Here is a 115,343-nt window from a genome sequence, read left to right on the forward strand (position 1 = left end):
TGGAAGGTAGCAATGTGGTGCTGACAGCCGACGGTGCGGCGGCGATCCGTAATGGCCAGGTGGGCCTGGACGGGTTGATGGCGTCGGTCGAGGGCACGGTGACCATCGCCGAGGACGGTGTGAACCCGTTCGTCCTGACGGATGATGCGCAGGCGAGCATCGAGGTTCCGCTGCCGGAGCCGAGTCTGGATGTGACGGTGACGGCGGCGCTGGATCTGGAAAGCAGTGACCTGGCCTCGGAAGGCCAGCTGGCGTTCATGCTGAGCAGCGAGACCGACTACGCCGGGATCGATCCGGAACTGGGCGGAGAGGTGAGCTATGAGATCACCGGTGGCAACGACGAAGGCTACTTCGCGTTGAACGAGGTGCGCAACGCCATCGTGCTGACGGACGACGGGGCCCAGGCGATCCGCAATGGCCAGTTTGACCCGGCGGGTGCCAGTGTGACTGTGACGGGCACGCAGGAGATTGGTGAGGGTGAAAACGGCTTCACCGTTACCGGATTCGATGATGCATCGGTGGACGTGCCGACGCCGGAGCCGAGTCTGGAGGTGACGGTGACGGCGGCGCTGGATCTGGAGAGCAGTGACCAGGCCTCGGAAGGTCAGTTAGCGTTCACGCTGAGCAGTGAGACCGACTACGCCGGGATCGATCCGGAACTGGGCGGAGAGGTGAGCTATGAGATCACCGGTGGCAACGACGAAGGCTACTTCGCGTTGAACGCCGCGGGCGACGCCATCGTGCTGACGGAGGACGGCGCCCAGGCGATCCGCAACGGCCAGTTCGACCCGGCTGGCGCCAGTGTGACGGTGACCGGCACGCAGGAGATTGGCGAGGGTGAAAACGGCTTCACCGTTACCGGATTCGATGATGCATCGGTGGACGTGCCGATGCCGATGCCGGAGCCGGAGCCGGGACCGATTTATGGCGATGCCTACATCGTTGGTCAAAATGCGTGGGCGGGTAAGGACTCGGCGATCGAGATCATGGATGAAAACGATCCGGCCATCGCAAACGAGTTAGGGTTCTACACGGTTTCGAACCCTCAGTTCCTGATGATTGACCTTGGGCAGCCCGTATCGGCGGTCACTGTCTCGTTCTCGGGGAATTGGAAAAACAATAGTGGATGGGATGTTTTTGATGCCGCCGGCAATCGTCTGGAACAAGGTGCGGCTGACTTTCCGTCAGACGGTGTATTCCGGGCGGGCGACGAAAGTGAGTTTCAGTATATTGGCTTCAATAGTTCCGGCGGCGCAGGTTTCGGTATTCGTCCGGAAGGGGTGACCCTAGAGGGTGAGCCTGAAGGAGGTACGTTGACTGGTACAGACGGTGACGACATTTTGATTGGCGGTGCTGGAGACGACATCCTGACCGGTGGGGCTGGGGACGACATCTTCCGATGGAATACCGGAGATGCGGGAACCGAAGGCGATCCGGCCAACGATGTCATTACGGACTTCGGCAATGGGGATAATGTTCTCGACCTCAAGGACCTCCTTCAGGGCGAAGACGAGCAGAATATTGCTGAGTACATCAATGCCGAGCAGGACGGTGATGACACTGTGCTTCACATCAGTTCGTCGGGGGGCTTGAATGACGACAACAGCAATGCCGACCAGACCATCCGTTTGGAAGGTAAGTCGTTCAGCGACTTCGGTGGGGCGGATAGCTCGGAAGCGGTGGTTCAGAACCTGCTTGAAAATGGTCAGCTGAAAATCGACCAGTAAGCGGTCGTGTTTGGGGCCCCGCCGGTTTGGATCGGCGGGGCTTTTTGGTGTCTGGGGGTGTAGTCTGGCAAGCGGAGTCGGAAACGGCCGGAGGGGCCGCGCATGTATGTGAGACGGGATACGGAAGGCAGGATCGACCAGGTGAGCCGCGAGGCGAATGCCGCTTGCACGGAGTTCGTGGCAGCGGATGCACCGGAGATGGTGGCGTTTCTCGGCGGGGATGTTGACGAGCCCGCGCCGGCCGCTTTGCAGGCCTCCGACCTGGAGCTGATTCGAGTGCTGGAGGACCTGGTCGAGGTGCTTACGGACAAGGGCGTGATCCGGTTTACGGATCTCCCGGAGGCGGCACAGACGAAGCTGTTGGGGCGCAAGGATCTTCGTGCCTCGGCGCAACGTCTGAATTTGGTGGAAGACGATGAGGGCCTGCTTTAGACCGGCCGGCAAGTAGATGGGACGCGATAGGGTCGAGTGGTCCGCGCTGGCACAATCGGGTGATCTGGGACAGCTGGATTGACAAGGGACACGTGAGCGTTCGTGTGGGCCGGGTCTGCAGGATTGGCGTAGGAGGGGGAGAATGGCTTTGAATGCTGTGGTAGCTACCGTACAGGCGTTGACCGGGACGGTGATTGCGCGGGATGCCGAGGGCAACTCGAGAGTACTTGGCGTGGGCGATCCGGTGTATGCGGGCGAGGAAGTGATCCCGCTGCGCGGCGCGTCGGTGGAACTGGAAGGGACGGACGGTATCGCCGTCTCGCTCAGCGAGGGACAGCAGGCCCTGATGGGCGAGGCCCTGGCGGAGAGCGGGCGGGCCGATAATCCGGAGATCCCGACGGCGGAAGAGGTGATTGCCGCTCTCGACCATGGTGAGTCGCTGGATGCGCTGATCGCACCTCCCGCAGCGGGCCTTGAGGGCGGTGAGAGCGAAGGGGCCGGGTTTGTCCGCGTCGCGCGTATCAACGAGCCTGTGGAGCCGATTAACTACACGTTCCCAGTGAACGCCTTCGGTCGTCCGGATGCCTTGGGCGAGACCGTAGCGGTCCCCGGGGGCGAACCGGTCGAGTCGGGCATTCCGCCCGGTATGCCACCGACCGATCCATCGCTAGATCCCCCTCCGGTGGAACCTCCGCCTGTCGATCCGCCGCCCGTGGATCCCCCCCCTGTCGCGAATCCGACGCTTGCGGTATCCGTGTCGGTGACAGCGGGATACGGCTACGAAGATGCGAATGACGCCGCCGCGGGTGACGTGGTTTTCGATGTGTCTCACGTCCTGAATCTGGACGGGTTGGACCCATCACTGGCCGGGGCGATCGCGTACAGCATCGTGGGTGGGGATACGGCCTACCTGGCGCTGGCCCAGGACGGCTCGGGCAACTGGGTGGTGGTACTGACCGAGGCAGGGGCGGCAGCGATTCGCGCCGGTCTGGTGGATGGCAATCAGCTGAATGTAACGATCGAGGGCAGCGTGGTCCTGTCCGGGATGGACGATCTCGTGGATACCGGTAGTGGCGTGGCTCCCGTGCCCGAGCCGAGTGGCGAAGAGCCGCCGGACCCGGTGCCGGATCTGATGGCTTCTGCCCACACGGTTGGCGGCAGTGATGTTCAGGGGACGATGGCGAATGCGAACAACCTGAAGGAGACCGGTTCGCAGAGTGCAGCCGTCTCGCATCAGGATGGATTTTTCGCGATCGACCATCAGGGGGCTTCGGATGACCCCAACGCGATCGAGTTCGGTGAGGCCCTGCTCTTTACGCTGGTCAGTCCGGCCGATACGGCCGTGTTCCAGGTCCAGGGCGCCATCAATGGCGCGTCCTATCACCTGTACGACGCCGATGGTGTCCGGATCGGTGATGCCCGTGATCTGGCCAGCGATGTGAACGAGAATGGCTTCCTGGAGCTCGCCGGCGAGACGTTCGCCTTTATTGCATTCCAGGGTGGGAGTACGGGTCCTGGAGGCAGTGGAGACGAAAGCGCGTTCGCGGTGAAGCCAGTCGACCTTTCGGTGCAGGTGGGTCAGGGCGAGGATGCGGAGTTCTATCCCGCGGGTGGCGAAGAGGCGCTTGCCGCCGAAGTGGTCGATGCCCTCGGTGAAGCCGATGCCTTCGGGGCGAATTTCCTGACGGTCGATTCGGATCAGGACATCTTTGTCGTGTCGCAGGGTGGTGAAGGCAGCATGGAGGATCCGGCGCGCTTCGTGATCCAGGGCTTCAGCCTGGAGGGCAGCGATCCCGGTGCCCAGATCACGCTCGGCGAGCTCCTGTCCAGCGCGAGCCAGGAGACGATCGACCAGTACCTGATGGCGGAAGCGCAGGGCGAGGACACCGTGCTGCACATCAGCTCGGGCGGCATGCTGGGGAGTGAAACGGGCGGTGCCGATTACGCCATCACGCTGGAAGGGATCAGCATGGATGGCTTCGATTCGTCGTACGATTTTATCCAGACCCTGATCGAAAACGGGCATCTCTCCATCGATCAGTAGCGGTCCCTGCCATCGGGATCAACGGCCCGGCGCCGCGATGCGGCCCGGGCCTTTTTCTTTTCGGGAATGGAATCCCCGAGCAAGGAGGGTTCGTGCTGGGCGGGTAGCGGACTGTCGATCCGGCCTGGGGCAGGTCGGACAGTTGGCTCCGTGCACGGGTGACCATGCAGACGCCTGCGATCCGGCACGATGCCCTAACGCGTCGGCTCCCGGACCGCGCTACCCGTGATGCCGTCGATGCCGGCATCCATCAGCGGATCGATGTCGTCGCTGCTGTCACAGCCTTCGGCGATCACAAGGATCCCGATGGAGTGCGCCAGGGTGCAAAGCCCGCGTATGAGGGCCTGGGTCTCGCTGGAGCGATGCACGCCGTGGGTCAGGGAAGCCTGCAGTTTGACGTAATGGAGGCCAAAGGTGGTCAGGTCGTGCGCCTGAAAGGCTTCCGGTCCCGCGTGCTCGAGCCCCACGGTGAACCCCGTCAGGCGCGCGATGCGGCAGAGATCGCGGAGTTCCGCAGGGTGTGCGAGTGCACCACGAGCCGGGAACTCGACCCACAGGCGTCCCGCCGCTCGGGGGTCCAGTTGCAACCGGGTCTCGAGGGCCTGACGGAAGTGGGTGTCACGCAGGCTGTCCACCGAGAGGTTGATGGCCAGGCGTTCGTCGGGCGATTGCAACTGAGACAAGGCCGCTTCCAGGACGGCGTCGTCGAGCCGGCGGATCAGATCGAGGCGCACCGCCCAGGGCATGAAATAGCCCGCGGGTCGCAGTTCGCCGTCAAGTAACAGGCGCATCGGCGCTTCGTGATGCATCAGCTGTTGGTTGGCATCGATGACCGGAAACCGACCCAGCTCGATCCCGTGCTGGTCAAGCGCGTCGGTGATGGCCGCCCGCCATTGATGCTGGTCCGAATAGGGAAGGGCGGCATGGGGCTCGTGGGCGACTGCATCGCCGGGCTCCAGTTCCGCCCGCGCCAACGCGAGATCCGCTCGCGCAAGAACCTCCCCGGTGGTGTCTTCGGGGTGGTAGAGGGTCGCGGCAACATGAAGCGTCAGGGCGTCGGGTGCGTCGTCGCCGAGCGCGTCCCGAACGCCGCCCAGCAGGGACTGCGCGAAGCGGTGACTGTCCGCGATGCTGTCACCAAAGACCGCGATGTCGGAGCCGTTGAGCCGTCCGGCGGCACCATACTCGGTATGGGCGACGGCCTGTTCCACGATCTTCGCGATTCGCGCGAGCAGCGCATCGAGATTCTGGTGGCCGACGATCTGGTTGAGCGTGGCCAGGTCGTGGATGCGGAGCACCACGAGGCTGCCGGAGGAACCGGCATGTCGGTTATCCAGTGTGGCCTGCAGGCGGGCGAGAAAGGGCTCCCGGGCCAGCAGGCCCGTCACGTCATCGTGCTGCAGCCGGGTCTTCAGGCGTTCCAGTCGTCTCGACTCTTCAACGAGCATGGCGCGGACATGCTCGGTCAGTTGGTTCATCGCGCGTACCAGGGCGCGGAATTCCCATGTGCGCGGTTCCGGGGTGGTGATGAAGCGGCGTGCACCTACCGCTTCGGCCTGCTCCACGACTTGCCGGAGGGGCTGGATGAGTCGTCCGAGCAGGAACGACCCCAGTAGACCGATGACCAAGAGCCCAACCGTGAAGATTGCCGTCAGTCGAAGGGTGCCGGCCCAGAGTTCTTCGTATGCGTAATTGGTCTGGCTCTCGACGATCAGCGTGCCAAAGGACGACCAGCCGTCGGACACATGTGCCACCCCGGGGCGGACATCGAAATTCAGGGTGTCGATGAACCACATCGGGACACCCCGCGGCGCTTCGGGATTGCGTCGTTCCAGCATGAGATCGCCTGTGGGGTCCTCAAGCCGAATATGACGGTAGTGGCCGGTATCGAATTGGGAGGCAATCTGCAATTCAACGGTCGTATCATCCTTGGGCAGCTGGGACAGCGACAGTGCAAGCGAGGCGGCATTGTCGATGTTCTTGGTCAGGAGCTGCTGGGCCAGGTAGTTGCGCGCCGAAAGGGTGCTCGCCACGATGCTTACCAGCAGTGCGAGCAACATGATGATTGCGATGGCAACCCAGAGTTGTTTTCTCAGTGTCATGGCTGCGCCCTTGTTTATGGGGTCGGGGTGATCGGTTGGTTGAGGTCAAGGCCATACTCATCCAGTTGGTCCAGCACTCGGCGCCACCTGGACAGGCGGGCGGTGGGGTCGCCTGCGGACTGGGTGGTTCCATCGGGCCACAGGCCCTGGCTATTGAACGAGAAAATAGGCGTGAGATCGTCTCGCTGCGAGGCGCGTTCGACGCGGGTGATCAGGTTGTCTAGCACTTCGGGCTCGCCTCGGGGGTCCGTGAAGTACCCGAGCACCATGTGCGCCTGACTGATGTTGCTGCCCGGCCCACCCATACGTGCCCGCACGTAGAAAAGGCGAAGGCGCTCATCCGGAATTCCCAGTTTGCGCAGGCTCACGTACTTGGCAATGCTGAAGTCTTCGCAGTCGGCGGCGCCCTTGTCCATGGCTTCCAGTGGGGTCGCCCAGAAATCCTCCTGGCCCCAGGTGATCTGGTCATCCTGGTAGCGAAGCATGCGATTGAAAAACTCGTTCACCCGTGCGACTTGCACCCGTTCGTCTTCACCGGCCAGCTCCTCAAGCAGGTTGCGCCACTGCCGGACCCGTTCGGCGGCCTCGGGACCGTAGCGGATGGCCGCGACCTCTTCGAGTTGCGCCAGGTCATCAAGCCCCGCCTGGGGTGTGCCCAAGACCCATGCCGACATCGCCAGAACCAGAGCAAAGGCCAGGTGCTTGATTACGAGCGGCGAATTGCGGGCACGAGAGCGAAGCACGTTGGCGTGCCCTCCGGTGGCTGAGAATGGCGCTGTTACGCAAATGATGGGCCACGTAAGCCGGGAAAGCCAGAAACAGACGGGCTACATGAGTTGAAGGTGGTGGTCCGCGGGGCTTCCAGGCGTTTGCCAAGCGTTAGGTGGGATTTTTGCTTCTGTTTGCGCAGCGAAAGAGCAGCCCATAGCCTGAAGCCTTTTTTGCAAGTAGTTTGTTTGAGTAGTGAAGCGCGCTTGCCCGCGAACCAATGGGTGGGCTTTCAACTGACATGTGGGGGGGACACATCATGGTGAAAGGATTTGGGTTTACGGCTGGCAAGGGAACCTTGCTGGCACTGACAGCAGCCGTAGCGATGGTCGTCGGCGGGACAGCACAGGCCGAGCCGCCAGAACCGCTGCGGGACGCCGCGATGGAAGCGGTGCTTTCCAACCCGGACGTACAATCGCGCTGGCACGCATTTCGTGCGGCGGGCGAGGAGCAGACCGGCGCGCGTGGCCGGTTTATGCCCGAGATCGATCTGAACGCTCGTGCTGGGTACCAGAGCCAGCGGTCCAATAACGACAACTTCAACAACTTCTCGCGCAACCCGCGCGGGGTCGACATCACGCTGACGCAGATGCTGTATGACGGCTTCGAAACGGCCAGCGAGGTTGGGCGTCTGGGCGAGATCCAGCGTGTGCGCTACTTCGAGCTGCGTGAATCGACCGAGGAGACCGCGCTGGAAGCGGTGCGGGCCTTTGCCGATGTGCAACGTCAGCGCGCCCTGGTTGAGCTTGCGCAGGAAAACTACGACGCCCACAAGGACGTCTACGATCAAATCGTGGATCAGACCGATCGGGGTGTTGGCCGGGGTGTGGATCTCGAACAGGCCTCTGGCCGTTTGGCCCTGGCGGAGTCGAATCTGCTGACCGAGCGGCAAAACCTTCACGACGTCAACGCGCGTTACTACCGCGTGGTCGGGCAGATGCCGGCAGACGAACGTGTGGATCTCGTGGGGACGTTCTCCGATGAGCCGATTCCAGCCACGGCGCAGGAGGCCCTGACCGAGGCGATCACCAAGAACCCGGCGATGTTCGCCTCGCTGCGCAACATGGAGGCCGCCCAGCAGCAGCGCAATGTCGCACGCTCTGCGTTCCATCCGCGGGTCGATCTTCAGCTGCGTCACGCCTATGAAAACGACATCCTGGAGCGCGATGATACCCGTATTCGCGACACTTCCGCGTTGGTCGTGATGTCCTTTAACCTCTTCCGCGGCGGGGCGGATCAGGCGCGTGTTCGCCAGTTCACCGAAGAGTTCAATCAGGCGCGTGATCAGCAGGAAGGGGTGTGCCGCAATGTGCGCCAGACGGTTTCCGTGGCGTATAACGATATCCGTTCGCTCGAGAGTCAGCTGCGTTTTCTGCGTCAGCATCGGGACTCTTCCGATCGTGTTCGCACGGCGTATCGTCAGCAGTTCGGCATCGGGCAGCGAAGCCTGCTGGATCTGCTGGATACCGAGAACGAATACTTCGAGGCGAGTCGTGCTCACGTAAATGCGCAGCATGACATGGAGATCGCCAAGGCTCGTGCCCTCAACGGGCTGGGTCGCCTGCTGGAGTACCTGGATGTGTCACGTGGCGACATGCCGACTGCGGCGGACCTCGGCCTCGTGGACGAGGCTGCGCGGATCGATCCGGAAGCGGTCTGTCCGGCCGACGCCCCGCAGATGACGGAAACGCGTCATGAGAGCATCTTCCGCTAGGAGGCGGATGGTCTCGCGGGTTTGAAGAAAGGGTCAGTCTTCGGGCTGGCCCTTTTTAATGGTGGCTTTTGGCCGAGGGCGGCTGCTAGCAGCACGTTGAACCGCCCGGGGTATCCCGGAAACCTCTAGTTATGCGTGGACCTAATCCGGGGAAGTCGACACGATAGCGGACCCAGTAGCCCGCATTTCGCACAAACCATTGCATGGTCGCCGGGGAGGGACGAGGTCACGATCTGAACTGGGGAGCCGCACTGTTGATGAACGAGGGTAGGAGCCCTTGGGCCTATTTCGTCCGTATCCGGCTGGATGCCAACGCCGAGCTTAAGGGGTTCTGACACAAGAATGCCTTACGGTCTGGATAAGGACTTGAGGCTGCATGATCAGAGGTGGGGCTGCCAGTTTCGCGCGACGGCGCCGGCCAGGCGAACTCCCTTCTATGCCGGCAATCTGCATGGGTCGTATGGTCGATGCTATGGCCGTTGCGACGCGGCTAAGCATCGCTTCAGTTGCTGTCTGGTAGCAGAAGGGTAGTCATAGCGGCCGGAGCACTGTCCCGATACCATGAGGCGCGGCCGGTGCGACGGTCTTTGTCGCGGTGAGCGGCGAGACTGGCCGGCTCCCTCACCCGATTGAAGGACCAACGCTCTCCATGATCCTCACGCTTAACCAGCTGGAACGTCACCTGTTCATGGCGGCGGACATCCTCCGCGGCCGCATGGACGCCTCGGAGTTCAAGGAATACATCTTCGGCATGCTGTTCCTGAAGCGCTGTTCGGATGTCTTCGAGCAGCGTCGGGAAGAGGTGCGGGCCAGCCAGCTGGCCACCGGCAAGAGCGAGGCGGAGGTCGCCAAACTCGTCGAGATGCCCAACTGGTACAAGGCGGACTTCTTCGTGCCGCCGCAGTCGCGCTGGGAGTATCTGCTGAACGAGGCGCACCAGGGGGTGGGCAACGCACTTAACAAGGCTCTGGCTGGCCTGGAAGAGCACAACCCCGGCCTGGCCGGGGTGCTGGAGCACATCGACTTCACCCGCAAGGTGGGCTCCACCACGCTGCCGGACAAGAAGCTGCGCGACCTCATCGTCCACTTCAGCGAGTACCGGCTGCGCAACGAGGACTTCGAGTTCCCCGACCTGCTGGGTGCGGCCTACGAGTACCTGATCCGCGACTTCGCCGACTCGGCCGGCAAGAAGGGCGGCGAGTTCTACACCCCGCGCCCGGTGGTGCGCATGATGGTGCGCCTGATGGACCCGCAGGAAGGCCAGCGGGTCTATGACCCCTGCATGGGCTCCGGCGGCATGCTGATCATGGCCAAGGAGTACCTGGAGGAGCAGGGGGGCGATACGCGCCACCTCAACCTGTTCGGGCAGGAGGCCTCCGGCTCGGTCTGGGCCATCGCCAAGATGAACATGCTGCTGCATGGCATCAGCTCCGCCGACCTGCGCAACGATGACACCCTGACCGATCCGCAGCACGTGGAGGGCGGTGAGCTGATGCGCTTCGACCGCATCCTCACCAATCCGCCGTTCTCCATCGGCTATACCCCCAGCCAGCACTTCCCGGAGCGTTTCCGCTACGGCAGCGTGCCGGAGAATGCCAAGAAGGCTGACCTGATGTTCCTGCAGCACATGGTCGCCAGCCTCAAGGCGGATGGCCGCATGGCCACGGTCATGCCCCACGGCGTGCTGTTCCGGGGCGGGGACGAGAAGCGCATCCGCGCCGGGCTGCTGGAGGACGACCTGGTGGAGGCGGTAATCGGTCTGGCCCCCAACCTCTTCTACGGCACCGGCATCCCCGCCAGCATCCTGGTGCTGCGGGCCAAGGGCGCCAAGCCGGCCGAGCGCCAGGGCCAGGTCCTCTTCATCAACGCCGACCGGGAATACTTTGAGGGCCGCGCCCAGAACCACCTGCTGCCGGAACACATCGAGAAGATCGCCAGCACCTACGAGGCCTTCGAGGCCGTGCCCGGTTTCTCCGAAGTGGTGCCCCTCGAGACCCTGCGCGAGAACGACTACAACCTCAACATCCGCCGCTACGCCGACAACACCCCGCCGCCCGAGCCCCAGGACGTGCGCGCCCACCTCAAGGGCGGCGTGCCGGTGAAGGAGATCCACGCCAAACGGCCCCTGTTCGACGCCCATGGCCTCGACCCCATGGGCCTGTTCCAGCCCCGGCCCGACGACCCCGACTATGTGGACTTCCCCCCGGCCCTGGCCGACAAGCGCGACCTCAAACCCGCCATCGAGGGAGATGCCGGCGTGCATGAGAAGGAGGCGCAGGTGCTGACCGCCTTCAAGGCCTGGTGGGCCGAACACGGCGGAAGCATCACCGGCCTCTCCGGCAACGGCGGCCGCCTGACCCGACTGCGGGACGAACTGCTGAGCAGCTTCGCCGCCGCCCTGGAACCGATGGGCATGCTCGACCGCTTCGCCGTGCGCGGGATCATCGCCGGGTTCTGGTTCGACAACAAAAACGAGTTCCGCACCCTGCAGGCCCGGGGCTGCCTGGGCGTGGCGGACGCCTGGCGCACCAGCATCATCAGCCTGCTGGAGGACGACCAGAGCAAGGCCAACCCCCTGGACCACCCGCTGGTCCACCACCTGCTGGAAGACTACGTGGCCGAACTGGAAGAGCTGGCCGCCCGCAAGGCCGAGCTGGACGCCCGCATCAAGGCCGCCGAGGCCAAGCCCAGGGACGAGGAAGAGGGCGACGCCGAAGCGGGGCAGGGCGACGAGGACGACGACGCCCCCACGCCGGAGCAGATCAAGGCCTGGAAGAAAGAGCGCACGACTGTGAACAGTCAGCGCAAGAAGAAAGTGGCCAGCTTCGAGCAGCACCTGAACGACGCCGTGGACGCCCTGGACGAGACCGCCGCCGCCGAACTGGTCGGCGGCATCCTGCACGATCAACTCCAAGCCATCCTGACGCGGTATATCCGGCAACAGCGCCAGACGGTGGTAGCCGCCTTCGAGACCTGGTGGGACAAGTACCGGGTGACGCTGGCGGATATCGAGGCGGAGCGGGATGCCGCTGCGAGGGAGTTGCGGGGGTATTTGGAGGGGTTGGGCTATGTGTGAGCAATATGAGAATGCTCCCGAAGGATGGCAAGTCCGCCGGCTCGATGATCTGGCGGCTAGCATTACTAGCGGAGGCACACCAACGGCTGGGAGCAGCCGCTACTACACATCTTCAGGAGGACTGCCTTTCGCAAAGACTGAAGACCTAAGTCGGGCTGTCTCGAAGTACCTTGAGGATTGTGATCTGCAAATCACGGAAGCAGCTCTCAAGGAAACGTCGGCTAAGCGTTATCCTGAGGGAACGATCCTTGTTTCTATGTATGGAACCATTGGCCTAACCAAGATTACTGCTAAGGAAATGGCAGCCAACCAAGCGCTCTGTGCTCTGTTGGAACCTTTCTGTTGCAGTGCGGACTTCCTTTATCACCAGTTGGATTTCATTCGGCCAAGGTGGTCCCGGTTTTCAGGCCAGACGACGCAGGCCAACATTAGTGGATCAATCGTTCGCGCAGCAAAGGTTCTTCTTCCGCCACCCAATGAGCAGCGATTTATCGCCCGCATCCTCGACACCCTCGACACCCAGATCCAGAAAACCGAGGCGCTGATTGCCAAGCTGGAGAAGGTCAAGGAAGGCCTGCTCCACGACCTGTTGACCCGCGGCATCAACGAGAACGGCCAGCTACGCCCCAGCCCCGAGCAGGCACCGGAGCTCTACAAGGAATCGCCGCTGGGGTTGATTCCGAGGGAGTGGTCAACCTGTAGTCTAGGTGAACTCGCAAAGTTACAAGGTGGTTTTGCGTTTCCTAGCGGTGAATTTGGATTAGGGGGTATCCCAATTGTCAGGATGAGCAATTTAAAGAGTGGGAGGCTTGATCTTTCGGATGCTGTTACAGTGTCTGATCATTATCTAAGGCACCTTGGCGGGTTTAGGCTTCACGCTGGAGATCTGGTTCTGGGGATGTCTGGAAGCATTGAAACCTGGGCGGTCGTGTCGGAGAATGATATCCCTTCCCTGCTAAATCAGCGGGTGGGAAGATTTAAGATATTGGATGAGGAGAGGCTCGTTTATCGGATCCTCGACTTAATAGTTAAGAGTCAATACTACCAAGATCATCTTCGTCGAGAGTCTGCGGGCGCGGCGCAGTTAAATATCAGTTCAAGTCAGGTGGAATCAACGAAGATACCTGTGCCACCTTTGTATGAACAAAGGCGGATTCTGGGGAAATACGGCGCTCTTGAGAAACGCATTGGCCAAGAAGAACTTCTAGCCCGGAAGCTTTATAGCCAAAAAAATGCCATCCTGGACGACCTCCTAACCGGCCGCGTCCGCGTCACCCCCCTTCTCGACGAGGCCCAGGGCGCCACCCCAGCATAACCGGCATTTTCACCACGTCAGGACAGCACCGTACAAGGACCCGCCATGACCACCTTCGACAGCACCAAGCGTTCCCTGCGGGAACTGATCAAGGACATCACCACTGGCAAGATTCAGCTCCCCGACTTCCAGCGCGGCTGAGACCGGGTCTACGATTGACAATCGAGGGCGTGATCGATGCCGGCCTACGGAAATATTCTTCTCAGGGAGAACGAAAACGGCGCCTTCACGACGGCGCGTCGGGCGCCGTTGGGCTTTGCCGATGGTCGCGACGAGGCCTGGCTGCGCGATCTGCTGGTCGGGAACCCGGACCTGCTGCCCATCGAGGAAATCGATGCCTCCTTCGCACCTTTGGTGTCGCTGTGTACCGAGTTGCAGACCGAAGCCGGGCCGGTGGATGCGGCGTTCATCAGTTCATCCGGTCGGCTGACGCTGGTGGAGTGCAAGCTGTGGCGCAATCCTGAAGCGCGCCGCAAGGTGATCGCCCAGATCCTCGACTATGCCCGGGCGGTATCACAATGGAGCTATGCGGACCTGCAGCGTCGGGTGGCGGCCGCCACCGGCCGGAAAGGCAATGTGCCGTTCGAAGCCGTGCGCGAGCTGCAGCCGGACCTGGACGAGGCGGCCTTTGTGGACGCGACCGCGCGCGCCCTGCGCGAAGGGCGCTTTCTGCTGCTGATCGCCGGTGACGGCATTCGTGAGGGGATCAGCGGCATGACCGAGCTGATCACCCGCAACGCCGCGCTGGGGTTCAGCTTCGGCCTGGTCGAGGTTGCCCTGTACGAGTTCGGCGAACAGGGCCTGCTGGTGCAGCCGCGCGTGGTGGCCCGAACGGACACCATTGAGCGGACCTTTGTGCAGGTAGGGGGCGAGGGTGGCCGTCTCGAAGAGGTGACGGCAGACGCCGAGGGCGAGACGGAATCCGGCTCGCTATCCGACGAGCGGGCCTGGTGGGAGCCGCTCACCCGCATCACCTTCGACGATCCGGAGCAGGAGCCGCCCAGCTACCGGGTGCGCAACCATGTGCGGGTGCCATTGCCGTACCCGGGGGTATGGCTCACGGCCTTTCGATATATGGCGGACGGGATCTGCGGGGTGTTTCTGGCTGGGAAGAAGTCCGAGATGGCCCAGGTCCTCGATCGGCTGAACGAGGAACGTGAGGAGATCCTCGGGGAGCTGCCGAACGGGACGGATTATCGGTATGGAGATGACCCGACTCACCCCGGTTTTGCCAGCTACGCCCGGCTGGCCGATTTCGCCAGCGACGATGCCTGCCGGGAGTGGCTGGGGCAGGAGCTGAATTGCTTCGTCAATGCCTTTCGGCCGAGGCTGAAGGCGATGGCCCGATGAGGCAGCAGGTGCGGGCGGGCAACTCGATCTGGGCAACCAGGGTTGTTGATCTGGATGCCATCCATAATTCCTTGCCCGTGTTGATTGGAGGCGCAGGCCATCCGGCCCCGCCAGAGTTTTCGGCGGGCCTAATACCTCAGTGCGGCGGGAATAAGGCGAGCTGCAGGGATTTGAAACGAGACTTGCCTGAACGAAGCCTGGCTTCGATGGCCTTGCTGGATTCCCCGGTCTCGACCGCAGTAGACGTAGCGACGGCCTTGATGATGGCCTCGCGGCTCACGGGCTGGCGTCCTGTCCTGGTTGGGGATGCTTTCATCGCGGTCTCCTCGGATGCATGTTCGATTTTACGCCCAGTGGGGCCAGTCTGCCTGGGGCGCGGATAGCTCGATAGCGCATATCCCGGTAGGCAGAGTTGGTATGCTGGCCCCATCGATCACCGGAGCGCGGTATGGCAGGCCCGGAATACACGGACGTTGAAAAGCCCCTGATCGACCAGCTGGTCGGGATGCAATGGGACCATGTGACGGGGTCAGTCGATGACCCTGCTGTGACGCAGCGGACAAGCTTCGCCCAGGTCGTGATGGAGCCGGTGCTGCGCGAGCGCCTGCGGGCCATCAATCTGCGCGACGGGCAGCCCTGGCTGGATGACAGCCGGCTGGACCAGGCGGTTTCCGCGATCACGCGCATTCCGGTGAGCAAGGTGATGGAGGCCAACCAGCAGGGAACGGAGCTGCTGCTTGGTGGGCTGACGGTGGAAGGACTCCCGGACTGGGATGGCGGCCGGGGCCAGACCATCCACTTCATCGACTGGGACGAGCCGGGCAACAACACCTTCACGGTGGTGAACCAGTTCAAGGTGAAATGCCCGCCAGGGTTTGATACCGGCAAGGGCCACATCATCCCGGATCTGGTGCTGTTCGTGAACGGCATCCCTTTGGTGATAATCGAGTGCAAGAGCCGCACGACCCCCGAGGGCATCAGCCAGGCAGTGGATCAGCTTCGGCGCTACCACGACCAGCGGTTTCAGGATTTTGAGGTCGAAGATCACGAGGGCGCCCCGGCCTTGTTCGCCACCAACCAGGTGCTGGTTGCCAGCAACTTTGATGAGGCGCGAGCGGGCACAGTTGGTGCCGCATTTGCCCACTATCTCAGCTGGAAGACGGTGGCACCCCGGGACGAGGCCGAGGTGGCGCAGGCGTTGGGGGTCTCGGAACTCTCGGCCCAGCAGCGCCTGGTGGCGGGCATGCTTGCCCCGGGCACTCTGCTGGACATTGTCCGCCACTTCGCGTTGTTCATGAGCGCGGGCGGGCAGACGATCAAGCTGGTTTGCCGCTACCAGCAGTATCGCGGTGTGAGCCGCGCGATTGATCGGCTGAAAACGGGAAAGACGCGCCTGCAGGATGGCGAGCTGGATCGGCGGGGCGGGATCGTCTGGCACACCCAGGGCAGCGGGAAGAGCCTCTCCATGGTCTTTCTGGTGCGCAAGCTGCGTACCGATCCCGAGTTGCGACGGTTCAAGGTGGTCGTCATCACGGATCGCAAGGATCTGCAGGTCCAACTGTCCGAGACAGCCAAACTCACCGGCGAGACGGTATCGACCGCATCGGACACCACTCGCCTGAAGAAGCTGCTCTCGCAGGATGGCCCTGGACTGGTGTTTGGCACCATCCAGAAGTATCGGGAGCCGGATACGGAGGAGGAGGCTTCGGGAGCCCCTGAACCCGAGGACGACGAGGAGTCAGGCGAGCGCAAGGTGGCCGAGGCGACCGGTGCATACACGGTACAAAGTCGGCCCCAACGCTCGGAGCCCTTTGAGGTGCTTAACACCAGCGAGGACATCCTGGTGCTGGTGGACGAGGCGCACCGCACGCAGGCGGGTGATCTGCATGCCAACATGATGCAAGCACTGCCCAACGCTGCGCGTATCGGTTTCACCGGTACACCGATCATCATGGGCGACAAGAAGCGCACCCACGACATCTTCGGCGAGTATATCGACCGCTACACCATCAAGGAGTCAGAGCAGGACGGCGCCACCGTGCCGATTCTCTACGAGGGTCGAACGGCCAAAGGGGCGATCAAGGACGGGGCGAGCCTGGATGGCCTGTTCGAAGACCTGTTCAGCAGCTACAGCAAGGACGAGCTGGAGGCTATCAAGAAGAAGTACGCCACCAAGGGGCAGATATTCGAGGCACCGCAGCTGATCCAGGAGAAGGCCGCGGACATGCTGCGCCACTATGTGACGAACATCCTGCCCAATGGCTACAAGGCGCAGTTGGTGGCCTACAGCCGCCGTGCCGCCATCCGCTACTACGAGGCCTTGAACGAGGCCCGGGATGCGCTGCTGCAGGAAGCGATGGCGCTCTCCGTTGAAGACAAACAGCTCGACGATACCCAGCTGGTGACGCGCCCCGAACGGGTGAAGGCGGCCATCCAGGCCTGGCGTTATCGCGATGTGCTGCGGCGCCTGGAGTTTGCCGTGGTAATCAGTGGCGGCAACAACGATGATCCCGGCTGGTCCCGGTGGAGTGATCGCGCGGCGGTGGACAGCCACATCAAGAGGTTCAAGAAGCCGTTGATGCATGAGGATCCCGAGAAGGCCGATCCGCTGGCCTTTCTGATCGTGAAATCCATGCTCCTGACCGGATTCGACGCGCCTATTGAGGGGGTGATGTACCTGGACCGTTCCATCCGCGAAGCGGAGCTCCTGCAGGCCATCGCCCGAGTGAACCGCACGGGGCATCGGAAGGTGCATGGGATCGTCGTTGACTACTTCGGCGTTGCCAACCACCTCAAGGAAGCCCTGGCGGCCTACAGCGAAGAGGATATTGAAGGTGCCCTCCAGAGCCTGAAGGACGAGATTCCCCTGCTGCGGGATCGCCACCTGAGAACGGTGGATGTGCTGCGCCAGCGTGGCGTGGACAGTCTGGAGGATGTAGAGGAGGCCGTGCAGGCGCTAGCGGACGAGCGGGTACGGGCCGAGTTCACCGTGAAGCTCAAGGAGTTCAGTAGGAGCCTGGATGGCGTTCTACCCCGACCGGAGGGTCTGGAGTTCGTCAACGATGCCAAACAGCTGGCTTTTATCCATGCGCTCGCGCGCAACCGGTACAAGGATGTGCCCTCCCTGGGCCAGGACGTCGGGAACAAGGTCCGCAAGCTGATTGACGAGTACGTGATCTCCTTGGGGATCGACCCTCAGATTCCTCCGGTGCAGCTCACCGATGCGAATTTCGACAAGCATGTGGGCCGTCAGGTGGGCGACCGCGCCAAGGCGTCCGAAATGGAGCACGCGGCCCGTTCGCATATCCGTAAACACCTCGACGAAGACCCGGTGAAGTACGGGCGGTTGAGCGAGCGACTGGAGGAACTGCTACAGCAGCTCGACGGCCAGTGGGCCGAGCAGGTCGATGCGCTGGAGGAGCTCATCAGGCAGCTACGGGAAGATGCCCAGGTTGGGGGGGAGGCGCTGCCCGATCTCCCCGCTCATGCAGCACCCTTCTGGCGGGAGTTGGCGAAGACCGCTGGGGTGGATGCGGATAACCCGGACCCCGTTGAACAAGCCCGGTTGCTGACTGCCACCGAAGATCTGATCGCTGTCATTCAGGGCGAGATCGTGGTGCCGGACTTTTGGAAACCTTCCCACATCCCCGACCAGGAACGCTTGAAGGGACAGATTTTCCAGCGCTTGATGGAGCTGGACATTGTTGCGGTGGATGAAGTGGATCCTCTGGTGGAGCGTCTGTTCGATCTGGCCCGGGCGAACCATGACAAGCTCGTGCGCGCATGAATGAATTGCATGTAGATGACCTGACTCTGCGGGTTCGCGAGAGTCGCCGGCGCAAGACGCTGGAGATCACGGTGGACCGTGGTGGCGAGTTGGTGATTGCCGCACCGCTGGGGACCGATCCGGCGCGGATGCGGACGTTTGTGACGGAGAAGCGTGGGTGGATCTACAAGAAGTTGGCGGAGAAGGCTGAACGCCACCGTCAGCTGCCGAAGAAGGAGTATGTCGATGGCGAAGGTTTTCTCTACCTAGGGCGTAGCCATCGACTGAAGATCGTCTCGTCGTCGGAGCAGACGGTCCCGCTGAAGCTCGACGGGGGCCGATTCCGCATTCGGGAGGATGTGCTGGAAAATGCCCGTGAGCACTTCATCCAGTGGTACACCGATCGCGCGAGCGATTGGCTGACGCGGCAGGTAAGTGGCCATGCCAGACGGCTCGGTCTAAACCCTGCCGGCGTGAAGGTGCAGGACCTGGGCTTTCGGTGGGGTTCATGCGGCCGAGGACAATGGCTCTACTTCCACTGGAAGACCATCCTGCTCCCCCGAAGCATTGCGGAGTATGTGGCCGTACACGAGCTGATCCACCTGCACGAGCCTCACCATACCCCTGAATTCTGGCGTCGGCTCGAGCGCGCTATGCCCGACTATGACCAACGAAAGCGCTGGCTAGCGCTACACGGAATCGAGGTGGAGGGGGTCTAACCTGTTGTCTAGGCGCTCAATCGGGCGCTGGGATCAGTAAAGCGATGGGGTTTCTCCCATGCGGCCTTTATAGCCCCTCGCCGCCATACTCACCTTCCCCCATCCGGGCTCGTTCCGCTTTGGCGCGCTTTTCAAGATCATCATCGATGTACGAAAGCGTCAGATCATGACTCCCCATGAATCCGATACAGGCCGCGACGATTCGTTGCGGAGGACGTCCGAACCTGATGACTTCCATGCCGGTCGCCGAACTTAGCACGGAGTCTACGATGTTCTCGTTGGTCACCCCGTACCTTTCCTCTAGAGCCTCCTGAAGGGCCGCGAGCTCTCCCTGGCAGGCTGCAGAAGACTGGAATGAGCCTTCCGCCGTCACTCTGTAGATCTTTCGGCCCTCTGGGGTGACCCGGACATGGTAGTGCTCGAGCGCGCCAAAGGGGTGGTCAGGTTCAAAGGAAAGCCTCAGGCCGGCATCAGGACTGGATTCCTCGTCTCCCTTGATGCGGGGATCGTCACGGGAGATCTGTTCGCCCAGCTGTATGCCGAATCCTCCTTTAACTGCTTCATCCGCTCCAGCGATACCGCTGAGCGTGGTGAGCAGGACGGCGAGGCATGAATTACCAGACCACGTTCTCATGAGGCGTTCTAACGTACCAACGAGTTTGGCCGCGGACTAACTCGTGAGCACACCGGCTGCTATCAATGGGTGCTTGGATCGTCCAAGACTGATTGAGGTGGATTCGCGGCCCCGCAAGCTTGCGGCCAGTATCGAAGCTCCATCTGGTAACGAGCGGAGCTTGGTATGACCAAGACCCAGGACATTTTCGTGGGGCCATTTCCCGATATGGGAGGGATGGGGTCGAGATATAGACGCTTGATGCGTGGTCCGTGCCGGATTCCCATGCAGATCCTGCCAAACCGCTTCGCAGGGCCCATCGAATTACGTTGTCCCGTGTGCGGTTGGAGTGCGCTGACAACCGAGAGCCAACTGGACCTGGCTGACAAGGTCGCCATCCTGCAGCACGAGGCCGAATCTTGCCTCACCAAAGGACCGCATCCAGTCTGGTTGCGGTTCGTGGTTTCCGCGCATTAGTAGGCATCGGAGGCATAGATCTTCGGGGAGTGCGGATGGGAATCGAGGCTACGAGGGGTAGGGCAAAGGCGAAGTGTCACAAAAGTGGCACACAGCGGAAACTCGGTTTGACGGGGTTTGTTGTAACACATTGAAAATATGGAGCCGGCGACAGGAGTCGAACCTGCGACCCTCTGATTACAAATCAGAAGACTAGAAAATTTTAAGCGTTGGTCACACGCGGAGAGAAAGCGTAAGTCCATGTAAACGAATTAATCATTGGTGACACCAAGTGACAGGATGTGCCAAGATGTAACCTCTATAGGTGTGAACGAGGGTGTGACGACCTTTCCGTTCGCAGGCAAAGAGAGGTTTCGTTAATGGCACATCTGACTGAAGCGGTCATCGCCAAGCTGGAAACACCGGAGAAGGGCCGCCGGCACGTCTTCGATGATCACAAGGACGCCCCTCGTGGGTTTGGTGTTCGGGTTACCAGCGCGGGTCGTCGTGTGTTTGTCCTGCGGTACAAGTCCAAGGAAGGGAAGGACCGGCTATTGACGATCGGAGAGGCCGGAACCTGGACCCTCGCCGCTGCCCGCAAAGAGGCACAGGTCCTGCGCCGGAAGGTCGATACCGGGACGGACATCCTTCAACAGCGCCGAGAGGTCCGCGGCGAGGTGACCTTGGGAGAAGCGGCGGATCGCTTTCTCCAGACCAAGCAGGATAGGGCCTCCTACGCGAGCATTCGCGCCATCATCGAGCGGCACTTGAAGCCCGCCCTCGGCGCGCACAAATTAAGTGCCGTTCGCAAGCATCACATCATCGAGGCTGTTGAGGACATTGCAGTCCGGCACGGCCGCACTGCGGCGCTGACCCTGGGTTACGTCAAGCAGCTATTCAGTTGGGCAGAGGATCGAGGCCTGGTTGAGATCGACGTATCAGCTGGGATCAAGCCGGCCAACATTTCCGCGCGCTTGAGTCCCAAGCGCCGCGACCGGATCCTGTCCGAGACTGAGATCGCCGCTCTATGGAACCGGGAGACACCGCCTGAGAGCATGCACCCCCTGATTCTGCTGGCGTTGAAGATGATCCTGGCGACCGGTCAACGGCCCGGGGAAGTCGCGAGCATGACCTGGGATGAAATACGTGGTGACCTGTGGACGATACCGTCGGAACGTCGGGGTAAAACCGGCAGCGCGCATACGGTTCCGTTGACTGATATTGCGCAGAGCTTGCTCGATCAAGCTAGGGAGCACACCGGAGGTCGTACGTACGTCTTCGGCGTAAGGGGCGACCACGCACCGGGTGTCTCGGCTATCAGTAAGGCTGTTTTGCGTTGCGCTGATGACCTCGGCATGGAGGGCTCTTCCCGTTGGCGACCGCATGACCTGCGTAGGACTATGCGCACCGGCCTTGCGGCCGAAGGAGTGTCCGAGACGGTTGCCGAGCAAACGATCGGACACGTCCGTACAGGCATCGCCGCAGTCTATGACCTGCACCGGTATGACTTGGAGAAACGGACTGCGATGGAAGCTTGGGAGCGGCGGTTGCTGCGTATCGCTGAGGGAACACGGGACGCCTGCAATGTTGTGGCGATGCTGGTCGCCCAGGAATGAGGGCGACTCGGCAGGGCTGCAATTGGCCGCACTGGCGCCCACAGTAGAGTGAAGCAGGGGAGTTTCAGCATGGCTCAACACGAGGTGTCTGGCAACGGCCTACCCGAGAAAGATTGGTTTTCGGTCCAGGAAATATCCGAGAGATGGGGGTGTCCGATCGAAGAATTGGTTCACTTCGCAGAGACCAGCAAGCTTCAGGTCTGCGCCAAATTGCGCAAGGTGGCAGGCACCCAGTTCGAGTTTCAGACAAATTCCTCGGGAGAAGATGCAACTGTCGAAAAGTCTAGAAGGCCCGATGGGTTTACAGGGCTATATGGCATCTCCGGCAAAGATATTGGAGTTCTGGCTAAAGACGGAGGTGTGAAGCCAACTGAGCTTTATGAGCCGGACCAAGAATATACCGATGCGGAAGCTCTTGCTGAATTGATAGAGAAGCTCCGCCAGGAAGACGGGAACGCATACCGCTTCATATGTGTTGATGAAGGGGAGCCTTGGTGGATTGGGGGGGATGACTATTGGTACCTGGGACCCGATGGAAATCCACCCATAGCGTGGGTGATGCCCGAGGATCTGCTGGTGACTCGAAAGGAGCGTGATCGATTCGAGAGCCAACATGAGATCGCGGTAAACGACAGTGAGACATCCTCCGATCAGGAGATAATTCCTGATTGCGCTTCAGAGGATCTCCGATTACTAGTCGAAGCAAGCAGGCAGTTCTGGTGTACGGCCGAAGTCGACAAAGCAGGCACGCACCCACGTAATGCCGAGGTGGTGGCATGGCTCAAGGGAAAAGGTTTGAGTCAGAAGCAGGCTCAGTCTGGCGCAACGTTCATTCGTCCAAAGTGGGCGAGGCGTGGGCGGCCTGAGAAATAGAGAGGCGTGGGCGGCCTGTGAAATAGAAAAGTGTACCCATTGTTTCCGCATAGTGGTGCAGTTTACGGTAACGGTAGACCCATTTGTAACGAAATAGTGGCGCCATTGGATCTATTCTAAAGCCGCCGCCGGCGGTGAATCTGGCTTCGAACTGAAACACGAGGCCAGAGCAATGACGAAACAACCTAACCTCACGCCCGAACAGGCCGCGGAGTACCTGCGGCTGTCTCCGCGAACACTGATTCGTTGGCGCAACATGCGTAAAGGGCCGCCTTGGGTTAAAGCGGGCCGGCGCGTGATCTATCGACGTGGCGATCTAGATGCGTGGCTTGAGCAGCGGACGCAGATGCCCGTCGCGGAGCGATCGGTATGAGGACCGGTCGAGGAAGCCACAAGTTCTTGGCAGAGGACAACGGGGCTGAGGACATTGGGGGAGACCGAGACATGGACTCGGCTCCGCTTACCTGCGCTTACACTCAAGGAGCCCTAGTGGTGCTGGACTTGGCCGACGACGTGCGGTTCATGCTCTTGAACAGAGATGGCAAGCGTTCGAGGGTTCGGCATCCAAACGGGGCCCTCTTGGAAGTGCCGGCCTGGCGGGTATGGCTACCCAGAGGACGGTGATGCATGGCTCGCACGCAAGGAAATGCTAAGGGTCGAAGGTCCGGAGGTTCTTTCGCAGCGTTCCCGCACGCTGTCCTGAAGACGCAGAAGTACGCAGCCCTGAGTTCATGGGGGGTCAAGTTGTTGGTGGACATCTGCGCACAGTACAACGGAAGAAACAACGGGGACCTTCAGGCAGCTTGGTCTTGCATGTCCAAACGCGGCTGGCATTCCAAGGGAACACTGCATCGTGCGATCCAGGAGTTGGAGAGTGCCGGATTCATTCTTCGGACACGGCAGGGCGGGCGCAACGCTTGTTCGTTGTTCGCAGTCACATGGGAGAATATCGACGAGTGCAAGGACAGGCGGACGGGCTTTACAAAGCTCGACGTGGGGCCGACCAAGGTGGCAGCCGGAACCTGGAAGGACGGGGAATGAAATTAGATCTTGTGCCCCGCATGGGTACCACTGTGCCCCATATGTGTACCGGGCAAGCAGCGACCGATTCAAAAAAGGGTGCGAATTACCCCGTATGTGTACCAGTCACAGGCAAGTCGTCCGCTTTCGTACCCCGTATGTGTACACCTACTAATCTACCACCAGGGGGGCTGTGTGGGGCTTCTCCGAAAGTGGCCTTAACGGGCGAGAGCCCTAAGTCAAGGAGAAGCCTCCAGCGCGTCCATGGATCTCTGGATGCCCTCTTGGTGCCGATGAGCTCGGATTGACACGCTTGCGGACGCCAATGCCTTGCAAGTAGGCTTCCATTACCAGTGGGGCCAACGCGGTCTCACTCAGCCGTAGGGGCCCGAGAACATCAGGGCAGCAGTGCCTTTCCTGGCTGCGGAACACAGTTCGATCCTTCCTAGGGGACGTTTCGCCCCGCTGATTCCCATATGAGCTGAGCTAATTGAGGGGGCGTTCGTTCAAGATCGCATTTGGCGGAACAGCGAAAGAGGTCTCTGCGTTCCATTGGCCTCCAGGAAGACGAGTGGCGTCGTACGCAGTGGCTCCTGTGGGGGCTTGGGCTTCTCAAGCAGATCGTTCGGTACCAGGCTGCTTCGGCACTGCAACTTCGACGCAGGTGAGCGCTGATTCGTTGCCCCTGTGGATTTCCAAACCTTCTTGGTGCGTCAGCGCCCCAATCAAAATAAGAGGCAACATCAGATGAAGTTAATTGCTCTTGTGTTATTTGCGTTGATAATGACCGGTTGCGCGACTACCAATACCGAGACGCACGTTGATCCAGACCACCAGGGCAAGAGCTATTCAAAGATCATGATTGATATGCCCAATGCGGATTTTGAATTCAGAAAGCTGGTAACCGACGAGCTCTGCAAGGGATTGAGCGAGAAAGCGGTATCCTGCGCAACAAGGGACGAATTGTTACCTCCTACACGAGAATACACCGAGGCGCAGATATTTCAGGCGATCGAGGACCATGAAATTGATGGGTGGCTTGTCGTAGGGATAGGTGAAGGGGAGTCAGATAGCCAATACATAGGCTCTCAACAGTTTGGTTCCGCGACTGTTTACGGTAATACTGTTTACGGGAGGTCAAGCTCCATCCCCATGCGTTCATTCAGCCGGCAGCAAGGCTATTCCTTGCGGCTATTCGACATGGATACGAAAGGAACAGCGTTTGTCATGGATGCCAGTACATCAGCGTCGGGAATGGCGAACGTGACGAACCCTGTATTTGCCAGAAGCTTAGCTAGAACAATCATCGACGAAATGTCTACGGCCGGCTTCATAGAGTAAGGAACAAATGGGAAACCATGGGCTCTAGCTTCAACATTCTGACGGCCATTAGCCCTCGTAGTCGAAAACGGGCGCAACGGGCGCCTAGGACGAAGTCTGAACCCCAACGGCATCTAGGTAGGCGGGTGGGGATTACCGGCGGGCAAATAGGCAGAGTTTCTTGAGCCCTTACCGGCGCGCGGTGACGCGCGGCATAATGCCGGGGGATCACCGAACGGCAGCGACCTAGGAGTTTCGCACCCATACGCGCGCGTGCGCGCGCGTATGGGGACTGTAAAAATTTCAAGCCTAGACTGATTGGGGATCCCATCGCCGTCGTAGCTACCTGAAGCCCGCTGTGGATAGGGCGGCTCAACAGCTGATCGAGCGTCAGCCTCGACACTCCTGCCTAGGTTTACCGGTCGTGTTGAATTAGCGACTTGGGTGGGCTGATCCATCGCTGCAGTCCTTTAGCGAGCGTGTTCACAACTACTGGATGATGACGTCATCTGCTCATTACGTCGTCAAGTAGGTCTCTAACGCACACCTGTAATTCCTGCGGACGTCTGGTGTAGGCGCCGCAGCGGTCATGCAGATCACGTCTAATAGCCAGATACTCCATCCGTGAGATACCGAGGTTCCTCGCCATCTCGAGATCCCTTTCTTCCTGATACACGAAATCAGTTTGATTAAGCCTGTACCGCTGAAGCTCGTTGTCATCCAAGCGGCGAATCTGTTCAGGCGGTGTAGAAAACATCGCATCGGCTAGGTCGGGAGGAACGTTCATCTCCCCGAAATAACCCCTTACGTCTTGTAATGTTTGCCGTAGGCCTTCGCCCGGGGAAACGTGGGGCTCTGAGGGGTAAAACGGCCGATGAATGCGGATGGCGCCGTCTGGATGGCGATGGATGCCACCAGCAAGTACAAATACGCAGGCGCTGTCACAGAATGCTGGCGCTGGTACTACCACCACCGCTCCCAAGGAGCGAGCATACCGGCCTAGCTTCATTGCTTCGTATAGGTGTCCCCCAGAAGAAGCTAGAACGAACCGGACTTCTTCGACTTCGCGTCTGGCGTCATCTGGTAGGCCAGCGATCGACCTTTCCACATCATTAGTATCACCGAGCTCAATCTCGCCCACGACCAACACGATCATTGTCATGAACCCGTGTGGTGACTCGCGAATTTGCACGTCAATCGTTGCCGCGAACGCCGGCGTAGAAAACGCAAAGATGATCAGTCCTGTAAGTAGCCTTAACACGCCCCCGCCCCCCCGATTGAACACAGCATGATCAATGCCCGCTTTGTGCAGCCTACCTTACCGGGTCTCCTGGAAGACGTCGATCACCTCGCGCATGATGGCAGGAACATGTGGCAATGCGGATCGCACGATGGCATCCGGGATTCCATGCAGGGGCTCCGCCACGCCCCCGGCAATCGCGGCGATCGTGTCTGCGTCACCACCCAGTGACACCGCATTGCGTAGAGCATCCTCGAAGCTCTCGGATTCCAATGCGCAAACGATCGCTGGCGGAACTGTCCCTGGCGCGGTCTCGTTGTACTCATGGACCGCGCGAAATTCATCGACGTTCAGGCTGAGGTCGTAGCCATACTCGGACTCAAGCGCCGCTCGAATTGCTGCGGGCTCGGCACCATGGCGAGCCAGCCAGACGGCATGAGCTGTTGCCAGTGCACCTTTGAGCCCCTCGGGATGGTCGTGGCTGATCTCGGTGACTTTCCGCGCCGACTCGAGGCATCCATCAAGGGAAGATGCGAGCCATGCGGACGGAGACACCCGCATAGCGCCACCGTTGCCGTAGCTCCCGTAAGGAGGTTGGACGGTCGATGCAGCTAACCAGCTGAAGAACTTCTTTCCATAGCCTCCCAAGTGCGATGCCGGCCGAACCTTGCGCGCCCACTCCCGCATCGCCTCGGCCGGATCTTTCTCATGGAGCAGGGCGTCAGCTACGGCGACCGTCATGATGCTGTCGTCGGTGATCCCGTTCCGATCATTGAACAGCGGGAACTCTTTCGTGGTGATACGCCGGAACTCCCAGGGCGCCCCGACCATATCGCCAACTATGGCTCCAAGCATACGAGCGCTCTCATGTCTAAACCGTCCTGTAAATCATCATAGTCGCATTCGCGAACTGCGCGCAGGAGCCAAACGGGGAGGCTCCAAATCGCGTCAAAGATGGGCTCAGCGGGGCCATGCCCGGACCTGTCATGGATGGTGAAGGCTTGATTACGCTCACTTGAGCGCGGTTGATCTGAGCTTCCGCTTCTAGTTGACGGCCCATATTGCACGATCCGGCTCGACTCTCGACTGCTCCCCCGGCATTGTGAGTTCTTGCCACGGGACTGGAACGCTGGTCAGCGTGTTTGGCCATTGACGACGGCAGGGCGCCTAGTGCCCGTAGGGCCCGACCTCGGATGCGTTCGAGTCCCGGTATGATGAGCTGTGTCTGGTGAGTGGGGCGGATCGGCCGGTCCTTCAGTAACCGTTCCCCGACAATTGGACACATTCAATTCCCTCCAAGCGCATAATTTGGCAAACCATGGCTAATTCCGACCTTGTTCGCGCCAGCCGCGACGGCGACCAGTTTCACTACCTATGGGCAGCGCGCCGTTGCCTATCTTTGCTCGATTCGCAGTCTGGACTGGTCGCTGTTTCTATCGAGGGCGCATCACCAACGGAATCTTCAAGCGATGGTCGCCTTGAAGCTGGGGAAGAGTTGATTGATGTCGGTGAGTATTACGGTAGCGAGGACATATCACTGGCTGACCGAGTTGAATATTTCCAGGTCAAGCACTCTACTTATCGCCAATCCGAGGCATGGACGCCAAGTGGCGTTGAAAACACGCTGAGAGGGTTTTCTGTCCGGTATCGAGAGCTTGTCACGAAATTCGAAAAGGCGGAGATACTAAGAAAAATAAGATTCCGTTTCTTTACAAACCGTCCTATTAGTGTGCGGTTGTGCGAGGCCGTTGATGATGCAGCCAATGCGAGAGCTCCTCGCCACGTTAGCATTACCGAAAAACTGAAGGAATTCACAAGCCTCGACGGACAGGAGCTGTCGGAGTTTTGCAGCCTACTACGTCTTGAAGGCAACGAGGACGGATATTGGGAACAGCGTAATATCCTTTTCCAGAGCGTGAGTGGGTATCTCTCAGACCTCGATCTCGATGCCCCAGTTCAACTAAAGGAGCTGATTACCAGGAAAGCTCTTTCTGAAAGTACCAAAGATCCTACTATCACTAGACTTGATGTCCTCCGTTCTTTAAAAGTCGACGAAGACGACCTCTTCCCAGCTCCGTGCTTACTCCAGAGCGAGCCGGATGCGGTGGCAAGAGAGCAGGAACAGGAATTTGCGTCTGCAATCACTGATGGCTCCCATCACCCAATCATCGTCCACGCAGCCGGTGGTGTCGGAAAATCAGTCTTCGCCACGCGTATAGGGATGGGCCTCCCAGAGGGGTCGTTCTGTGTTCTCTACGATTGCTACGGAAATGGGGAGTATCGGAGTGCGAGTGGATTTCGTCACCGCCACAAGGATGTGATCCCGCAGGTCGCAAATGAGCTGGCTTCGCGGGGCTTGTGCCATCCGCTCATACCGACAACAACCGCAGATCCGTCTGCTTATCTGCGGGCTTTTCTTCATCGTCTCCAGCAGAGTGTCACAAAACTCCAGGCGAAGAACCCACGTGCGATCCTTTGCATCGTTGTCGATGCTGCCGACAACGCCCAGATAGCCGCTGAAGACGAGGGTGAGCGAAGATCGTTTGTCCGGGATTTGCTCCGAGAAAAGCTACCGGAAGGCGTTCGTCTCGTCGCGTTATGTCGATCGCATCGACGGGATAAGCTCGAACCGCCTCCAAATGTGCAGTACCTTGAGCTACGGCCATTCAGCCGGGCGGAGACTGCCACGTTTCTCCGATGTTTCTACCCAGATGCTAACGAATACGATGTGGACGAGTTTCATAGGCTTAGCTCACAGAATCCTCGTGTCCAGGGTTTGGCTATGGCCTGGGGAGGTCCGCTGACTGATGTTCTACGCAAGCTGGGACCTAACCCGACCACCGTCGAGGATACGATTGGTACTCTCCTTGATGAGGCCATCACAAGCTTGCGCGATGCCGCCGGCTCAATTGAAGGAGACCAAATCGACAGGGTTTGCACAGGCCTGGCGGTTCTCCGGCCTCTCATCCCGATATCCGTTCTCGCATCTATGTCAGGCGTGCCAGAGTCGGCGATCAGGAGTTTTGCGTTCGATCTTGGACGCCCTCTAGTCGTGACGGATGGGACCATACAGTTCTTTGACGAACCCGCTGAGACTTGGTTTAGGGAACGATTCAAGCCGAGGTCATCGGATCTAGCGACCTTTGTCGAAAGCCTAAGGCCACACGCTTCAGATAGCTCCTACGTCGCCTCGGTGCTCCCACAGCTCATGCTGGAGGCAGGACAGTATACGGAACTGGTTGGACTGGCCCTCTCGTCCGATGGCTTACCTGAAGATAGTGCGCTTGAGCGTCGTGATGTGGAGTTGCAGAGGCTCCAGTTCGCCCTGAAGGCGAGCCTTCGCTCGAAGCACTACCTTGATGCTGCGAAGCTCTCAATGAAGGCCGCCGGTGAGACCGCTGGCGATGACCGCCAACAGACGTTGCTTCAAGAGAATACCGACCTCGCCGCGGTATTTCTCGAGCCCAATAGCATCCAGCAAGTCGTCTCTCGTAGGCTGCTCGGAACGGGTTGGACAGGATCTCATCATGCCTATGAAGCCGGACTTATGTCCGGGAATGCTGACCTTTCAGGCGATGCTCGTAGCAGGTTACGGATGGCTTATCAGTGGCTCCAAAACTGGAGCCGCCTCTCTGAAGAGGAGAGGGGATATGAGGAAGTCTCGAGCGAAGACATAGCAGAGGTCGCGATCGCGGAACTGAACATTCATGACGCTGCCAGGGCGGCTCACAGCATACGGAGGTGGCGGCCGCGAAGTTTATCGTTTGAAGCTGGTGCCATTCTCGCGAAGCGACTTGTGGACCACGCGCGATATAAGGAGCTGGACGAACTATCCTTCGCTGCGCGTAACAATGTGTTCCTCCTGCTGGCGATCACACAAGAGATGAGGAGTGTTCATCGCAATCCACCAAAGGAGGTTATCGAGCGAACCTTGCGCCTAGCTCTCGATCGGCGCATTAGGCTCGCCGAACCAAGCGCTTGGGGTAATGATGAGACTGTTCTACACGCGGTTGTGGCATTGGTCGAAGCTGCCTTTGCGACGGGGGTATCCAGTGCGAAGGACCTGATCTCTGTCTTGGACAAGCATCTGCCGCCGGAACCGCGGAAGGGGCTTGCCTCTCCCCATGGACATGGGCGGCTTGGTTTGGTCCGCGCTTACACACTTCGTGCTGCACTTTCGAATCAGCCCATTGAGCTAGCAGATCTCGCTCACCCTGACTTGAAGGAGCGGCTCCAAAAGGACCCGAATGGCCAGTCGTCACAGGAGGTAAGGGAGTTTAGGGAAGATGTTGGGTCGCTTCTGCCCTGGAGCCAGCTTTGGGCCGAAGCGACTCTTGGCCGAGTACCAGTGGACGAGCTGGTGGGTGCGATCGAGCGAATACGAGCTGAAGCTGGCCAGGGCAATACCAGCCGGTTCCGTAACAAACCTCACACCGCCAACGAGATAGCGCGCGTTTGGTTCGACATGCTAGGCACGACTGGCGTCACCACTTCCGAGGCGTTTACCGCGTTTGATCAGTGGGCAACCTCGCTTGAGAGGCCGCTATCTACGACTACTCTCACTCAGGTCGCGCGACAGATGACTCGGGCCGCAGGGCTCGAGGACGAGGCACTGAAATACGCTAGTGACGCGTTCGAACGCGTCAAACGTGAGCGAGACCATGCCGACGCAATAGGTGGGGCGTACATCTGCCTTTCCCGAGCCGTCCTTCCACTCAGCCGAGCCGAAGCCGAGAGCTACTTTGATGCGGCTGTAGAAGTGGCGAGCAAGATAGGCGACGAGGTGATTGATAGGTGGGCCGCAATGCTCGACCTTGCAGATCGCTCCGCAACGCCCAAGGGGAACCAGCCGGAGCTCGCATACCGGTTCGCACGCTGCAGCGAATTGATCTACGCCTACATGGCTAGAGACAAGTACTTCGATTGGGAAGCAACCGTTGCGGCCATCGCGGGCCTTTGCCCGTCGTCCGTAATGGCAATTGTCAGCCGTTGGCGCGACCGTGATTTCGGGTGGCCAGCTCGAATCCTGCCGATCGCGATTCACTCGCTCGAAGAGCGCGGTGATCTTCACCCCCAAACGGCCCTCGGACTGCTTCCATTCCGAGCCGATTGGGATCGATCTGTCCGTCTCGACACTGCTTTGGCGATGTGCTCCGTGTCGACGGAGAAGCAGGCCGTTCTCGACTTTTTTGGTCACTACGCAACGTTGGAAGAGTTGGACTCGAGAGAGTGGCGATCGATCAAGAACGTGTGCGAATCCCATGGGTTGGGATTTCCAGACATCGACAACTTCATCCGAATCGCCGAACGCCGAGAACAATCAAGATGTTCGACGGCCAGCGATGATCGTCGCAGTTTGCCGAAAACGAGTAACGCTGAGAGTTCACGAGAATGGGACGATATCTTCAGCGGTGTCGATCTGACTGCCGCCGCTGACATCGCTCTTTCTTACGACCGGTACCGGAGCTGCGGAGCACCCTATTATCGTGATGCCTACTTTCGTGAGGTTTGCCGGCGAATCCCAGTCGGGCAAGAGTCTAGCTTCATTGAGGCCGTCGGTGGCGTCACCAGTTTCGATTTGTATGACTATCGCAGTGTTTTCGAACAGCTGCCCGACTCGTGGAAGAGGCGAGTTTCTACTAGGCCGGCACTCGCGTGTCTCGTCAGAACCTTGTTCAGCCGATTTTGCATGGAGGTCACAAAGAGCCGTTACGGTCAGCGCTTCCCCTTTGAATTAGCCTGCAAGGTATCGGGTCTCACAGAGTCGGAGATAATCGAGACGGTCCTGTCAGCTTTCGGTGAGGCGACCGAGATCGTCGGGGCCAGCCGCCTGTTCACCCTGGTCGGCCTACTGGCTCCGAAACTGACCGACGCCGAAGCGTGTGATGCGCTTTCTTTCAGTCTCGACCTCTTGGGCGGCTCACTGGAAGAGAGCGACGGCGACGGTCCATGGTCAGAAATGCTCGTGCCCCCCAGGAATCTTGAAGAAGCCATTGCCGGATATCTCTGGGCTGCACTCGCCGCACCTCAAGCGAGCCTTCGCTGGGAAGCAGCGCATTCGGTGCGGGGTATGTGCGCCCTGGGGCGAGCAGATGTGCTGAGCCAGCTCATGCGGATGTTAGAAAACGGTGGTGGCGGAGCATTTGTGGATGCGCGCTCGCACTTCTATGAGCTGCACGCAAGGCAATGGCTCCTGATCGCCCTCGCCCGAGCGTCGAAGGAGACCCCGGCACTGATCGCTCCTCATGGTGAGTTTCTCTCCCAGATCGCGCTAACCGGACCGGAGCATATTCTTATACGACAATTCGCAGCGCGTGCCGTACAGACGCTTATTGACAGTGGCCAGTTGGAGGCATCTGCCGATGAAAGGCAGCAGCTAATTGGGGTGAATCAGCCATCTCTCCCTGTCGTCCAAGCCAAGTTCCACGAACAAATGCATGGGAGTCCGGCTAATTCGTACGACGGCACTGATGATGACCGTTGGTTCTTCGGTATTGACATGGGACCATATTGGTTCGAACCACTGGGTAGGTGTTTCGGCGTTTCGCAAGGCGAGATCGAGCGCAGAGCCAGAGAGGTGATTCGGGCGAACTGGGGCTTTAGCGGAAGCGGCCGCTGGGATGACGATCAGCGCGCGCGCCGGGGAGTATTCAAGGATATGGAAACTCACCACTCGCACGGTTCGTATCCGCGCAGCGACGATCTCCGCTTCTATCTGTCCTACCACGCGATGATGGTCGTGGCCGGTCACCTGCTAGCGACGTTCCCCCTGCACGAGGACCCAGAGTATCCATGGGATGATTTCGAAGATTGGCTGTCTGGCCACGATCTTTCCCGAAATGATGGCGATTGGTTGGCGGATCGACGCGACTCTCCGCCCCTTGAATGGCCACATTGGAAAGACGCGACGTCGCCCGACGGCTGGCGCTGGTCTCTATCCAGTGACGACTTCGACGAAGTGCTCTTCAGTTCTGACGGCAAGGTCGCCGTATGGGGGCACTGGACCGCGCTGTCCGGCCAGCGCCGGGAGGCCGTTCAAATCAGGAGCGCCTTGGTCTCTGCGGACTGTTCGCAAGCCCTGCTTCGGGCGCTTCAGACAGCTACCAGTCCTCACGACTACTGTATTCCAGACGCGGGGAGTCGTGGTGAAATCGACCGAGGGGAATTCCGGCTCAGGGGATGGGTCTTGCAGGAGGCGAATGAGATCGGCATTGACAGACTAGACCCCTGGGCTGGTGATATTCAGTTCCCTCCCATCCGGCCAGCCCAATTCGTGGAGGAATCGATGGGGCTCAGTTCAGATCCAGAGTGGCGAGTTTGGAGCGCCGCAATCGAGGATCGGTGCGAGCCGGTTCTCTGGTCCCGAGTGTGGGGAGGCTTTCGGGATCGGGATGACGACGATGAGTATGAGGGTGGTGAGCGACTCGAAGCCTCCATCTCCTTCATTCAGCGCTTTCTTAGGGACCTTGAAACTGATCTTTTGGTGGAGGTCCAAGTAGGCCGCCGTCCGCGCTGTTCTCGATATTCCCGCAGTGAAGAGGGGGGGCTCGAATATGTGCCACCCAGTGCGAAGTTATTCCTGATTCGAGGTGACGGCAGTGTCCTCACAATCTAAGGCTGTTCTAGATCTAGGAAAGAAGCTCGTCGACGAAATGGGCCTTGATGAGGGGGGCGACACGCTCGGTAGGTGGATGGCTCATCACATTGCTGAACTCATCCAGGATGCTGAGAACGCCGTGCCTGAGGAAAAGACGTCAAAGCAGGAGCGCTGCGCGTCCGCAATCCTCGACTTATGGAGGCATCGCGCCGAGCTTCCAAATGGCACACGGCCGTTCGAGAATGCCGAACCGATGCTGCGCGCACTGGAGAGTCTAGATCCTTGCGATGAAACGCCCCGGTACTCGCGGCCACCAAGGATCATGGCTGCTGATGCGGAACCTGGCGCAGAGGCTGAAAAGTGGCTTGAGATTGCCGACAGCATTGATCTAACAGCGAGGCAATTGATCCGTCATTGCCTCGGGCGTGCCTCTCAAGTGGCGCAGGACAAGACCGAAGAATGGGTCGGGCTCGCAGAGGCCGCTGGGTTCGATGAGGACATGGATGTCGCGGTCGTTAGGGTTCTGGCTTTAGAGGCGGCGCTGTATGGCGACGAAGCTCCTGAGGATGCGGAACGCAAAGAGATTGAAGAGCGACTTGGCCGTCTGGAGAAGTTCCAAGAACTGAGCGAGGCGCTAGCGACGCATCTCCGGAGTAGGCTCAGGACATGATGTGCTGCTGGAGAGACACGCAGTTATCTCGATTAATCCGAGGCCGAATCCGTGGACATGCTGGTAAGCAGCGTATGGCGTGTTTCGAGATTACGGGAATACGATACGCCCCAGGTTGGGCAACGCTTCCTCCCGACGTTCGCGCAACGAGTTGACGTCGTAATGGTTTACTTATCTGGTGCCGGTCGCGGGTCTCCTGCTGTTGGGAACAGAAAGGCCAAGTGTGACGATCGCGTGACCAGTCGCTATTATCTGGTCGGAGTGGGTTCGTAACGTATTGTTTTAATGGAGCCGGCGACAGGAGTCGAACCTGCGACCCTCTGATTACAAATCAGATGCTCTACCAACTGAGCTACACCGGCCTGGTGCCAGGGGGGGCATCATTGAATGCGTCCCTGGGGTTTGGGCCTGGCGGCGGGCCCGAAAAAAATTGGTGCCGGGAGCGAGAATCGAACTCGCACTCTGTTGCCAGAACCGGATTTTGAATCCGGCGCGTCTACCAGTTCCGCCATCCCGGCTGGTGGGGCGGTAGTGTAGCGCAGGTTCGCTGCGGCACAAACGGGGCAGAGCGATCTTCGGCACTCCGCGCCGCGTCGAGTGGTGCGTGGTAGGATCGCGCGCCATGCGTGTTGCCGACTTCGAATACGAGCTCCCGCCGGAGCTGATTGCTCAGTACCCGCTGCCGGACCGCGCGGGCTCACGCCTGCTGGTCCTGGAGGGAGAGCGACCGCGGGACGCTCGCTTTGCAGAGATCGAGGATCTTCTGCGGCCGGGTGACCTGCTGGTGCTAAACGATACCCGGGTGATTCCGGCGCGTGTCTTCGGGCGCAAGGAGAGCGGGGGGCAGGTGGAGGTTCTGGTCGAACGAATCGAGTCGCCCGGCCAAGTGCTTGCGATGGTCCGCGCCAGCCGGGCGCCGAAGGTCGGGGCCCGACTACGCCTGGCGGATGCCTTCACCGTGGAAGTGACTGGCCGCGAGGGCCCGTTCTTCCGCCTGGCCCTGGTCGATGCCGACGATGTGCTCGCGTTGTTGCGCGAGCATGGGCACATCCCCCTGCCGCCCTATATCGAACGCGCCGACGAGGCGCATGATGCCGATCGCTACCAAACGGTGTTCGCGGCGCGCGAGGGCGCGGTCGCCGCACCCACCGCTGGCCTGCATTTCGATGATGCCCTGCTCGGGCGCCTGCGGGAGGCTGGGGTGGAGACCGCGACGGTCACCCTCCACGTGGGGGCAGGGACGTTTCAGCCGGTGAAGGTCGAGGACACCTCCGCGCACGAAATGCACGCGGAGTGGCTGGAGGTGTCGCCCGAGGCCTGTGCGGCGGTGGCGGCCTGCAAGGCACACGGCGGACGCGTGGTCGCGGTGGGTACGACGTGCGTACGTTCGCTGGAGACTGCGGCCGCCGGGGGCGAGCTGGCGCCGTTCCAGGGCGAGACGCGGCTGTTTATCCAGCCGGGGGATCGATTTCGGGTGGTGGATCGGATGGTGACCAATTTTCATTTGCCGCAGAGCACGCTGTTGATGTTGGTGGCGGCATTTGCCGGCTATCGCCGGATCCTGGATGCGTATGCCCACGCGGTGGCGCAGCGCTACCGGTTTTTCAGTTACGGCGACGCGATGTGGCTGGCGCCGGGGCGGGGCGATGATCTGCCCCCGAGTGTGACCACCGCCGCGGGAGAGTCCGATGGAGTTTGAGAATCTGGCCGCCGATGGCGCGGCGCGCCGCGGCCGTCTGCACTTCCCGCGCGGGACGGTGGAGACACCGACCTTCATGCCGGTGGGAACCTACGGCACGGTCAAGGCGATGACGCCGGAGGAGCTGCGCGAGCTGGGCGCGGAGATCATCCTCGGTAACACTTTCCACCTGATGCTGCGCCCGGGCACCGAGGTGATCCAGGCGCATGGCGATCTGCACGACTTCATGCATTGGGAGGGCCCGATCCTGACCGATTCCGGCGGATTCCAGGTCTTCTCGCTCGCGGAGATGCGCAAGATCAGCGAGGAGGGTGTGCGTTTCCAGTCACCGGTGGATGGCTCGAAGGTGCTGATGACGCCGGAGTCCTCGATGCAGGTGCAGCGCGAGCTGGGCTCGGACATCGTGATGATCTTCGACGAGTGCACGCCATACCCGGCCACGGTGGACGAGGCGCGCCAGTCGATGGAGCTGTCACTGCGCTGGGCGGCGCGTTCACGCACGGCACACGGTGACAATCCGGCCGCGCTGTTCGGCATCGTGCAGGGCGGGATGTACCCGGATCTGCGGCGGGAGTCGGCCGAGGGGCTACAGGCGATCGGCTTTGACGGTTACGCGATCGGTGGGCTGTCAGTGGGCGAACCGGAGGACGAGCGCCTGCAGACCCTGGATGCCACCCTGCCGCTGCTGCCGCAGGATCGTCCGCGTTACCTGATGGGGGTGGGCCGGCCGGAGGATATCGTCGAGGCCGTACGACGCGGCGTGGACATGTTCGACTGTGTGATGCCGACCCGCAATGCCCGCAACGGGTTCCTCTATACCCGCGAGGGCGTGCTGCGCATCCGCAATGCGCGCTTCCGCGATGATACCGGTCCGGTCGACCCGGAATGTGGGTGCTACACCTGCCGAAACTATTCGCGGGCGTATCTCAAGCACCTGGACAAGTGCAACGAGATCCTCGGTTCGCGCCTGGCGACGACCCACAACCTCCATTACTACCAGGATTTGATGCGCGGCTTGCGCGAGGCGATCGCGGCCGGCGCGCTGAGCGAGTTCGTCGCCGATTTCTACGGCCGACGCGGCATGGCGATCCCGCCTGTGCCATAATCCGCGCGGTATTTTTTTCGCTCGCTGGGTGTGGCCCGAGCTCCCCGGTGGCGTCCGAATCTGAACCGAAGACGGAGTGTTTCGATGGACTTTCTGATTTCTGCAGCGCATGCCCAGGAAGGTGGAGCGGCCGGCGGCGGCATGATCGAGTTCCTGATCATGATCGTTATTTTCTTTGCGATCATGTATTTCCTGATCATCCGCCCGCAGAGCAAGCGCGCCAAGGAGCACCGCTCCATGGTCGAGGCCCTGTCCAAGGGCGACGAGATCGTCACCAATGGCGGTGTGGCCGGCAAGATTACCGAAGTCAGCGACGACTTCATCAAGGTCGACATTGCCGACGGCGTGAACGTGGCCGTACAGAAGCAGTCGGTCGCCTCCGTGATGCCCAAGGGCACGCTGAAAGATCTCTAAACGCCCTCCAGGGTTTTTGATATGCGCAATTCCTATCCGGCGTGGCTGTACGCCCTGATCGTCGTGGTCGTCCTGGGCGCGGGGCTGTATGCCGCGCCCAACCTGTTCCCGGAAGACCCGTCGGTGCAGATCGGCAATCCGGTCACCGGCGAGATCGACGGGAACATCCGTGACCTGATGGGCACCATCCTGGGTGCCCAGGGCGTGACGCCGAAACAGGTGGAGGAGCAGGACGACGGGCAGCTACTCCTGCGCTTTGAGACCACCGACGAGCAGTCGCTGGCCGCGGAGATCCTGCGCAATGCCCTGGATGACAACCACACCGTCGCCCTGAATCTGGCCCCGGCCACGCCGAACTGGCTGCGCGCGATCAACGGTCAGCCGATGGCGCTGGGTCTGGACCTGCGCGGCGGGGTGCACTTCCTGATGGAGGTGGATCTGGATGCCGTGATCGGCACGGCGATGGAACGCTACTCCAACGAGCTGCGCGGAAGGATGCGCGACGAGCGTCTGACGTTCGACACGATCGAGCGCAGTTCCAGTGACCTAACCGTTATGTTCGCGAACGAGGAAAACCTCGCGGCGGCCGAGAGCTGGCTGACCCGCGAATATCGCGGCGAGCTGGAATGGGAGATCCGCGGTAGCGGCAACACCACCCGCATGGTGGCCACCCTGAGCGATGACCACCTGACCGAGCTGCGCCGTCAGGCCCTGCAGCAGAACATCTCTACCCTGCGTTCGCGCGTGGATGAGCTCGGTGTGGCCGAGCCGATCATTGCCCAGCAGGGCGAGCACCGGATCGTGGTTCAGCTGCCCGGCGTGCAGGACACTGCGCGGGCCAAGGAAGTGCTCGGCGCGACCGCCACGCTGGAGTTTCGCCTGGTCTCCGAGGCCGGTGACCCGATGGAGGCCGCTGAATCGGGCCGCGCACCGTCCGGGACGCGTCTGTACCGCGAGCGTGACGGGACCCCGGTGCTGCTGCAGCGCCAGGTGATGCTCACCGGTGACTACATTACCGACGCCTCTTCCGGGATTGCCCAGGATAGTGGCGGCCCGGCCGTGTTCATCAATCTCGATGGCCAGGGGGCGCGCATCTTTTCGCGCGTGACCTCGGATAACGTGGGCCGCCTGATGGCGTCGGTGTTCATCGAGACGACCACCGAGACGGTGGAGGAAGACGGCGAGCAGGTCATGCGTACCTCGCGCAGCGAAGAGGTCATCAACGTTGCGCGCATCAACGAGCCGCTGGGCCGACGCTTCCAGATCTCGGGCCTGGATACCACGCGTGAGGCACGCAACCTCGCGTTGCTGCTGCGCGCCGGTGCGCTGGCCGCGCCCATGTCGATTGTCGAGGAACGCACGGTGGGGCCGAGCCTGGGCCAGGAGAACATCGATCGCGGCATGCAGTCGGTGGTGATCGGGTTCATCCTCGTGATGATCTTCATGATCCTCTACTACCGCGCCTTTGGACTGATCGCGAACGTGGCGCTGGCACTGAACCTGATCTTCATCGTCTCGGTTTTGTCGATGCTGCAGGCGACCCTGACCTTGCCGGGGATTGCGGGGATCGTGCTGACCGTCGGTATGGCGGTGGACGCCAACGTGCTGATCTTCGAACGCATACGCGAGGAGATCCGCAACGGACTGTCACCCCAGGCGGCTATCTCGTCGGGCTATGACCGAGCGTTCACCACCATCGCGGACGCCAACGTGACCACGCTGATTGCGGCGCTGGTGCTGTTCCTGTTCGGTACCGGGCCGATCAAGGGCTTTGCCATCACGTTGTCGATCGGGATCATCGCGTCGATGTTCACCGCGATCATCGTGACCCGCGCAATCGTCAATCTGACCTACGGGCGCCAGCGTCGACTGACGCGCCTGTCCATCTGAGCGCGGAGAAAACCATGCTTCCGCATCTGAATTTCGCTGAATCGCACATCGATTTCCTTGGCAAGCGCAAGATTACGATCGCGATCTCGCTGGTCCTGATCATTATCTCGGTGGCGCTGCTGGCCACCCGCGGGCTGAACTTCGGGATCGACTTCACCGGGGGGACGCTGGTGGAAGTGGGCTACCCCGAAGCGGTGGAACTGGACCCGATCCGCGACACGTTGTCCGCAGGCGGATTCTCGGGGGCGCAGGTGCAGACCTTCGGCACCTCGCGTGATGTGCTGATTCGTCTGCCGCCAAGCGAGGACGATGATGATCCGGCGATGTTGTCCAACCGGGTCCTGAACGCCCTGCAGGATGGTGGGCCGTCTGATCCGGACCTTCGCCGCGTGGAGTTCGTCGGTCCGGCCGTCGGCGAGGAGCTGCGCGAGCAGGGCGGTCTGGCGATGATCTATGCGCTGGCCGGCATCCTGATCTATGTGGCAGTGCGTTTCGAGTGGCGCTTCTCCATTGGGTCGGTGCTGGCCCTGGTGCACGACGTGCTGATCACGCTGGGGATCTTCTCGCTGCTGCAGATGGAGTTCGACCTGGGGGTGCTGGCCGCCGTGCTGGCGGTGATTGGCTACTCGCTGAATGACACCATCGTGGTGTACGACCGAATACGCGAGAATTTCCGTGTGCTGCGCAAGCAGAGCACGGAGCAGGTGATGAACAATGCGGTGAACAAGACCCTGGCGCGGACCATCGTGACCAGCTTGACCACCCTGCTGGTGTTGCTCTCCCTCGCCATTCTGGGTGGGGCGGCCCTGCAGAACTTCTCGATTGCGCTGATTATCGGGGTGGTCGTCGGGACGTACTCGTCCATCTTCATCGCGGCGACCGCGGCGTTGATGCTGGGTGTAGACCGTCAGGTCCTGCTGCCGGTGAAGAAGGAAGGGGCGGAAGAGGATCAGACGCCCTGACCCGGTTCACGCCTGTCCGAATCACCCTGTCCTAGCCATGTAGGACAGGGGACATAAAAATGCCCGGGGCCGCAAGGCTGCCGGGCATTTTTCGTTGCGACAATGGCCCCTGGGGTCAGAAGGCTAGGGCTTCCTTGATGATGCGCTCGACCAGTTCGTTCACGGCGCGCAGGCTTTCCTTCGAGTCCTTGTCGCCGACCTCGGGAACCGGCGTGTAGCCCATGTAGATTGTGCCCGGTTCCTCGGAGAGCTCGTAGACCGTGATGATGTAGGGGCAGAAGAGCATGTTGTGCGGATCGGCCTCCATGGTCGCGCGCGAGTAGGTGGCGCTGCAGAAGTCGACCGATTGCCCGTTGAGGTAGATGCCTTCGCCGCTTTCCTGTCCGCCGGTGCGGTCCAGCATGTTGGCGATGTAGCCGACGTTGTTGATGACCAGGCCTTCAGCGGCGATAGCCTCTTCGACCATCTCGAAGTAGAAGTCGTATTCGCCTTCGGTCGTGAAGATGACGCGTTCGTCGGTCTCCATGAACGTCTCATAGGCGCTGGCGGTGCCGCCGACGGCGAGACCGAGGCCCAGGCCGATCGCCAGGGCGGAGTGGCGCAGGGTGCGCGAAATACCGGGGAGTGTTTTCATGGTTCCTTCCTCTATTGTGATTCCAGGCCTGGCCAGGATGGGGTTGTATGCGCGCCGTCAGCGGTGAGTTTGGCGACGACGGGCGAGCTCTGATCGCGGTCAGTTGAAGAAATGACCGGCAAAGCGGGTTCGGGGCGCCCAGTACGGGTTGTCCAGATGCTCGATGCGAACCTGACCCCGTGCGCTGGGCGCATGCACGAAGCGGCCGTCTCCCACGTAGACCCCGACGTGGTCGATTTGATTCCCGTTAATGGCGAAGAACACCACGTCACCCGGTGTGGGCGGTCCCTCGCGCCGGGTCGCGGCGCGGGCCTGGTCGCGTGTCGTACGCGGGACGGCGCGCCCAGCCTCGCGGTAGGCCCGCTGGACGAGGGCCGAGCAGTCCAGCCCGGTGGCATCGGTGCCGCCGTACTGGTACGGGGTGTCGAGGTGACCGAGGGCGGTCAGCACGACCTCGGAGCGTTCCAGGCCAGCCTCGGGCGTGGGGCTCATTGGGCCGTCCGCAAGGCCTTCGGGTGTGGCAACGGGCGCGGTGTCCCCTCCGCGGGGTTCGGGCCCCGCACTGCAGGCCGCAAGCAGCAGAAGCCCGGGGCCGGCCAGGGCAAGCGGCAGCCGTCGACGCCAGGTGTCAGAAAAGGTCGCGTTCGGCATAGCTGTCGGGGACGATGAAGAGAGCGGCGCTGAGGTCGTCGGTGGAGATGCCGGCAAGGCGCGTGGTCAAGCCGTCCTTTTCGCTGACCTGCAGCGGGATGCCGTCGACGCGCGGCAGCAAGGAGGCGCCCATTTGCGAGGCCATCGGCCCGCCGGCCTCAAGGGCGTTCAGGGACAGCTCGTACAGGCGATCCATCAGGGCGCCCAGGGTCGCGAAATCCGCGCTGCCCAGGCCCAGGGTATCCGGCTCCGTTACGCAGACCGTGCTTTGCACCTGGCCGTCGATCAGCACCTCGTAATCGTCGCAGACGAAGTCCCCGATCGCGCGTTGTTCGCCGGTGGCGCGGGTGTCGATCTCGGCTTCGAAACCCTCCGCCCCGATGCCCAGCTGCTCCTCGAGCTGCTGGCGCACCTCGGGCGGGAGCTGCTCCATTTGCCGGCGCAGGTCGCTGACCATATCGGTCATGGCGCGCATCTGTTGGTCCATCACCTCGCGACTCAGTGGGGTGTAGGTCTGTTCCGTGTCGTCCACGACCGTCAGCTGGTCGGTTCTGGCGTCGAAGAGCATGTAGCCGGAGGTGCCGCTGATGGACTCGTTGAGCTCCATGCGCACGATGTCGCCGCGCACCAGGATCTGGCTCTCCAGTCCTTCGTCGTCGACGTAGTGCAGCAGGGCATCGGCCTGGGCGGTGGAGCCGATGGCCAGCAGCCCGCCGACAGCAATGGGTGTGAGGGTGCGACGGATTCGGTCGAGCGGACCGGGGCGGTGATGATGCATGGGCGCTCCTGCGGGTTCTTGGTCGGGTTCCGGGCTCGAGGGCGAGCGAGCCAGTTCCTGTGTCTCGTAGTGGACGGAGTCTGTCTATCGCTGATTGTACGCGGTCGCTCAGGTTGCGACGGGTTGCAGCAATTGGCGGGCGAGCGCGTCCGGATCCAGCGGTGCCTCCGGGGCCACCTCGATGCGGCCCTCCTCGGGGGCGGGCCATTCCTGCTGCGGCTGTTGCTGTTCCATCACCTCGACGCCGGCATCCGAGGCATCACGGCCCGCACGGGTGCGGGCCTCGAGTCGTTCGCGCAGTACTTCGTCACGGGCGCGACAGGCAACCACCGCAAAGCCGGCCGCCTGTTCCAGTGCCAGACGCTGGAACGGGGCGCGCTGGTCCTGGGTCAGGAAGGTGGCGTCGACCACCACGGTCAGGCCGAGCGCCAGCAGGCGTTGGGCGCGTTCGCGCAGATGGCCGTAGATCTGGGCCCGGGCGTCGGCACAGTAGGAGACGACGTCGGACATGCGTTTGCGTTCGATATCCGAGCGCAGGCGCACGGCGCCCAGGGCTTCGATGATCTGTGTGCTGATCACGGTCTTGCCGCTGCCGGAGACGCCATGCATCAGGATCAGGCGGGGGGATCCAGGTTCGGTCAGGCGCTCGGCGAGGGCTAGATAGCGGCCCATTTCCGCCTGATGGGCCGCCTGTTCGTCGGAAGGGAGCTGCGCCTCGGCCCCGTGAATGCCCTGGACCTTGGCCCGGATGAGTGCGCGATAGACCTGGTACAACGGCAGGAGCGCGAGCCCGTCGAAGTCTTCGCGCCCGTCGAGGTAGGCGTTGAGGAGCCGCCAGGCGTGGGCGCGCGACTGACGGGCCAGGAGATCCATGGTGGTGAAGGCGATCTCGGAGATCACGTCGATCCAGCGCAGGGCGGGGTCAAACTCGATCGCGTCAAAGGCGACCGGCACTTCCTCGCCGTTCTCGTCATCGACATAGACCAGGTTGCCCAGGTGCAGGTCGCCATGGCCATGGCGCACGAAACCCGCGTCATGCCGAGCTTTAAGTGTAGCCTGCAATCGATTGATTTCCGATCGCGTCCACTGTCCCAGCCGCTCCAGGCGTGCCCGGTCCGACGCACCACGAACGGTCTCGTTCAGGGCCGGGAAGTTGTCCAGCATCGGTTGGGTGGCGGCCTCTGCGGTGCCGTACTCGGACTGCGCATCGGTGCGTTCGGTGCGTTCGTGGAAGGCGGCGATGTAGTGCCCCAGGGCATCCATGGCGGCGGCGGGCAGTTGGCCCTTGTCCAGAAGGAGGTCCAGCTGCCGTTTGCGGTCGAACCGGCGCATATGCACAGCGTAGTCGAGGGTGGGCCCCTCGCCGTTGATGACGGGGTGGGCATCGTCGCCATTGAGGGTGGCAACCTCCAGGTAGATCTGGGGTGCCAGACGGCGATTGACCTCCAACTCGGTCTCGCAGTAGTGCTGGCGAGCCTCGAGGGTGGAAAAGTCGAGGAAACCGAGGTTCAGCGGCTTCTTGAACTTGTAGGCGTCCTCACCCGCGAGGATGACCGTGGAGATGTGGGTCTCGATGGTGCGCACGGTGTTGGCATCCGGCACCGGGGCGGGAAATCCGCGGTCCGCGACCAGTTGGTGCAGGCGCTTGTGGTGCTGTTCCAGTTCGGTCATCGGGGCTCCGCAGTAGGCCGTGGGGGTGTGGGGCATCGGGAGCCGGGTCTTTTTCCCGGAATCGCCGGCCATGCACCCGTTTTCGCTTACGCATCAGGTTACCATTGCTGCCGTTTCGGTCACCTCGCCCATCACACGCCATGCCGCGAAAAGCCACTACACGTTCCCGCAAGCGAAGCGCGCCCCGAAGGGGCCGACTCCGGCGCCTGTTCGGTGCGGGCAGCTGGACCCTGGCGGGGCTGCTGCTCGCCGGCCTTACGGTGGGTGGCATCTATGTGCATCAACTGGACCGGGAGATTCGTGAACGGTTCGAGGGGCAGCGCTGGGCGCTGCCGGCGCGGGTGTATGCGCGGCCCCTGGAGCTCTATGCGGGGCGGCCGTTGACCGCGGATGCGCTGGAGACCGAGCTGCGCACCCTGAATTATCGCCAGACCCCGGATGGCGCTGGGCCCGGCGAGTTCCACTTCGAAGGCAGTAGCGCGCGCCTGACCACGCGGCCGTTCACCTTTGGCGACGGTCGGGAGCCGGCGCATTCGGTGCGGGTGCGCCTGTCCGAGGGTCGCGTGGAGTCGGTCACCGAGCAGTCCAGTGGGCGCAATGTTGACCTGATGCGAGTGGAGCCGCTGCTGATTGGGAGTATCTATCCGACCCACGGGGAGGACCGTATCCTGGTCGATATCGACGAGGTGCCGCGCGAGCTGATCGGGGCCTTGCTGGCGATCGAGGACCGCCGTTTCATGTCCCATCGGGGGGTGGACCCGGTCGGCATCGGGCGGGCCGCGTTCGCGAACCTGCGGGCCGGACGCACGGTGCAGGGTGGCAGCACCCTGACCCAGCAGCTGGTGAAGAATTTCTACCTGACCCGTGACCAGACGCTGACGCGCAAGCTGAACGAAGCGGTGATGGCCCTGTTGCTGGAGCACCGCTATGACAAGCGGGAGATCCTCGAGGCCTACCTGAACGAGGTGTTTCTGGGGCAGACCGGTGAACGGGCGATCCACGGCTTCGGTCAGGCTGCGCAGTTCTACTATCAGCGCCCGTTGAACGAGTTGCGGCTGGACCAGCTGGCGCTGCTCGTGGGGCTGGCGCGCGGGGCCAGTTACTACGACCCCCGACGTTATCCGCAGCGTGCCACGCAGCGCCGGAACCGGGTGCTGGAGGCGATGGCCGAGACCGGACTGGCCGAGCGCGACCGGGTGGATCGGGCGCTGGCGACGGCGCTGGATGTTTCCCCGGTCATGCCGGAAGGACGCAGCCGCTTTCCGGCGTTCCTGGACCTGGTGCGCCGGGAGCTGCGTACGGATTACGCGGACGAGGACCTGCGCAGCGAAGGCCTGCGGATCTTCACGACCATGGATCCGGTCGTCCAGATGCGCCTCGAGGAACGGCTGGTACGCGGCGTGGACGACCTGGTCCGGCGTCGCGGGGGCGGGATCGACCTTGAGGATCTGCAGGCCGCGGCCGTCGTGACCGACCCGCAGGCTGGCGAGGTGCTGGCGGTGGTCGGGGATCGCAACCCGCGTTATCCCGGCTATAACCGGGCGGTGGAGGCCCAGCGACAGGTCGGCTCGGTGATCAAGCCGTTCGTGTACCTCGCGGCTCTGACCAACCCGAACCGATACACCCTGGCGACGCTCCTCGACGACAGCCCGCTGACGCTGCAGCTGCCGCATGGCGAGCCCTGGACGCCACGCAACTTCGACCGCGAACACCGGGGGCCGGTGACCGCGTGGGAGGCCCTGGTGCAGTCGTACAACATCGCTACGGTGCGTCTGGCCGAGGATATCGGGATCTCGCAGGTGGTCAGCTTGTTGCAGACGCTGGGTCTGCAGCGCACACCGGCCCCACTGCCGTCGCTGGCGCTGGGTGCGATCGAGCTCTCGCCACTGGAGGTGGCCGGGCTCTATCAGGCTCTGGCGAATGGTGGCTACGCGACCGAAACCCGGGTGATCCGCGACGTGCTGGATCAGGACGACGAGATGCTCTCGCACTACGGGCTGTCCCTGCAGGGCGCGGTGTCGGATGGAGCGGTGCGTTTGCTGACCCACGCGCTGCATGACGTGACCCGGGAAGGTACTGGGAGCCGGATCAATGCGCGCCTGAACGGTGAGGTCGTGGCCGGGAAGACCGGGACCACCAACAACTTTCGCGACAGCTGGTTTGCGGGTTTTGATGATCGCCATGTGGCGGTGGTCTGGCTGGGTATGGACGACAACCGTCCCACCGGTCTGACCGGTGGAGTGTCCGCCGCGCCGGTGTGGGCGGAGATCATGGCGGGGATCGGGGTGCAATCCCTGCGCCTGGAGGGCCACCCCGGCATCGACTATCAGGGGGTCGATCTTGCCTCCGGGTTGCGTGTGGAAAGCGAAGATCACGCCTGCGAGTCGGTGAAGAGGCTGCCGTTCTGGCAGAATTCGAGCCCCGAGACACGCGCCGAGTGTGATCTGCGCAGTGATTCCAGCCCGCAAGGCTGGTTCGAGAGGCTATTCCGGTGAAGATGTTCAGTACCGCACGATCCCCGTTTCGCGTCGCGCTGCCTGCCGGTCCGGCTTGGCGCCCGGCGCAGTGGCTGGGTACTGTTGCGCTGGCCGCGCTGCTCGCCGCCTGTGCAACGCCGGCGCCCCGGGATGCGAGTGCCCCGGTGCCCGACGACGGGGATATCACCGGGGAGGATGCAGCGCCCAGCGAAGATCGGGCCGAACCCCGTGAGCCGGAACGCGCGCCGACACCCGCCGCGGCCCTGAACCTGGCCCAGCAGGCCGAGTCCGCGCGCCAGGCAGGGGACACCGCGCGAGCAGAGCAGCGTCTGGAGCGCGCCTTGCGGATCGCGCCGCGGGATGCCGGGCTCTGGCACCAGATGGCCACGCTGCGCATGGAACAGGGGCGCTATCAACAGGCCGAGCGGCTGGCCGGTCGTTCGTTGCAGATGGTGGGCGGTGGAGACCGCGACCTGGCCCTGCAGAATTGGCGACTGATCCTGAAGGCCCGCGAGGCGCAGGGCGACGCGGCCGGGGCCGACGAGGCCCGCGAGGCGATCCGCCGCCTGGAAGCCGACATTGTCTGACTCGTCGAACGCGGTAACGGTGGAGTCGGCGGCGGTACGGGCCCTGAGCCCGGGCGGGGATCTGGCCACTGCGGTCGAAGGCTTCCGTCCGCGCGAGCCGCAGCAACGCATGGCCGTGGCGGTCGAAGAGGCGCTGGCGACTGCGCCCACCGCCCTGCTGGTCGAGGCGGCGACCGGGGTCGGCAAGACCTTCGCATATCTCGTGCCGATCCTGCAGTCGCGCCGGCGTGCCCTGATTTCCACCGGAACCAAGACCCTGCAGGACCAGCTCTTCGATCGCGACCTGCCGGTGGTCTGCGAGGCCCTGGGATATCGCCCGCGGGCTGCGCTGCTGAAGGGCCGCGCCAACTATCTGTGCCATTACCGCCTGGAGCTGGCCGCGGCCGAGGCCGGGGGGGCGACCGGCAGCCCCGTGCGCCGCGAGCAGTTGCCGGTCATCGAGGCCCTGCAGCGGTTTGCGCGTACAAGCCCTACCGGCGACCTGGGGCAGGCCGGGATCCTCGCGGAGGACTCCAGGTTGTGGCCGCAGGTCACCTCGACCGTGGACAACTGCCTGGGAGGGGAATGCCCGAGCTACAACGACTGCTTCGTGGTGCAGGCCCGCAAGCGGGCACAGGAGGCCGACGTGGTGGTGGTCAATCATCACCTGCTGCTCGCGGATATGGCCCTGAAAGAAGAGGGCTTCGGCGAACTCCTGCCGGAGGTCGACGCGGTGATTGTCGATGAGGCTCATCAGCTGCCGGATATCGCCGGGTCGTTTTTTGGCATTGCGGTCGGCACGCGCGCGTTGCGCGAACTGGCACGGGACACCCGGCGCGAGCAGGAACAGCATGCCCCGGAGATGCTGGATATCCGCCAGCGCATCGCGGAGCTGGAGGCGAGTGTGGCCGAGTTGCTGGATGCCTCGCGCACCTGGGAGGGCCGCTCCAGCTGGGATACGGTCAGTCCCGGCGGCGAGCTCGATCCGTTGCTGGATCGGCTGGATACGAATCTCGGTTTTGTCGGCGACGCGCTGGAGGCCGCGGCCGCACGGGCACCAGGCCTGGAGCAGCTGCGCGGGCGCAGCGGCCTTTTGCTGGAACGCCTGCGCGACTGGCGCGAGGAGACCCCGGACACGGTGGCCTGGGCGGAGCGTTTCAGTCAGAGCCTGATCCTGCACCGGACACCGCTGGATGCGGCACGGCCGCTGGCACAGCGGCGCGCCGCGCGGCCGGCGGCGTGGATCTTCACCTCGGCCACCCTGGCGGTGGGCGAGGACTTCGGCCATGCGGCGCGCCGACTCGGCCTGCCGGCCGATGTCGCAAGCGAACGCCTGGACAGCCCGTTCGATTTCCCCAATCAGGCCTGCCTGGTCCACCCACAGCCCCCGCTGCCCAATCCGAACGACCCGGGTTATACCCGCGCCTGCATCGCCTGGGCCTGGCCGCTTCTGCGTGACAACCCGGGCGGCGGATTCTTCCTGTTTACCAGCCATCGCGCATTGCAGGAAGCGGCGGCGATCCTGCGTGCGGAGTTGCCCGCTGATCGCGAACTGCTGGTGCAGGGCGAGCAGCCGCGGGGCGACCTGCTGGCGCGTTTTCGCGAGTCGGGCAATGCATGGCTGCTGGGGGCGCACAGTTTCTGGGAAGGCGTCGACATCCGCGGCGAGGCACTGTCGGTGGTGATCATTGATCGTTTGCCGTTTGCCGCCCCCAATGATCCGGTGCTGCAGGCCCGCGCGTCCGCGCTGGAGGCGGAGGGGCGTTCCCCGTTCATGGAATTCACCCTGCCGCAGGCCGTGCTGGCGCTGAAGCAGGGCGCGGGGCGGCTGATTCGGGACGCCGACGATGCGGGTATCCTCGCCTTGTGCGATCCGCGGCTAACCGGAAAATCCTACGGCCGGCGCTTTCTGGCCAGCCTGCCGGCGTTTCACCGTACGCGGGAGCCGGCCGCCGCGCTGCGTTTTCTCGAGCAGGCCCGGGGACGCAACACATGCGCTTGATCGCACTGGAGACCGCTTCCGAACAGTGTTCGGCAGCCCTTTATCTTGATGGCGAGATCCATTGCGTGCGCGAGCGTGCGGCGCGCCGGCATGGCGAGCTGATCCTGGGGCAGATCGAGCAATTGCTGCGCGAGGCGGACGTGCCGCGCAGCAGTCTGGATGGCGTGGCCGTCGGACGGGGGCCGGGGGCGTTTACCGGTGTACGCCTGGGACTGGGCGTGGCGCAGGGGATTGCCTTCGCCCTGGACCGCCCGGTGGTTCCGGTCTCCACGTTGCAGGCTCTGGCCCAACAGGCGCTGCGCGATGATCGCCGGCCGGCGGCCGTGCTTGCGGCGCTGGATGCACGCATGGGGGAGGTGTACTGGAGCCTTTGTCCGGTTCAGGGCGAGCGCGTGGGCCTTGGGCCGGAGCAGGTGGCCGCACCGGAGAGCCTGGTTGTGGCCTGGCCGGTGGGCGAGCGCTATGGGCTGGGGTCGGCCTTCGCCACCTTCCCCGATCTGGCCGCCGCCCAGGGGCTGGCGAGCGAGGCGGAGTACGCCGACGCGTTGCCCGACGCGCAAGAGGTTGCGCTGTTGGCGGTGGATGCCTGGGAGCGCGGCGAGGCGGTGGCGCCTGAAGACGCGCAGCCGGTCTATGTGCGCGACGATGTGGCCCGGCCGGCATCCCCCCGATGAGTCAGGAGCCCGAGATGAACGCGACACCCTACCCCTGGCGCCCGCCCCTGACCGCGATGATCAAGGCATGCCCGGAAGATTTCCGGGTTGAGGAATTGCCGGCAACGACGCCCGAAGGTGAGGGGGAACATGTCTGGCTGGAGATCGAGAAGCGCCTGCTGAACAGCGAGGACGTGGCGGTCTGGTTGGCGCGCGAGTCGGGCGCAGGCCGGGGCAAGGTCAGCTACGCCGGGCGCAAGGACCGCCAGGCGGTGACGCGCCAGTGGTTCAGCGTGCAATGCCCGCCGGAGTCCGAGCCGGATTGGACGGCCCGGGCGGAGGCCTGGAATGCCGCCCAGGACGGCGGGGAGGCGGCGGGCCGGATGCGGGTGCTGCAGATCGCCCGCCATGCGCGCAAGCTGCGTACTGGGCATCTGGCGGGCAATCGTTTCGAGATCCGTCTGGGTGATGTGCAGGGCGATCGCGCGGCCGCGGAACAGATCCTCGAGGCGATCCGTAGCGGGGGGATTCCCAACTACTTCGGGGCGCAACGCTTTGGCCGCGACAACCTGGCCAAGGCGCGGGCCTGGCTGGGGGGCGGTCGCGCGCCGCGCAGCCGCAACCAGCGCAGTCTGCTCTTGTCCGCCGCCCGTTCCGCGATCTTCAACGCGGTACTGGCCGAGCGGGTCCGCCGCGGCGACTGGGACCGGTTGCTGCCGGGCGACGTGGCCAATCTCGAGGGCTCGGGCAGCGTGTTTCCGGTGGCGGAAGTGGATGCCGAGATCGAGGCGCGCGCGGCCCGGCTGGATCTCCATCCGACGGGGCCGCTGTGGGGCAAGGGTGCGATGCAGACGGAAGGCGAGGTCGAGGCACTGGAGACGGCGATGGCCGCTGGCGAGTCGGCGTTGGCGGAAGGGCTGGCCAAGGCGGACGTGAAGGCGGCGCGGCGCGCGCTGCGCATGGTGCCAGGCGCCGTGGAGTGGCGCTGGGAGGGGGATGACCTGTGGCTGACGCTGGAGCTGGGGGCCGGGGAGTATGCGACCGGTGTGCTTGAGGCGATCTGCGTCCCGCGGGCAGAGGATCGCGCCTGAGCAGGCGTCAGGCGGAGTTCTTGAGTTTGCGTTCGGCGCGTTCGGCGCGCTGCTCGGCTTCCACGCGGTCGGTGATGTCTTTCTGGATACCGATGTAGTAGGTGAGTCGGTCTTCGTCGTTGAACACCGGGGTCAGCGACAGCTCGTTCCAGAACAGGCTGCCGTCCTTGCGGTAGTTGCGCAGGGTCACACGGCAGGGCCGGTTTTCGTCGATGGCCGCACGAATCTCCTGGCGTACGTCCTGGTCGGTATCCTCGCCCTGCAGGAAGCGGCAGTCGCGGTAGAGGATCTCCTCGGAGCGATAGCCGGTCAGTTCCTCGAAGGCACGATTCACGTAGATCAGGATATTGTCGTCGCCCTCGCGCTCGGCGATCACGATGCCGTCATTGGAGGCATCGACGGCGAGGGCAAGCAGTTCGGCATCTATGGTTCGCGTCATATATGGCGTTTCGGTCGGGTCTGGGGGTCGTGCACGCGGAGGGGCGTTTTTTGGGCGCCCATCTCGGCTTCCATGGCACGAAAATAGCACGTTCCGGTGCGGTTGTGCTCAAGAATGGAGGCTGTGGTGGGCGCCCGGGGATCGTCCCGGCCACAAAAAAGGCCGCCCGGAGGCGGCCTCTTCCGATGGTCCCGGAATGCCTACATTTCCTGGGTCACGGTGAAGGCGCCGCGCACGTCACCCTCGCGGAAGCCGGTCGCCTGATCGTCGGGGTAGAGACGTTCCAGCGCGTGCTTGACGTCGCCACTGACGTCGGAGCCGTGGCAGGTCAGGCAGGCGCCGCCAGTCGGGATGGCCGCCATGAAGCGGAATTTCGGGTCACCATCATCGGATTCGACCACGCCAAAGCGCGGCGGCAGATCCGGGGCTGGAGTGCCGGCTGCATGCTGGGCCTCGAAACCCTGCAGGGTCAGGCGTTCCCAGCGGTCGGGTGCGTTGTCCTGATTGCGCAGCTTCAGGCTGGTGCGTCCGATCTGGATGCCGGTTTCCGCCGAGATGTCACGCGCGATGGCGGGGGCGCGCTCGTTGCACACCTGGATCGCCTCGGTGGGGCCGCCGGACTGCATGGCGGTCATCAGTTCACCCTGGAGGGTGCTGGCAAATTTCTGAATGGCGTCACGATTGGCAGCGATGCGCTCTTGCAGGTCGTCCTGAGAGAGCTGCGGCATGCTGTCTGCGCCCGCTTGGCCGCTGGCGGCAGAGAAGGCGATCAGGCCGAGGGCCAGGGGGGCAAGCTTCCAGTTCTTCATGGCAAATACCTCGTAGTGCAGAGTCCGTTGCGTCCTGTGTCTGTACAAGACCTGTACAAAGCATGGACCGATCGTGGCTAAAGCGCAAGGTCGGTGTTCACCAAATGATAGATGAATCCGGGTCAGGATTCCGGGTTCCGCCTTGCGGGTCTGGATCCAGTCTAAGCATCCAAATCGCAAAATGCGAATATATCGAAAGGCGTATGTGAGGGCGCCGTTTGTCGCGGGGAAGATGGTCTGTGGATGCGGCTTTTAGCGCCCGGGATCCGGGCTCCGCGACCGCTTGAGGAGGACATAGACGGCACCGGTACCGCCGTCGGTCGGCCGCGCGGAGCAGAACGCAAGGACATCGTCGCGCTGGCGCAGCCAGTGGTCGGTCAGCCCCTTGAGTACCGGACCCTTGTGGCGTGAGCGCAGGCCCTTGCCGTGCACGATGCGTACGCACAGCGCGCCGCCCCGGCGGGCATCGTCAAGGAACAGGCCAATCGCGCGGCGCGCCTCGTCGGCGAACAGGCCGTGCAGGTCGATCTCGTCCTGTACGCGGTAGTGACCGCCCCGCAGCTTGCGGAATACGCGCGGGCTAATGCCGGGGCGGGCAAAGCGGAGTTCATCGCCCGGTTGCAGATCGGCGGCGTTAAGCGGATCGCTCAGCCAGTCGGCATGGGCGCGCGCCTCGTCGGCCTCTCGCTGGCGTGCCCGGGCGGCGGGAGGCGGGGGACGGACATCGGCCTGATCACTGTGCAGCCGTCGCACGTTGCCAACGGCCTGCAGGAATTCGTCGAAATCGTTGGGATCATCCCCGGAGTTCATGGCAGGATACTCGCACTTTTCGGGGGGCGGGCGCGATCGAGTCGATTCGAGAGCGTCTCCCTGGACGGTTTCCAGTATATTGAACGCCCTCCCAACGGCCCTGTTCCTGCATGCGCATTCTGGTTAGCAACGACGATGGAATTCACGCCCCGGGCATCCAGTGCCTGGCGACGCATCTGCGGCGGATTGCCGAGGTGCACGTGGTGGCCCCGGACCGGGATCGCAGCGGTGCCAGCAACAGCCTGACGCTGGTGCGGCCGCTGCGGGCGCGTCACCTCCAGAGCGGTGATGTACAGGTCGACGGGACCCCGACGGACTGCGTGCACCTGGCGATCACGGGGTTGTTGCAGCAGGAGCCGGATGTGGTCATCTCCGGCATCAATGCCGGTGCGAACATGGGCGACGACGTGCTGTATTCCGGCACGGTGGCAGCTGCGATGGAAGGACGCTTTCTGGGGCTCCCGTCGATTGCGGTGTCGCTGGTGGGTCCGGATCTGCAGCACTACGATGCTGCGGCAAGCGTAGTGGTCGAATTGCTGGACCGCATCAACCGCGTGCCGCTACCGGCGGCCACCATCCTGAATGTGAATGTCCCCGATCTGCCGCGCTCGGAGATCCGTGGTGTGCAGGCCACGCGCCTGGGGCATCGCCATCGGGCGGAGCCGATGATCGCGGACGAGGACCCCCGCGGGCGCCCGATCTACTGGGTCGGGCCGGCCGGGTCGGAACAGGATGCCGGCCCGGGTACCGACTTCCACGCAGTTCGCGAGGGCTACGTCTCGGTGACGCCGATCCAGGTCGACCTCACGCGTTTTGACGCCATCGACACGGTGGGACGCTGGCTGGACGACTCGCTCCCGGAGGCTGGACATGGTTCCTGACGCCACCGGGGCCGGTCTGACCTCGCAGCGTGCCCGCGACCGACTGGTCCGGTTGCTGGAGGGGCAGGGCATCCGCGACCCGCGAGTACTGGAGGCGATCCGTTCGATTCCGCGCCACTTGTTTGTGGAGGAGGCGCTGAGCCATCGCGCCTACGAAAACACGGCGTTGCCGATCGGACATCGCCAGACCATCTCCCAGCCCTTTATCGTCGCGCGCATGACCGAGGCACTGCTCGAGGGCGAGCGCCCCCGGACGGTCCTGGAGATCGGGACCGGCTCCGGCTATCAGGCGGCGGTCCTGGCGCAGATCGTGGATCGGGTGTTCTCGGTGGAGCGCATTCAGGCGCTTAGCCGGAACGCCCGCGAACTGTTGAGCCGTCTGGGCATCAACAACGTCAATCTTCGGCACAGTGACGGGGCCGACGGCTGGCCGGACAAGGCGCCGTTTGACGGCATCATCCTGACCGCAGCGCCGAAGGAGGTTCCCGAGGCGTTGCTGACCCAACTGGCGCTGGGCGGGCGCCTGGTCGCGCCCGTGGAAGGCCCGGACGGGCGTCAGCAGCTGGTGCGCTATACCCGGACGGAAGAGGCCTATGTGCGCGATATCCTGGACGCGGTGATGTTCGTGCCGATGCTTCCGGGGGCCGAGCAATGACGGCGGACCATGCAGGTCGAGGCATTTGTGACTGAACTAGTCGCGGCGGTACGGCATCGATGAAGCTCTTCGAGCCGCTCTACGACCGGGTGATGGCCTGGTCCCGCCATCGTCATGCGCCGCGTTATCTGGCTGGGCTCTCGTTCGCCGAGTCTTCGTTCTTTCCCATCCCCCCGGACGTGATGCTTGCGCCGATGGCGGCGGCGCAGCCGCGTTCCGCCTGGCGGCTGGCCGCGCTGACCACCCTGTTTTCCGCGCTTGGCGGTTTGCTCGGGTACCTGATCGGGTGGCTGGCGTTCGAGTGGATCGGGCCCTGGCTGCATCAGGTCGGGTACGGCGAGGAGTTAAGCCAGGCCGAGGTCTGGTTTGACACCTGGGGAGTCTGGGTCGTCCTGGTCGCCGGCTTTTCACCGATCCCCTACAAGCTGTTCACCGTGACCGCCGGGGCGCTTTCGATGGCCCTGTTGCCGTTCTTGATCGCGTCGCTGGTGGGGCGCGGGCTGCGTTTCTTCCTGGTCGCGTTGTTCATGGCCTGGGCCGGGCCGCGGGCGGAGCGCCATCTGCGACCGTATATGGAGCGTCTGGGCTGGGCGGCCATTATCCTGCTGGCCGTGACCATGGCGATCTATCTGGTAATGGACTGACATGCGCCGGCGCATGGTTCAGGGATTGGTGACGGGGTTGGTGCTGGTCCTGGTTGCGAGTGTCCTGGCCGGTTGTGCGGCGCGTGCGCCCAGCGGGGCCTCGATGCCGGACACCCATGTGGTGCAGCGCAACGAGACGCTGTATCGCATTGCCCAGCGCTACGGCTTGGAATGGCGCGATCTGGCCCGACGCAATGCCATCGGTGCCCCTTATGTCATCCATCCCGGTCAGCGCCTGCGGCTGCGAGGTGCGGCGCGCTCGTCGCCGCCCAGCGCGCCACAGGCCTCTTCAGCGCCGAGCACGCGGCAACCATCCTCGGGCGCCTCTGGCCGCGACAGCGGTGGCGGAACCTCGTCCGGCTCTACCTCAAGCTCGTCGACTTCGAGTCCGCCGCCCTCCGATCCGGGTGGCTGGCAATGGCCAGCGGCGGGCGAGGTGCTGCGCGGATTCTCCAGCAGCGGCACGCGTCGAGGGCTTGCGATCGGCGGCGACCGGGGGGATCACGTACGGGCAACGCGGGCCGGGGAAGTGGTCTATGCAGGTGGCGGCCTGGTGGGGTATGGTCGATTGATCATCCTCAAGCACGACGCGCGGTTCCTCAGTGCCTACGGGCACAACGATGAATTGCTGGTGAGCGAGGGTGACCAGGTGCAGGCGGGCGACACCATCGCGCGTCTGGGGTCATCGGGGGCCGAGCGCCCGATGTTGCACTTCGAGATCCGGGTGGACGGGACGCCGGTAGACCCGGCGCGCTACCTCCCGGACCGCTGACTCGACCGAGAGCAGGACACTACATGGCCAAGACCCGGCAACCGGCCGCTCCGGAACTGCACAACGACAACCTGACCCATGATCCGGATCAGGAGGAGGCGATCCAGGTGCCCGAGGATCTGGCCCATCCGGTCGAAAAGATCGAGGAATCCGAGGACCCGGAAGACGTCTCGGAGGCGGTGCTACCCGACGTCACCGCCGGCTTGAAACCGGAAGAAGGCGCTCCGGTACGACCGAAAACCCTGCGCGACGCGCGTCCCGCGGAACTGGATGCGATCCAGATCTATCTGCGGGATATCGAGTACCGCCCGCTGCTGACCCCCGAGGAAGAACGCAAGTACGCGCGTCTGGCGCGCGAGGGAGATGAGAGTGGCCGCCGGCGCATGATCGAGTGCAATCTTCGGTTGGTGGTCAAAATCGCCCGTCGCTACATGAACCGGGGTTTGCCGCTGCTTGACCTGATCGAGGAGGGCAATCTCGGCCTCATGCACTCGGTGGAAAAATTCGACCCGGAGCGCGGCTTTCGTTTTTCCACCTACGCCACCTGGTGGATCCGCCAGACCATCGAACGGGCCCTGATGAATCAGGGGCGGACCATCCGCATTCCGGTGCATGTGAGCAAGGAGTTGCGCATGCACGCACGGATTGCGCGCAACCTGACGCAGGAACTGGGCCGCGACCCCACCGAGGAAGAGCTGGCTGAGCGTCTGGGTCGGCCGGTGGCGGAGATCCAGAAGCTGCGCGCGATGTCCGAACCCTCCACCTCGATGGATCTGCCGTCGGGCCCGGACGGCGATCGCTCGCTGGCCGATATCCTTGCCGACGTGAATGCGCCCGAGCCCTCCACTTTGCTGGAGGATCAGGATCTTCATCATCTGGTGGATGCCTGGCTGGAAGAACTGGACTACAAGCAGCGCGAGGTGCTGGTGCGGCGGTTCGGGCTGCACGGTTTCGAGCGCTCGACCCTGGAGCAGGTGGGGGCGGAGATCGGCGTGACCCGGGAGCGGGTGCGGCAGATTCAGATGGATGCGCTGAAGCGGCTGCGGAAGCTGCTGGAGTCGCGTGGAATGAAGGGTGACGAGGTCCTGCCGAACTCCTGATCTGGCTGCCGGGGCAGGGGCTTATCCGTTGATGATCAGGGCCGCGGCGACGTCACGGCCCTCGGCCATGATCAGATTGTACGTGCGGCAGGCGGCCGCGGTGTCCATGATCTCCACCCCCAGGCCCTGCGAGCGCAGATGACGCCAGACGGCGCGGTCCGGGAATTGCTGGACCGTACCGGTGCCAATTAGCAGGACCTCGGGCGGCGCGTCCAGTATTGCTTGCAGGTGATCCACGCCCAGTTGTTCGATCGACTCCACTGGCCAGTCGGTGCGCAGTTCGTGCGGGCGCACGATCAGGCTGCGGCTGTGCGCAATCTGGTTGATTCCGACGCGCCCCGACTCGTAGCCGGTCACGATGTAGGAGTCTTCGCTGGTGACTTCGGAAAACAGCATCCCTTTACGCTACTCCGAGCCCGCGACAGGCTCAAGATTCCATCCGCGCTTGGGGGAGTGCCCAAGCCTCGATTCGTTGACAGCCGAGGGCCCGGGTTATACTTTGGCGCGCTTTCCGGTGCGGCATCCGGAGGGGCCGTTTTGGCCCTGCAAAGCGACCGTTAGGGAAACACTGATTAATGTACACGCTCGCGTTGGTACCCCAGGTTTTCCGAAACAAGGCGCGTCGCGCAGCGGGTAGTGGTTCTACCCGTAAGCGGCGCAACGCAGGATCGGGGAACCTGGGGTGCCAACCCCCGCAAGCCATGGAAAGAAGGGGCTCGGCCGCTTTTGCGCGGGAACGGCGTTGCGGTTCCCTTGTGCAGAATGACTGCACGGCAGTCGCCGCGCCTGGTTCGCACGCAAAAGCGACTCGAGCGCGAGCGGGTACATTGATCAGTGTTTCCCTAGCCCCAACCAGGACCCAGAATCCGTGACCGACGTCTTTCCCCGTATCGAGCGCCTCCCGCCCTACGTCTTCAACATCGTGAACCAGTTGAAGGCCGAGGCCCGCGCCCGCGGTGAGGACATCATCGACTTCGGCATGGGCAACCCGGATCAGCCGACGCCGCAGCACATCGTGGACAAGCTGTGCGAGGCGGCGCAGCGCGGCGATACCCACCGCTATTCCGTGTCCAAGGGCATCCCGCGGCTGCGGCGGGCGATCACGCGCTGGTACAAGACCCGGTTCGATGTCGATCTGGACCCGGAGACCGAGGCGATCGTGACCATCGGTTCCAAGGAAGGCCTGGCGCACCTTGCGCTGGCGACCCTGGGGCCGGGCGATGCGGTGCTGGTGCCGAATCCGGCCTATCCGATTCATCCCTATGGTTGTGTGATCGCCGGCGCGGATGTGCGCCATGTGCCGTTGACTCCGGATGTCGACTTCTTCGCCGAGCTGGAGCGGGCGATCCAGGACTCCTGGCCGAAGCCGAAGATGCTGATCCTCAACTTCCCGGCGAATCCGACCACCCAGTGCGTGGATCGGGAGTTCTTCGAGCGGGTCGTGGCAATCTGCAAGGAACATGGCATCTGGATCGTGCACGACCTGGCCTATGCCGAGATCAGTTTTGATGGCTACAAGGCGCCTTCGATCTTCGAAGTGCCGGGGGCGAAGGACATTGCGGTGGAGTTCTACACCCTGTCCAAGACCTACAACATGCCGGGCTGGCGCGTGGGCTTCATGTGCGGTAACCCGACCCTGGTCGCGGCCCTGGCGCGGATCAAGTCGTACCTCGACTACGGCACCTTCACCCCCATCCAGGTCGCTGCGATCGCGGCGCTGGAAGGCCCGCAGGACTGCGTGGAGGAGATTCGCGAGCTCTACCGGGTGCGCCGTGATGTCCTCTGTGAGGGGCTGAACAAACTCGGCTGGCAGGTCGAGAAGCCGAAGGCGACCATGTTCGTCTGGGCGCCAATCCCCGAGCCCTACCGCGAGATGGGCTCGCTGGAGTTCGCCAAGAAGATGCTGAGCGACGCCAAGGTGGCGGTCTCGCCGGGGGTGGGTTTCGGCAACTACGGAGACGACCACGTGCGCTTCAGCCTGATCGAGAACGAGCAGCGTACGCGCCAGGCCCTGCGCGGGATCAAGGCGATGTTCCGCGCGGACTCGATCCTGGCCGACGCCTCCGAGGATAATCCGGGTTCGGGCAGCTAGTTCGACCGCCGCAGACCCTCAACGCAATGAACACCGGGCGCCGCTGGTGCCCGACGTCAAGGACAGCAAGGCTATGACGCCGGTAAAGATCGGAATTCTGGGACTGGGAACTGTCGGCTGCGGGACGATCAACGTGCTCGCGCGCAACGGCACCGAGATCGCCCGCCGCGCGGGTCGCGACATTCAGGTCGTGGCGGCCGCCGCGCGCGACATCCAGCGCGAGCGCGAATGCGACTGCTCGCAGATCCGCCTGACCACCGATCCGGCCGAGGTCGTCAACGATCCGGAGGTCGAGGTTGTCGTCGAACTGATGGGCGGGACGGATCCCGCCTTGAGCCTGGTGCTGGCCGCGATTGACGCGGGCAAGCACGTGGTCACCGCCAACAAGGCCCTGATCGCACTGCATGGCAACGCGATCTTCGAGCGTGCTCAGCAAAAGGGCGTGATGGTGGCCTTCGAGGCGGCAGTGGCCGGTGGCATCCCGATCATCAAGGCGATCCGCGAGGGTCTCGCCGGCAACCAGATCGAGTGGCTGGCCGGGATCATCAACGGCACCGGTAACTTCATCCTCAGCGAGATGCGCGACAAGGGTCGCGACTTCGAGGACGTGCTGGCCGAGGCCCAGGCACTGGGCTATGCCGAGGCCGATCCGACCTTTGACGTGGAGGGGATCGACGCCGCGCACAAGCTGGCGATCCTGGCCTCGATCGCCTTCGGCATCCCGCTGCAGTTCGACCGTGTCGCGGTGGAGGGGATCAGCGATATCACCCGCGAGGATGTCGGCTTCGCCGCCGAACTCGGTTATCGCATCAAGCACCTGGGCATTGCCCGGCGGACGCCGAAGGGCTACGAGCTGCGGGTGCACCCGACGCTGATCCCGGAGCGCCGGCTGATCGCGAACGTCGACGGCGTGATGAATGCCGTGCTGGTGAATGCCGACGCCGTCGGCCCGACGCTTTATTACGGCGCCGGGGCCGGGGCCGAGGCGACCGCCTCCGCAGTGGTGGCCGATCTGGTCGACGTGGTGCGCGCCCTGACCACCGATCCGGAGAACCGCGTGCCGCATCTGGCGTTCCAGCCGGATGCCCTGTCGGACAAGCCGGTGCTGGATCTTGCCGAGGTGGAGACCTCCTTCTACCTGCGCTTGCGCACCCAGGACCGCCCCGGCGTACTCGCCGACATTACCCGGATCCTGGGCGAGCACGGCATCAGCATCGAGGCGATCCTGCAGCGCGAGCCGGACCCGGAGCGCGGCGAGGCCACGATCATCATGCTGACGCACAAGGTTCGAGAGGGTGCGATGAACGAGGCGATTGCCGCGATCGAGGCCCTGGATCATCTGTTGACCCCGATTACCCGTATCCGCATGGAAGGACTGGCGCGCTAATCGGCGCTCTATCCCTTTCGCAACGACGAAGAGAACACCATGGCCTTTGGACATCGCTATACCGGACTGATCGAGCGCTATCGTGACCGCCTGCCGGTACACGACGACACGCGCATCATCTCGCTGGGCGAGGGCAACACGCCCTTGATCCGCCTGAACAACATCCCGCGCGAGCTCACGCGCGAGGTCGAGATTTACGTCAAGTTCGAGGGGCTGAACCCGACCGGATCGTTCAAGGACCGGGGGATGACCATGGCCGTGACCAAGGCCATCGAGGAGGGCTCGCGGGCGATTGTCTGCGCCTCCACCGGCAACACCTCGGCCGCTGCCGCGGCGTATGCGGCGCGTGCGGGCATCACCGCGTTCGTGGTGATCCCGGACGGCAAGATTGCCCTGGGCAAACTCGCCCAGGCGATGATGCACGGTGCCACGGTGATCCAGATCGAGGGCAACTTCGACGACGGCATGCGTCTGGTCAAGGAGGTTGCCTCCAATACGCCGGTGACGCTGGTGAACTCGGTGAACCCCTATCGCCTGCAGGGCCAGAAGACGGCCGCCTTCGAGATCGTCGAGGAACTGGGCCGCGCCCCGGACTACCACTGCCTGCCGGTCGGCAACGCGGGGAACATCACCGCGCACTGGATCGGGTACAGCGAGATGGCGGCCAAGAGCAGCGATGACGTGACCGATGCCTGCTCCTACTGCAAGGGTCACTGCAAGTACGCGGGTGGCGGCATGGTGGGCAACCGTCCGCACATGGTCGGCTATCAGGCGGCGGGATCCGCACCCTTTATGCGTGGGGCGATGGTCGATAACCCGGACACTGTGGCGACCGCGATCCGCATCGGCCATCCGCAGTCCTGGGACATGGCGTGGAAGGTCCGCGAGGAATCCGGTGGCTGGTTCGACGAGTGCCAGGACGACGAGATTCTGGCTGCGCAGAAGCTCTTGGCGGAAAAGGAAGGCGTGTTCTGCGAACCGGCTTCTGCCGCGTCGCTGGCGGGTGCGCTGCGCGACATCCGCGATGGCAAGATCCCGGAAGGCTCCACCGTGGTGTGCACCCTTACGGGCAATGGCCTGAAGGACCCGGATACGGCCATCGCCCAGAGCGTGGTTCAGCCAGCCAAGGTTCCGGCGGAGCTGGACGCGGTCTCGCGCGCGATCCGCGACAACCTGGTTTGAGGCACCCCGCCATCGCGCGTGACGCGATGGCGGCGAACGAATCTGGGTCGGGTCAGGGCTTGCTGCGCAGGTCCAGGTCGAACAGGGTGTCGCCGCCGAGACGGAAGATGCGGCAGGGTGGGCGTAACGCCTGATCCAGCGAATCGATCTCCGGCAGGGTCACACCCGGACGCCCGGAGCCGATCAGCATGGGCGCAATGGTTAGGTGCAGCCGGTCCAGGGTGTCGGCCTCGAGAAAGCGCGAGACCGTCTGGCCGCCGCCTTCGACCAGCAGGCGATGCAGGCCCACCTCTGCGAGTAGGCCGCGGATCCTGGCGGGGTCGAAGCGGTCGTCGGCCCCGGTGGGCATCTCCAGGCATTCGACATGCTCGGGCAGGCCGCAGGGTCCATACCCGGCCGCGTGCAGGACTATGGTCCGGACCTCGGCATTGCGAAAGACATGGGCATCAGCGGGAATGCGGCCATCGGGGTCCAGGATCACGCGGACCGGGTTGGGGCCCTCGGTCTTGCGCACGGTCAGGCGGGGATCGTCGGCCACGACCGTGCCGGCGCCGACGATCACGGCATCGACCAGGGCCCGCAGGCGATGCAGGCGCTCGATGTCCTCGGGGCCGGTGACGTAGTGCGACTTGCCGCTCGCGGTGGCAATGCGCCCGTCCAGGCTCTGGCCGAGCTGGGCCACGGTGATGCTGGGGGCCTCGACGATCGGGCCGTAGAGATCCAGCAACTCGTGGGCACCCGGTGCCAGGGGGCCGGGCAGGGGGCAGCACCCGGGATCGGCCCGCTGCGCCAGCAGCCAGCGCCAGGCCTGCTCCTCGGTTACCGGATAGGCCGTCATGCCGCAATCCTCGGGGTTACGGGACCGCAAGTAGCGAGTTGGGGTAGGCTAACGCCGTCTTCGACCTGCCTGGCCGAGCCGGGAGCCGCATCCGGGGAATTCGCGGTTTGCGGGCTGGTCATAAACAAAACTCCGTATGGAAGCACCCGATGCACAACGCCGATCGCGGGATCTTTGATCTTCGCCGGGGCCATCCGGTCCTGGTGAGTGGTTCGCAGTCGAGTGTACTCGTTGCGGCCGTCGAGGGGCTGACCCCTGTGTTGCTGGATCGCCTGACCCACATGACCGGGTCCGCGCCTCGCCTGATTCTAACCGCGCACCGCGCCTCTGCAATGGGCTGGTCCCAGCCGCTGCAGGAAGGCTGGGAAGGTGTGGCCCTGGAATTCGCTCCGAATACCGATCCCGAGGCCTTGTTTACTCTGGCCAGCGCGCCCGAGGCCTCCAACGAGACTACTCATCCGTACGCCGCGATTGGGCAGCCCACGGTGGTTCGTGCGCTTCCCGCAGAGGTCGCGGCCCTGGAGCTTGTGCGTGCGGGGCGTCTGTTGCCGGCGGTGGTGGCCGCGCCGGTCCCCGAGCCGGTTCCGGAGGCCATTCGCGCGGCGCTGGCGGATGGCATGTTTCTGGACGTCGACGAGCAGGAGGCGCGCGCGGTGGCCAAGCACCCGCGCCTGGAACTGGCCTATGTCAGCGAGGCCCCGGTGCCGCTGGCGGACGCGCCGGTGACCCGGTTCATGCTGTTCCGCGAGGGCAACGGGATCCTGGAGCACGTCGCGGTGCTGATAGGGGAGCCCCGCGACTGGCCGGATGCGGTACCGGTCCGGCTGCACTCTGCCTGTCTGACCGGGGACCTGTTCGGCAGCCTCCGCTGCGACTGCGGTGATCAGCTGCGCCTGGGCGTGAAGACCATCAATGACTCGGGCGGCGGCGTCCTGTTGTATCTGGCGCAGGAGGGGCGTGGTATTGGACTGGCCAACAAGTTGCGCGCCTATACCATGCAGACTGCCGGACTGGATACCATCGATTCCGATTGCCAGCTGGGTTTCGAGGCCGATGGCCGGCGCTACGACGCGGCCGTGGAGATGCTCGAGTTCCTCGGCATCGACAGCGTGCGGCTATTGACCAACAACCCCGGAAAAATGGATGCCTTGCGCGCCGGTGGCATCGACGTGGTGGCACGTGAGCCGGTGCATGGCAAGCTGAATCCGCACAACCTGCGCTACCTCAGCACCAAGGCCGACCGTGGCGGCCACTGGCTCCAGGAGCTGCTGGCCTCGGAGGCCGAGCGCGGCTGACGCAACTCGCTCCCTCTCAGGGCGCGAGTTGCGTCAGGTCGAACCGCGCGGCGTCGCGGATCGTCGCGGCCAGGGTGCGAGCGTAGTGCTCCACCAATTGCTGTCCCAACTCGGCAGTTGCGCCGCGGGCATCCCCGACCACGCCGGACGGGTGGAGGTCGCCCGCCATCCAGGCGAAGGCGGCGCGCCCTTCGGGTTCCAGCACTTCCAGCTTTTCTGCGAGCTCCGCGCCCAGTGAAGGCGCGTCCAGGGCCGCTTCCATGCGCACGTGGTCCGGAGCGAGGAACTGCATCATCGCGGTCTCGATCAAGCCGCCGTGCAGGCCGTGGCGAAGCTCGTTGGGCGCGATGCGGGGCGCGTCTGGCGGGGGCTGGGTGAAATAGTGATGCTTGACCACAAGCATGCCGTGGGCCCGGCGCAACTCCAGGGCAGCGAGGTCGCAGATCGCGGTATTGCCGCCATGACTGTTGACGAGCAGCAGGCGCCGCAGGCCGCTGCGGGACACGCTGTCGCCGATGTCGCGCAGGGTGGCCAATGCGGTTTCGGGCTGCAGGCTCAGGGTGCCCGGGAATCCGGTATGTTCGGTACTGGTGGCGATCGCCACCGGCGGCAGGACCGCGAGCGGAAGGTCCTCCGGTAGGGTCTCGCAGGCGGCCTGCAGCAGGCCCAGCCCGATGCGGTAGTCGGTATCCAGCGGCAGGTGGGGGCCGTGTTGTTCGATGGCCGACAGGGGCAGGATCGCGACGGGATCGCGCGCGGCGAGCGCGGCGATCCCGTCGCTCGTGTGGTGTTGCCACCAGGGGAGGTTGTCGGCGTTCATAGGTTCAGCCTTGCCGCTCGCACTAGTTCCGTCAAGGTGACCCCATCAAGCATCGTGTCGGCGGGCATACAGGTCGCCCGAACCCAGGTTTTCGCCGTGTCGCTCCAGCCAGGCAAGGATCGCTGCGGCGGATTGCCAGTCGGCGAATTGATACTGGCGGCGTTCGCCGCGGATCAGGTTGTATTCGTACGTGCCCAGTTCCGCCAGCTGGTCGAGGCAGTCGCGGGTGACATCCAGCGCGCCGGCCACGAACTCGAAGGACAGGGCGGCGATGGGGTGGCTCAGGCCGCGCAGAACCTCGGCCTCCATGCCCTCCACATCGATCTTGCAGAAGGCTGGAAGCCCGTATTCGGCGATGAGCTGGTCGAGGGTGACCATGGGCACCGCGATCTCTTCGTCCCAGCGTACGTGTTCAAAGCTGCGGTTGCGGGTGCGCAGTGATCGCACCCAGGAACGCGAGGCGGAGGAGACGGTCGGATGACGTCGGCTGACCTGCAGCTGTGCGGTACCCGGGCGTGGCCCGGCCACCTCGCGCCGAATCGAGATGCCCGGGCGTCCTCGTACCGCGCGGCGCAGCCAGGGCAGGAGCTGCGGTTGCGGTTCCAGGGCGACCACACGCGCGCCAAGATCGGCGAAGGCGCGGGTGCGGTCGCCGACATGGGCTCCGATGTCGAACACCAGATCCCCTGACTGAATAAACGGGGCATACATATGCTGTAGTCCGCGCTGGCGTCCGGGGCGGCGATAGATGATCAGGGATCGCAGGACGCCAATGGCCTGGTCTAGCCAGCGCGGACTTTGCGTGAGAATGCTCATCCCCGCAGGCTAACCGAGCAGGCGCTGCGGGGGAACGCCTGGGGCTCGGTGGGGTCTTCTGGGTAGTTCGCCCGCTGGGGCATTTGCAAGCAGATTCGCGGGAAGATGCTCGCCGGAAAAGCGGTGTCCGCATATGGCGTTCGAGACGAGGAGTGATGCATGCAGGAAGGTTTTCGGGTTGGGACATGGGCGGGTGCTGTTGGCCTGCTGGCGACGTTGATGGCGGGTACCGTGCAGGCGGACGGCGATTGTCCAGCTCCCGGGGCTTGGTCCACGCCGGCGGGCGAGCCCCTGAATGCCGCCGAGCTGTATGGCGAACTTGCCACCCGCGAGGCGGTGTTGCTGGGTGAGCGCCACGACCGGATGGATCATCATCGCTGGCAACTGGGCACGCTTTCTGCGCTGCATGGGCAGCGTCCGGACATGGTGATCGGGCTGGAGATGCTGCCCCGCTCCAGGCAGCCGGTGCTGGATGCCTGGGTCGCGGGCGAGCTGGACCCGGAGGCATTCCTGGAGAAGAGCGGTTGGTACGAGCACTGGGGTTTCGACCCGGAGTTGTACTGGCCGATCCTGCACTTTGCCCGCGTCCACGACGTGCCGCTGCTGGCGCTGAACCTGGAGCGGGAGTATATCCAGCGTCTTGGTCACGAGGGCTGGGATACCGTGGATGCCGATACGCGCGACGGGGTGTCGGCCCCGGCCGCGGCGAGCCAGGGCTACCGTGACTATCTGGAGGCGGTGCTGGAGCGTCATCCGGCTGGCATGGGGCCCGATTCGGAACGGTTTATCGCGACGCAGTTGGCGTGGGATCGGATGATGGCTGGCGGGATTGCGGCGCGGATCGAGGCGGGTGGCGAGACCCCGCCACTGGTGGTCGCGATCATCGGGTCCGGCCACCTGGAATACGGGTATGGGGTGCCTCATCAACTGGTGGATCTGGGCGTCATCGAGGCCGCAGTGTTACTGCCGCGCGAACCCGGCGATTGCGCGGACAGCGATCCGGCGCTTGCGCATGCGATCTTCGGTGTCCCGCACGACGAGCGTTTTGAACGTTCGGGATCGATGCTGGGAGTCCATCTGGAGTCCGATGGCGATCCAGGTATTCGCATTCTCCGGGTACAAAAGGGTTCGGTCGGCGAGGCCGCCGGGCTACAGGCCGGCGATCGGGTACTGCAGGCGGGCGAACGGGCGATCCGAGCAACAAGCGATTTGCAGCGGGTGGTGCAGGCAACTCCACCGGGGACGTGGCTGCCGCTGGAAATCGAGCGTGAAGGCGAACGGCTCGAACGCGTAGCGCGCTTCCCGCGCGAGGACTGACGCATATGCGCCTGGGTGTGTTGCTGTGCAGCGTCGTCTTGTGGGTGGCCGGTGGCGTTGCGCTGGCTAGCGAGACCTTCGAGGGCATCACCCTGGAGGTTGAACTGGACCCTGGGACGTCACGGCTGGAGGGGCGTTTCGAGGTGGACCCGGGGCAGTTCGATCCAGCCTCTCTGCGGCGGTTTCGGCTCGATCCGGGTATCGCCGTGGATGCCGTTACCCTGGGCGGCCAGGCGGTGGAGTTCGACCGCAGCGGGGATGGCTGGCTGGAACTGGCGCGCGAGCCGGCCGCGGCTGACGGGCCGTTGGCGATTCGCTATGGCGCGCGACTTCCGCTGCCCGCCGAGGCGCGTCCGGGGAGCGGCTATCTGGGCCCGGACGGCGGGTATCTGCCGCCGGGGGCCGACTGGTATCCGCGCCGTCCCGATGCCGAGCCCCACGCTGTGCGGATCGAATTGAAGAGCCTTGGCGGCCATCTCGGGGTGGCTTCCGGCTCCCGCGTGGTCGAGGAGCGTCGGGTTGCCGAATACCATGCCACGTTCGAGCACCCCGCTGGTCGAGCGCTGGCGGTCGCTACCGGCCCCTGGGAGTCGGCCGAGCGGCGGGTTGGAGATGTCGAGGTACGCACCTTTTTTCCGGTCGGCCTCGAGCAGCGATTCGGGGAGACCTATCGCGAGCATGCGGCCAAATACCTGCAGCGCTTCAATGACGAGATCGGCCCGTACCCGTTTGCAACCTTTACGATCGCGGCGAGTCCGCAGCCCGTGGGGCTGGCGTTCTCCGGCTTCACGCTGTTGGGGGAGCGGGTGATTCCGCTGCCATTCATTCCGCACACCTCGCTGGGCCACGAGGTCCTGCACGCCTGGTGGGGAACCGGGGTGTACGTGGATTATTCCGCAGGCAACTGGTCGGAAGGACTGACGACCTACATGGCCGACTATCAGTTCAAGCGCGACCGCGGCGAAGGACGGGAGGAACGGGGTCAGTGGCTGCGCGATTACGCGGCCTTACCGGCCGGGGAAGATCGCGCGCACGGGAGCTTCCGGGGCGGCAATTCCGGGGCGGCTCGCATCGCCGGCTATCACCGCGGCGCGATGCTGTGGCGAATGCTGGAGGATCGAATCGGGCGCGAGGCACTGCTGTCGGGTGCGCGAGCCCTGTACGACGAATGGCGCTTTCGCGAGGCGGACTGGGACGCCGTGATCGGGGCGTTCGACGGAGCGACGGATGAAGACCTGCGGCCCTTCTTTTCCCAGTGGGTAGAGCGTGCCGGCGCGCCTGCGCTGGGACTGACGGGACTGCACCGCGAGGCGCGGGGAGACGGTTGGCGAGTACAGGGCAGGCTGCAACAACGCTACGAGCAGGCCCCTTGGGAGCTGTATGTGCCGCTGGAGCTGGAAACCGAGAACGGCCGCGAGACGCATTGGGTCGAGCTGAATGCGGCAGAGAAGGGGGTTTCGCTGGAGACCTCCAGCCGACCCCTGGCCATTGCCATCGACCCCGACTGGCGAATGTTCCGCCATCTGGCAGCGGACGAGTCGCCCGCCATCCTGCGTCAGGGGGCATTGGACCCGGAAGCCCGGGTGGTGGCGCTGGACGATGCGGACCCCTCCGAGGTCGCCCCCTGGCTGGGTCGAGTGCCGGGCTCCGCGGACGACGCAGAAGGCACGCGGATCGTGCTGGGCTCGCATTCCTCCGTGGCCGGCTGGCTGGAGCGGCATGACTTGCCGAGCGACTCGGTCGCACTGGCGAATGCAGGCGAGATCGGTCCGGGAGCGCGGGCCTGGGCAGTACCGGATACCCGGTTGATTGTGATCAGCGGGGCGGATGCGGATACACGGCGCGAGGCCGCGGCCGCACTGCGGCATCGATCGCACTACAGCTACCTGTTGCCCGGCGCGAACGGCGAATGGCAGACCGGCCTCTGGTCCCAGCCGGGAATATGGCAGGAGTTTGATGATGACGAATGAATTTCTGCTGGATCCACGCCTCGAGGCCGATACCTGGGCGGCGGCCGAGTGGCCGCTGTCGAGGCTACGGTTGATGGATCACCACGACTATCCCTGGTTCATCCTGGTGCCGCGTCGCGCCGATGTGCGCGAACTGCATCAACTGGCCCCCGAGGATGCCATCCAGCTGGCTCGCGAGTCCGGTGCACTAGCGCGGGCGATGGAGCAGGTCTTCGCTCCGAAGGCGCTGAACGTGGCCAAGCTTGGCAATATCGTGGAGCAGCTGCACCTGCATCATGTAGCACGCTGCGAAGGGGACCCGGCGTGGCCCGGCCCCGTGTGGGGTGCCCCGAAATCGCGCGGGCTGGAAACGCAAGAGGCCGAGGACCGCATTGCGCGGGTCCTCGGCCTCGTCGGAGACGTCGGCGGCTAGGCCGGCGTCAGACGGTCTTGGCTAGCCTCAGAAGCGGTAGCCGACGTTCATCCCGAAGGTCCAGGGATCGATGTTGACCGTGCCCAAGTGGTCCCCGCCCAGCGAGACATCCGTATCGATATCGATCCAGCGAACCTCGGCGTTCACGAACCAGTTCTCGTCGACCGCGAAGTCGATCCCGGCCTGCACCGCGGCACCCCAGGAGTCATCGAGATCGATGTCGGCATCGAGGACGTCGGAGGTGTCTTCATCAAAGAAATAGGTGTAATTGATGCCGGCACCCACGTAAGGACGCACACCCGTGCCGGTGTTGAAGTGGTACTGGAGGCTCAGGGTCGGGGGCAGGTGACGCGTGCTGCCGATGTCGGCGCCACTGAGGCTCAGGTCATGCTTGAACGGGATGGCGACCAGGAGCTCCAGACCGAGGTTGTCCGTCATCATGTAGGTGATGTTGCCGGACGGGCGGGTGCTCGACCCGACATCCACGCTGTGTGTGCCGTTCATCAGGTCACCATTGTCGGACTTTGGCGCGATGTGGGTCAGGCCGCCTCGCAGCAGCCAGTCGCCAGCGGAGACGTCGGCATTGGCGGCGATGGCGTGGGCCGGGATCAGCGCGGCCGGGGCCAGCAGGCCGGCCAGGGTCAGAGCGCGCAGGGTGGTGGAACGTTGCATGTCGAGTCTCCGAATCGGTGTATGTTCGCAGGCACTATCCCGCCATCGGTATTAGCGGTTGTTGATGCAGATCATGGTTGTGGCGGGTGAGCGTTCAGAAAGGCAGGCGCTGGCCCTCGAAGTCGTGGAAGCTGCCGGACTGGTCGGCCTCCAGATGGTCCAGGACACCGAGCAGACGTTCGCTTGCGTATTCGGGACTGAGGACCTCCGGAGCGCGTGACCGGTACGGCTCCGACAGACGGGTGTCGCAGGTGCCGGGCTGAAGCGCAATCACCAGCGCATGGCGATGGCTGAAGCGTAGTTCCAGGGCCGTGGTACGCACGATCTGGTTGAGCGCGGCCTTGGAGGCGCGATAACTCACCCAGCCGCCCAGGTGGTTGTCCTCGATGGACCCGACCCGGGCCGAGAGGGTGGCCAGGATGCCCTTGCGGCCCCGCGGGAGCAGGGGTGCCAGGTGCTTGAACAGTAATGCCGGGCCGATGGCGTTGATGGCGAAGGCATGGGCCATGATCGTCGGGTCGAGATCGCGCAGGCGCTTCTCCGGCCCGTGGCCGTCGATGGTCAGGATCCCGGTGGCGTCGAGGATCAAGTCCCACTCGGGTGCCTGGTCTCGCAGCCAGGCGGCGGCCTGCTCAATGCTGGCCTCGTCGAGCAGGTCCACGGGTGGGGTGCTTTGGCGCCCGAGGCCGACCACGCGTTCGCAGTTCGGGTCGTTCTCCAGGTGGTCGACAAACGCGGCACCGAGGCCGCCCGTAGCGCCGATGACCACGGCACGATAGGGTATCTGCAAGGATTTCATGGACACTGTGACCGAAACATCGGCGATTGATTCCGGGGCGTGCCTCGGTTAGGGAGCGCATGAACTTTCTCCACACCCTGGGCCATGCGGCACGCAACCTCGCTCCGATCGTGATCGTGGTGGCGGTGTTCCAGGCGCTGGTGCTGCGCACGGTGCCGGATGGCCTGCTGTCGATGGTGGTCGGCCTGGCCATCGTGGTGTTCGGCGTGGCGCTGTTCCTGCAGGGGCTGGAGATGGGGATCTTCCCCATCGGCAAGAACCTGTCCAACGCACTGGCGCGGCGTGGATCGTTGCTGTTGCTGATGGCTTTCGGCTTTACGCTCGGGTTTGCGACGGTGATCGCGGAGCCGGCACTGATCGCGGTGGCGGAGCAGGCGGAGGTGATCAGCGAGGGCCGTATCGAGGGCATGGTGCTGCGGCTGATCGTCGCGCTTTCGGTAGGGGCCGTGGTGGCGCTCGGGATCCTGCGTACGGTGATGGGCCACCCGTTGCATTGGTACATCCTGACCGGCTATGTGCTGGTGGTGCTGGTGACCTTCTTCGCCCCGGAGGAGATCGTGGGCCTGGCTTACGACTCGGGCGGGGTGACCACGAACATCGTGACGGTGCCGCTCGTGGCGGCACTGGGCCTGGGGCTGGCGGCCTCCATAAGCGGGCGTAACCCGCTGCGCGACGGCTTCGGGCTGGTGGCGCTGGCGGTGATGGTGCCGATGATCACGGTGCAAATCTACGGGATCATCGTGTTCACGGGAGCGGAGATCGCGGCTCCCACCGGCGCCGAGACAACGGCCATGGATCCGGGAGCCGATCTGCCAGGCGCAGGCGAGCGGCACTGGCTGTCCGCGATGGGCATGGACCTGTTGCTGATGTTGCGTGACGTGGCACCGATCATCGCGGTGATCGTGGTGTTCCAGTATTTCGTGCTGCGCAAGCGCATCCCGTATCTGCCGCGGGTGATGTTCGGTTTCGTGTTGGTGGTGCTGGGGCTTTATGCCTTCGTCGTAGGGCTGAAGCTGGGCCTGTTCCCGATCGGCGAGAGCATGGCCGAGCAGTTGATTACCAACGAACTGTTCGTGTGGGTGTATTTGTTCGCCTTTTCCATCGGGTTCGCGACCACCATGGCGGAACCAGCGCTGATCGCGATTGGCCAGAAGGCCGAAGAGGCCGCTCGCGGTTCATTGCGGGGCAACGTCATCCGCATCCTGGTGGCGCTGGGCGTGGCCATTGGCATCACCATCGGAGTGCACCGCATTCTGGCGGGGGACTCCATCCACCACTACATCATGGGCGGCTACCTGCTGGTGATCGTGCTCACGATCCTGGCGCCCAAGCAGATCGTGGCACTGGCCTTCGATCTCGGCGGGGTGACCACCTCCGAGGTGACTGTGCCCCTGGTGACGGCCCTGGGGATCGGCCTGGCGACGCACCTGGAGGATCGCAACGTACTGATCGACGGCTTCGGTCTGATCGCGTTCGCGTCGATATTTCCCATCGTCACGGTGATGCTCTACGCGATCGCCGTGGATCTTTACGAACGCTGGTCCGCTCGCGACGAGCGGCAGGAGGAGTGAGCAATGCGATTTTCTGCACTGGTGGCCGTCCTCTCGGATGATCTGGAGGAACAGGCGATTGCCACGGCCAAGGAAGCGGGCGCGGGTGGCGTGACCATCATGGATGCGCGCGGGATTGGCGCCGAGGCCCGCAGGACGTTTCTCGGCATGACCTACGAGGGCAGTCAGTCGGTCCTCTTGTGGGTGCTGGAGAAGAAGGTGGCCCTGGACGTGCTCAAGTGCATCTCGAAGGAGCTGGACCTGGCCAATGACCCGCGGGGAGTGGCCTTTACGGTGGATGTGGCCCATCTCGCCGGTATCGGGCGCAAGCAGATCGAGCAGTTCCAGGAACAGGTCAAGGAAGAACTCTGACGGAGAGCAACATGCTGGTAAGCGAAATTCTAAGACCCAATGTCGTCACTGTGTCTCCCCTGGCACCGCTGCGCGAGGCGATGCAGCTGATGCGCAAGCATGGCGTCAAGTCGCTGGTGGTGGAGAAGCAGCACGCCCACGATGCCTACGGCATCATCACCTATACGACCATCCTCAAGACGATCGTGGCGGAAGAGGGCGATATCGACCTCTCGAATGTCTATGATGTCTGCACGAAACCGGTGATCACGGTGCCCGCCGAGATGGATGTGAAGTACGTCGCGCGGCTGATGGTGAGCCAGGGGATCCGGCGGCTGGTGGTGCTGAAGGGCAACGAGCTGGAAGGGATCGTGACGACCAGCGACATTGTCGGATCGATCCTCGAGATGGCGGACATGGACTGAACCGCGCCGCCCCAAGCGGGTCGGATTTCAGTGACCTCGCGCATGACCCCGTGTCGTGCGTTCATTTTTTGCAGAAGGCCCGATATGGCGTCCGTGTCGATCATCGAGGGGTTCGAGAAACTCCGACTGCTGGATGCCGCTATCGAGCAATCGTACAACTCGGTCGTCATTACCGACGCCGATCTGGACGGCGGTCCGCGGATCGTTTACGTAAATGCGGGTTTTGAGCGTATGACCGGGTATTCGCGGGAGGAAGCCCTGGGGAAAACCCCGCGTATCCTTCAGGGCCCGGCAACCTCGCGCGCCGTTCTGGACAAGTTGCGCGGGGCCCTCGTCAGTGGCGAGTATTTCGAGGGCGAAACGGTCAACTACCGCAAGGATGGCTCCTCGTACGAGGTTCGCTGGCACATCTCGCCCGTATATGCCAGCGATACCGACCGTGACATCACCCACTTCGTCTCGGTGCAAAAGGACATTACCGAAGAGCGGCGGCGGGATGACGAGCTGCGGCTATTGTCGACGGCGCTTGAGGTGTCGGTGGACCCCGTGCTGATCACCGATCCCGAAGGCACGATCACCTATGTGAACGCGGCCTTCGAGGAGCAGACCGGATACAGCCGGAATGAAGCGGTAGGCAAGAATCCGCGGTTCCTTCAGTCCGGTCAGCAGGAGTCCGGGTTTTATCGCGAAATGTGGGAAACACTTGCGCGCGGCGAAGCCTTCCGTGGCGAGTTCGTGAACCGCCGCCGCGACGGTACCCTGATGAACATGGAGCAGAGCATCAGTCCGGTGACCGATGCCCATGGCCGGGTGACGCACTACGTGTCGATCAGCAAGGATGTGACCGATCGAGTGCGCATGGAGGACGAGATCCGGCGCCTGGCGCATACCGACTGGCTGACGGGGCTGGCCAACCGTCTGAGCCTGGGCAACACGCTGGAGGCGGAGATGGAGCGCAGCCGCCGCTACGGACGGCCCCTTTCCCTGATCATGTTCGATATCGACCATTTCAAGGACTTCAACGACGACTACGGCCACGAGACTGGAGATGACGTCCTCAAGCGGCTGGCCGATACGGTGCAGGGCGCGCTGCGCGAGGCGGATGCCCTTGGGCGCTGGGGCGGGGAGGAGTTCATGGTCGTCGTGCCGGAGACCCCTGGCGCGGGCGCCGAGGCTATGGCCGAAAAGCTGCGCAAGGCCGTGGCGGCCATGGAAACGGCGTGCCCGGTGTCGGTTACGGCGAGTTTCGGGGTGACCGAGATGCGCCAGGGCGATACCCCCAAGACCTTCGCCCGCCGCGTGGACGAGGCGATGTATCAGGCCAAGGAGGCGGGTCGTAACCGGGTCGTCTTGCTCTGAGGCCGTGGTTCCGGTAGTGCGTCGGCGGCCCTAACGAAAACGGGCCGACCCCAAAAGGGCCAGCCCGTCCTGTGTCCTGTCGGGGATGCCATGCCCCGCTATTGGTAGCGTCCGGACTACGCGCGGCGGCGCAGCACCCAGATCTCCAGCAGGGCCCAGTCTTCGCCCGGATAGTTCTCCTGCTCCAGCGGCGACAGGCGGCGATGGCGGCTGGCGGTGCTACCGACGAATTCGAGGTGTTCCAGCAGCAGGCGCTTGGTCGCGTCGGCCTTTTCCAGGGCGAAGGGGTTCAGGAAGTTGACCAGCATGTAGCCCTCACGTGGGGTCTCGGCGAAGGAGCGGATCAGCGTCTCGATTGCCGGCGGGTCCAGATAGACCAGCGATGCGGTGGAGATCACGATGTCCGCGTCGGCCATGGCCTTTTCGATCGCGGCCTGAGTCTCCGGTGCAGGCTGGTTCAGATCCGCCTCGAAGGTTTCGTCGAACAGCCCGGCGCTCTTGCCATAGGCCAGCGCGTTGCCCGAGATGTCGATGCCGGTGGTCTTCATCGGCAGACGGCGCGGGGCGACGACAGTCTTGCAGGCCTGCTCATCGGCCCAGTTGGCGCGGATCGCCTCGACATCCATATTGTGGATGGCGGCCATGGTGGTGTTGCCAAAGCAGCAGCACAGGTCCACGTAGTTCAGGGTCTTGCCGGCGGCGGCCTGCTGCTCGGCCCAGGGCAGGATCAGCCGGTCGAAGGTTTGCCGGTTGAAGTCGTCGGAGATGTAGTCGAGCGCGTCGATGATGCGCTCCTTGAACGGCACTGGGGTCTCGGCGACGTAGATATCGTCGAAATGCTGTTTCTTCTCCTCGGTCTTCACTTGCGGCTCACTCATCGGCTTTTCCTCGTTGTATAAACCCACCATGCTCGGGGGTATGCGTGTAGAGCGTCAAGTAACGGCACTCACGCCAGTGATGCTGGTATGGCCTCGCGGAGCCCTTTGGCTATGTATCATGACGGTATGCGCAACGGATTTCTGTCCGGTGCGGGAAGCGAATGATGCCGGTAAGGGGCGTGCATGAAGATTGACTGTTTCAAGGCCTACGACATACGTGGCCGGGTGCCGGACCAGCTCAATCCGGATGTGGTGCGAGCGATCGGGCGCGCCTTCGCCGAGGAGATCCGGCCGGGACGCACGGTCGTCGGGCATGATATCCGCCTTTCCAGCCCGGAACTGGCGCGGGCGCTCACCGAAGGGCTTACGGCGGGCGGGAGTGACGTTGCCGATATTGGCATGTGTGGCACCGAAGAGGTGTATTTCGCCACCGCCCACTACGGGGCCGGTGGCGGGATCATGGTGACGGCCAGCCACAATCCGCTGGACTACAACGGTCTGAAGCTCGTGCGCAGCGACGCGCGCCCGATCAGCGGGGATTCCGGGCTGCAGGCGATTCGCGCTCGCGCCGAGCGTGGTGACTTCCGGCCCATGCCCCACGGGCAGGTCCGGCACCTGGATCATCGGGCGGACTACATCTCCCGGCTGCTGGCCTCGGTCGACCGCGATACCTTGCCGAAACTCAAGGTGGTCGTGAACCCCGGCAACGGGGGGGCGGGGCCGGTGCTGGAGGCCCTGGAGCCGCATCTCCCGTTCGAGCTGATCCGCGTCAACTTCGAACCGGATGGGCGTTTCCCCAATGGCATTCCCAATCCATTGCTGCCGGAAAACCGCGCGGCCACCGCGGAGGCGGTGCGCAAGCACGGCGCCGATCTCGGCGTGGCCTGGGACGGCGACTTTGATCGCTGCTTCCTGTTCGACGCCCAAGGCAACTTCATCGAGGGGTATTACATCGTGGGCCTGCTGGCCGAGGCGTGCCTGGAGGGGCACGCCGGGGAGCGCATCATCCACGACCCGCGCCTGACCTGGAACACCATTGAGATGGTTTGTGCCGCCGGGGGCGAACCCATCCAGTCCAAGACCGGACACGCCTTCATGAAGGAGCGGCTGCGCCACGAGGATGGAATCTACGGGGGCGAGATGAGTGCTCACCACTACTTCCGGGACTTCTACTACTGCGATACCGGGATGTTGCCCTGGTTGCGGGTGGCCGAGCTCATGGGCCGACGCGGCCAGGCGTTGGGCGAGATGGTGGCCGAGCGTATGGCGCGCTTCCCCTGCAGCGGCGAGCTGAACTTCGAGGTCGAGGACGCCGCCGCCGCCACCGATCGGGTGATGCAGGCCTACGCGTCGGAAGCCGTGGGGCTGGATCATACGGATGGCGTCAGCCTGGAATTCGCGGACTGGCGCTTCAACCTGCGCAGTTCCAATACCGAGCCGCTGCTACGGTTGAATGTAGAGACCCGCGCCGATCCGGCCCTGCTGGAATGCCGCGTGGACGAGATTTCACGCCTGATACGGGGGTAAGGCCGATGGAACATATGCAAAGCCGGACGGAACTGCAGCCGGTGATTCTGGCCGGCGGATCGGGCACCCGCCTGTGGCCGGTATCGCGCAGTCACTACCCCAAGCAGTTCCTGCCCCTGACCGGGGAGCAGACGTTGCTGCAGCAGACGGCCGAGCGGCTGGACGGCCTGGGCGCGTCGGCGCCCCTGGTGCTGGCCAACGTCGAGCATCGCTTCCTGGCGGCCGAGCAGTTGCGGGCGGCCGGTGTGGAGCATGCCCGCATCGTGCTGGAGCCGGAGGGGCGCAATACCGCCCCGGCGATCGCTCTGGCGGCGTTGCAGGCGCAGGCGGAAGGGCGCGACCCGTTGTTGCTGATCTTGGCGGCGGACCACCACATCGGTGATCCCGAGGCCTTCCAGGCGGCCGTGGCGCGAGCCATGACGCTGGCGGAGGCGGGCCACCTGGTTACCTTCGGGATCGTGCCTACTGCTGCGGAGACCGGTTATGGCTATATCCAGCAGGGTGCGTCCCTGGGGGATGCCGGTGCGCGAGTGGCGCGTTTCGTCGAGAAGCCGGATGCCGCCACCGCGCGCGAGTACGTTGACAGTGGCGATTACCTCTGGAACAGCGGCATGTTCGTGTTCCGCGCCTCGCTGTACATGCAGGAGTTGCAGCGTTTCGAACCGGGCATCGTCGAGGCTTGCCGCGCCGCGCTGGAGGGCGCCCGCGAGGACCTCGACTTCCTGCGGGTGGACCCGGAGGCCTTCGCCGCGGCCCCGAATATCTCGGTGGATTACGCGGTGATGGAGCGCACCGAGCACGCCGCCGTCACACCGCTGGCCGCCGGTTGGAGCGACATCGGCTCGTGGTCCGCTCTGGCGGGCGTGCGTGGCATGGATGAGCAGGGCAACACCCTGCGCGGGGACTGCCTGCTGGAAGATAGCGAGGGCTGCGTGGTGGATGCCGACGGCTTGCTGGTCGCCGGCATCGGCCTGCGCAACCTGGCCGTGGTCGCCACCCGTGACGCCGTACTGGTTGCCGACCGCGACCGTGTCCAGGACGTCAAACTCATCGTGGAGCGCCTGAAAGCGGACAACCGCAGCGAGCACGTCAATCACACGGCGGTTTATCGTCCCTGGGGGTGCTACGAATCCATTGATACCGGGGCGCGCTATCAGGTCAAGCGCATCACCGTGAACCCCGGTGCGCGTCTTTCCCTGCAGATGCATCATCATCGGGCCGAACATTGGGTAGTCGTCAGCGGCACCGCGCGGGTGACCAATGGCGAGCAAAACTACCTGGTCACCGAGAACGAATCGACCTTCATCCCAATTGGCCAGGTTCACTGCCTGGAGAACCCCGGTGCGCTCCCGCTGGAATTGATCGAGGTGCAGTCCGGCAGCTACCTCGGCGAAGATGACATTGTCCGCCTGGAGGACGTGTACGGCCGCGCGTGACCGGGCCTCGGGTGGTTCCGGGAGTGCTATGATCCGCCCTTTTGGGCGGCGCGCGGACGGGGCGTGGCCTGCGAGCAGGAGTTGGCATGGCCAAAGTGGCATTGATCACCGGGATTACCGGGCAGGACGGGGCCTACCTGGCCGAGTTTTTGCTGGACAAGGGCTACGAGGTGCACGGCATCAAGCGCCGCTCCTCTCTGTTTAATACCGATCGTATCGACCACCTGTATCAGGATCCGCACGAGAGTGATCGCCGGTTCATCCTGCATCATGGCGACTTGACTGATTCGACCTGCCTGATCCGCATCATTCAGCAGGTGCAGCCGGACGAGATCTACAATCTCGCCGCGCAGTCGCATGTCGCGGTCTCGTTTGAGGAGCCGGAGTACACCGCCAACTCCGATGCCCTGGGCACGCTCCGCGTGCTGGAGGCGATCCGCATCCTCGGTATGGAGCAGACCACGCGCTTCTATCAGGCCAGCACCTCGGAGCTCTACGGGAAGGTTCAGGCCACCCCGCAGGACGAGACCACCCCGTTCTATCCGCGCAGCCCGTATGCGGTGGCCAAGCTGTATGCCTACTGGATCGTGGTGAATTACCGCGAGGCCTACGGGATGTATGCCTGCAACGGCATCCTGTTCAACCACGAATCGCCGGTGCGCGGCGAAACCTTCGTCACCCGCAAGATTACGCGCGCCCTGGCCCGCATCAAGCTGGGGCTGCAGGAACGGCTCTATCTGGGCAACCTGGATGCCAAACGGGACTGGGGACATGCCCGTGACTACGTCGAGATGCAGTGGCTGATGCTGCAGCAGGAAACCCCGGACGACTACGTGATCGCCACCGGCGAACAACACAGCGTGCGCGACTTCGTGGATGCCGCGGCGCGCGAACTGGGCATGAGTATCGAATGGCGCGGCGAGGGCGTGGACGAACAGGGATTCGACGAAAAGGGCCGCTGCATCGTGTCGGTGGACCCGCGCTATTTTCGTCCCACCGAGGTCGAGACCCTGTTGGGGGATGCCAGCAAGGCCAAGCGCGAGCTGGGCTGGGAACCGCGCATTCGCTTTGACGAACTGGTGGCCGAGATGGTGCGCGAGGACCTCAGGAGCGCCGAGCGGGACGAGCTGGTGCGCGACCACGGCTACCGGACCCTGAGCCGCCATGAGTAATTCGCAACGCGTCTTCGTCGCCGGACACCGCGGGATGGTGGGCAGCGCGGTCTGTCGCCAGCTCGAGGACTGGCCGGGGGTGGACCTACTGACCCGCAGCCATGCGGAGCTGGACCTGACCGATCAGGCGGCGGTCGAGGCCTTCATGCGCGTGGAGCGCCCGGATCAGGTCTATCTGGCGGCGGCGAAGGTCGGGGGCATCCATGCCAACAACACCTATCCGGCCGAGTTCATCCGCGACAACCTCGCGATCCAGACGAACATGATCCATGGCGCACATATCGCGGGCGTGCGGCGGCTGCTCTTTCTCGGGTCCAGCTGCATCTATCCGCGCGAGGCGCCGCAGCCGATCCCAGAGGAGGCCCTGCTGACCGGGCCGCTGGAGCCGACCAACGAGCCCTACGCGATTGCCAAGATCGCCGGCATCAAGCTGTGCGAGAGCTACAACCGGCAGTACGGAACGGATTACCGCTCGGTGATGCCGACCAACCTCTACGGCCCGGGTGACAACTATCACCCGGAGAACAGCCACGTGATTCCCGGGCTGATCCGGCGCTTTCACGAGGCGAAGCGGGCCGGAGCCGGGCATGTGACCGTCTGGGGGAGTGGCACCCCGCGCCGGGAGTTCCTCCACGTGGATGACATGGCGGCGGCCTGTGTACACGTGATGAACCTCGATCACGTGACCTACGCAGAACACACGCAACCGATGCTGAGCCATATCAACGTCGGCACCGGCGAGGATCTTGCGATTGCTGACCTGGCGCGGCTGGTGGCCCGGGTGGTCGGCTTTGCCGGCGAACTGCGTTTTGACACCTCGCGGCCGGACGGGACGCCGCGCAAGCTGCTGGATGTCTCGCGACTCGCGGCGCTGGGATGGAAGGCCCGAATCGAACTTGAAGAGGGGCTCTCCGGGGCCTATGCCGAGTTCCTGGAACGCGGCGGGGATCGGCCGTGACCGAGCCCACCTCGCGTCCGATTCGGGTCAAGTTTCTCTCGACCATGCGCGAGGGTATCTGGCGCCACCAGTTGCCGGACGGCGAGGCGCGCTGGGGGCGCTGCGAGTTTGTTTTCGACCCCGCGGTAACGGACTACGACTGGCTGGTGGTCTACGACGAATTTCCTTCCAACACCGGGCGCAACCGGCACTACAGCGAGCAGCTGACCTGTGGGGCCGAGCGGACGCTCCTGGTGACCATGGAGCCGCCGTCCATCAAGTCCTACGGGCGGCGTTTCACTCGCCAGTTTGGCCGCGTGCTGACCTCGCATCCGGAATGGGCGCTCAAGCACCGGCGGCGCATCCATTCCCAGCAGGGGATGCTCTGGTACTACGGTTTCGGCAGAGAGGGCGAGCGGCCGTACAACGAGATGCACGCGAAGCCGCCGCTGGAAAAGTCCCGCGAGATCGCCACCATGTGCTCGGCCAAGCGCCAGCGTCACACGCTGCACCGGCGTCGCTACGACTTTACGTGGGCGCTCAAGGCGCAACTGCCGGAACTGGAGATCTTCGGCAAGGGCGTGCAGCCCCTGGACGACAAGGCCGAGTGCCTGGACGCGTACCGGTACCATCTGGCGGTGGAAAATTACGTTGGCGCGCACCACTGGACCGAGAAGCTGGCGGACGCCTTTCTCGGCGCGACGCTCCCGTTTTACTACGGTGCGCCCAATGCGGCGGACTATTTTCCGCCGGAGAGCTTCATCGCGATTGATATCGAAGACGTGGAGGGGACGGCGGAACGCATTCGCCGCGCCATCCGCGACAACGAGTATGAACAGCGCCTGCCACACATCCTCGAGGCCCGGCGCCGGGTGCTGGAGGAGTACAACCAGTTCGCCGTGGTCTCGCGGATTATCGAGGCCGCACACGACACCGAGCCGGCAGGGTCGACCGGCCAGTGGATCCATTCCCGCCGTGCCCTGCGCCGTCGCGACCCGCTGGCCGCCCTGGAGGGCGCCTGGGAAAAACTCAGCCAGCGCATCGGCCACCTCGCCGGTCGCGTTTGACGCTACCCGGAGACGACTGGAGCGTGTCTTGCAAACACGCGATGTGCGCCGGAGAATCCGGAAATGGCCTCTCGAATCGAAAGCCCCATAATCGCCCGCGTTCTGGGTGAACGCCTCTCGGCCGACTCGGGGGTGGTTTGTGCCTACCTGTTCGGTAGTCACAGCCGTGGAGAAGCACGGGTGGGGAGTGACATTGATCTCGCAGTGCTGATGGTCGAACCCGTGGCTGACGGTCTCCTTAATCCACTTGCGCTCCTGCAGATGGATCTCGAAGACGCGACCGGGTGCACGGTCGACTTGATCGATCTTCACAAGGTAGGCGCAGACCTGATCCACCGGGTGCTGCGGGATGGCATTGTCGTGTTCGAATCCGACGCGTCGCGCAGGATTGCCTTCGAAGTCGATGCCCGTAACCGGTATTTCGATCTTCTTCCGTACTTGGAGGAGTATCGCCAGGCAGGAAACGCATGATGGATCGCGCTCTCCTGCAGAAGAAACTGGCTTTTATCGAGACCTGTGTGCGCGAGTTAAAGGAGTTGGCCCGCCCGGAGCACCTGGAGAGTGATGTCAGGGAACGACGATTCGTCGAACATACTCTGCAGTTGGCCATTCAGGCCGCTCTGGATGCTGCCTCGCACTGGGTTTCGGCACGACGGCTGGGGGAGCCGGAGAGTAACCGGCAGTTGTTCTTTCTCCTCGCTCGGGACGATGTTATTGAATCGGATTTGGCAGAAGTCCTGGCGGCAATGGCAGGGTTTCGTAACATCCTGGTTCACGGATATCAGAGCGTCGATCCGGCAAAGATTCGTCTGATTCTGACCGACCATTTGAATGACCTGGAAGTATTTTGCAAGGCGATGGCGTGCGCCGTGCGCAAAGCCTCCGGGAATTCGTAGCCAGCCCATCCCCGGTTCAGCCGAAGTCGCGGGAGTGGGTGGCGAGTTCGCCGAGCCAGGTGCTGCGGTCGATCAGGCGCTGCACGATCAGGTGGCCGACGCCCTCGCTGTACTGCCACTCGCCGTGGGCCTCCAGCAGGCGGCCGTGCAGGACCTCGGCGCGAAAGCGCTCCACCCGATCCGGCCATACGATCAGGTTCAACGTACCGGTCTCGTCTTCCAGGGTCAGGAATACCGTGCCGTTGGCCGAGCCGGGGCGCTGGCGGGTGATCACAAGCCCGGCGTAGCGGGCGCCACTGTAGCCGGGTTGTTCGAGTAGCCTGGCGGCGGTGGCCAGGCGGTGCTGTTCCAGGAACGGGCGCATCAGCGCCAGCGGGTGCGGGCCCAGGCTCAGGCCCTGGGTGGCGTAGTCCTGCACCAGGTCGTCCACCGCATCCGGGCGGGGCAGCAACGGGGTCACGTCGGCCTCGCGCACGGTCTCGCCCGGCCCCTCGGCGAACAGCGGCAGGGGCGCCTCCACCGCCTCGGTGGCCCAGCGCGCCTGGTGGCGGTTGCCGGCCAGGCCCTTCAGCGCGTCGGCGCGCGCGAGGCGATTGGCCTGGGCGCGGGTGAGGGCGGCACGGGCCACCAGGTCCGGGACGTCCGCGAAGGCCCGTTCAACGCGGGCGGTGACCACGCGCTCGGCGATGTCGCGCGCCAGTCCGCCGATGCGGTTCAGACCCAGGCGCAGGGCCAGCGCGTCGCTCCCGGCCAGCGGTTCCACCGTGCACTCCCAGTCGCTATAACGCACGTCCACCGGGCGGACCTCCACGCCGTGGCGGCGGGCGTCGGCGACGATCTGCGCCGGGGCGTAGAAGCCCATCGGCTGGCTGTTCAGCAGGGCGCAGGCGAAGATCGCGGGCTCGTGGCACTTGAACCAGGACGAGACATAGGTGATCAGCGCAAAGCTCGCCGAGTGCGACTCGGGAAATCCGTATTCGCCAAAACCGAGAATCTGCTTGTACAGCTGCTCGGCGAATTTCTCCGGATACCCCCGTTCACGCATGCCGTCCATCAGGCGCTCGCGGTAGCGCGCGAGCTGGCCGGTGCGGCGCCAGGCGCCGATCGCGCGGCGCAGCCCGTCCGCCTCGCCGGCGGAGAAACCGGCCGCGACCATCGCCAACTCGATCACCTGCTCCTGGAAGATCGGCACGCCCAGCGTTCGGCCGAGCACGCGTTTCACCTCGCTATTTGGGTAGCGCACCCGTTCCGGGTGGGCGCGGCGCTTGAGATACGGGTGCACCATCTCGCCCTGGATGGGGCCGGGGCGCACGATGGCGATCTCGATCACCAGGTCGTAGAAGTTTGCGGGCTTCAGGCGCGGCAGCATGCTCATCTGCGCGCGCGACTCGATCTGGAATACGCCCAGGGTGTCGGCCTTCTGCAGCATGCGATAGACCGCCGGGTCCTCGGCGGGGATGTCGGCCAGGCCCCAGTCGCGGCCCCGGTGATGCGCCATCAGCTCCAGTGCGCGGCGCACGCAGGAAAGCATCCCCAGCGCCAGCACGTCGATCTTCAGCAGGCCCACCGCATCAAGATCGTCCTTGTCCCACTGGATCACCGAGCGCTCCGGCATGGCCGCGTTCTCGATGGGGACCAACTCGTCCAGCCGGCCGTCGGCGATCACGAAGCCGCCGGTGTGCTGCGACAGGTGGCGCGGGAAGCCGAGCAGCTCGGCGGTCAGCGTCTGCCACTGGCGGGCCAGGGCGCCGTCCGGGGCCAGCCCGACCTCGTGCAGGCGCTCGGCGGGGATGCCGTCGTCCCACCAGGCGAGATTGGCGGTCAGCGCATCCAGCCGTGCACGCGAGATGCCCAGCGCCCGGCCGACGTCGCGCAGGGCGCTGCGGCGGCGGTAGCGGATCACCGTGCAGGCCAGCGCGGCGCGTTCGCGGCCGTAGCGCCGGTAGATGTACTGGATCACCTCCTCGCGGCGTTCGTGCTCGAAGTCGACGTCGATATCCGGCGGCTCGCCTCGCTCGGCGGAGATGAAGCGCTCGAACAGCATGCTGGAGCGCGAGGGATCGACCGCGGTGATGCCGAGTGCGTAACAAACCGCCGAGTTCGCGGCCGAGCCGCGCCCCTGGCACAGGATCCCGCGGCCACGGGCAAAGCACACGATGTCGTAGACGGTCAGGAAGTAGGGCTCGTAGCCCAGCTCGTGGATGATGCCCAGTTCGCGTTCGATCTGTTCGCGCACGGGGGCCGGGATGCCATCGGGCCAGCGCTTGAGCGCGCCCTTGAGGGTCTCCTCGCGCAGGTAGGCGGCCGGGGTCATGGTCTTCGGCAACGGGTCGGTGGGGTAGCGGTAGGTGACCGCGTCCAGCGAGAAGTCGCAGTCCCGCGCGATGGCCACACTGGCCTCAAGCCAGGCGGCGGGATACAGCGCGGCCAGTTCGGCCCGCGGGCGTAGGCAGCGTTCCCCATTGGGGAAGCGTTCCTGCGCCGCCTCCGCGACCGTCGTACGCAGGCGCAGGGCGGTCAGCACGTCCTGCAGGGCGCGCCGGCCGCGCCGGTGCATGTGCACGTCGCCGCAGGCGACGATCGGGAGTCCAGTGGCGGCTCCCAGCGCCCGGGCGCGTGCCGTCAGAGTGGCATCTTCGGGGGTACGCAACTGGCTCACGGCCAGGTGGCCCTGACCTGGGGCGGCCCATCCGGACAGCCAGTGGGCCGCTGCGGCGAGCGCCGCCCCTGGGCTGTCGGCGTCGACCCGCAGCAGGCTGTGCCAGCCGGTGCGGCTCTCGGCGGGCAGGGCATCCAGGTCGGCGCGCGTCAGGTGGTAGTGTCCCTTGTCCGCCGCGCCGCGGGCCCGGGTGATCAATCGGCACAGGGCGGAATACCCCGTGGCATTGCGCACTAGCAGGGTCAGAGTGGGGCCATCGGCAAGCCGGAAGGTCGCCCCCAGGATCAGGTGCAACCCACATTCCTTTGCTGCCGAGTGTGCTCGTACTACACCAGCCAGCGAGGCGATATCAGTCAGCGCCAGCGCGCGGTAGCCCAGCGCCTGCGTCCGTTCGACCAGTTCCTCCGGGTGCGAAGCCCCGCGCAGGAACGAGAAGTTGCTGAGCGTCGTCAGTTCGGCATAAGCCGGGGGGGCGACAGGATGCTTGCGGGTGGGGGTATGGGCTTCGATTTCCATGTACTGTCGATATATACAGTATATGGAATCCGCCCCACAATGACCGCAGGGATCGCCAACCCATTACGCTGGGACGCGGTCGCGGGATCCAGGCCTCTGACGAACTGCTCCCCAGTTTGTTGTAATCGGCTGTGTACACTGCGGCAAACCCCTCATATATCCGCTGCCCGCCTGGAGACCCCATGCGCTACGTCCTGCTCCCGATGGTGCTGATTGCCCTGATCTTTGCGCTGGGGAATGTGGTGCTGTTCAATGCGTTGCCGAAACCGGACCGGCTGAAAGAGCCGCTGGCGCTGGAGTACGGGACTTCGTCGGAGCAGTTCCGGCGGGACATGGGCCTGCTCCTGCAGCAGCCGATCGTGAGCGGCAACCGCATTGACCTGTTACAGGACGGCGAGGCCATCTACGCGGCCAAGATCGAGGCGATCGAAAACGCCGAGCATTCGGTCACCTTCGAGGTATACGAGTACTGGGGCGAGCAGGCGGCCCTCTTCTCCGAGGCCCTGGCGCGTGCGGCGGAACGCGGGGTTCGGGTGCATGCCATGCTGGATTTCATTGGTTCGCGCAATGCGGACCCGGAGATGTTCGAACGCATGGAAGAGGCCGGGGTGGAGCTGGTGCGCTGGCGCGAGCCGTCCTGGTACCAGTTGTCGCGCTTCAATCACCGCACGCACCGCAAGCTATTGGTGGTGGACGGTCATACCGGTTTCATCGGGGGGGCCAACGTGGCCGATCCCTGGGTTGACGGTGACGACCGCGATGGCTATCGCGACAATCACTTCCGCATCCAGGGCCCGGTGGTTGGCCATCTGCAGGCGGTGTTCCTGGAGACCTGGCTGGATGCCACGGGGCGGATGCCCACCGGCAAGGCGTATTTCCCCGAGCTGTCCGAAATGGGGGATCGCGATGCCCAGATGGTTAACAGTGCCCCGCGCGAGGGGCGTCACCGGGTGCGCTTGATGTTTCTGCATGCCATTGCCGCGGCGGAAGAGCACATCACGATCGGCACGGCCTATTTCTATCCCGATCCGCGGTTCCTGGAGGTACTGGAGGAGGCGGCCAACCGGGGCGTCCGTATTCGCGTGCTGGTCCCGGGCGACAGCATGAACTTCGGTTTCTTCCGTCATGCATCGGTCAATCGCTGGCGGCCGATGCTCGAATCCGGGGTGGAACTGTACGAGTATCATTCGCGCATGTACCACTCCAAGCTGATGGCGATCGACGACCGCTGGGCGAGTATCGGCTCCGCGAATCTGCACAACCGGTCGTTTCGCCTGAACGACGAGGCCAACCTGAACATCTGGGACGAAGGCTTCGCCCGCGAGATCCGCGAACTGATCGAGGTGGACAAGGCCGATGCCGAGCGCCTGACCATCGAGGACTGGGAGAACCGGCCGCTGCGGCGACGCCTGGCGGGGTGGATCACGCACCTGATTGGTCCCTATCTTTAGATGCACCATTTCGACCCCCACGGCAGGAGCACGCCATGACATTCCCCAAGGCCGGCCAGACCCCTTCGCTCGACATCGGGGTCATTCATCTGCCCGAGGGCGGGGCGATTGGCATGACTCGCTGCCCCGGCAAGCGGCCGGATGGAACGAGTTGCGCGGCGCAGGACGTGGAGGCGGATCTGGCGGCGCTGTGGGACTGGGGTGCGAACGTACTCGTGACCCTGAATCAGGGGTCCGAGCTAACTGATCTGGGTGTCCCGGATCTCGGGAAGAGCGTTCAGGCGGCAGGGGTGCGCTGGCTGCATCTTCCGATCGGCGACATGGCCGCCCCCGATCGGCCCTGGGAAGAGGGCTGGCAGGATGTCGGGCCGCAGGTCCACCAGCGGTTGCGGGCCGGCGAGCGCGTGGTGTTCCACTGCGGGGGCGGTCAGGGCCGTGCGGGCACCATTGCCGCTGTGACCCTCATCGAACGCGGATACTCGCCAGACGATGCCATCCGGGAGGTTCGTGCGGCGCGTCCCGGCGCGATCGAGAGCCCCGACCAGGAGCGTTACCTGCGTCGCCTTCCGCGCACGGCCTGAAGCCCTTCGTGATCGAAGCGCGGTGTCGGGGCCGCACCGTCCCGCCGGATGCGTTGTGTGCAGGTCTGTTCTGTGGGGCGGGTCAGGAACGGTTCAGCGGCCGCGCCACGATGAAGGCTCCTGGGAGTGCGTCCCGATCGTGTGCCTCGAGGGTGGCCATCGCGGCGGTGCGGGTGGCGAATAGCCCGATGCGAACCCGGTAGCGCTCGGAAGACCCTTCCGGGCCGTCGACCACCTCCAGACGGCTGGAAAGACCCTGGCCCTTCAGTGTCTGATCAAGTTTCCGGGCGTTCGCCAGTTCCGCGAATACGCCAGCCTGGATAGAGTACAAGTGGTGCTGCGCGGGGTTGTCCTCCGCCGGGGCGTGCTTGGTTGCGAGGGTCGCTTCCGGGGGTGTCTCGCGGGCTTCCCTTTCAATTCGGACCGAGTGGCTAGCGCGTGAGAAAGGGCGGGGCGCGGGTTCCGCAACGGTCTCGCTGTCCTGGATGGACAAGGGCACCGCCGTGTGCAGGATCGAAGGAGAGCGATGTTCGATTTCCAGAGGCGGGTTGGTGTGTTGGCTAGCCGATTCGTCCGGTTCGGCGGCGACGGGCCCCGGGGCGCCGATCGCGGCGCCTGAATAGACGCCCAGAACAAAAAGCAGGATGGTGGCCAGCGGGGTGCCCACCACCAAAATAAACAGTTGGCGTCGGGTTAGGAACAGATTGATCATTTTGTGACCCTCCTTGGCAGGGTGTTTGCCGTCACGTCCTCGAGGGGCGATTCCATCTGTGCATGACGGAAAAATGGCGCTGCATCCCCTCTGATGGAGGGATGTGCAAACAAGATGCCAGTTTGAGGTGTCGGTTTGGCATGGCGATTCGGTGTGCGGCCGCACGCCGGTTTTTAGTACCTACGCCGGGGGGCATCCACGCTTCGCCTGACTCTTCGGCCACGGACCAACTCAAGGGGAAGTGATGCGCAGCGCCCTTTACGATCGCTTTGTTCTCAGGCTCACCACGCCCTGGTATGCCGAGGTCTTTCAGCGCCTGCTCAAGGACGCGGTGGTGCTGGATGTCGGTGTCGGGACGGCCGGTGCCCTTCTGGCCAATGCCGACGCCATTCGTGACAAGTGGCTGCACGTGGTCGGGATCGATGTTGACGCGGACTATATCGCACGGGCCCGGCACCGGGTCCGTGATTCCGGCCTGCAAGACAGGGTGGAACTGAGCCAGGAGTCCGTTTATGACCACCAGGGTGGGCCATACGACGCGGTCTATTTCTCCGCGAGCTTCATGCTGCTTCCCGAGCCGGAACGTGCACTCACCCATTGTTCCAGGATGCTCAAGCCGGACGGGCGGATCTATTTCACCCAGACCATCCAGCAACGACCGGCGCGCTGGCTGGAACGGCTCAAGCCAATGCTCAGGCGCGTCACGACCATCGACTTTGGTCGGGTTACCTACGAGGCGGATTTCCGTGCGCACATCCGTTCCGCGGGGCTCGAACTGGAAGAGTTCACGGTGCTTTCTCGGCACGGCGGCCGGGCCTCCTGCATTGCCGTTGCACGCCCCTCGGTTGCTGACGTGAACAAGCCATAGCCGCCTCCATTGTGCGCGCACTCAACGGGAGACAGGACTTGAGGGGATGGATTGTCGGTGTCGACCTTTCCGGGCCGGGGAGCGCGCAGTACACGTCCGTTGCGGTCTTCCGCGAACAGGGCAGGGGACTCCAACTGACGGAGCTACTTGCGGGAGCGAACGACCCGGCGATTCTGGACCAGGTGCCAGCCGGCGCGATTGTGGGGCTGGACGCACCACTGTCGTATTCCGCCATCGGCGGCAGCCGCGAGTCGGATCAGGCCTTGCGCCATCTGGCTGTAGGGCTGGAGCTCCCGGCAGGGACCGTAATGGCCCCATCGGCGCCACGCATGGCCTATCTGACGCTGCGGGGTGTGGCCGTTAGTCGGATGCTCTGTATGGAACGCCCGGATGCGCGAGTGGTGGAGGTGCATCCAACCGTGGCCATGGCCCTGCGAGCGGCCCCTGTCGCCGCCTTGAGGGCCATGAAGAAGGATCCGGCGGCGCGGCAGATACTGCTCGCCTGGCTTGAAGCGAAGGGACTGGCTGGTGCGCAGGACCTTGAGGACGCCAGCGACCACTCGGTGGCGGCCTGTGCCGCGGCCCTGGCCGCCTGGCAGTGGAGCCAGGGCAAGGCCGCGTGGAGCTATCCGGCGCAGCCGCCATTGCATCCTTTTGACTTTGCCTGCTGAGCGGACCTTGTCGTCTCGAAGTGTCCCGGGTGCGGGCGAAGTTTTGACCATCACCATATCGAGGCAGCGGTTGGTTTTGGATCCGGGAAATCGACGCGGCTACGCAGGCCAATCCCGTCGCTCAGAAGACTCCGGCCGGCCCTCTGGAAAGCGACAACACCCATCGGATGAACGCCGTTCGGGGCTTGATGCCGAAACCGTATCTGCCCCACTTGATTAATCGATTGAATCTCTCGGTTTGGAGATTGTGCCGACCGGCCGAGTGGCCAAGCAGGAAAGGTTGTTCGCGTCATCCGGTTGGCCGTCGGCAGGGCGTCCTCGAATTCACTGGCTGGAAACCTGAATGATAGGGTCGTTGCAGTGGCGAGGGCACGTGGCACTGACAAACCCTCGCAGTGACGTGCTATCCACAGTAGCCTGGGTTTTGCATGGGGCCATGGTCTTGCGCTTCTCGAGTGGCAGGCCCCGCGCTCAGGCCGGTGCCGCAAGCCGGCCATCCGATTTCTGCAAGGAGCACGAACATGTCAGCAAGACAACAAGTCACGCAGCTGTTGCGTAGCGCTGACGTCGAGGTCGGGGGCGAGCGGCCCTGGGATGTCCAGGTCCACGACGAGCGGCTGTATCGACGGATTCTGGCCGCGGGGTCGCTCGGTGCCGGCGAGGCCTATATGGAAAGCTGGTGGGACACCAAGCGGCTCGACGAGCTGTTCTTCCGGTTGCTCGGGGCACGTTTGGACCGCGAGGTGCGCAGCCCGGTGGTGCTCGGCCGGGTGCTGCTGAGCTGGCTCGCTAACGAGCAGAGTCGCCGGCGCTCGCGGCGGGTCGCGGAGCAGCATTACAACCTCTCGAACCGTCTCTACGAGGTCATGCTCGGGCCGACCATGCAGTACACCTGCGCCTATTACGGCCCGGACGGGACCGAGGCGACCCTGGACGCGGCACAACGCGCGAAGCTGGAGCTGATCGCGCGCAAGCTGCACCTGGAGCCGGGTATGCGTGTGCTCGAGCTGGGCGGCGGGTTCGGCGAACTGGCCCGGTATCTGGCCTCCGAGCACGGATGCGAGGTGGACAGCTACAACATCAGCAGCCAGCAGGTGGAGTACGCGAGAGGGCTCTGCGAGGGCCTTCCGGTCGATATCCGGCAGCAGGACTACCGCGAGGCGGCCAACGAATCCCGGCAGTACGATCGTGTCGTGAGCATCGGGTTGATGGAGCACGTCGGCCCGAAGAACTTTCGCGCGTTCTTCGAACTCGCGCGCTCCCGCCTGAAGCCCGGTGGCCTGATGCTGCTGCACACCATCGGGGGCAACGTCAGCCGTAGCAGCACCGACCGCTGGATCGCCAGATACATCTTCCCCGGTGGCGTGATTCCATCCGCGGCGCAGCTCACTCGGGCCAAGGAGGGCCTGTTCGTGCTCGAGGACTGGCACAACTTCGGCCCGGACTATGACCGCACCCTGATGGCCTGGGACGACAATTTCGTCGCCGCCTGGCCGGATCTGAAACAAAGCGAAGGCCTGGATGAGCGCTTCTACCGGATGTGGCGCTATTACCTGTTGAGCTGTGCCGGCGCCTTCCGTGCGCGCCAGCTGAACCTCTGGCAGCTCGTGCTCAGCCACGGGGATCTGCCGCGTTACGAGTCGGTCCGATGAGCAGCGCCGCCTGGGCCGTCCACCGCAATCGTGTGGCGGCGATGGCCGCAGCGCTGGCCGGGTCGGACGGACCGGTGCGCCTGAGAAAGTCCACCAGCAACCTGTTCAGGCCGCGCCAGGAGGCCCGGCGGACCGAGATCGACGTGGCTTCGCTCAACCACGTGATCGAGATCGACCCCGAGGCCGGCGTTGCCGAGGTCGAGGGCATGACGACCTATGCCGACGTGGTCGACGCAACCCTGCCGTACGGCCTGGCACCGGCCATCGTGCCGGAGCTCAAGAGCATCACGGTCGGCGGTGCGACCACCGGGATCGGCATCGAGTCGGGTGCGTTCCGCTACGGCCTGGTGCACGACACGGTGGACGAGCTCGACGTCATGGTCGCCGATGGCCGCGTGTTGACCTGCTCGCGCGAGCAGCGCCCGGAACTGTTCTACGGCTTTCCGAACTCCTACGGCAGCCTCGGTTACGCCACCCGGGTCCGGCTGCGGCTGATTCGGGTGCAGCCTTATGTGCGGCTCGAGCACACCCGCTTCCGCGACGCCGAAGAACTGTTCGCCGCGATCGCCGAGGAATGCGCGCACCCGACCTGCGCGTTTCTCGATGGCGTGTACTTCGGCCCCGGCGATTTCGTGCTGACCCGCGCGCACTGCGTGGAATCATCGCCGGCGGACACCGAGGCCAGTGACTACACCTGGATGCGCCAGTACTGGCAGAGCCTGCGCGAGCGGCGCGAGGACTATCTGAGCATCCACGACTACCTCTGGCGCTGGGACACCGACTGGTTCTGGTGCAGCAGGAATGTCGGCGCCCATCTCAAGCCGGTGCGGCTCCTTCTCGGGCGCAAGCGCCTGTCGAGCGTGACCTACCAGAAGATCATGCGCGCCAGCCGCCGCTGGCCGTTGAGCCTGCTCCATGCGGTTCGTCCGCGCAGCGAGTCGGTGATCCAGGACGTCGACATCCCGATCGCCAACGCCGCGGCGTTTCTGGCCGATTTCGAGGCCGAAATCGGTATCCGTCCGGTGTGGATCTGCCCATTTGTCGTGCCCGACGCCGGGTTCTCGTTGTTCCAGCTGCGTACCGATACCGCGTACATCAACTTCGGCTTCTGGGACATGGTCCGCTCCAGCGAGCCCGATGGTTATTACAACGCTCGGGTCGAGGCACTGGTCGCGAAACACGGCGGCAAGAAAAGCCTGTACTCGCGCAGCACCTACGACGAAGCCACCTTCTGGCAGAACTACGACCGTCCAGCCTACGAGGCCCTCAAGCGCGAATTTGATCCCGAAGGGCGCTTTCCAGGACTCTATGAAAAGGCGGTGCAACGGGGCTGAGGCCGGTTGGGTCTCGAGACTGGAACCGCTCGTCCACACCCTGGAGGGCGCGCGCCGGGAAACCGCGGCGATCGGCAAGAGCGCGATCAACGGTCAATGCAGCGTTGCGCGTTCAGGGTGCCGTGGGCCGATCCCGTTAACGCGGCACGCAAAATGCGTTAACGGATGCTTTGACAGGGGGCGGGGAGTCGGTAGAATACGCGGCTCGAAGACGACAGGCGCGTAGCTCAGCTGGTTAGAGCACCACCTTGACATGGTGGGGGTCGTTGGTTCGAGTCCAATCGCGCCTACCAGATTGTGAAGAAGCGAGTCAGGGTCCGCCCGGCTCGCTTTTTTTATGCCCGGGCGGTCGGCGGATGTCCCGGATCGACAGGGCGCGTACGTGGCGTCAGGCTGGCACCGGGCGTGCTATTCGATAAAGGGGGCATCGCGTCGGGCGATTGCTTGTTCATGCGTGATCCGTATCGGTTTTCCTGGCTTCTGGCCGTGCTGTTTCTCGCACTCGCGGCGGGTTGTGCGCCGTTGCAGCCGGCGCCGGAGCGCGGATGGCAAGCGTTGGAGCCCCCCGCCTCAGAGGGGCCGCTGGCGGAGTGGCTGGAAGGGTTCGAGCCGGCCCGCGAGCGGGGGAAGACGGGATTCCGACTGCTGGACGAGGGGGCCGAGGCCTTTCGCTGGCGGGTGATGAGCGTGCGCATGGCGCGCGAGCGGATCCAGGTGCAGGCCTATATCTGGCGCGACGATGCGGCCGGCCGGGTGCTGATGGGCGAATTGCTCGGGGCGGCCGATCGTGGCGTGCGGGTCTCCTTGCTGCTGGATGACGTCGACGCGCGCGGGCGCGACGCGACGTTGGCCGCGATTGCGCAGCATCCGAACGTTGAGGTTCGGATCTTCAATCCGTTCCGTACGCGCGAGGGTCTGCTGCGGGCCAGTGCCGAGTTCTTTTTTCGTGGTAGCGACCTGAATCACCGGATGCACAACAAGGCCTGGGTGGTGGACGGGCGCCTGGCGATTACGGGCGGGCGCAATGTCGGGGACGAGTACTTCGAGGCGAGCCCGGATTACAATTTTGCGGATCTGGATCTGGTGGTGGTGGGGCCGCTGGTCAGGGAGATCGACCGGTCGTTCGTGGATTTCTGGAACAGTCCGGGCGCCATCGAGGTCGAGCGCGTTGCGCGAGAGGCCGGTTCGCCGGAGCGCCTGGCCCTGCAGCAAGGGTCCCTGCGGGCCTGGCTGGCACAGAATCACACCCACCCCCTGATGCAGATGGAACCCCTGAATGGGCAGCCGGTGCCGCAGCCGATTGCCGATCCGGCGGCATATGTGTGGACGACGCGCGCGGAGTTCGTGGTCGATGACGAGGCCAAGGCGCGTGCACGAGGCGATGGCTCGCGAGTCGCGGACGCCCTGGGTGAGCGGCTGCTGGGTGTGGAGCAGGAACTGCTGATCGTCTCGCCGTACTTTGTGCCGGGGCGTGACGGGACGGCCCAGCTGTCGCGGATGAGCGAGTCGGGGGTGCGTGTACAGGTGCTGACGAACTCGCTGGCGGCGAACGATGTCGCCTTTACCCATGCCGGCTATGCGCGACGGCGACATGCGTTGCTGGATGCACGGGTCGAGCTGTTCGAGCTGCGCCCGACCGGGCCGCCGCGCTGGGCGCGCCTGGAGCGCGATCGCGGGATCGAGCCCTCGCAGGCCAGCCTGCATTCCAAGTTGCTGGTATTCGACCGCGAGGAGGCCTTTGTCGGCTCGTTCAACCTGGACCCGCGCTCGGCGCATACGAACAGCGAGTCCGGTGTGTTCCTGTCCGAGCCGGTTTTGGTGGAACGGCTGGCCGCACTGCATCAACGGGGGGTTCGGCCGCAGGTGGCCTACCGGGTGGAGCGGGATGCATCCGGTGGTCTGGTATGGCGGGACGGTTCTGGAAATGCCTACCGTCAGGAGCCCAAGGCGGGGCTGTGGCGGCGGTTTGTGTCCGGCATGACCCGGATCCTTCCCGTCGAGCCGTTACTGTAGGCGGTCGGTCCTGGCGAGAGCGCACAACACAAGGGAGAGCGAGACATCATGGATTGTGGACAGTGTGGCAAGCAGAACCCGCCAGAGGCGCGGTTCTGCATTCAGTGTGGTGCGCCGCTGGGGGCCGGAGCCGGTGCTCACGACGGCCCGCCCGAGGCGCGTGCGGCCTACGGTGGCTTCTGGGTGCGCGTGGGGGCCTATCTGCTGGATGCGGTGATTATCGGTGTGCCGCAGATCGTGGCGCAGGCGTTGATCAGCCCGGAGACACTGGCCGCGCGCGGGCCGGATGACCCCGTTCCGCCGGGGGAGGCGGCCTGGTTTCTGGTGAATGTCGTGGTGGCCTGGCTGTACTGGGCCGGCATGCACAGCTCCCAGTACCAGGCGACGCTGGGCAAGATGGTGTTTGGCCTGCGAGTGGTGGACTTCCAGGGTGAGCGGATCTCGTTCCTGCGCGCGACCGGGCGGCATTTCGCGACCATCCTGTCCGGGCTGATCCTGATGATCGGCTACATCATGGTGGCCTTTACCAAGCGGCGACAGGCCTTGCATGACCTGATCGCGCAGACCCTGGTGGTGCGCAAGGAGTGGGTGCGCTGATTGTGCCAGGGACTACGCATAACTCCCGATTCGAGCCGCAGCGCGCGCCATGAGTGACGCGGCGAAGCATTTCGATGTGGTCGTGATCGGTGGCGGGGCGGCCGGGCTGATGTGCGCCCTGACCGCGGGCGGGCGTGGGCGACGGGTGCTGGTGCTGGACCATGCCAACCGGGTCGGGAAGAAGATCCTGATGTCGGGCGGCGGCCGCTGCAACTTCACCAACATGTATTGCGAGCCGGAGAATTTCATCTCCGCGAACCCGCATTTCGTGAAGTCCGCGCTCAGCCGCTACAGCCAGTGGGACTTCATCGCCCTGGTGGACAAGCACGGCATTCCCTACCACGAAAAGAAGCTGGGTCAGCTGTTCTGTGATCGCTCCTCGAAGGACATCGTGCAGATGCTGCTGGATGAGTGTGCCGCGGCCGGGGTCACGGTGCGCACGGATACGCCGGTGGCGGATGTGGAGCCAGGTGCGCCGCACCGGCTGATGGCCGGGCAGGAAGCGATCGCCTGCGAGTCGCTGGTGATTGCCACGGGGGGGTACTCCATTCCGCGCATGGGGGCCACAGGCTTTGGCCTGGATCTGGCCCGCTCACTGGAGCTTCCGGTACAGCCGACGCGGCCTGCGCTGGTCCCGTTCACCCTGAGCGGGCGGCCCCTGGAGGAGTTGGAGGGGCTGTCGGGTGTGGCGCTGGATACGGTGACGACGGCCGGGGGCGTGGGGTTTCGCGAGAACCTGCTATTTACGCATCGGGGGCTGAGCGGTCCCGCGGTGTTGCAGGCGTCGTCCTACTGGGAGGAGGGTCATCCGGTGGCGATCGACCTGTTCCCGGGCATGGATCTGGCGGCGCACCTGCGCGAACTGCGCGAGCAGCGTCCGAAGCTGGAGCTCAAGAGTGTGTTGGGCGAGCAGCTGACGCGCCGGGTTGCGCAGCGCTGGTGCGAGCTGTGGGTGGAGAACCGGGCACTGGAGCACTTGAGTAACGCGGATATCGAACAGGTGGTAACCGTCTGTCAGCCATGGACGGTGTGGCCCGCGGGGACCGAGGGCTATCGTACGGCGGAGGTTACCCTGGGCGGGGTGGATACCGCTGCGCTGTCATCCAAGACGATGGAGTGCCGGACGATCCCGGGCCTTTACTTCATCGGCGAGGTGGTGGATGTCACCGGGCACCTGGGTGGCCACAACTTCCAGTGGGCTTGGGCCTCCGGACACGCCGCGGGCGAGTTCGCCTGAGCGGTTTTCATGCGCCGTGGACACGGCCTTTCGTGTTGTTCCGGAAACTGTGGTGGGGTTTTCCCTGTCGGGTTGGAAGAACCCGCGGAGGGTGACTACTCTTCGAAGGCAGTCCCACGCAGAAATGCAAGGAGCAGGCATGAAGATCGATCAGTTGGTAGAGACGGCCGAAGCGATGGTGGCCCCCGGCAAGGGCATCATCGCCATTGATGAATCCACCGGGACGATCGGCAAGCGCCTGGGCGCGGTCGGTGTCGAGAATACCGAGGAGAACCGCCGCACGTACCGCGAGCTGTTGCTGACGACGCCGAAGCTGAAGGAGTACATCTCGGGCGCGATCCTGTATGACGAGACGCTCCGCCAGTCCACCCGTGACGGCAAGCCGTTCGTGGACGTGATGAACGAGGCCGGCATCCTGCCTGGCATCAAGGTCGATACCGGCGCGAAGGATCTGGCCGGCTTCCCCGGCGAGAAGGTGACCGAGGGCCTGGACGGACTGCGCGAGCGGCTCGAGGAGTACGCGCGGATGGGGGCCCGGTTTGCCAAATGGCGCGCGGTCATCACCATTGGCGAGACCATGCCCACTGATACCTGCATCGAATCGAATGCGCATGCCCTGGCACGGTATGCCGCACTGTGCCAGGAGCACGGGATCGTGCCGATCGTGGAGCCCGAGGTCCTGATGGATGGCGACCACGACATCGAGACCTGTTACGGCGTGACCGAGGCGACCCAGCGGGCCGTGTTCCGGGCGCTGTACGAGCATCACGTGCTGCTCGAGGGCACCATCCTCAAGGCCAGCATGGTGCTGCCGGGCAAGGACTGCCCCGAGCAGGCCAGTGTCGAGGACGTCGCCCATGCGACCCTGCGCTGCCTGGAATCCGCGGTGCCGGCGATCCTGCCGGGGGTGGTGTTCCTCTCGGGCGGGCAGAGCGACGCCGATGCTACCAACCACCTGGACGCCATGAACCAGATCGGTGGGACACCGTGGCCGCTGTCCTTCTCCTATGGCCGTGGCATGCAGCAGGCCGCGATGGAGCTTTGGGGCAAGGATCCTTCCGCCAACTTCGAGAAGGCCCAGCAGACGGTGTTCGAGCGCGCCCGGGATAACGGGCTGGCGGCCCAGGGAAAGTACGGGGCCTGAGGCCGCCGCCTGCCAGCCGCAGTGCGCAAGCGCAGCAACGGGATCGCCGTATATATTGATCTGGATCAAGAAAGACCGCCGGAAGGCTGACTAGCCTGAGATCGTCGGATTCGATCCTCGGCCCAGCAAGGGATGCACGATCCCCCAGCGTGCGGTGCGGGCCGGTTGCTTCCGGCGGTGTATGTCGCGTCTTGGCCTGCTATCTCCGGGTAGCAGGTTTTTTTGTGTCTGCACTGGTGCGAAATGTGACAGGCATAGCAAAAAGATGGAAAGTCTCCAACACTCAGGAAATGGTGTCTTTTTCTCCCGATCTCCATCAAATAACGCGAAAATACGCTGTTGTTGTGCCCATTCCCCCATCCGGTTCGGGGAACATTCGCGGTGGCCGTGCGTCGGGAGCTTGGTAAGGGGTGCGATTGGCGTCCCGGATAAAACCAAGCCACCAAGGAGATCCATATGAGTCTTACGCGCAGAGAGTTTCTCGAAGCCATGGTCGCGGCCAGTGCCGCCGGCTTCTCGATGAATGCCTGGGCAGGCGAGAAGGGGTCCTGGAAGCCGGCCGACGCGAACATGTACGACCTGCCGAAATTTGGCAACGTGTCGCTGCTGCACTACACCGACTGCCACGCGCAGCTGAAACCGGTGCACTTCCGCGAGCCGGACGTGAACATCGGCGTGGGCGATATGCAGGGCAAGCCGCCGGTGCTGGCCGGCAAGGAAATGCTGGAATATTTCGATATCCAGCCGGGCACGCCGCTGGCACATGCTGTCACCCATATGGACTTCAAGTATGCGGCCGAGAAATACGGTCGCCTGGGTGGGTTCTCCCATCTGTCCACGCTGATCCAGAAGCTGCGCGCGGAGCGCCCGAATTCCCTGCTGCTGGATGGTGGCGACACCTGGCAGGGCTCCGCGACGTCGCTGTGGACGAACGGGCAGGACATGGTCGATGCGCAGAAACTACTAGGCGTGGACATCATGGTCGGCCACTGGGAGTTCACCTTCGGCGACGAGCGGGTGATGGAGATCATCGAAAACGACTTCAAGCCCAACAACATCGAGTTCCTGGCGCAGAACATCGAGGATCGCGACTGGGGCGACCCGGTCTTCGAGCCCTATACCATCCGCGAGATGAATGGCGTGCCGGTCGCCGTGATCGGCCAGGCGTTTCCCTATACATCCGTGGCCAACCCCGACTACATGTTCCCGGACTGGAGCTTCGGCATCCGCGACGAGAACATGCAGCGCATGATCGACGAGTGCCGCGAGAAGGGCGCCAAGGTGGTGGCGATCCTGTCGCACAACGGTATGGTCACCGACATGGAGATGGCCCGTCGCCTGCGCGATGTGGACATCATCATGGGCGGGCACACGCATGATGCGGTGCCGGGCGCGATGGAAATCGAGAATGCCGGCGGCGAGACCACGCTGGTCACCAATGCCGGTTCCAATGGCAAGTTCCTGGGCGTGATGGATCTCGACGTGACCGACAGCGGTATCCGCGATTACAAGTTCACCCTGCTGCCGGTGTTCTCCAACCTGATCGAGGCGGATGCCGAGATGGAGGAGCACATCCGCACGGTGCGCGAGCCCTATGAGGACAAACTGAATGAAGAACTGGCCGTAACCGACGGTGTTCTTTACCGCCGCGGCAACTTCAACGGTACCTTCGACGAGGTCATCATGGATGCGATGATCAAGGAAATGGATGCCGAGGTGGCTCTGTCGCCCGGCTTCCGCTGGGGCATTAGCGTCCTGCCGGGTTCGCCCATCACCTTCGAGGAGTTGATGACGCAGACCGCGACCACCTATTCGGAGACGCAGCGCAACGAGATGACCGGTGCGCAGCTGAAGAATGCCCTGGAGGACGTGGCCAACTCGATCTTCAATGCCAATCCCTACCATCACCGCGGCGGGGACATGGTGCGAACCTCGGGCATCGAATACACCATCGATCCGCACGAATCGATGGGTAGCCGTATCAGCGACATGCACATCAACGGTGAGCCGCTGGACCCGGACAAGAACTACGTGGTGGCCGGCTGGGCCAATGTCCACGAGCCGCTGGATACCGATCCGGTATGGGATGTGGTCGCCGGGTATCTGCGCGATCGCGACACCATCAGCCCCGGCAAGCCCTACCTGCCGAAGCTGAAGAACGTCGCGGGCGATCCTGGCCTGGATCGCTGATCGGCGTTTGGCTTGGCCCGCGCGAGCGGGCCGGGTAGTCTCGCAGCCGCCGTGCACCATTCGGGTGTGCGGCGGCTTTTTTGTGTGTGGGAGAGGGGTTCTGGGATGGGAACGAGCGGATCAGGCTTTTCCGGCCTGCTGCTGTATTGTCGCGCGGGCTTCGAGGCGGATCTGACGGCCGAGCTGGCCGACCGCGCAGCGCGCGCAGGGCTGGGTGGTTTTGCGCGGGTGCAGCCAGGCAGCGGGTACGTCCATTTCGAGCCGGCCGGTTGCACGGTGGAGGCGCTGGCGCGCGCATTACCGTTCGAGGAATTGATCTTTGCGCGGCAGGTCTTTCCGGCGTTGCCGGCACTCGAGGGCCTGGATCGCGCGGATCGGCTGACGCCCGTCATCGAACAGGCGTTTGCAGCCGGCTGCCCGGTGGATTCCATCTGGCACGAAATGCCGGATACCAACGAGGGGAAGGGCCTGCGCCGGTTGATCAAGGCCGTGGAGCGGCCGCTGGCCTCCGTCCTGCGCAAGCGCGGGGTGCTGCGGGCACAGGCAGGCGGGCTGCGCCTGCATGTCTTCTGGCGCTCCGGCGACTGCGTGCAACTGGGCCTCAGCCGGCCCGGCGAGCGCAGCGAATGGCCGGGCGGCATCCTGCACCTGCGCTCGCCACGCGAGGCACCCAGCCGGTCAACCCTGAAGCTGGAGGAGGCCTGGCACACCTTCATCCCGCGGGATGCCTGGGACACGCGCTTGGCGCAGGGCATGCAGGCCGTGGACCTCGGCGCAGCCCCGGGTGGCTGGACCTGGCAGCTGGTGCGACGCGGTATGTACGTGCACGCAGTAGATAATGGCCCGATGGATGCCCCGTTGATGGCAACCACCCAGGTGGAGCACCACCGTGAGGACGCCTTCTCCTGGGTGCCACCGAAGTCGGTCACCTGGCTGGTCTGCGACATCGTGGACAAGCCATCAAAGGTGGCCGCACGCATGGCGGACTGGCTGGAGGCCGGCTGGTGCCGCGAGGCCATCTTTAATCTCAAGCTGCCGATGAAACAGCGCTGGCAGACCGTATACGACTGCCTCGACCACATCGAGGAACGCCTGCTGGATGCCCGAATCGCTCACCGGATGCGGGCGCGACAGCTCTATCACGACCGCGAGGAGATCACCGTGCATGTAGAGCGGGGCTGAGTTGGATGTACTCGCCCTGGCGCGGCCGTTTTTCGTCCGGAATTGCACGAATAAGCATCCCACTGGGCGGTTTTTTTGGGCATAAAAGACAGGGAGTCAGGCGGTTACCGTGGTCCGACCCTGGCGGGCACCCCCACACATGCCTTCGCGCATATCGAAACCACACCACTGAAGAGGCGCGCTTCAGCCCCGTTCTTCCCACAGGTCCGACAGACTCCTGGCGGGTCAACATTGGCCGACGACCAACAGCCGGCAGTAGACTTGCCGCAAATCGCTGACCAGCAAAGGATGCGGACATGCCCGATGTCTTCCTTCAGATCGCCAACGCACTGGTCCTAGGGCTCGAAGTAGTCGGCATCGCCGTGATCATAGGCGGATTCGTGCTGGCAACAGTGGTTTGGCTGGTAAACATGCGCCGGATGAGCACACACGAGGCCTACGTCGATTATCGCCGCCGCAGCGTGCGCGGCCTGATCCTCGGACTGGAGTTCCTGGTCGCGGCCGACATCATCATGACCGTGGCGATCGAGTACTCCATGGAAAACGTACTCATGCTGGCCCTGATCATTCTCATCCGCACACTGCTCGTGTTTGCCCTGCACCTGGAGATCGAGGGCCGTCTCCCGTGGAACCAGCCGGACGACGATAGCAAGACCTGACCAACTCGCAGCGGTGGGCCAATCTCTGGTGTGATGTTGCTGGAGCGATACCGGGAGACGCTCGTCAGGACATAGAGGCCGTAACGCTTGCGCGCCTCGCGGAGGGCCGCGGTCAGATCTTGCCCCTTACTCTGCGCGCCTGGCTTTGGGTGAAAGGCAAGACCGGACCCCGTGGGTGCTGGGTCGCTATCGGAAGACAGGGACAGAGCGGTCAAGCAGCACTGAGTGGTCGGATGCGGCCTACGTCGTCCTGAATGGCTTGGGCGGCGTCCCAGAGATCCACCGCGCGCTGGGCGTTCAGCCAGTACTCCGGCGTCGTCCCGAATAACCGAGCCAGACGAAGCGCCATCTCGGGGCTCAGCGCGCGGCGCTCGCGCAGCAGTTCGTTGATGGACTGTCGCGACACACCCAAGGCTCGTGCCAGTTCGGCAGTGCTGAGGGTGTAATCCGGCATGAAGTCTTCCCGCAGCATTTCGCCCGGATGGGTGGGGCGGCGCTTCAAGCCGCTCGTGTTGGGAATCGTCATCACTGATACCTCCTAGTGATAATCCGCGATTTCGACATCGTAGGCGTCCCCATCCTCAAAGCGAAAACAGATCCGCCACTGGTCGTTCACCGATATCGCAAACTGGCCCTTGCGGTCGCCTTCCAGGCTGTGCAGTCGATTTCCTGGGGGTACCCGCAAGTCCTCAAGTCGCTCGGCGATGGACAGATAATCCAGTTTCCGAACGGCTCGTTTCGTCACATCGGGCGGGATCTGTTTCGACTTCCCTGTCGCGTACAACTCCTGCGTACGCCGATCAGCGAACGTCTTGATCATGGCTCATTTGTACGGTGTCACGTGACGCGTGTCAATAAGGGGCTTCCCGGTGTAAGCCGCGGAAATGGCGGTAGCCCAAGGGCCCGAGTAACGAGCGCGCAAGAGGAAAGGGTCACCCATGATTCGGCCCTTGATCCATGGGGTCTGCAGTGGCACGGCGGGGTAGGAGCACGCCTTGCGCGCGAATGAGGGTCTGGCGGGGCTGGCGGTGTGATTTGGCGAAGGCTGGTTGTGCGGGGTCGGGGCTCGGTGGTGGTCGCCGCGCCAGGGTTCGCGCCCCGGCGACGTTGCTGCAACAATGCCCCCAACTAGGTGGTGGACTCGCCCTCGGGTGGGTGAACAGCAACAGGGGAGCAGGGGTTGAACACGGAGAATCATTCGGAGACGGCGGCGTGGATCTGGTCGGTGGCGGATCTGCTGCGGGGGGACTTCAAGCAGTCGCAGTATGGGCGGGTGATCCTGCCGTTCACGCTGCTGCGGCGGCTGGAGTGCGTGCTGGAGCCAACGAAGGACAAGGTCCTGGCGGCGGCCAAGGCGCACGAGAACAAGCCGGATTCGGTGCGGGAGAAGGTCCTGCTGCGCGAGGTCGACCAGCCGTTCTTCAACACCTCGCCACTGTCGCTTGCCAGCCTGTCGGACACGCAGACGGCCGATGACCTGATGAGCTACATCGAATCCTTCAGCTCGCACGCTGGCGAGATCTTCGATCACTTCCACTTCGGGGACTTCGTCGAGCAGCTTGCGGCCAACAACCTGCTCTATCAGGTCGTGCAGCGCTTCGCCGCCATCGACCTGCGCCCCGCGCGTATCTCCAACTTCGGCATGGGGCTGGTGTTCGAAGAGCTGATCCGCAAGTTCGCGGAGAGCTCCAACGAGACCGCCGGGGAGCACTTCACCCCGCGCGATATCGTGCACCTGACCACCTCGCTGGTGCTCACCGGCCAGGACCACAAGCTCAAGCCGCACGCCATCGTCACCGTGTACGACCCGACCTGCGGCACCGGCGGCTTCCTGTCCGAGAGCGACGAATACATCCAGCAGATCAGCCAGGACGTGAGCGTGTCCCTGCACGGGCAGGAGCTGAACCCCGAGTCCTACGCCATCTGCAAGGCGGACATGCTGGTGAAGGGCCAGAACGTCGAGAACATCAAGCTGGGCAACACGCTCTCGGATGATCAGCTCGAAGACCTGCACGCCGACTTCATGCTCGCCAATCCGCCGTTCGGCGTGGAGTGGAAGAAGGTCCAGAAGCAGGTGACCGACGAACACAAGCACAAGGGCTTCAACGGCCGCTTCGGCCCGGGCCTGCCGCGCGTCTCCGACGGCTCGCTGCTGTTCCTGCTGCACCTGGTCAGCAAGATGCGCGACCCGCGCCAGGGCGGCTCGCGCATCGGCATCATCCTGAATGGCTCGCCGCTGTTCACCGGCGGCGCCGGTAGCGGCGAGTCCGAGATCCGGCGCTACCTGCTGGAGCACGACTTCGTGGAGGCCATCATCGGCCTGCCCACCGACATGTTCTACAACACCGGCATCGCCACCTACGTCTGGGTGCTGTCCAACCACAAGCCCGCCGAGCGCCGCGGCCGCGTCCAGCTCATCGACGCCACCGACCGCTACGCCAAGATGCGCAAATCGCTCGGCTCCAAGCGCCAGTACGTCACCGATGCGGACATCGACGCCATCGTGCGCACCTACGGCGGCTTCGAGGAAGGCGAGAAGAGCAAGATCTTCCCGACCGAGGCCTTCGGCTACCGGCGGGTCACCGTCGAGCGCCCCCTGCGCCTGAACTTCCAGGCCAGCCCCGAGCGCATCGAACGCATGCTGGCCGAAAAGGCCATCCAGAAGCTGGACGACACCACCCGACTCGGCGTGCAGGCCGCCTGCGAGCGCCTGGGTGCCGACACCCTGTACCGCAACCGCGAGGCCTTCCTGAAGGACCTGCAGGCCGCGCTGAAGGCCCTCGACCTCAAGCTGGCCGCCCCGGCGCTCAAGGCCGTGGTCAACGCCCTCAGCGAACGCGACCCCGAAGCCGATCTGTGCACCGACAAGCAGGGCAACCCGGAACCGGACAGCGACCTGCGCGACACCGAGAACGTCCCGCTGGGCGAAGACGTGTTCGACTACTTCGAACGCGAGGTGAAGCCGCACGTCCCGGACGCCTGGATCGACGAGAACAAACGCGACGAACAGGACGGCGAGATCGGCATCGTCGGCTACGAGATCCCGTTCAACCGCCACTTCTACGTGTTCCAGCCCCCGCGCCCGCTGGAGGAGATCGACGCTGACCTGAAGGCCGTCACCACCCGCATTAAGCAAATGATCGAGGAGCTGTCGGCGTGAGCTTCCCGAAGTATCCCGAGTACAAGGACTCCGGTGTCGAGTGGCTGGGGGAGGTGCCGGCGCATTGGGAAGTGATCCGACTCGGCCATTTTGCGCGTTCACAAGGAGGTGGCACTCCGCCAAAAGATGACCTCCAGTATTGGAACGGTGGTGTGCCGTGGGTTACCCCGAAGGATATGAAGGTGGAGCGCATTGAGAGCACCATCGACACGCTATCGGAGGCGGCGCTTCACTCTTCACCAGCCCGCTTGATCGAGCCAGGGCGAGTTCTTTTGGTGTTCCGGTCCGGGATTCTGCAGAAACGGATACCGGCTGCAATCAACGAGGTTGCTGTAACAGTCAATCAGGATGTCAGGGCATACGATGTCAGGGAACGTATGCTGCCCCAGTTCTTTTTAAGGATGGTCCAGGGTTTGAACCGGGAACTCTTGTTTGAATGGTCCAAGCAAGGGGCAACGGTTGAAAGCCTGGAGTCCGAGTTCGTGAGTTCCACCCGGGTGCCGATACCTCCGCGGATCGAGCAGGAGCAAATCACATCGTTTCTGAAGTGTGAGATCGAAAGGATCGATGGGCTGATCGAGGAGCAGCGGCGGCTGATCGAGCTGCTGAAGGAGAAGCGGCAGGCGGTGATCTCCCACGCCGTCACCAAGGGCCTCGACCCCAACGTGCCCATGAAGGATTCCGGCGTCGAGTGGCTGGGCGAGGTGCCGGCGCATTGGGAGTTGAAGCGGTTGGGGGATATTGTGGAGTTTACACAGGGAAAAGCGCATGAACCATTTGTAGATGAGGATGGTGAATACATTTGCGTGAATTCACGTTTCATTTCCACCAACGGTCGTGCAGTTAAAAGATGCACAGAGAACCTCACTCCCGCCGATGAGGGTGACGTGCTTATGGTCATGAGCGACCTCCCAAATGGTAGAGCGCTAGCGAGATCCTTCCTTGTGGAATACTCGGGGTTGTATGCTGTAAATCAGCGTGTGTGCAGAATTAGGCCGATTGGCGCTTTATCGTTGTTTTTATTTTTCTTGTTAAATCGCCATCCGGCGCTCTTGTATAAAGACGATGGATTTAATCAAACCCACCTTTCTGGGGCAGACTTCACGAAGTTGCAGATTTATCTTCCGTCGACTGATGAACAGCTATCGATTTCGAGATATCTCTCCTCTCACATCCGTCGGATTGATGCCTTGCTAGCCGAGTCCGAAGAAAACGTAGATCTGCTCAGAGAACGGCGCTCTGCCCTGATATCCGCGGCGGTTACCGGCAAGATCGACGTGCGTGGTTGGGCGGGTGCTGCTGAGCAGGAGGAACCCGAACTCTCAATGGTTGCGGAGGAACAGGCCGGATACTCGACGCAGGGAGGTGCGGCATGACCCAGGGCCGCAGCCTCCGCCTCTTCCTGGTCGATGGCACGCCGCACGGCCTGCTGACGGCCGAGATCATGAACTGGACCGGGCATGTGCTCACCGGGCCGCGCGGCAAGCTGAGCGAGCTGGTGCAGCGGCCGGAGTGCGGGCGTACCGGCATCTACTTTCTGGTCGGGCCGGACGAGGAGAACAGCCTGCGCCCGCAGGTGTACATCGGCGAGTCCGATGATGTGGGCAAGCGCCTGAAGCAGCACAACCGCACCGAGGAGCAGGGCGGCAAGGACTTCTGGGAGAAAGTCTGTCTGGTCACCAGTAAGGACCAGAACCTGACCAAGGCGCATGTGAAGTACCTGGAGAGCCTGCTGATCCAGCAGGCGAAGGCCCTGGGCCGCTGCACCCTGACCAACGGCACCAACCACGAGTACATCAACCTGCCCGAGGCCGATCAGGCGGATATGGCCTTCTTTCTGGAGCAGATCCGTACCGTCCTTCCCGTGCTCGGCTTCGAGTTCCTGCGCGACGCCTCGCGCCCACGTTCCCGCGACACGTTGACGGGCTCGGAGGGGGATGCCGGCTCGGATGCCTCGCCGATCTTCCGGATGGAGGTGCCGAAGTACGGCATCACCGCCCACGGGCAGGAGGTAGAAGGCGAGTTCTTCGTGCTGGAGGGATCGAAGGCCCGTGCCGAGTGGTCGCAAGCCAGCCACAGCTATAAGCGCCTGTATGAGCAACTCGGCGAGGAAGCCGTGCTCGTGGACGATGGGGCGGGGTTGCTGACCTTCGCGCGCGATTACGCGTTTTCCAGCCCCAGCGCGGCCGCGGCCATCGTGGTCGGACGTGCCGCCAACGGGCGTACCGCATGGAAGGCGGAGGACTCGGGCCAGACGTACGCGGAATGGCAGGAACAGTTGGTCGCCGAAGCTGCCGAAGCCAGTCCTGAAGCGCTATGACAGGCCCCGCCGTTTTCGGAGGGCGAGCCGCGATTCCTGCTGATTGGGAAGATTGCTGGGAGACACTGGTCGGCTGTTGTCACTACAGGGAAGGCCGTATTCGCCTGATTTCCGTCAGGCGCTCCCGCAAGCAGGAGGTTGAGCTTTATGAAAGCTAAAGACTTCGACAAAAAATTCGACGAAGGGCAGGAAGACATCGTTGGCGATCTCGAGCTCTCGTCGGCGCGCCGCGTCAACCAGGAACAAAAGCGCATCAACGTCGACTTTCCCGCCTGGGTGGTCGAGTCGCTGGATCGCGAGGCGGCACGCATCGGCGTGACCCGTCAATCCATCATCAAGGTGTGGCTGGTCGAGCGCCTGCAAGCGGAAGCCGCCAACAAGCCGCTGAAGGGTGGCGCCGGCGGCAGACATTAGCGGGGCGTTGAGCGGTCGCAGGCCGGCCCGAAGGATGAGCGCGGCGAGTCATCTCCGGTCACATGGCCCCGGTGTGTGCGGAATGGCAGCTCCGTGATTCTAAGTGTTTACCTGATGGGTAAATATCATTTACGCTAACAGGTAGATCCAGGGATGGAAGTCGACTACAAGGACGCGGCACTGGAAGCGCTATGCCTGCAGGGGCGTAAGGCGCAACGACAACTTGGCGCAGCCTGCGCCCGGAAATTACGCGCCCGCCTGGCGGATCTCTTTGCCGCCTCCAATCCGACAGAACCGGTGGCGGGGCATCCCCATCCATTGAAGGGCGATCGCGAGGGCTGGTTTTGCCTCTCCCTGCAGGGTGGCGTGCGGTTGTGTTTTGAACCTGCCGACCACCCCTGGCCGCGCAAGCCAGATGGCGGTATCGCATGGTCTGCGGTGGACCGCATCCGCATCGTATGGGTTGGTGATTACCATGACTGAATTTGCACAAACCGGGACGCCAGACTGGGTCTCTCCACCCGGAGAGACCATCGCGGATCTGCTTGAGGAGCAAGGCTGGAGTCAGCGAGAGCTGGGTCAGCGGCTCGATTACAGTTCCAAGCACGTCAATCAGCTCATCAAGGGGAAGGTACCGCTTACGGAAGAAGCAGCCTTGCGCCTGGAGCGCGTACTTGGCGGTACAGCACGCTTTTGGCTGGAACGCGAAGCGCAGTACCGTGAGGCGCTGATCCGGCAGCAGGAGCTCGAGACTCTGAAGGCGCAGGCAGGGTGGCTGAAGGAGTTGCCGCTGGCGGAGATGGTTCGCCTTGGCTGGATCCGGCGGTTTTCGCACAAGGGTCAGCAAGTCGCCGAATGCCTGGGGTTTTTCGGGGTGGCTTCGGTGGATGCCTGGTGTGAGGGGTACTCGGCCGGGAACGCGGCTTTCCGGGCCTCTCCGACGTTCGAGCGGAAGGGAGCGGCTGTCGGTGCATGGTTCCGGCAGGCTGAGCGGATGGCGGCAGAGATCGAGTGCAACTCCTTCGATCGCAAGGGATTTGAACTGGCACTGGAACACGTACGGGAATTGACCAGTGAAACCAGCCCGGAGACGTTCATACCGCCACTGGTGGAGGTTTGTCGAAAGGTTGGCGTTGCAGTCGTGTTCGTTGAGGCGCCGAAGGGCTGCCCCGTCAGTGGAGCAACGCGCTGGGTGGCTCCCAACAAGGCACTGATTGCGCTGAGTCTGCGGCACAGGTCGAATGACCATTTGTGGTTTTCTTTTTTCCATGAGGCGGCCCATCTGGTCCTCCACGGGAAACGAGTCGCCTTCGTGGACACGGAAGGCGGGCTCGACGGCAAGGAAGAACAGGAGGCCAATGCTTTCGCCGAGGATCATTTGATCCCGCCCGAGGCCTGGCAGAGACTGAGCCGATCGGGCTTGTCACCGGATGCCGTGGCGGAGTTCGCGCGGAACGTCGGCGTTGCACCGGGTATCGTGGTCGGGCGGTTGCAAAAGGAAGGTCTGCTGCACTGGAAGCAGATGAATAATCTCAAGGTACGGTATACGTGGGATCGAGAGACCGGCTGAGAGGGTAGGGCACCGGGCACACAAGCGGGAAATAGGATGGCTTGATGGCGGATAGCAGGGAAGCGCAGTTTCAGCAGGACATTATTGATGAGTTGACCGCCGACGGCTGGCTGACCGGGCCGGCCAGCGGCTTCGATGCGCCGACCGCGCTGTACACCGAGGATCTGGTTGCCTACCTGCAGGAGGCCTGGCCGGAGCGCTGGGAGAAGTTCGCCGCGAAGAACCCGCAGGATCCGCAGCGCGCGCTGATCAGGGCGGTCACCCGCGATCTGGAGCGCCACGGCACGCTGGATGTGCTGCGCCACGGCATCAAGACGCCGGGGGTGAAGTTCGACCTGTGCAGCTTCCGCCCGGATCACGGCATGAACCCCGAGTCCCTGGCGCGCTATCGCGCCAACCGGCTGCGCGTGGTGCCGGAGGTCTCGTATTCGCCCCATGCGCGATCGGGGGAGTACAACCCGCGCCTGGATCTCGTGCTGTTCGTCAACGGCATCCCCACCGCCACGCTGGAGCTGAAGAGCGAGTTCAAGCAGTCGGTGGAGAACGCCAAGCGCCAGTATCGGCGCGATCGGCCAGTGAAGGACCCGGTCACGCGCAAGCCGGAGCCGTTGCTGACCTTCAAGCGCGGGGCGCTGGTTCATTTTGCGGTGAGCCAGTTCGAGGTGGCGATGGCCACCCGCCTGGCCGGGAAGGACACCTTCTTCCTGCCCTTCAACCTGGGCACGCAGGATGGCGGCGCCGGCAACCCGGCACCCCCCGATGCCGATTCCTACGCGACCGGCTACCTGTGGCAGCGCGTGTTCCAGCCGGATGCCTGGCTGAAGGTGATCGGCCGCTTCCTGCATCTGGAACAGAAGACCGTGGAGGACTTCCACGGTAAGCGCAGCAAGAAGGAGTCGCTGATCTTCCCGCGCTTCCACCAGTGGGACGTGGTGAACCGGCTGATCGAGGCCACGCGCGAGGAAGGCGCGGGCAACCGCTACCTGATCCAGCACAGCGCGGGCTCGGGCAAGTCCAACTCCATCGCCTGGGTGGCGCACCAGCTCGCCTCGCTGTACGACGACCAGGGGCAGAAGCTGTTCAACTCGGTGGTGGTGGTCACCGACCGCACGGTGCTGGACAGCCAGCTCCAGGACACCATCTACCAGTTCGAGCACGCGCATGGCGTGGTGCGGCCGATTACCCGCGACATCGGCAACCAGAGCAAGTCGGAGCAACTGGCCGAGGCGCTGGCCGAGCAGACGCGGATCATCATCGTGACGATCCAGACCTTCCCGGCGCTGTTCGACGCGCTGGACAAGCGCCCGGACCTGGCCGCCGGGCGCTACGCGGTGATCGCCGACGAGGCGCATTCCTCGCAGACCGGTTCCTCTGCGACCAAGCTGAAGGCGATCCTGGGCGCCGACAAGCCGGAAGGCGAAGAGATCAGCGCGGAGGAGCTGATGGATGCGGCCGTGGCCGCGCGCAAGCCCTCCGAGCGCATCAGCTACTACGCGTTCACCGCCACCCCCAAGGCGAAGACCCTGGAGCTGTTCGGCCGCCCGCCGGATCCGGAGCTGCCGCCCTCGGCGGACAACAAGCCCGAGCCGTTCCACCTGTACTCCATGCGCCAGGCGATCGAGGAAGGGTTCATCCTCGACGTGCTGAAGAACTACACCACCTACGCCACCGCCTGGAAGCTCGCCCACCCGCATGGCGAGGACCAGGAGGTGGAGTCGCGCAAGGCGTCGGCGAAGCTGGCCCGCTGGGTTCGGCTGCACCCCTACAACATCGCCCAGCGGGTGGAGGTGATCGTCGAGCACTTCCGCGCCAACGTGCGCCATCTGCTGGACGGCCAGGCCAAGGCCATGGTGGTGACCGGCAGCCGGCAGGAGGCCGTGCGCTACGCCCTGGCGATGCGCGAGTACATCCAGGGCAAGGGCTACACCGATGTGCATGCGCTGGTTGCGTTCTCCGGCTCCGTGCTGCCGGACGGCGTGATCCCCGAAGAGGTGACCGAGACCAGCTCGCTGCTCAACCCGGGGCTGAAGGGGCGCGACCTGGCCGAGGCGTTCGACACCGACGAATACAACGTGATGATCGTCGCCAACAAGTTCCAGACCGGGTTCGACCAGCCGAAGCTGTGCGCGATGTACGTGGACAAGAAACTGCAGGGCGTGGAGTGCGTGCAGACGCTCTCGCGCCTCAACCGGACCTTCCCGGGCAAGGAGGACACCTTCGTTCTCGACTTCTTCAACGACGCCGAAGACATCCTCGAGGCCTTCCGCCCGTACTACAACAAGGCCGAGCTGGCCGACGTGTCCGACCCCAACGTGGTCTACGACCTGCAGAGCAGCCTGGACGCCGCCGGCATCTACCACTGGGAAGAGGTCGAGAACTTCGCCCGCGCGTTCTTTGATGCCAAGGCCAGTGCCAAGCAGCTCGCCTACTACTGTCACCCGTCGAAGGAGCGCTTCACCACCCGCTACAAGGCCGTGCTCGAGCAAATCCAGACCTGGAAGGCCGCCTACGCCGAAGCCGAGCGCAACGGCGACAAGACCGGGCTGCACCGCGCCGAGCAGGAGCTGAAGGACGCCCACACCACGCGCGACGAACTGGACCTGTTCCGCAAGAACCTGCAGAGCTTCGTGCGCAGCTACGAGTTCCTGTCACAGATCGTCGACTTCGACGACCGCGAGCTGGAACAGCTTTGCGTATTCGCGCGCGCCCTGCATCCGCTGCTGCGCATCGAGAACCTGGAAGAAGACACCATCGAGGTCGACGAACTGCAGCTCACCCACTACCGCCTGAACAAGCGCGCCGAACAGCGCCTGAACCTCGCGGAAGAGGGCGAAGACTACGACGGCCTCAAACCCGTCTCCGACGTCGGCTCCGGCAAGCCCCACGACCCGGAAAAGAAACGCCTCTCCGAGATCATCGACCAACTCAACGAACTGTTCGGCGCCGAAGTGAGCGACGAAGACAAGCTCCACTTCGCCAACGGCGTCGCCGAACGCATCCGCCGCGACGAAGCCGTGATGTCCCAGGTCGAAAACCACACCCCCGACCAGATCATGCACGGCCTGTTCCCCAAACGCGTCACCGACATCGTCCTCGACGCGATGTCCGACCACGAAAAGCTGTCCATGCAGGTCCTGGACGATCCCGAACGGCAGCGTGACTTCGCGTTATTGATCCTGCGCCTGCTGACCGGCGGATCAGGTGATCAACGAACGACCGTAACGAGGGCCGGCTCGTGAGTATCGCTCTCATTCATGCGCACCACGGGGCGACAGCGCGTTCGCAGTCGCAGAAGGAGGCCCAGCCACCGCCAGTTTTCCATGCTCGGAATGTATTGGACGATCCGCACCAAAAGGGACCGCGTCGCACACACCCCACCAGGGTTAGGCCACCAGTTGTGTCGCTTGAGCCCTTATCCCAAATCCCTCGGGGCCGGCGAGCGGAGTGTGTGATGCCCGGCCCTTCAGACAAACGTCGAGAGACCGGCAGTATCCAGCAACCGGCATCAACGGGACTGCGACATATTCCGGGATATACCGAGAATCAGATCGCCAACCAATTGATTCTCCGCCAAGTTCTCCCGACCTCAGCCCGGTTCAATATCCGAATGAACGCGCGCGCACGTTCATTCGGATATACGCGCGCGCCATCTAATCACTGTTGGGTGACAAGATGAGCAGTGCCGACAAACTCGCTGAGGCCAGCTTTTTTCTGGAGCTATTGGATGCTCTAGAAAACAGAAAGCGCCCGCTTACTAGCGGTGCAACGCCAGCGATGGAAGTCTCCTACTTGCTCAGTGCTGTCCTCAACTCTCTTTATTCAGCTCTTGAGCAGGCAAAGCCAATTGCGGGCGTTGAGGCAGTCAAGGCATACAAGGCCACCCACTCGGCGCTACTAGGTGGCCAGGGTGTTCGCAACATCACCATTCACGAGAAGCATGTCGGCATTGATCATTCTGGCTACATTCCGCCACCGGGTAACGCGGTTAACTTCGACCTCCGCAAAACGCCACGTTTAATCCAAGAAGAGCGAGCTACTTCAGAGGGTGTCGTATTGCATATGGGCGCCAACCACTATATCGAGCATGAAGGAAAACTGACCGATGTCACTGAGCTTTGCTTTCGGCAGTTCCATGAGCTGCGTGCATTCCTTAGCTCTAGCGGCATTGTCACCCAACAAGACGCTCAAGCCGACAGTCCCGCCTCCGGCGGGCCTGCCGCTTAGCTTCGGCGTTATGCGCTGCCATGGACTCCAGTTGGAGATTAAGAAGAGATGAGCAAAAAAGATTTTGAAGAGTTTCTGGATAAACATGCTACCAAGACGCCAGAGAAAGAAATTGATTGGGAGGCGCAAAAGGAAGAGTGGATTGATTATATAAATCAATTTTATGAATCAGTCAAAGAATGGCTAGAACCTTACCAAGCTGATGGCAAAGTATCGTACGAGCTCAAGCCATTGATGATTACTGAAGAAAACATCGGCACCTATGAGGTCGATGCTATGCATGTTAATTTTGCTGGGCAAAAAATAACCTTGGAGCCAATTGGAACTCTACTAATTGGAACTAAAGGTCGGATTGATTTAGAAGGTGCACGCGGGCGGGTACAGTTCATTCTTGCGGACAAAGATAGCAAGGGCATGAAGGTTAATGTTTCTGTATCAATTGGAGGACAGCCCGAGAAGAAGCCGGAGGAGAGGAAAGCTCCTGACTGGACGTGGAAGATCGTTTTAAGAGAGCCAAGAAAAATATCTTACGCAGAGTTTAACGAAGATAATTTCTTTGATGCGCTTATGGAAATCGTAAATGGGTAAGAGAAGAAAGACGTCGTTCTCAAATGAGCACTCTAAAATTGAACAAGTCCAAGAATATTATAGTGACAGTGAAGGCTCTTTGAATTCATATTACTCTCATATGGTCTCTGAAGGATCTGCCCCGGCGAAATTTATTGGGTATTCATTGGAAGAAATAAACAAAGAACTGAAGGACAGGAAAGATACCCTTGATAGAATGTGTTCACTAGAATTATTGGCCTCTGTAGAGGCTAGACTGAGAATCGACTACCTCGTTCGAGGTCAAGATAAGCTAAAAGATGATTTTTCCCGAAAGATTAGAGAAATATATGACGCAAAGGAAAATCGAGCATCGCTTGTTGATGATATTCTATATACGTGGAAAAAAGAAAGTCCAAGCCACAAAACTAGGCTAGATAATTTGGGGAAAGCCTTGGACTATCGAAACTGGCTAGCCCATGGTCGGTATTGGATGCCTAAAAAGCATCCCCACGTAAACCAATATGATTACTTGTCGATATATTCACTGGCAGTAGATATATTGTCCAATTTGGAACTGGTTGAAGTATAACAAGTGGCTGTTGCCGGACGCACCTACGCTGCGCTCCGATACGCCGCAAAGCCAAGCGTTGGATGCCTTAAGAAGGCGAGCTTCGGTAGTTTACAAGGGGGTAAGAGTTGGCCAGCAACAAGAATAGTGGCTCGCAGAGCGGCGATGGGAGTATCAACGTCGGAGGCGCCGACCTGCGTGGGGCCGAATTTCACGTTGGAGATAAGTACGACGGTGGCACGCCAAAATTCACTCCAGAGCAGCTTAACCTTCAGCGGAGGCTGGTGATCGGGAGGAGGCTCATCAAGAGAGAATCTCTTTCCCTCTTCGGCTGGACATCGGGTCTCGCAAGCATTGGCGGTCTGTACTTCGCCATCTTCCCCTTCGGGGATCCCGCGCTCCCTCCCGGCGCTCATTTTCTGTTCCTCATTCTCCTGGGGCTGGCCTGGAGCGCTGTTCTGGCTGCGAAGTTCCTCAAGCAGGCGCGATTCATCCCATTCCTGTTTCGGCGTACTTACCTGGAGTTGGGTACCCGCGACGGGGTTTTTCTGTCTAGATTTGTGGGCACCTGCCCGTGGTGCGGGTCCGGTATGAAGTTGCGGAATCTTGGGCCAAAAAACGGGCCACGCGATGACATCCTTGTCTGCGAGAGGAATCCTAGGCAGCACACGGTTCTGCTTGATCCCACTGCACTAGCAGACATCGAAGAGCCGTGAGCATCCCATCCGAAGAATGCCCAAAGGCGGGCATATG

Annotated in this window: 95 protein-coding genes, 3 tRNA genes and 1 pseudogene; 74 read left to right on the forward strand and 25 right to left on the reverse strand. The window is 63.4% G+C overall.

The features are described 5' to 3' along the window. From F816_RS15020 to F816_RS0100015, 3 genes are all read left to right on the forward strand, one after another. Positions 1-1,727, forward strand: a 1,727-nt coding sequence (locus tag F816_RS15020) for a type I secretion C-terminal target domain-containing protein (protein ID WP_026333063.1), incomplete at its 5' end; no start/stop codon positions are given. A 102-nt stretch (positions 1,728-1,829) separates the two neighbouring features. Then, positions 1,830-2,159, forward strand: coding sequence for a hypothetical protein (locus F816_RS0100010; protein ID WP_019592994.1), 330 nt, complete (start codon positions 1,830-1,832; stop codon positions 2,157-2,159). A gap of 142 nt (positions 2,160-2,301) precedes the next feature. Continuing rightward, entirely contained in the window at positions 2,302-4,203 is a 1,902-nt protein-coding gene (locus tag F816_RS0100015; RefSeq protein WP_026333064.1) for a retention module-containing protein, read from the forward strand. A gap of 194 nt (positions 4,204-4,397) precedes the next feature. On the opposite strand, the gene F816_RS0100020 is transcribed toward F816_RS0100015, so the two are convergent. Then, positions 4,398-6,305, reverse strand: coding sequence for a LapD/MoxY N-terminal periplasmic domain-containing protein (locus F816_RS0100020; RefSeq protein WP_026333065.1), 1,908 nt, complete (start codon positions 6,303-6,305; stop codon positions 4,398-4,400). Positions 6,306-6,319: 14 nt separating this feature from the next. Beyond that, a complete protein-coding gene (locus tag F816_RS0100025; protein WP_231362672.1) occupies positions 6,320-6,979 on the reverse strand; it encodes a transglutaminase-like cysteine peptidase in 660 nt (219 codons plus the stop codon). A gap of 419 nt (positions 6,980-7,398) precedes the next feature. Between F816_RS0100025 and F816_RS0100030 the strand changes: the two genes are divergently transcribed. The 4 genes from F816_RS0100030 (at position 7,399) to F816_RS0100050 (ending at position 14,528) form a co-directional block, all read left to right on the forward strand. Further along, complete coding sequence (locus F816_RS0100030) at positions 7,399-8,787, forward strand: TolC family outer membrane protein (RefSeq protein WP_019592997.1); 1,389 nt, start codon at positions 7,399-7,401, stop codon at positions 8,785-8,787. 649 nt (positions 8,788-9,436) lie between these two features. Next, complete coding sequence (locus tag F816_RS0100035; RefSeq protein ID WP_019592998.1) at positions 9,437-11,863, forward strand: class I SAM-dependent DNA methyltransferase; 2,427 nt, start codon at positions 9,437-9,439, stop codon at positions 11,861-11,863. Then, positions 11,856-13,178, forward strand: a complete 1,323-nt coding sequence (locus tag F816_RS13930; RefSeq protein WP_196801667.1) for a restriction endonuclease subunit S — start codon at positions 11,856-11,858, stop codon at positions 13,176-13,178. Before F816_RS0100035 ends, F816_RS13930 begins: the two co-directional genes overlap by 8 nt. 177 nt (positions 13,179-13,355) lie before the next feature. Then, complete coding sequence (locus F816_RS0100050) at positions 13,356-14,528, forward strand: hypothetical protein (RefSeq protein ID WP_019593001.1); 1,173 nt, start codon at positions 13,356-13,358, stop codon at positions 14,526-14,528. A 136-nt stretch (positions 14,529-14,664) separates the two neighbouring features. Here the strand turns inward: F816_RS0100050 and F816_RS14925 are convergent, their stop codons facing one another. Beyond that, on the reverse strand, positions 14,665-14,844 hold the full coding sequence (locus F816_RS14925; protein ID WP_081622640.1) for a hypothetical protein: 180 nt from the start codon (positions 14,842-14,844) through the stop codon (positions 14,665-14,667). Positions 14,845-14,976: 132 nt separating this feature from the next. On the opposite strand from F816_RS14925, the gene F816_RS0100055 reads away from it, so the two are divergent. Together F816_RS0100055 and F816_RS0100060 are read left to right on the forward strand one after the other, a co-directional pair. Next, entirely contained in the window at positions 14,977-18,315 is a 3,339-nt protein-coding gene (locus F816_RS0100055; RefSeq protein WP_019593002.1) for a type I restriction endonuclease subunit R, read from the forward strand. Further along, entirely contained in the window at positions 18,312-19,013 is a 702-nt protein-coding gene (locus tag F816_RS0100060) for a M48 family metallopeptidase (protein WP_019593003.1), read from the forward strand. The genes F816_RS0100055 and F816_RS0100060 overlap by 4 nt, the downstream gene beginning before the upstream one ends. A gap of 67 nt (positions 19,014-19,080) precedes the next feature. Here F816_RS0100060 and F816_RS14780 read toward each other — a convergent pair whose 3' ends face one another. Further along, complete coding sequence (locus tag F816_RS14780; protein ID WP_155998457.1) at positions 19,081-19,647, reverse strand: hypothetical protein; 567 nt, start codon at positions 19,645-19,647, stop codon at positions 19,081-19,083. Positions 19,648-20,462: 815 nt separating this feature from the next. Between F816_RS14780 and F816_RS0100085 the strand changes: the two genes are divergently transcribed. The 4 genes from F816_RS0100085 (at position 20,463) to F816_RS0100095 (ending at position 24,932) form a co-directional block, all read left to right on the forward strand. After that, positions 20,463-21,698, forward strand: coding sequence for a site-specific integrase (locus F816_RS0100085; protein WP_019593007.1), 1,236 nt, complete (start codon positions 20,463-20,465; stop codon positions 21,696-21,698). Positions 21,699-21,767: 69 nt separating this feature from the next. Continuing rightward, positions 21,768-22,571 carry a hypothetical protein gene (locus F816_RS14785; protein ID WP_155998460.1) on the forward strand — a complete coding sequence of 268 codons (804 nt, stop codon included), beginning with the start codon at positions 21,768-21,770 and terminating at the stop codon, positions 22,569-22,571. Between the two features lie 172 nt (positions 22,572-22,743). Beyond that, positions 22,744-22,944, forward strand: coding sequence for a helix-turn-helix domain-containing protein (locus F816_RS14215; protein WP_019593009.1), 201 nt, complete (start codon positions 22,744-22,746; stop codon positions 22,942-22,944). A gap of 1,394 nt (positions 22,945-24,338) precedes the next feature. After that, a complete protein-coding gene (locus tag F816_RS0100095) occupies positions 24,339-24,932 on the forward strand; it encodes a hypothetical protein (RefSeq protein WP_019593010.1) in 594 nt (197 codons plus the stop codon). 1,297 nt (positions 24,933-26,229) lie between these two features. Here the strand turns inward: F816_RS0100095 and F816_RS0100105 are convergent. Then, complete coding sequence (locus F816_RS0100105; protein WP_019593012.1) at positions 26,230-27,006, reverse strand: ADP-ribosylglycohydrolase family protein; 777 nt, start codon at positions 27,004-27,006, stop codon at positions 26,230-26,232. Between the two features lie 463 nt (positions 27,007-27,469). Between F816_RS0100105 and avs3a the strand changes: the two genes are divergently transcribed. Continuing rightward, positions 27,470-33,766, forward strand: a complete 6,297-nt coding sequence (gene avs3a, locus F816_RS0100110; protein ID WP_038085120.1) for an AVAST type 3 anti-phage nuclease/ATPase Avs3a — start codon at positions 27,470-27,472, stop codon at positions 33,764-33,766. Further along, on the forward strand, positions 33,750-34,418 hold the full coding sequence (gene avs3b, locus F816_RS0100115) for an AVAST type 3 anti-phage proein Avs3b (protein ID WP_026333067.1): 669 nt from the start codon (positions 33,750-33,752) through the stop codon (positions 34,416-34,418). Before avs3a ends, avs3b begins: the two co-directional genes overlap by 17 nt. A gap of 286 nt (positions 34,419-34,704) precedes the next feature. Here the strand turns inward: avs3b and F816_RS0100120 are convergent. Continuing rightward, positions 34,705-34,780, reverse strand: a tRNA-Thr gene (locus F816_RS0100120). 69 nt (positions 34,781-34,849) lie between these two features. Continuing rightward, positions 34,850-34,936, reverse strand: a tRNA-Leu gene (locus F816_RS0100125). 104 nt (positions 34,937-35,040) lie between these two features. Between F816_RS0100125 and queA the strand changes: the two genes are divergently transcribed. From queA to secF, 5 genes are all read left to right on the forward strand, one after another. Then, on the forward strand, positions 35,041-36,117 hold the full coding sequence (gene queA / locus F816_RS0100130; protein ID WP_019593015.1) for a tRNA preQ1(34) S-adenosylmethionine ribosyltransferase-isomerase QueA: 1,077 nt from the start codon (positions 35,041-35,043) through the stop codon (positions 36,115-36,117). Further along, complete coding sequence (tgt, locus tag F816_RS0100135; RefSeq protein ID WP_019593016.1) at positions 36,107-37,222, forward strand: tRNA guanosine(34) transglycosylase Tgt; 1,116 nt, start codon at positions 36,107-36,109, stop codon at positions 37,220-37,222. Before queA ends, tgt begins: the two co-directional genes overlap by 11 nt. 84 nt (positions 37,223-37,306) lie before the next feature. Then, positions 37,307-37,636 (forward strand): preprotein translocase subunit YajC, encoded by a 330-nt coding sequence (gene yajC, locus F816_RS0100140; protein ID WP_018145833.1) that lies wholly within the window; start codon positions 37,307-37,309, stop codon positions 37,634-37,636. Between the two features lie 21 nt (positions 37,637-37,657). Next, a complete protein-coding gene (secD, locus tag F816_RS0100145; RefSeq protein ID WP_019593017.1) occupies positions 37,658-39,526 on the forward strand; it encodes a protein translocase subunit SecD in 1,869 nt (622 codons plus the stop codon). A 14-nt stretch (positions 39,527-39,540) separates the two neighbouring features. Beyond that, positions 39,541-40,488, forward strand: coding sequence for a protein translocase subunit SecF (secF, locus tag F816_RS0100150; RefSeq protein WP_019593018.1), 948 nt, complete (start codon positions 39,541-39,543; stop codon positions 40,486-40,488). Between the two features lie 115 nt (positions 40,489-40,603). Here the strand turns inward: secF and F816_RS0100155 are convergent, their stop codons facing one another. The 4 genes from F816_RS0100155 to F816_RS0100170 form a co-directional block, all read right to left on the reverse strand. After that, positions 40,604-41,122 carry a DUF302 domain-containing protein gene (locus F816_RS0100155; RefSeq protein ID WP_019593019.1) on the reverse strand — a complete coding sequence of 173 codons (519 nt, stop codon included), beginning with the start codon at positions 41,120-41,122 and terminating at the stop codon, positions 40,604-40,606. Positions 41,123-41,221: 99 nt separating this feature from the next. Continuing rightward, positions 41,222-41,773, reverse strand: a complete 552-nt coding sequence (locus F816_RS0100160; protein WP_231363364.1) for a C40 family peptidase — start codon at positions 41,771-41,773, stop codon at positions 41,222-41,224. Then, positions 41,751-42,551, reverse strand: coding sequence for a hypothetical protein (locus F816_RS0100165; RefSeq protein ID WP_019593020.1), 801 nt, complete (start codon positions 42,549-42,551; stop codon positions 41,751-41,753). The genes F816_RS0100160 and F816_RS0100165 overlap by 23 nt, the downstream gene beginning before the upstream one ends. 108 nt (positions 42,552-42,659) lie before the next feature. Continuing rightward, the gene (locus F816_RS0100170) at positions 42,660-44,222 is read right to left on the reverse strand and encodes a bifunctional aminoglycoside phosphotransferase/ATP-binding protein (protein WP_019593021.1); all 1,563 of its coding nucleotides are present in this window, start codon (positions 44,220-44,222) and stop codon (positions 42,660-42,662) included. Between the two features lie 140 nt (positions 44,223-44,362). Here F816_RS0100170 and mrcB point away from each other — a divergent pair, with 140 nt between their 5' ends. From mrcB to truD, 5 genes are read left to right on the forward strand one after another with little or no spacing between them, the layout of a single operon-like run. Beyond that, positions 44,363-46,717 (forward strand): penicillin-binding protein 1B, encoded by a 2,355-nt coding sequence (mrcB, locus tag F816_RS0100175; RefSeq protein WP_155998463.1) that lies wholly within the window; start codon positions 44,363-44,365, stop codon positions 46,715-46,717. Then, the gene (locus tag F816_RS0100180; protein ID WP_019593023.1) at positions 46,714-47,286 is read left to right on the forward strand and encodes a tetratricopeptide repeat protein; all 573 of its coding nucleotides are present in this window, start codon (positions 46,714-46,716) and stop codon (positions 47,284-47,286) included. The genes mrcB and F816_RS0100180 overlap by 4 nt, the downstream gene beginning before the upstream one ends. A 19-nt stretch (positions 47,287-47,305) precedes the next feature. Continuing rightward, positions 47,306-49,267 (forward strand): ATP-dependent DNA helicase, encoded by a 1,962-nt coding sequence (locus F816_RS0100185; RefSeq protein WP_019593024.1) that lies wholly within the window; start codon positions 47,306-47,308, stop codon positions 49,265-49,267. Next, on the forward strand, positions 49,258-49,941 hold the full coding sequence (gene tsaB, locus F816_RS0100190; protein ID WP_019593025.1) for a tRNA (adenosine(37)-N6)-threonylcarbamoyltransferase complex dimerization subunit type 1 TsaB: 684 nt from the start codon (positions 49,258-49,260) through the stop codon (positions 49,939-49,941). The genes F816_RS0100185 and tsaB overlap by 10 nt, the downstream gene beginning before the upstream one ends. Positions 49,942-49,955: 14 nt before the next feature. Further along, positions 49,956-51,011 (forward strand): tRNA pseudouridine(13) synthase TruD, encoded by a 1,056-nt coding sequence (gene truD, locus F816_RS0100195; RefSeq protein ID WP_019593026.1) that lies wholly within the window; start codon positions 49,956-49,958, stop codon positions 51,009-51,011. A 7-nt stretch (positions 51,012-51,018) separates the two neighbouring features. Here the strand turns inward: truD and F816_RS0100200 are convergent, their stop codons facing one another. The 3 genes from F816_RS0100200 to F816_RS0100210 form a co-directional block, all read right to left on the reverse strand. Continuing rightward, the gene (locus F816_RS0100200; RefSeq protein ID WP_018169641.1) at positions 51,019-51,450 is read right to left on the reverse strand and encodes a PAS sensor domain-containing protein; all 432 of its coding nucleotides are present in this window, start codon (positions 51,448-51,450) and stop codon (positions 51,019-51,021) included. Between the two features lie 200 nt (positions 51,451-51,650). Next, positions 51,651-52,259 carry a DUF3365 domain-containing protein gene (locus F816_RS0100205; RefSeq protein WP_019593027.1) on the reverse strand — a complete coding sequence of 203 codons (609 nt, stop codon included), beginning with the start codon at positions 52,257-52,259 and terminating at the stop codon, positions 51,651-51,653. A 252-nt stretch (positions 52,260-52,511) separates the two neighbouring features. After that, on the reverse strand, positions 52,512-53,069 hold the full coding sequence (locus F816_RS0100210; protein ID WP_018650212.1) for a Smr/MutS family protein: 558 nt from the start codon (positions 53,067-53,069) through the stop codon (positions 52,512-52,514). 110 nt (positions 53,070-53,179) lie between these two features. Here F816_RS0100210 and surE point away from each other — a divergent pair, with 110 nt between their 5' ends. Genes surE through rpoS form a run of 5 tightly spaced genes read left to right on the forward strand, consistent with a single transcriptional unit; the run spans position 53,180 to position 57,121 of the window. Beyond that, positions 53,180-53,950 carry a 5'/3'-nucleotidase SurE gene (gene surE / locus F816_RS0100215; protein ID WP_018145818.1) on the forward strand — a complete coding sequence of 257 codons (771 nt, stop codon included), beginning with the start codon at positions 53,180-53,182 and terminating at the stop codon, positions 53,948-53,950. After that, positions 53,940-54,605 carry a protein-L-isoaspartate(D-aspartate) O-methyltransferase gene (locus F816_RS0100220; protein WP_018169643.1) on the forward strand — a complete coding sequence of 222 codons (666 nt, stop codon included), beginning with the start codon at positions 53,940-53,942 and terminating at the stop codon, positions 54,603-54,605. The genes surE and F816_RS0100220 overlap by 11 nt, the downstream gene beginning before the upstream one ends. A gap of 59 nt (positions 54,606-54,664) precedes the next feature. Further along, complete coding sequence (locus F816_RS0100225; protein ID WP_019593028.1) at positions 54,665-55,249, forward strand: YqaA family protein; 585 nt, start codon at positions 54,665-54,667, stop codon at positions 55,247-55,249. Position 55,250: 1 nt separating this feature from the next. After that, on the forward strand, positions 55,251-56,021 hold the full coding sequence (locus F816_RS0100230) for a peptidoglycan DD-metalloendopeptidase family protein (RefSeq protein ID WP_019593029.1): 771 nt from the start codon (positions 55,251-55,253) through the stop codon (positions 56,019-56,021). 23 nt (positions 56,022-56,044) lie between these two features. Continuing rightward, positions 56,045-57,121, forward strand: coding sequence for an RNA polymerase sigma factor RpoS (gene rpoS / locus F816_RS0100235; protein WP_019593030.1), 1,077 nt, complete (start codon positions 56,045-56,047; stop codon positions 57,119-57,121). Between the two features lie 21 nt (positions 57,122-57,142). Here rpoS and F816_RS0100240 read toward each other — a convergent pair whose 3' ends face one another. After that, complete coding sequence (locus F816_RS0100240; protein ID WP_019593031.1) at positions 57,143-57,517, reverse strand: Mth938-like domain-containing protein; 375 nt, start codon at positions 57,515-57,517, stop codon at positions 57,143-57,145. Between the two features lie 472 nt (positions 57,518-57,989). Between F816_RS0100240 and alaC the strand changes: the two genes are divergently transcribed. From alaC to thrC, 3 genes are all read left to right on the forward strand, one after another. After that, positions 57,990-59,213, forward strand: coding sequence for an alanine transaminase (alaC, locus tag F816_RS0100245; RefSeq protein WP_019593032.1), 1,224 nt, complete (start codon positions 57,990-57,992; stop codon positions 59,211-59,213). Positions 59,214-59,286: 73 nt separating this feature from the next. Further along, positions 59,287-60,600: a homoserine dehydrogenase gene (locus F816_RS0100250; RefSeq protein ID WP_019593033.1), complete on the forward strand. Its 1,314-nt coding sequence runs from the start codon at positions 59,287-59,289 to the stop codon at positions 60,598-60,600. 39 nt (positions 60,601-60,639) lie between these two features. Further along, positions 60,640-61,782, forward strand: a complete 1,143-nt coding sequence (gene thrC, locus F816_RS0100255; protein ID WP_019593034.1) for a threonine synthase — start codon at positions 60,640-60,642, stop codon at positions 61,780-61,782. Between the two features lie 52 nt (positions 61,783-61,834). Here thrC and F816_RS0100260 read toward each other — a convergent pair whose 3' ends face one another. Continuing rightward, complete coding sequence (locus F816_RS0100260) at positions 61,835-62,620, reverse strand: RibD family protein (RefSeq protein WP_019593035.1); 786 nt, start codon at positions 62,618-62,620, stop codon at positions 61,835-61,837. A 149-nt stretch (positions 62,621-62,769) separates the two neighbouring features. Between F816_RS0100260 and ribA the strand changes: the two genes are divergently transcribed. Continuing rightward, complete coding sequence (ribA, locus tag F816_RS0100265; protein ID WP_018145808.1) at positions 62,770-63,915, forward strand: GTP cyclohydrolase II RibA; 1,146 nt, start codon at positions 62,770-62,772, stop codon at positions 63,913-63,915. A 16-nt stretch (positions 63,916-63,931) separates the two neighbouring features. On the opposite strand, the gene F816_RS0100270 is transcribed toward ribA, so the two are convergent. Both F816_RS0100270 and F816_RS0100275 read right to left on the reverse strand, forming a co-directional pair. After that, complete coding sequence (locus tag F816_RS0100270; protein ID WP_019593036.1) at positions 63,932-64,735, reverse strand: creatininase family protein; 804 nt, start codon at positions 64,733-64,735, stop codon at positions 63,932-63,934. Positions 64,736-64,780: 45 nt separating this feature from the next. Next, complete coding sequence (locus F816_RS0100275; RefSeq protein WP_019593037.1) at positions 64,781-65,551, reverse strand: FkbM family methyltransferase; 771 nt, start codon at positions 65,549-65,551, stop codon at positions 64,781-64,783. Between the two features lie 159 nt (positions 65,552-65,710). Between F816_RS0100275 and F816_RS0100280 the strand changes: the two genes are divergently transcribed. The 3 genes from F816_RS0100280 to F816_RS0100290 are packed head-to-tail and all read left to right on the forward strand — an operon-like array spanning position 65,711 to position 69,250. Beyond that, the gene (locus F816_RS0100280) at positions 65,711-66,868 is read left to right on the forward strand and encodes a ChaN family lipoprotein (protein ID WP_019593038.1); all 1,158 of its coding nucleotides are present in this window, start codon (positions 65,711-65,713) and stop codon (positions 66,866-66,868) included. Positions 66,869-66,873: 5 nt separating this feature from the next. Further along, positions 66,874-68,838 (forward strand): M1 family metallopeptidase, encoded by a 1,965-nt coding sequence (locus F816_RS0100285; protein WP_019593039.1) that lies wholly within the window; start codon positions 66,874-66,876, stop codon positions 68,836-68,838. Beyond that, the gene (locus F816_RS0100290) at positions 68,828-69,250 is read left to right on the forward strand and encodes an HIT domain-containing protein (RefSeq protein ID WP_019593040.1); all 423 of its coding nucleotides are present in this window, start codon (positions 68,828-68,830) and stop codon (positions 69,248-69,250) included. The genes F816_RS0100285 and F816_RS0100290 overlap by 11 nt, the downstream gene beginning before the upstream one ends. Before the next feature lie 27 nt (positions 69,251-69,277). On the opposite strand, the gene F816_RS0100295 is transcribed toward F816_RS0100290, so the two are convergent. Together F816_RS0100295 and F816_RS0100300 are read right to left on the reverse strand one after the other, a co-directional pair. Then, positions 69,278-69,922: an OmpW family protein gene (locus F816_RS0100295; protein ID WP_019593041.1), complete on the reverse strand. Its 645-nt coding sequence runs from the start codon at positions 69,920-69,922 to the stop codon at positions 69,278-69,280. Positions 69,923-70,016: 94 nt separating this feature from the next. Next, positions 70,017-70,721: an SDR family NAD(P)-dependent oxidoreductase gene (locus F816_RS0100300; protein WP_019593042.1), complete on the reverse strand. Its 705-nt coding sequence runs from the start codon at positions 70,719-70,721 to the stop codon at positions 70,017-70,019. A gap of 59 nt (positions 70,722-70,780) precedes the next feature. Between F816_RS0100300 and F816_RS0100305 the strand changes: the two genes are divergently transcribed. From F816_RS0100305 to F816_RS0100320, 4 genes are all read left to right on the forward strand, one after another. Then, positions 70,781-72,292, forward strand: coding sequence for a DUF1538 domain-containing protein (locus F816_RS0100305; protein WP_019593043.1), 1,512 nt, complete (start codon positions 70,781-70,783; stop codon positions 72,290-72,292). Positions 72,293-72,295: 3 nt separating this feature from the next. Continuing rightward, entirely contained in the window at positions 72,296-72,643 is a 348-nt protein-coding gene (locus tag F816_RS0100310; RefSeq protein ID WP_018169657.1) for a hypothetical protein, read from the forward strand. Between the two features lie 11 nt (positions 72,644-72,654). Then, positions 72,655-73,047: a CBS domain-containing protein gene (locus F816_RS0100315; RefSeq protein ID WP_018145798.1), complete on the forward strand. Its 393-nt coding sequence runs from the start codon at positions 72,655-72,657 to the stop codon at positions 73,045-73,047. An 84-nt stretch (positions 73,048-73,131) separates the two neighbouring features. Then, positions 73,132-74,406, forward strand: coding sequence for a diguanylate cyclase (locus F816_RS0100320; RefSeq protein WP_019593044.1), 1,275 nt, complete (start codon positions 73,132-73,134; stop codon positions 74,404-74,406). 116 nt (positions 74,407-74,522) lie between these two features. Here the strand turns inward: F816_RS0100320 and F816_RS0100325 are convergent, their stop codons facing one another. Then, complete coding sequence (locus F816_RS0100325) at positions 74,523-75,284, reverse strand: class I SAM-dependent methyltransferase (RefSeq protein WP_019593045.1); 762 nt, start codon at positions 75,282-75,284, stop codon at positions 74,523-74,525. Between the two features lie 183 nt (positions 75,285-75,467). Here F816_RS0100325 and F816_RS0100330 point away from each other — a divergent pair, with 183 nt between their 5' ends. The 7 genes from F816_RS0100330 to F816_RS0100360 all read left to right on the forward strand — a co-directional run bounded on the left by F816_RS0100330 (position 75,468) and on the right by F816_RS0100360 (position 82,319). After that, positions 75,468-76,811 carry a phosphomannomutase/phosphoglucomutase gene (locus tag F816_RS0100330; protein WP_019593046.1) on the forward strand — a complete coding sequence of 448 codons (1,344 nt, stop codon included), beginning with the start codon at positions 75,468-75,470 and terminating at the stop codon, positions 76,809-76,811. Positions 76,812-76,816: 5 nt separating this feature from the next. After that, on the forward strand, positions 76,817-78,247 hold the full coding sequence (locus F816_RS0100335) for a mannose-1-phosphate guanylyltransferase/mannose-6-phosphate isomerase (protein WP_019593047.1): 1,431 nt from the start codon (positions 76,817-76,819) through the stop codon (positions 78,245-78,247). Positions 78,248-78,333: 86 nt separating this feature from the next. Then, on the forward strand, positions 78,334-79,419 hold the full coding sequence (gene gmd / locus F816_RS0100340; RefSeq protein WP_019568325.1) for a GDP-mannose 4,6-dehydratase: 1,086 nt from the start codon (positions 78,334-78,336) through the stop codon (positions 79,417-79,419). Further along, a complete protein-coding gene (locus F816_RS0100345) occupies positions 79,412-80,377 on the forward strand; it encodes a GDP-L-fucose synthase (protein WP_019593048.1) in 966 nt (321 codons plus the stop codon). The genes gmd and F816_RS0100345 overlap by 8 nt, the downstream gene beginning before the upstream one ends. Continuing rightward, entirely contained in the window at positions 80,374-81,423 is a 1,050-nt protein-coding gene (locus tag F816_RS0100350) for a glycosyltransferase family 10 domain-containing protein (protein WP_019593049.1), read from the forward strand. Before F816_RS0100345 ends, F816_RS0100350 begins: the two co-directional genes overlap by 4 nt. Positions 81,424-81,486: 63 nt before the next feature. After that, a complete protein-coding gene (locus F816_RS0100355; protein ID WP_019593050.1) occupies positions 81,487-81,894 on the forward strand; it encodes a nucleotidyltransferase domain-containing protein in 408 nt (135 codons plus the stop codon). Continuing rightward, on the forward strand, positions 81,894-82,319 hold the full coding sequence (locus F816_RS0100360; protein WP_019593051.1) for a HepT-like ribonuclease domain-containing protein: 426 nt from the start codon (positions 81,894-81,896) through the stop codon (positions 82,317-82,319). Before F816_RS0100355 ends, F816_RS0100360 begins: the two co-directional genes overlap by 1 nt. Before the next feature lie 16 nt (positions 82,320-82,335). On the opposite strand, the gene F816_RS0100365 is transcribed toward F816_RS0100360, so the two are convergent. Next, the gene (locus F816_RS0100365) at positions 82,336-85,494 is read right to left on the reverse strand and encodes an error-prone DNA polymerase (protein ID WP_019593052.1); all 3,159 of its coding nucleotides are present in this window, start codon (positions 85,492-85,494) and stop codon (positions 82,336-82,338) included. Between the two features lie 182 nt (positions 85,495-85,676). Between F816_RS0100365 and F816_RS0100370 the strand changes: the two genes are divergently transcribed. Together F816_RS0100370 and F816_RS0100375 are read left to right on the forward strand one after the other, a co-directional pair. Further along, a complete protein-coding gene (locus F816_RS0100370) occupies positions 85,677-86,945 on the forward strand; it encodes a phosphatidylserine/phosphatidylglycerophosphate/cardiolipin synthase family protein (RefSeq protein ID WP_019593053.1) in 1,269 nt (422 codons plus the stop codon). Between the two features lie 35 nt (positions 86,946-86,980). Further along, complete coding sequence (locus tag F816_RS0100375) at positions 86,981-87,526, forward strand: cyclin-dependent kinase inhibitor 3 family protein (protein WP_019593054.1); 546 nt, start codon at positions 86,981-86,983, stop codon at positions 87,524-87,526. An 82-nt stretch (positions 87,527-87,608) separates the two neighbouring features. Here F816_RS0100375 and F816_RS0100380 read toward each other — a convergent pair whose 3' ends face one another. After that, entirely contained in the window at positions 87,609-88,238 is a 630-nt protein-coding gene (locus F816_RS0100380) for an SPOR domain-containing protein (RefSeq protein WP_019593055.1), read from the reverse strand. Positions 88,239-88,482: 244 nt separating this feature from the next. Between F816_RS0100380 and F816_RS0100385 the strand changes: the two genes are divergently transcribed. From F816_RS0100385 to F816_RS0100440, 12 genes are all read left to right on the forward strand, one after another. Continuing rightward, complete coding sequence (locus tag F816_RS0100385) at positions 88,483-89,106, forward strand: class I SAM-dependent methyltransferase (RefSeq protein ID WP_019593056.1); 624 nt, start codon at positions 88,483-88,485, stop codon at positions 89,104-89,106. Between the two features lie 38 nt (positions 89,107-89,144). Next, entirely contained in the window at positions 89,145-89,777 is a 633-nt protein-coding gene (locus tag F816_RS0100390; protein ID WP_019593057.1) for a DUF429 domain-containing protein, read from the forward strand. A 521-nt stretch (positions 89,778-90,298) separates the two neighbouring features. Next, complete coding sequence (gene cfa / locus F816_RS0100395; RefSeq protein WP_038085135.1) at positions 90,299-91,429, forward strand: cyclopropane fatty acyl phospholipid synthase; 1,131 nt, start codon at positions 90,299-90,301, stop codon at positions 91,427-91,429. Then, on the forward strand, positions 91,426-92,763 hold the full coding sequence (locus F816_RS0100400) for an FAD-binding oxidoreductase (protein ID WP_019593059.1): 1,338 nt from the start codon (positions 91,426-91,428) through the stop codon (positions 92,761-92,763). Before cfa ends, F816_RS0100400 begins: the two co-directional genes overlap by 4 nt. Positions 92,764-92,979: 216 nt before the next feature. Then, positions 92,980-93,056: transfer RNA gene (locus tag F816_RS0100405), tRNA-Val, on the forward strand. Between the two features lie 157 nt (positions 93,057-93,213). Continuing rightward, positions 93,214-94,776: a phospholipase D family protein gene (locus tag F816_RS0100410; RefSeq protein WP_019593060.1), complete on the forward strand. Its 1,563-nt coding sequence runs from the start codon at positions 93,214-93,216 to the stop codon at positions 94,774-94,776. A gap of 48 nt (positions 94,777-94,824) precedes the next feature. Then, a complete protein-coding gene (locus F816_RS0100415; RefSeq protein WP_019593061.1) occupies positions 94,825-95,373 on the forward strand; it encodes an RDD family protein in 549 nt (182 codons plus the stop codon). Between the two features lie 49 nt (positions 95,374-95,422). Continuing rightward, entirely contained in the window at positions 95,423-96,610 is a 1,188-nt protein-coding gene (locus F816_RS0100420) for an NAD(P)/FAD-dependent oxidoreductase (RefSeq protein ID WP_019593062.1), read from the forward strand. A 139-nt stretch (positions 96,611-96,749) separates the two neighbouring features. Then, positions 96,750-97,754, forward strand: a complete 1,005-nt coding sequence (locus F816_RS0100425) for a class I fructose-bisphosphate aldolase (protein WP_019593063.1) — start codon at positions 96,750-96,752, stop codon at positions 97,752-97,754. 456 nt (positions 97,755-98,210) lie between these two features. After that, the gene (soxB, locus tag F816_RS0100430) at positions 98,211-99,944 is read left to right on the forward strand and encodes a thiosulfohydrolase SoxB (RefSeq protein ID WP_019593064.1); all 1,734 of its coding nucleotides are present in this window, start codon (positions 98,211-98,213) and stop codon (positions 99,942-99,944) included. Positions 99,945-100,049: 105 nt separating this feature from the next. After that, on the forward strand, positions 100,050-101,126 hold the full coding sequence (rlmM, locus tag F816_RS0100435; RefSeq protein ID WP_019593065.1) for a 23S rRNA (cytidine(2498)-2'-O)-methyltransferase RlmM: 1,077 nt from the start codon (positions 100,050-100,052) through the stop codon (positions 101,124-101,126). A gap of 296 nt (positions 101,127-101,422) precedes the next feature. Next, positions 101,423-101,785 carry a DUF1622 domain-containing protein gene (locus tag F816_RS0100440; RefSeq protein WP_019593066.1) on the forward strand — a complete coding sequence of 121 codons (363 nt, stop codon included), beginning with the start codon at positions 101,423-101,425 and terminating at the stop codon, positions 101,783-101,785. A gap of 211 nt (positions 101,786-101,996) precedes the next feature. On the opposite strand, the gene F816_RS0100445 is transcribed toward F816_RS0100440, so the two are convergent. Continuing rightward, positions 101,997-102,311 carry a HigA family addiction module antitoxin gene (locus F816_RS0100445; protein ID WP_019593067.1) on the reverse strand — a complete coding sequence of 105 codons (315 nt, stop codon included), beginning with the start codon at positions 102,309-102,311 and terminating at the stop codon, positions 101,997-101,999. Positions 102,312-102,323: 12 nt separating this feature from the next. Further along, positions 102,324-102,605 (reverse strand): type II toxin-antitoxin system RelE/ParE family toxin, encoded by a 282-nt coding sequence (locus tag F816_RS0100450; RefSeq protein WP_019593068.1) that lies wholly within the window; start codon positions 102,603-102,605, stop codon positions 102,324-102,326. Between the two features lie 360 nt (positions 102,606-102,965). Between F816_RS0100450 and F816_RS0100455 the strand changes: the two genes are divergently transcribed. The 12 genes and pseudogenes from F816_RS0100455 to F816_RS0100490 all read left to right on the forward strand — a co-directional run bounded on the left by F816_RS0100455 (position 102,966) and on the right by F816_RS0100490 (position 115,306). Next, the gene (locus F816_RS0100455; RefSeq protein WP_019593069.1) at positions 102,966-104,945 is read left to right on the forward strand and encodes a class I SAM-dependent DNA methyltransferase; all 1,980 of its coding nucleotides are present in this window, start codon (positions 102,966-102,968) and stop codon (positions 104,943-104,945) included. After that, complete coding sequence (locus F816_RS13935; protein WP_019593070.1) at positions 104,942-106,321, forward strand: restriction endonuclease subunit S; 1,380 nt, start codon at positions 104,942-104,944, stop codon at positions 106,319-106,321. Before F816_RS0100455 ends, F816_RS13935 begins: the two co-directional genes overlap by 4 nt. Continuing rightward, the gene (locus F816_RS0100465; RefSeq protein ID WP_019593071.1) at positions 106,318-107,265 is read left to right on the forward strand and encodes a GIY-YIG nuclease family protein; all 948 of its coding nucleotides are present in this window, start codon (positions 106,318-106,320) and stop codon (positions 107,263-107,265) included. Before F816_RS13935 ends, F816_RS0100465 begins: the two co-directional genes overlap by 4 nt. Positions 107,266-107,280: 15 nt before the next feature. Further along, positions 107,281-107,423 (forward strand): annotated as a pseudogene (locus tag F816_RS15025) (BrnT family toxin); the annotation flags it as partial. Beyond that, a complete protein-coding gene (gene brnA, locus F816_RS0100470; RefSeq protein ID WP_019593072.1) occupies positions 107,413-107,679 on the forward strand; it encodes a type II toxin-antitoxin system BrnA family antitoxin in 267 nt (88 codons plus the stop codon). The pseudogene F816_RS15025 and the gene brnA, both read left to right, overlap by 11 nt. Positions 107,680-107,832: 153 nt before the next feature. After that, the gene (locus F816_RS14235) at positions 107,833-108,162 is read left to right on the forward strand and encodes a type II toxin-antitoxin system RelE/ParE family toxin (RefSeq protein WP_081622642.1); all 330 of its coding nucleotides are present in this window, start codon (positions 107,833-107,835) and stop codon (positions 108,160-108,162) included. Then, entirely contained in the window at positions 108,155-109,249 is a 1,095-nt protein-coding gene (locus F816_RS0100475; protein ID WP_019593073.1) for a helix-turn-helix domain-containing protein, read from the forward strand. Before F816_RS14235 ends, F816_RS0100475 begins: the two co-directional genes overlap by 8 nt. Before the next feature lie 44 nt (positions 109,250-109,293). Then, positions 109,294-112,488 carry a type I restriction endonuclease subunit R gene (locus tag F816_RS0100480; protein WP_019593074.1) on the forward strand — a complete coding sequence of 1,065 codons (3,195 nt, stop codon included), beginning with the start codon at positions 109,294-109,296 and terminating at the stop codon, positions 112,486-112,488. 433 nt (positions 112,489-112,921) lie between these two features. Then, positions 112,922-113,473: a hypothetical protein gene (locus F816_RS14790; RefSeq protein WP_155998466.1), complete on the forward strand. Its 552-nt coding sequence runs from the start codon at positions 112,922-112,924 to the stop codon at positions 113,471-113,473. A 48-nt stretch (positions 113,474-113,521) separates the two neighbouring features. After that, positions 113,522-114,061: a hypothetical protein gene (locus F816_RS14795; protein WP_155998469.1), complete on the forward strand. Its 540-nt coding sequence runs from the start codon at positions 113,522-113,524 to the stop codon at positions 114,059-114,061. Next, positions 114,054-114,611, forward strand: a complete 558-nt coding sequence (locus tag F816_RS14800; RefSeq protein WP_155998472.1) for a hypothetical protein — start codon at positions 114,054-114,056, stop codon at positions 114,609-114,611. The genes F816_RS14795 and F816_RS14800 overlap by 8 nt, the downstream gene beginning before the upstream one ends. Positions 114,612-114,718: 107 nt before the next feature. After that, positions 114,719-115,306 carry a hypothetical protein gene (locus tag F816_RS0100490; protein ID WP_019593076.1) on the forward strand — a complete coding sequence of 196 codons (588 nt, stop codon included), beginning with the start codon at positions 114,719-114,721 and terminating at the stop codon, positions 115,304-115,306. Positions 115,307-115,343 lie beyond the last annotated feature (37 nt).

This window comes from Thioalkalivibrio sp. ALM2T (assembly GCF_000381505.1).
Classification (GTDB): Bacteria; Pseudomonadota; Gammaproteobacteria; order Ectothiorhodospirales; family Ectothiorhodospiraceae; genus Thioalkalivibrio; species Thioalkalivibrio versutus.

Excerpts from the sequence above, each read along its gene's own strand:
- thrC (WP_019593034.1), top strand. The coding sequence starts at position 60,640 with ATGGCCTTTGGACATCGCTATACCGGACTGATCGAGCGCTATCGTGAC.
- F816_RS0100285 (WP_019593039.1), top strand. The coding sequence starts at position 66,874 with ATGCGCCTGGGTGTGTTGCTGTGCAGCGTCGTCTTGTGGGTGGCCGGT.
- F816_RS0100210 (WP_018650212.1), bottom strand. The coding sequence starts at position 53,069 with ATGAACTCCGGGGATGATCCCAACGATTTCGACGAATTCCTGCAGGCC.
- F816_RS0100355 (WP_019593050.1), top strand. The coding sequence starts at position 81,487 with ATGGCCTCTCGAATCGAAAGCCCCATAATCGCCCGCGTTCTGGGTGAA.
- F816_RS0100465 (WP_019593071.1), top strand. The coding sequence starts at position 106,318 with ATGACCCAGGGCCGCAGCCTCCGCCTCTTCCTGGTCGATGGCACGCCG.
- F816_RS0100380 (WP_019593055.1), bottom strand. The coding sequence starts at position 88,238 with ATGATCAATCTGTTCCTAACCCGACGCCAACTGTTTATTTTGGTGGTG.
- F816_RS0100085 (WP_019593007.1), top strand. The coding sequence starts at position 20,463 with ATGGCACATCTGACTGAAGCGGTCATCGCCAAGCTGGAAACACCGGAG.
- secF (WP_019593018.1), top strand. The coding sequence starts at position 39,541 with ATGCTTCCGCATCTGAATTTCGCTGAATCGCACATCGATTTCCTTGGC.
- F816_RS0100230 (WP_019593029.1), top strand. The coding sequence starts at position 55,251 with ATGCGCCGGCGCATGGTTCAGGGATTGGTGACGGGGTTGGTGCTGGTC.
- F816_RS0100345 (WP_019593048.1), top strand. The coding sequence starts at position 79,412 with ATGAGTAATTCGCAACGCGTCTTCGTCGCCGGACACCGCGGGATGGTG.
- F816_RS14780 (WP_155998457.1), bottom strand. The coding sequence starts at position 19,647 with ATGAGAACGTGGTCTGGTAATTCATGCCTCGCCGTCCTGCTCACCACG.
- F816_RS0100365 (WP_019593052.1), bottom strand. The coding sequence starts at position 85,494 with ATGGAAATCGAAGCCCATACCCCCACCCGCAAGCATCCTGTCGCCCCC.
- avs3a (WP_038085120.1), top strand. The coding sequence starts at position 27,470 with ATGGCTAATTCCGACCTTGTTCGCGCCAGCCGCGACGGCGACCAGTTT.
- F816_RS0100475 (WP_019593073.1), top strand. The coding sequence starts at position 108,155 with ATGACTGAATTTGCACAAACCGGGACGCCAGACTGGGTCTCTCCACCC.
- F816_RS14790 (WP_155998466.1), top strand. The coding sequence starts at position 112,922 with ATGAGCAGTGCCGACAAACTCGCTGAGGCCAGCTTTTTTCTGGAGCTA.
- F816_RS0100165 (WP_019593020.1), bottom strand. The coding sequence starts at position 42,551 with ATGCATCATCACCGCCCCGGTCCGCTCGACCGAATCCGTCGCACCCTC.
- F816_RS0100155 (WP_019593019.1), bottom strand. The coding sequence starts at position 41,122 with ATGAAAACACTCCCCGGTATTTCGCGCACCCTGCGCCACTCCGCCCTG.
- rlmM (WP_019593065.1), top strand. The coding sequence starts at position 100,050 with ATGGGAACGAGCGGATCAGGCTTTTCCGGCCTGCTGCTGTATTGTCGC.
- F816_RS14235 (WP_081622642.1), top strand. The coding sequence starts at position 107,833 with ATGGAAGTCGACTACAAGGACGCGGCACTGGAAGCGCTATGCCTGCAG.
- F816_RS0100310 (WP_018169657.1), top strand. The coding sequence starts at position 72,296 with ATGCGATTTTCTGCACTGGTGGCCGTCCTCTCGGATGATCTGGAGGAA.
- F816_RS0100305 (WP_019593043.1), top strand. The coding sequence starts at position 70,781 with ATGAACTTTCTCCACACCCTGGGCCATGCGGCACGCAACCTCGCTCCG.
- soxB (WP_019593064.1), top strand. The coding sequence starts at position 98,211 with ATGAGTCTTACGCGCAGAGAGTTTCTCGAAGCCATGGTCGCGGCCAGT.
- brnA (WP_019593072.1), top strand. The coding sequence starts at position 107,413 with ATGAAAGCTAAAGACTTCGACAAAAAATTCGACGAAGGGCAGGAAGAC.
- F816_RS0100330 (WP_019593046.1), top strand. The coding sequence starts at position 75,468 with ATGAAGATTGACTGTTTCAAGGCCTACGACATACGTGGCCGGGTGCCG.
- tsaB (WP_019593025.1), top strand. The coding sequence starts at position 49,258 with ATGCGCTTGATCGCACTGGAGACCGCTTCCGAACAGTGTTCGGCAGCC.
- F816_RS0100445 (WP_019593067.1), bottom strand. The coding sequence starts at position 102,311 with ATGACGATTCCCAACACGAGCGGCTTGAAGCGCCGCCCCACCCATCCG.
- secD (WP_019593017.1), top strand. The coding sequence starts at position 37,658 with ATGCGCAATTCCTATCCGGCGTGGCTGTACGCCCTGATCGTCGTGGTC.
- F816_RS14785 (WP_155998460.1), top strand. The coding sequence starts at position 21,768 with ATGGCTCAACACGAGGTGTCTGGCAACGGCCTACCCGAGAAAGATTGG.
- F816_RS0100315 (WP_018145798.1), top strand. The coding sequence starts at position 72,655 with ATGCTGGTAAGCGAAATTCTAAGACCCAATGTCGTCACTGTGTCTCCC.
- F816_RS0100295 (WP_019593041.1), bottom strand. The coding sequence starts at position 69,922 with ATGCAACGTTCCACCACCCTGCGCGCTCTGACCCTGGCCGGCCTGCTG.
- F816_RS0100385 (WP_019593056.1), top strand. The coding sequence starts at position 88,483 with ATGCGCAGCGCCCTTTACGATCGCTTTGTTCTCAGGCTCACCACGCCC.
- surE (WP_018145818.1), top strand. The coding sequence starts at position 53,180 with ATGCGCATTCTGGTTAGCAACGACGATGGAATTCACGCCCCGGGCATC.
- F816_RS0100320 (WP_019593044.1), top strand. The coding sequence starts at position 73,132 with ATGGCGTCCGTGTCGATCATCGAGGGGTTCGAGAAACTCCGACTGCTG.
- cfa (WP_038085135.1), top strand. The coding sequence starts at position 90,299 with ATGTCAGCAAGACAACAAGTCACGCAGCTGTTGCGTAGCGCTGACGTC.
- F816_RS0100015 (WP_026333064.1), top strand. The coding sequence starts at position 2,302 with ATGGCTTTGAATGCTGTGGTAGCTACCGTACAGGCGTTGACCGGGACG.
- F816_RS0100025 (WP_231362672.1), bottom strand. The coding sequence starts at position 6,979 with ATGTCGGCATGGGTCTTGGGCACACCCCAGGCGGGGCTTGATGACCTG.
- F816_RS0100200 (WP_018169641.1), bottom strand. The coding sequence starts at position 51,450 with ATGACGCGAACCATAGATGCCGAACTGCTTGCCCTCGCCGTCGATGCC.
- F816_RS0100480 (WP_019593074.1), top strand. The coding sequence starts at position 109,294 with ATGGCGGATAGCAGGGAAGCGCAGTTTCAGCAGGACATTATTGATGAG.
- F816_RS0100300 (WP_019593042.1), bottom strand. The coding sequence starts at position 70,721 with ATGAAATCCTTGCAGATACCCTATCGTGCCGTGGTCATCGGCGCTACG.
- F816_RS0100375 (WP_019593054.1), top strand. The coding sequence starts at position 86,981 with ATGACATTCCCCAAGGCCGGCCAGACCCCTTCGCTCGACATCGGGGTC.
- mrcB (WP_155998463.1), top strand. The coding sequence starts at position 44,363 with ATGCCGCGAAAAGCCACTACACGTTCCCGCAAGCGAAGCGCGCCCCGA.
- F816_RS0100275 (WP_019593037.1), bottom strand. The coding sequence starts at position 65,551 with ATGAGCATTCTCACGCAAAGTCCGCGCTGGCTAGACCAGGCCATTGGC.
- F816_RS0100410 (WP_019593060.1), top strand. The coding sequence starts at position 93,214 with ATGCGTGATCCGTATCGGTTTTCCTGGCTTCTGGCCGTGCTGTTTCTC.
- ribA (WP_018145808.1), top strand. The coding sequence starts at position 62,770 with ATGCACAACGCCGATCGCGGGATCTTTGATCTTCGCCGGGGCCATCCG.
- F816_RS0100360 (WP_019593051.1), top strand. The coding sequence starts at position 81,894 with ATGGATCGCGCTCTCCTGCAGAAGAAACTGGCTTTTATCGAGACCTGT.
- F816_RS0100060 (WP_019593003.1), top strand. The coding sequence starts at position 18,312 with ATGAATGAATTGCATGTAGATGACCTGACTCTGCGGGTTCGCGAGAGT.
- F816_RS0100105 (WP_019593012.1), bottom strand. The coding sequence starts at position 27,006 with ATGCTTGGAGCCATAGTTGGCGATATGGTCGGGGCGCCCTGGGAGTTC.
- F816_RS0100050 (WP_019593001.1), top strand. The coding sequence starts at position 13,356 with ATGCCGGCCTACGGAAATATTCTTCTCAGGGAGAACGAAAACGGCGCC.
- F816_RS14925 (WP_081622640.1), bottom strand. The coding sequence starts at position 14,844 with ATGAAAGCATCCCCAACCAGGACAGGACGCCAGCCCGTGAGCCGCGAG.
- F816_RS0100170 (WP_019593021.1), bottom strand. The coding sequence starts at position 44,222 with ATGACCGAACTGGAACAGCACCACAAGCGCCTGCACCAACTGGTCGCG.
- yajC (WP_018145833.1), top strand. The coding sequence starts at position 37,307 with ATGGACTTTCTGATTTCTGCAGCGCATGCCCAGGAAGGTGGAGCGGCC.
- F816_RS0100325 (WP_019593045.1), bottom strand. The coding sequence starts at position 75,284 with ATGAGTGAGCCGCAAGTGAAGACCGAGGAGAAGAAACAGCATTTCGAC.
- F816_RS0100425 (WP_019593063.1), top strand. The coding sequence starts at position 96,750 with ATGAAGATCGATCAGTTGGTAGAGACGGCCGAAGCGATGGTGGCCCCC.
- F816_RS0100010 (WP_019592994.1), top strand. The coding sequence starts at position 1,830 with ATGTATGTGAGACGGGATACGGAAGGCAGGATCGACCAGGTGAGCCGC.
- F816_RS0100270 (WP_019593036.1), bottom strand. The coding sequence starts at position 64,735 with ATGAACGCCGACAACCTCCCCTGGTGGCAACACCACACGAGCGACGGG.
- F816_RS0100220 (WP_018169643.1), top strand. The coding sequence starts at position 53,940 with ATGGTTCCTGACGCCACCGGGGCCGGTCTGACCTCGCAGCGTGCCCGC.
- F816_RS14800 (WP_155998472.1), top strand. The coding sequence starts at position 114,054 with ATGGGTAAGAGAAGAAAGACGTCGTTCTCAAATGAGCACTCTAAAATT.
- F816_RS0100290 (WP_019593040.1), top strand. The coding sequence starts at position 68,828 with ATGACGAATGAATTTCTGCTGGATCCACGCCTCGAGGCCGATACCTGG.
- F816_RS0100225 (WP_019593028.1), top strand. The coding sequence starts at position 54,665 with ATGAAGCTCTTCGAGCCGCTCTACGACCGGGTGATGGCCTGGTCCCGC.
- queA (WP_019593015.1), top strand. The coding sequence starts at position 35,041 with ATGCGTGTTGCCGACTTCGAATACGAGCTCCCGCCGGAGCTGATTGCT.
- F816_RS0100160 (WP_231363364.1), bottom strand. The coding sequence starts at position 41,773 with ATGCCGAACGCGACCTTTTCTGACACCTGGCGTCGACGGCTGCCGCTT.
- F816_RS0100400 (WP_019593059.1), top strand. The coding sequence starts at position 91,426 with ATGAGCAGCGCCGCCTGGGCCGTCCACCGCAATCGTGTGGCGGCGATG.
- F816_RS0100240 (WP_019593031.1), bottom strand. The coding sequence starts at position 57,517 with ATGCTGTTTTCCGAAGTCACCAGCGAAGACTCCTACATCGTGACCGGC.
- F816_RS14795 (WP_155998469.1), top strand. The coding sequence starts at position 113,522 with ATGAGCAAAAAAGATTTTGAAGAGTTTCTGGATAAACATGCTACCAAG.
- rpoS (WP_019593030.1), top strand. The coding sequence starts at position 56,045 with ATGGCCAAGACCCGGCAACCGGCCGCTCCGGAACTGCACAACGACAAC.
- F816_RS0100335 (WP_019593047.1), top strand. The coding sequence starts at position 76,817 with ATGGAACATATGCAAAGCCGGACGGAACTGCAGCCGGTGATTCTGGCC.
- tgt (WP_019593016.1), top strand. The coding sequence starts at position 36,107 with ATGGAGTTTGAGAATCTGGCCGCCGATGGCGCGGCGCGCCGCGGCCGT.
- F816_RS0100205 (WP_019593027.1), bottom strand. The coding sequence starts at position 52,259 with ATGAAGAACTGGAAGCTTGCCCCCCTGGCCCTCGGCCTGATCGCCTTC.
- F816_RS0100095 (WP_019593010.1), top strand. The coding sequence starts at position 24,339 with ATGAAGTTAATTGCTCTTGTGTTATTTGCGTTGATAATGACCGGTTGC.
- F816_RS0100035 (WP_019592998.1), top strand. The coding sequence starts at position 9,437 with ATGATCCTCACGCTTAACCAGCTGGAACGTCACCTGTTCATGGCGGCG.
- truD (WP_019593026.1), top strand. The coding sequence starts at position 49,956 with ATGAACGCGACACCCTACCCCTGGCGCCCGCCCCTGACCGCGATGATC.
- F816_RS0100440 (WP_019593066.1), top strand. The coding sequence starts at position 101,423 with ATGCCCGATGTCTTCCTTCAGATCGCCAACGCACTGGTCCTAGGGCTC.
- F816_RS0100020 (WP_026333065.1), bottom strand. The coding sequence starts at position 6,305 with ATGACACTGAGAAAACAACTCTGGGTTGCCATCGCAATCATCATGTTG.
- F816_RS14215 (WP_019593009.1), top strand. The coding sequence starts at position 22,744 with ATGACGAAACAACCTAACCTCACGCCCGAACAGGCCGCGGAGTACCTG.
- F816_RS13930 (WP_196801667.1), top strand. The coding sequence starts at position 11,856 with ATGTGTGAGCAATATGAGAATGCTCCCGAAGGATGGCAAGTCCGCCGG.
- F816_RS0100450 (WP_019593068.1), bottom strand. The coding sequence starts at position 102,605 with ATGATCAAGACGTTCGCTGATCGGCGTACGCAGGAGTTGTACGCGACA.
- F816_RS0100250 (WP_019593033.1), top strand. The coding sequence starts at position 59,287 with ATGACGCCGGTAAAGATCGGAATTCTGGGACTGGGAACTGTCGGCTGC.
- F816_RS0100260 (WP_019593035.1), bottom strand. The coding sequence starts at position 62,620 with ATGACGGCCTATCCGGTAACCGAGGAGCAGGCCTGGCGCTGGCTGCTG.
- gmd (WP_019568325.1), top strand. The coding sequence starts at position 78,334 with ATGGCCAAAGTGGCATTGATCACCGGGATTACCGGGCAGGACGGGGCC.
- F816_RS0100415 (WP_019593061.1), top strand. The coding sequence starts at position 94,825 with ATGGATTGTGGACAGTGTGGCAAGCAGAACCCGCCAGAGGCGCGGTTC.
- F816_RS0100055 (WP_019593002.1), top strand. The coding sequence starts at position 14,977 with ATGGCAGGCCCGGAATACACGGACGTTGAAAAGCCCCTGATCGACCAG.
- F816_RS0100280 (WP_019593038.1), top strand. The coding sequence starts at position 65,711 with ATGCAGGAAGGTTTTCGGGTTGGGACATGGGCGGGTGCTGTTGGCCTG.
- F816_RS0100370 (WP_019593053.1), top strand. The coding sequence starts at position 85,677 with ATGCGCTACGTCCTGCTCCCGATGGTGCTGATTGCCCTGATCTTTGCG.
- F816_RS0100420 (WP_019593062.1), top strand. The coding sequence starts at position 95,423 with ATGAGTGACGCGGCGAAGCATTTCGATGTGGTCGTGATCGGTGGCGGG.
- F816_RS0100030 (WP_019592997.1), top strand. The coding sequence starts at position 7,399 with ATGGTCGTCGGCGGGACAGCACAGGCCGAGCCGCCAGAACCGCTGCGG.